General features: G+C 63.4%; 104 protein-coding genes, 1 tRNA gene and 4 pseudogenes (2 of these 109 running past the window's edge). 53 read left to right on the top strand and 56 right to left on the bottom strand.

All coding sequences use genetic code 11. From position 1 onward, the window contains the following. Both GLR48_RS05220 and preA read left to right on the top strand, forming a co-directional pair. Positions 1-280 carry the end of an Fpg/Nei family DNA glycosylase gene (locus GLR48_RS05220; RefSeq protein WP_237059359.1) on the top strand. 503 nt of this gene lie to the left of the window's left edge, so 280 of the gene's 783 nt are visible here — the last part of the coding sequence; the start codon falls outside the window, past its left edge; its stop codon occupies positions 278-280. An 11-nt stretch (positions 281-291) separates the two neighbouring features. Further along, on the top strand, positions 292-1596 hold the full coding sequence (preA, locus tag GLR48_RS05215) for an NAD-dependent dihydropyrimidine dehydrogenase subunit PreA (protein WP_237059358.1): 1305 nt from the start codon (positions 292-294) through the stop codon (positions 1594-1596). A gap of 42 nt (positions 1597-1638) precedes the next feature. Here preA and GLR48_RS05210 read toward each other — a convergent pair whose 3' ends face one another. Together GLR48_RS05210 and GLR48_RS05205 are read right to left on the bottom strand one after the other, a co-directional pair. Next, positions 1639-1929: a DUF1244 domain-containing protein gene (locus tag GLR48_RS05210; protein ID WP_237059356.1), complete on the bottom strand. Its 291-nt coding sequence runs from the start codon at positions 1927-1929 to the stop codon at positions 1639-1641. A 12-nt stretch (positions 1930-1941) separates the two neighbouring features. Further along, complete coding sequence (locus GLR48_RS05205) at positions 1942-2679, bottom strand: N-formylglutamate amidohydrolase (RefSeq protein ID WP_237059354.1); 738 nt, start codon at positions 2677-2679, stop codon at positions 1942-1944. 130 nt (positions 2680-2809) lie between these two features. Between GLR48_RS05205 and pyk the strand changes: the two genes are divergently transcribed. From pyk to GLR48_RS05170, 7 genes are all read left to right on the top strand, one after another. Then, positions 2810-4255 (top strand): pyruvate kinase, encoded by a 1446-nt coding sequence (gene pyk / locus GLR48_RS05200; protein ID WP_237059352.1) that lies wholly within the window; start codon positions 2810-2812, stop codon positions 4253-4255. A gap of 33 nt (positions 4256-4288) precedes the next feature. Next, entirely contained in the window at positions 4289-4513 is a 225-nt protein-coding gene (locus tag GLR48_RS05195; RefSeq protein WP_237059343.1) for a hypothetical protein, read from the top strand. A gap of 108 nt (positions 4514-4621) precedes the next feature. Next, positions 4622-4822, top strand: a complete 201-nt coding sequence (rpmI, locus tag GLR48_RS05190; RefSeq protein WP_090188508.1) for a 50S ribosomal protein L35 — start codon at positions 4622-4624, stop codon at positions 4820-4822. 12 nt (positions 4823-4834) lie between these two features. Further along, positions 4835-5197 (top strand): 50S ribosomal protein L20, encoded by a 363-nt coding sequence (rplT, locus tag GLR48_RS05185; protein WP_072856922.1) that lies wholly within the window; start codon positions 4835-4837, stop codon positions 5195-5197. Positions 5198-5327: 130 nt separating this feature from the next. Next, positions 5328-6401, top strand: coding sequence for a phenylalanine--tRNA ligase subunit alpha (gene pheS, locus GLR48_RS05180; protein WP_237059341.1), 1074 nt, complete (start codon positions 5328-5330; stop codon positions 6399-6401). Further along, positions 6398-6856: a hypothetical protein gene (locus tag GLR48_RS05175; protein WP_237059339.1), complete on the top strand. Its 459-nt coding sequence runs from the start codon at positions 6398-6400 to the stop codon at positions 6854-6856. Before pheS ends, GLR48_RS05175 begins: the two co-directional genes overlap by 4 nt. Beyond that, a complete protein-coding gene (locus GLR48_RS05170) occupies positions 6853-7299 on the top strand; it encodes an ASCH domain-containing protein (RefSeq protein WP_237059337.1) in 447 nt (148 codons plus the stop codon). Before GLR48_RS05175 ends, GLR48_RS05170 begins: the two co-directional genes overlap by 4 nt. 8 nt (positions 7300-7307) lie before the next feature. On the opposite strand, the gene GLR48_RS05165 is transcribed toward GLR48_RS05170, so the two are convergent. From GLR48_RS05165 to GLR48_RS05125, 9 genes are all read right to left on the bottom strand, one after another. Further along, the gene (locus GLR48_RS05165) at positions 7308-7958 is read right to left on the bottom strand and encodes a hypothetical protein (RefSeq protein ID WP_237059335.1); all 651 of its coding nucleotides are present in this window, start codon (positions 7956-7958) and stop codon (positions 7308-7310) included. 155 nt (positions 7959-8113) lie between these two features. Next, positions 8114-10309 carry a xanthine dehydrogenase family protein molybdopterin-binding subunit gene (locus GLR48_RS05160; protein WP_237059333.1) on the bottom strand — a complete coding sequence of 732 codons (2196 nt, stop codon included), beginning with the start codon at positions 10307-10309 and terminating at the stop codon, positions 8114-8116. Next, positions 10306-11289 carry an FAD binding domain-containing protein gene (locus tag GLR48_RS05155; protein WP_237059323.1) on the bottom strand — a complete coding sequence of 328 codons (984 nt, stop codon included), beginning with the start codon at positions 11287-11289 and terminating at the stop codon, positions 10306-10308. Before GLR48_RS05155 ends, GLR48_RS05160 begins: the two co-directional genes overlap by 4 nt. Continuing rightward, entirely contained in the window at positions 11286-11792 is a 507-nt protein-coding gene (locus GLR48_RS05150; protein WP_237059321.1) for a 2Fe-2S iron-sulfur cluster-binding protein, read from the bottom strand. Before GLR48_RS05150 ends, GLR48_RS05155 begins: the two co-directional genes overlap by 4 nt. Before the next feature lie 109 nt (positions 11793-11901). Beyond that, positions 11902-12045, bottom strand: coding sequence for a hypothetical protein (locus GLR48_RS05145; RefSeq protein ID WP_178352731.1), 144 nt, complete (start codon positions 12043-12045; stop codon positions 11902-11904). Continuing rightward, a complete protein-coding gene (locus GLR48_RS05140) occupies positions 12042-13280 on the bottom strand; it encodes a formate dehydrogenase subunit gamma (protein ID WP_237059319.1) in 1239 nt (412 codons plus the stop codon). The genes GLR48_RS05145 and GLR48_RS05140 overlap by 4 nt, the downstream gene beginning before the upstream one ends. Next, a complete protein-coding gene (gene fdh3B, locus GLR48_RS05135; RefSeq protein ID WP_237059317.1) occupies positions 13277-13873 on the bottom strand; it encodes a formate dehydrogenase FDH3 subunit beta in 597 nt (198 codons plus the stop codon). The genes GLR48_RS05140 and fdh3B overlap by 4 nt, the downstream gene beginning before the upstream one ends. Further along, positions 13873-16941 carry a formate dehydrogenase subunit alpha gene (locus GLR48_RS05130; RefSeq protein WP_237059315.1) on the bottom strand — a complete coding sequence of 1023 codons (3069 nt, stop codon included), beginning with the start codon at positions 16939-16941 and terminating at the stop codon, positions 13873-13875. The genes fdh3B and GLR48_RS05130 overlap by 1 nt, the downstream gene beginning before the upstream one ends. A 22-nt stretch (positions 16942-16963) precedes the next feature. After that, the gene (locus GLR48_RS05125) at positions 16964-17152 is read right to left on the bottom strand and encodes a hypothetical protein (RefSeq protein ID WP_237059307.1); all 189 of its coding nucleotides are present in this window, start codon (positions 17150-17152) and stop codon (positions 16964-16966) included. A 378-nt stretch (positions 17153-17530) separates the two neighbouring features. Here GLR48_RS05125 and GLR48_RS05120 point away from each other — a divergent pair, with 378 nt between their 5' ends. Genes GLR48_RS05120 through GLR48_RS05110 form a run of 3 tightly spaced genes read left to right on the top strand, consistent with a single transcriptional unit; the run spans position 17531 to position 21627 of the window. Next, positions 17531-20239: an ABC transporter transmembrane domain-containing protein gene (locus GLR48_RS05120; RefSeq protein ID WP_237059306.1), complete on the top strand. Its 2709-nt coding sequence runs from the start codon at positions 17531-17533 to the stop codon at positions 20237-20239. A 41-nt stretch (positions 20240-20280) separates the two neighbouring features. Then, positions 20281-20757, top strand: a complete 477-nt coding sequence (locus GLR48_RS05115) for a cyclic nucleotide-binding domain-containing protein (RefSeq protein ID WP_237059305.1) — start codon at positions 20281-20283, stop codon at positions 20755-20757. A 39-nt stretch (positions 20758-20796) separates the two neighbouring features. Further along, positions 20797-21627, top strand: coding sequence for an MBL fold metallo-hydrolase (locus GLR48_RS05110; RefSeq protein WP_237059304.1), 831 nt, complete (start codon positions 20797-20799; stop codon positions 21625-21627). Here the strand turns inward: GLR48_RS05110 and GLR48_RS05105 are convergent. The 9 genes from GLR48_RS05105 to GLR48_RS05065 all read right to left on the bottom strand — a co-directional run bounded on the left by GLR48_RS05105 (position 21624) and on the right by GLR48_RS05065 (position 33140). After that, complete coding sequence (locus GLR48_RS05105) at positions 21624-22766, bottom strand: glycosyltransferase family protein (protein ID WP_237059303.1); 1143 nt, start codon at positions 22764-22766, stop codon at positions 21624-21626. The genes GLR48_RS05110 and GLR48_RS05105 overlap by 4 nt on opposite strands. Further along, positions 22763-24004 (bottom strand): glycosyltransferase family 4 protein, encoded by a 1242-nt coding sequence (locus GLR48_RS05100; RefSeq protein WP_237059302.1) that lies wholly within the window; start codon positions 24002-24004, stop codon positions 22763-22765. The genes GLR48_RS05105 and GLR48_RS05100 overlap by 4 nt, the downstream gene beginning before the upstream one ends. Next, positions 24001-25176, bottom strand: a complete 1176-nt coding sequence (locus GLR48_RS05095; RefSeq protein ID WP_237059294.1) for a glycosyltransferase family protein — start codon at positions 25174-25176, stop codon at positions 24001-24003. The genes GLR48_RS05100 and GLR48_RS05095 overlap by 4 nt, the downstream gene beginning before the upstream one ends. Before the next feature lie 35 nt (positions 25177-25211). Continuing rightward, positions 25212-26393, bottom strand: a complete 1182-nt coding sequence (locus tag GLR48_RS05090) for an ABC transporter permease (RefSeq protein ID WP_237059292.1) — start codon at positions 26391-26393, stop codon at positions 25212-25214. Next, positions 26390-27388 carry an ABC transporter permease gene (locus GLR48_RS05085; protein WP_237059290.1) on the bottom strand — a complete coding sequence of 333 codons (999 nt, stop codon included), beginning with the start codon at positions 27386-27388 and terminating at the stop codon, positions 26390-26392. Before GLR48_RS05085 ends, GLR48_RS05090 begins: the two co-directional genes overlap by 4 nt. A gap of 3 nt (positions 27389-27391) precedes the next feature. After that, positions 27392-29287 (bottom strand): ABC transporter substrate-binding protein, encoded by a 1896-nt coding sequence (locus GLR48_RS05080; protein ID WP_237059288.1) that lies wholly within the window; start codon positions 29285-29287, stop codon positions 27392-27394. After that, the gene (locus GLR48_RS05075) at positions 29284-31182 is read right to left on the bottom strand and encodes an ABC transporter ATP-binding protein (protein WP_237059287.1); all 1899 of its coding nucleotides are present in this window, start codon (positions 31180-31182) and stop codon (positions 29284-29286) included. Before GLR48_RS05075 ends, GLR48_RS05080 begins: the two co-directional genes overlap by 4 nt. Positions 31183-31302: 120 nt before the next feature. Then, on the bottom strand, positions 31303-32031 hold the full coding sequence (locus tag GLR48_RS05070; RefSeq protein ID WP_237059285.1) for a polysaccharide deacetylase family protein: 729 nt from the start codon (positions 32029-32031) through the stop codon (positions 31303-31305). Next, positions 32028-33140 (bottom strand): glycosyltransferase family 4 protein, encoded by a 1113-nt coding sequence (locus GLR48_RS05065; protein ID WP_237059283.1) that lies wholly within the window; start codon positions 33138-33140, stop codon positions 32028-32030. The genes GLR48_RS05070 and GLR48_RS05065 overlap by 4 nt, the downstream gene beginning before the upstream one ends. Positions 33141-33272: 132 nt before the next feature. Here GLR48_RS05065 and GLR48_RS05060 point away from each other — a divergent pair, with 132 nt between their 5' ends. Continuing rightward, positions 33273-34592 carry a nucleotide sugar dehydrogenase gene (locus GLR48_RS05060; protein WP_237059281.1) on the top strand — a complete coding sequence of 440 codons (1320 nt, stop codon included), beginning with the start codon at positions 33273-33275 and terminating at the stop codon, positions 34590-34592. Position 34593: 1 nt separating this feature from the next. Then, on the top strand, positions 34594-36156 hold the full coding sequence (locus GLR48_RS05055; protein WP_237059279.1) for a metallophosphoesterase family protein: 1563 nt from the start codon (positions 34594-34596) through the stop codon (positions 36154-36156). On the opposite strand, the gene GLR48_RS05050 is transcribed toward GLR48_RS05055, so the two are convergent. The 5 genes from GLR48_RS05050 to GLR48_RS05030 form a co-directional block, all read right to left on the bottom strand. Beyond that, positions 36153-37865 (bottom strand): adenylate/guanylate cyclase domain-containing protein, encoded by a 1713-nt coding sequence (locus GLR48_RS05050; protein ID WP_237059277.1) that lies wholly within the window; start codon positions 37863-37865, stop codon positions 36153-36155. The two genes, GLR48_RS05055 and GLR48_RS05050, sit on opposite strands and share 4 nt — an antisense overlap. A gap of 21 nt (positions 37866-37886) precedes the next feature. Next, positions 37887-39248: an adenylate/guanylate cyclase domain-containing protein gene (locus tag GLR48_RS05045; protein ID WP_237059275.1), complete on the bottom strand. Its 1362-nt coding sequence runs from the start codon at positions 39246-39248 to the stop codon at positions 37887-37889. Positions 39249-39338: 90 nt separating this feature from the next. Continuing rightward, positions 39339-40277: a 2-hydroxyacid dehydrogenase gene (locus GLR48_RS05040; protein WP_237059273.1), complete on the bottom strand. Its 939-nt coding sequence runs from the start codon at positions 40275-40277 to the stop codon at positions 39339-39341. 34 nt (positions 40278-40311) lie between these two features. After that, positions 40312-41160: a fumarylacetoacetate hydrolase family protein gene (locus GLR48_RS05035; protein ID WP_237059271.1), complete on the bottom strand. Its 849-nt coding sequence runs from the start codon at positions 41158-41160 to the stop codon at positions 40312-40314. 87 nt (positions 41161-41247) lie between these two features. Then, complete coding sequence (locus tag GLR48_RS05030; RefSeq protein WP_336886615.1) at positions 41248-43077, bottom strand: feruloyl-CoA synthase; 1830 nt, start codon at positions 43075-43077, stop codon at positions 41248-41250. Between the two features lie 88 nt (positions 43078-43165). On the opposite strand from GLR48_RS05030, the gene GLR48_RS05025 reads away from it, so the two are divergent. The 4 genes from GLR48_RS05025 to GLR48_RS05010 all read left to right on the top strand — a co-directional run bounded on the left by GLR48_RS05025 (position 43166) and on the right by GLR48_RS05010 (position 46567). Further along, positions 43166-43942 carry a crotonase/enoyl-CoA hydratase family protein gene (locus GLR48_RS05025; RefSeq protein ID WP_237059269.1) on the top strand — a complete coding sequence of 259 codons (777 nt, stop codon included), beginning with the start codon at positions 43166-43168 and terminating at the stop codon, positions 43940-43942. Between the two features lie 2 nt (positions 43943-43944). After that, positions 43945-44394, top strand: coding sequence for a MarR family winged helix-turn-helix transcriptional regulator (locus GLR48_RS05020; RefSeq protein WP_237059268.1), 450 nt, complete (start codon positions 43945-43947; stop codon positions 44392-44394). Beyond that, on the top strand, positions 44391-45269 hold the full coding sequence (locus tag GLR48_RS05015) for an amidohydrolase family protein (protein WP_237059267.1): 879 nt from the start codon (positions 44391-44393) through the stop codon (positions 45267-45269). The genes GLR48_RS05020 and GLR48_RS05015 overlap by 4 nt, the downstream gene beginning before the upstream one ends. Before the next feature lie 110 nt (positions 45270-45379). Next, positions 45380-46567: a cytochrome P450 gene (locus GLR48_RS05010; RefSeq protein ID WP_237059266.1), complete on the top strand. Its 1188-nt coding sequence runs from the start codon at positions 45380-45382 to the stop codon at positions 46565-46567. Here GLR48_RS05010 and GLR48_RS05005 read toward each other — a convergent pair. Continuing rightward, positions 46539-47234 carry a GntR family transcriptional regulator gene (locus GLR48_RS05005; protein WP_237059264.1) on the bottom strand — a complete coding sequence of 232 codons (696 nt, stop codon included), beginning with the start codon at positions 47232-47234 and terminating at the stop codon, positions 46539-46541. The two genes, GLR48_RS05010 and GLR48_RS05005, sit on opposite strands and share 29 nt — an antisense overlap. Before the next feature lie 112 nt (positions 47235-47346). Here GLR48_RS05005 and GLR48_RS05000 point away from each other — a divergent pair, with 112 nt between their 5' ends. From GLR48_RS05000 to GLR48_RS04980, 5 genes are all read left to right on the top strand, one after another. Further along, positions 47347-48702 carry a glutamine synthetase family protein gene (locus tag GLR48_RS05000; protein ID WP_237059262.1) on the top strand — a complete coding sequence of 452 codons (1356 nt, stop codon included), beginning with the start codon at positions 47347-47349 and terminating at the stop codon, positions 48700-48702. Next, positions 48702-50009 carry an NAD(P)/FAD-dependent oxidoreductase gene (locus GLR48_RS04995; RefSeq protein WP_237059260.1) on the top strand — a complete coding sequence of 436 codons (1308 nt, stop codon included), beginning with the start codon at positions 48702-48704 and terminating at the stop codon, positions 50007-50009. The genes GLR48_RS05000 and GLR48_RS04995 overlap by 1 nt, the downstream gene beginning before the upstream one ends. A gap of 381 nt (positions 50010-50390) precedes the next feature. Continuing rightward, complete coding sequence (locus GLR48_RS04990) at positions 50391-54290, top strand: hybrid sensor histidine kinase/response regulator transcription factor (RefSeq protein WP_237059258.1); 3900 nt, start codon at positions 50391-50393, stop codon at positions 54288-54290. A gap of 162 nt (positions 54291-54452) precedes the next feature. Then, entirely contained in the window at positions 54453-54668 is a 216-nt protein-coding gene (locus GLR48_RS04985; RefSeq protein WP_237059255.1) for a hypothetical protein, read from the top strand. 47 nt (positions 54669-54715) lie between these two features. After that, the gene (locus GLR48_RS04980; protein WP_237059254.1) at positions 54716-56098 is read left to right on the top strand and encodes a GntP family permease; all 1383 of its coding nucleotides are present in this window, start codon (positions 54716-54718) and stop codon (positions 56096-56098) included. Here the strand turns inward: GLR48_RS04980 and GLR48_RS04975 are convergent. Then, the gene (locus GLR48_RS04975) at positions 56067-57032 is read right to left on the bottom strand and encodes a LysR family transcriptional regulator (RefSeq protein WP_237059252.1); all 966 of its coding nucleotides are present in this window, start codon (positions 57030-57032) and stop codon (positions 56067-56069) included. The genes GLR48_RS04980 and GLR48_RS04975 overlap by 32 nt on opposite strands. A 224-nt stretch (positions 57033-57256) precedes the next feature. Here GLR48_RS04975 and GLR48_RS04970 point away from each other — a divergent pair, with 224 nt between their 5' ends. The 6 genes and pseudogenes from GLR48_RS04970 (at position 57257) to GLR48_RS04945 (ending at position 63453) form a co-directional block, all read left to right on the top strand. Continuing rightward, positions 57257-58462: an ABC transporter substrate-binding protein gene (locus GLR48_RS04970; RefSeq protein WP_237059250.1), complete on the top strand. Its 1206-nt coding sequence runs from the start codon at positions 57257-57259 to the stop codon at positions 58460-58462. 13 nt (positions 58463-58475) lie between these two features. Further along, positions 58476-59255, top strand: a complete 780-nt coding sequence (locus GLR48_RS04965; protein ID WP_237059247.1) for an ABC transporter ATP-binding protein — start codon at positions 58476-58478, stop codon at positions 59253-59255. Beyond that, positions 59256-59957 carry an ABC transporter ATP-binding protein gene (locus tag GLR48_RS04960; protein ID WP_237059245.1) on the top strand — a complete coding sequence of 234 codons (702 nt, stop codon included), beginning with the start codon at positions 59256-59258 and terminating at the stop codon, positions 59955-59957. It begins immediately after the preceding gene. A 2-nt stretch (positions 59958-59959) separates the two neighbouring features. Then, positions 59960-60847, top strand: coding sequence for a branched-chain amino acid ABC transporter permease (locus tag GLR48_RS04955; protein ID WP_237059243.1), 888 nt, complete (start codon positions 59960-59962; stop codon positions 60845-60847). A 64-nt stretch (positions 60848-60911) separates the two neighbouring features. Further along, positions 60912-61835, top strand: a complete 924-nt coding sequence (locus GLR48_RS04950; protein WP_442915829.1) for a branched-chain amino acid ABC transporter permease — start codon at positions 60912-60914, stop codon at positions 61833-61835. 9 nt (positions 61836-61844) lie between these two features. Further along, positions 61845-63453: pseudogene (locus GLR48_RS04945) on the top strand (GMC family oxidoreductase). Positions 63454-63927: 474 nt separating this feature from the next. On the opposite strand, the gene GLR48_RS04940 reads toward GLR48_RS04945, so the two are convergent. Both GLR48_RS04940 and hrcA read right to left on the bottom strand, forming a co-directional pair. Continuing rightward, a complete protein-coding gene (locus GLR48_RS04940; RefSeq protein ID WP_442915756.1) occupies positions 63928-64482 on the bottom strand; it encodes a nucleotide exchange factor GrpE in 555 nt (184 codons plus the stop codon). A gap of 12 nt (positions 64483-64494) precedes the next feature. Then, on the bottom strand, positions 64495-65559 hold the full coding sequence (gene hrcA, locus GLR48_RS04935; RefSeq protein ID WP_237059238.1) for a heat-inducible transcriptional repressor HrcA: 1065 nt from the start codon (positions 65557-65559) through the stop codon (positions 64495-64497). Between the two features lie 118 nt (positions 65560-65677). On the opposite strand from hrcA, the gene rph reads away from it, so the two are divergent. From rph to hemW, 3 genes are read left to right on the top strand one after another with little or no spacing between them, the layout of a single operon-like run. After that, the gene (rph, locus tag GLR48_RS04930; protein ID WP_237059236.1) at positions 65678-66385 is read left to right on the top strand and encodes a ribonuclease PH; all 708 of its coding nucleotides are present in this window, start codon (positions 65678-65680) and stop codon (positions 66383-66385) included. Next, positions 66382-66990 (top strand): RdgB/HAM1 family non-canonical purine NTP pyrophosphatase, encoded by a 609-nt coding sequence (gene rdgB / locus GLR48_RS04925; protein ID WP_237059234.1) that lies wholly within the window; start codon positions 66382-66384, stop codon positions 66988-66990. The genes rph and rdgB overlap by 4 nt, the downstream gene beginning before the upstream one ends. Continuing rightward, a complete protein-coding gene (hemW, locus tag GLR48_RS04920; RefSeq protein WP_237059232.1) occupies positions 66983-68152 on the top strand; it encodes a radical SAM family heme chaperone HemW in 1170 nt (389 codons plus the stop codon). The genes rdgB and hemW overlap by 8 nt, the downstream gene beginning before the upstream one ends. Here hemW and GLR48_RS04915 read toward each other — a convergent pair. The 7 genes from GLR48_RS04915 to hemJ all read right to left on the bottom strand — a co-directional run bounded on the left by GLR48_RS04915 (position 68149) and on the right by hemJ (position 75472). After that, the gene (locus GLR48_RS04915; protein WP_237059230.1) at positions 68149-69039 is read right to left on the bottom strand and encodes a ParB/RepB/Spo0J family partition protein; all 891 of its coding nucleotides are present in this window, start codon (positions 69037-69039) and stop codon (positions 68149-68151) included. The two genes, hemW and GLR48_RS04915, sit on opposite strands and share 4 nt — an antisense overlap. Continuing rightward, positions 69039-69857, bottom strand: coding sequence for a ParA family protein (locus GLR48_RS04910; RefSeq protein ID WP_237059228.1), 819 nt, complete (start codon positions 69855-69857; stop codon positions 69039-69041). The genes GLR48_RS04915 and GLR48_RS04910 overlap by 1 nt, the downstream gene beginning before the upstream one ends. Next, positions 69847-70467, bottom strand: a complete 621-nt coding sequence (rsmG, locus tag GLR48_RS04905; protein ID WP_237059226.1) for a 16S rRNA (guanine(527)-N(7))-methyltransferase RsmG — start codon at positions 70465-70467, stop codon at positions 69847-69849. Before rsmG ends, GLR48_RS04910 begins: the two co-directional genes overlap by 11 nt. Then, complete coding sequence (mnmG, locus tag GLR48_RS04900; protein ID WP_237059224.1) at positions 70464-72335, bottom strand: tRNA uridine-5-carboxymethylaminomethyl(34) synthesis enzyme MnmG; 1872 nt, start codon at positions 72333-72335, stop codon at positions 70464-70466. The genes rsmG and mnmG overlap by 4 nt, the downstream gene beginning before the upstream one ends. A 2-nt stretch (positions 72336-72337) precedes the next feature. Next, positions 72338-73603, bottom strand: a complete 1266-nt coding sequence (mnmE, locus tag GLR48_RS04895) for a tRNA uridine-5-carboxymethylaminomethyl(34) synthesis GTPase MnmE (RefSeq protein WP_237059222.1) — start codon at positions 73601-73603, stop codon at positions 72338-72340. Between the two features lie 26 nt (positions 73604-73629). Continuing rightward, a complete protein-coding gene (gene rho, locus GLR48_RS04890) occupies positions 73630-74904 on the bottom strand; it encodes a transcription termination factor Rho (protein ID WP_237059220.1) in 1275 nt (424 codons plus the stop codon). A gap of 121 nt (positions 74905-75025) precedes the next feature. Continuing rightward, positions 75026-75472 (bottom strand): protoporphyrinogen oxidase HemJ, encoded by a 447-nt coding sequence (gene hemJ / locus GLR48_RS04885; protein WP_237059218.1) that lies wholly within the window; start codon positions 75470-75472, stop codon positions 75026-75028. Between the two features lie 404 nt (positions 75473-75876). Between hemJ and GLR48_RS04880 the strand changes: the two genes are divergently transcribed. From GLR48_RS04880 to dnaQ, 4 genes are read left to right on the top strand one after another with little or no spacing between them, the layout of a single operon-like run. Then, a complete protein-coding gene (locus GLR48_RS04880; protein ID WP_237059216.1) occupies positions 75877-76476 on the top strand; it encodes a Maf family protein in 600 nt (199 codons plus the stop codon). After that, positions 76473-77306: a shikimate dehydrogenase gene (locus GLR48_RS04875; protein ID WP_237059214.1), complete on the top strand. Its 834-nt coding sequence runs from the start codon at positions 76473-76475 to the stop codon at positions 77304-77306. Before GLR48_RS04880 ends, GLR48_RS04875 begins: the two co-directional genes overlap by 4 nt. Further along, positions 77303-77893: a dephospho-CoA kinase gene (coaE, locus tag GLR48_RS04870; protein WP_237059212.1), complete on the top strand. Its 591-nt coding sequence runs from the start codon at positions 77303-77305 to the stop codon at positions 77891-77893. Before GLR48_RS04875 ends, coaE begins: the two co-directional genes overlap by 4 nt. After that, on the top strand, positions 77886-78581 hold the full coding sequence (gene dnaQ, locus GLR48_RS04865) for a DNA polymerase III subunit epsilon (protein ID WP_237059209.1): 696 nt from the start codon (positions 77886-77888) through the stop codon (positions 78579-78581). Before coaE ends, dnaQ begins: the two co-directional genes overlap by 8 nt. On the opposite strand, the gene secB is transcribed toward dnaQ, so the two are convergent. Then, positions 78578-79099: a protein-export chaperone SecB gene (gene secB, locus GLR48_RS04860; protein WP_237059207.1), complete on the bottom strand. Its 522-nt coding sequence runs from the start codon at positions 79097-79099 to the stop codon at positions 78578-78580. The two genes, dnaQ and secB, sit on opposite strands and share 4 nt — an antisense overlap. Positions 79100-79154: 55 nt before the next feature. Continuing rightward, the gene (locus tag GLR48_RS04855; protein WP_237059205.1) at positions 79155-79637 is read right to left on the bottom strand and encodes an FxsA family protein; all 483 of its coding nucleotides are present in this window, start codon (positions 79635-79637) and stop codon (positions 79155-79157) included. Positions 79638-79745: 108 nt separating this feature from the next. Here GLR48_RS04855 and GLR48_RS04850 point away from each other — a divergent pair, with 108 nt between their 5' ends. Genes GLR48_RS04850 through GLR48_RS04840 form a run of 3 tightly spaced genes read left to right on the top strand, consistent with a single transcriptional unit; the run spans position 79746 to position 82020 of the window. Continuing rightward, positions 79746-80411 carry a Tim44/TimA family putative adaptor protein gene (locus tag GLR48_RS04850; RefSeq protein WP_237059203.1) on the top strand — a complete coding sequence of 222 codons (666 nt, stop codon included), beginning with the start codon at positions 79746-79748 and terminating at the stop codon, positions 80409-80411. A 56-nt stretch (positions 80412-80467) separates the two neighbouring features. Beyond that, positions 80468-81442 carry a murein transglycosylase A gene (gene mltA / locus GLR48_RS04845; RefSeq protein WP_237059199.1) on the top strand — a complete coding sequence of 325 codons (975 nt, stop codon included), beginning with the start codon at positions 80468-80470 and terminating at the stop codon, positions 81440-81442. After that, a complete protein-coding gene (locus GLR48_RS04840; RefSeq protein WP_237059198.1) occupies positions 81442-82020 on the top strand; it encodes a Smr/MutS family protein in 579 nt (192 codons plus the stop codon). Before mltA ends, GLR48_RS04840 begins: the two co-directional genes overlap by 1 nt. On the opposite strand, the gene GLR48_RS04835 is transcribed toward GLR48_RS04840, so the two are convergent. Genes GLR48_RS04835 through hslV form a run of 4 tightly spaced genes read right to left on the bottom strand, consistent with a single transcriptional unit; the run spans position 82003 to position 86181 of the window. Beyond that, positions 82003-83223, bottom strand: coding sequence for an MFS transporter (locus tag GLR48_RS04835; RefSeq protein ID WP_237059196.1), 1221 nt, complete (start codon positions 83221-83223; stop codon positions 82003-82005). The genes GLR48_RS04840 and GLR48_RS04835 overlap by 18 nt on opposite strands. 38 nt (positions 83224-83261) lie before the next feature. Further along, a complete protein-coding gene (gene hslU / locus GLR48_RS04830; protein WP_237059193.1) occupies positions 83262-84560 on the bottom strand; it encodes an ATP-dependent protease ATPase subunit HslU in 1299 nt (432 codons plus the stop codon). Positions 84561-84562: 2 nt separating this feature from the next. Then, positions 84563-85627 (bottom strand): hypothetical protein, encoded by a 1065-nt coding sequence (locus GLR48_RS04825; RefSeq protein ID WP_237059191.1) that lies wholly within the window; start codon positions 85625-85627, stop codon positions 84563-84565. Beyond that, complete coding sequence (gene hslV / locus GLR48_RS04820; RefSeq protein WP_237059190.1) at positions 85624-86181, bottom strand: ATP-dependent protease subunit HslV; 558 nt, start codon at positions 86179-86181, stop codon at positions 85624-85626. The genes GLR48_RS04825 and hslV overlap by 4 nt, the downstream gene beginning before the upstream one ends. 102 nt (positions 86182-86283) lie before the next feature. On the opposite strand from hslV, the gene GLR48_RS04815 reads away from it, so the two are divergent. Continuing rightward, on the top strand, positions 86284-87204 hold the full coding sequence (locus tag GLR48_RS04815) for a hypothetical protein (protein WP_237059189.1): 921 nt from the start codon (positions 86284-86286) through the stop codon (positions 87202-87204). Positions 87205-87260: 56 nt separating this feature from the next. Here GLR48_RS04815 and trxA read toward each other — a convergent pair whose 3' ends face one another. From trxA to regB, 8 genes are all read right to left on the bottom strand, one after another. Then, positions 87261-87581, bottom strand: a complete 321-nt coding sequence (gene trxA / locus GLR48_RS04810; protein ID WP_237059188.1) for a thioredoxin — start codon at positions 87579-87581, stop codon at positions 87261-87263. A gap of 38 nt (positions 87582-87619) precedes the next feature. Continuing rightward, positions 87620-91006 carry a double-strand break repair helicase AddA gene (addA, locus tag GLR48_RS04805; protein WP_237059187.1) on the bottom strand — a complete coding sequence of 1129 codons (3387 nt, stop codon included), beginning with the start codon at positions 91004-91006 and terminating at the stop codon, positions 87620-87622. After that, positions 91003-93939, bottom strand: coding sequence for a double-strand break repair protein AddB (gene addB / locus GLR48_RS04800; protein WP_237059186.1), 2937 nt, complete (start codon positions 93937-93939; stop codon positions 91003-91005). The genes addA and addB overlap by 4 nt, the downstream gene beginning before the upstream one ends. Continuing rightward, complete coding sequence (locus GLR48_RS04795; protein ID WP_237059185.1) at positions 93932-94615, bottom strand: nucleotidyltransferase family protein; 684 nt, start codon at positions 94613-94615, stop codon at positions 93932-93934. Before GLR48_RS04795 ends, addB begins: the two co-directional genes overlap by 8 nt. Continuing rightward, positions 94612-95562: an aminoglycoside phosphotransferase family protein gene (locus GLR48_RS04790; RefSeq protein ID WP_237059183.1), complete on the bottom strand. Its 951-nt coding sequence runs from the start codon at positions 95560-95562 to the stop codon at positions 94612-94614. The genes GLR48_RS04795 and GLR48_RS04790 overlap by 4 nt, the downstream gene beginning before the upstream one ends. Continuing rightward, positions 95555-96022 (bottom strand): tRNA (adenosine(37)-N6)-threonylcarbamoyltransferase complex ATPase subunit type 1 TsaE, encoded by a 468-nt coding sequence (tsaE, locus tag GLR48_RS04785; RefSeq protein ID WP_237059174.1) that lies wholly within the window; start codon positions 96020-96022, stop codon positions 95555-95557. The genes GLR48_RS04790 and tsaE overlap by 8 nt, the downstream gene beginning before the upstream one ends. Positions 96023-96062: 40 nt before the next feature. After that, positions 96063-97676: a PAS-domain containing protein gene (locus tag GLR48_RS04780; RefSeq protein WP_237059172.1), complete on the bottom strand. Its 1614-nt coding sequence runs from the start codon at positions 97674-97676 to the stop codon at positions 96063-96065. 66 nt (positions 97677-97742) lie between these two features. After that, positions 97743-99134: a sensor histidine kinase RegB gene (gene regB, locus GLR48_RS04775; RefSeq protein ID WP_237059170.1), complete on the bottom strand. Its 1392-nt coding sequence runs from the start codon at positions 99132-99134 to the stop codon at positions 97743-97745. A gap of 99 nt (positions 99135-99233) precedes the next feature. Here regB and GLR48_RS04770 point away from each other — a divergent pair, with 99 nt between their 5' ends. Both GLR48_RS04770 and GLR48_RS04765 read left to right on the top strand, forming a co-directional pair. After that, positions 99234-99839 carry an SCO family protein gene (locus GLR48_RS04770; protein WP_237059168.1) on the top strand — a complete coding sequence of 202 codons (606 nt, stop codon included), beginning with the start codon at positions 99234-99236 and terminating at the stop codon, positions 99837-99839. Between the two features lie 50 nt (positions 99840-99889). Continuing rightward, entirely contained in the window at positions 99890-100441 is a 552-nt protein-coding gene (locus tag GLR48_RS04765) for an ActR/PrrA/RegA family redox response regulator transcription factor (RefSeq protein WP_237059167.1), read from the top strand. Here the strand turns inward: GLR48_RS04765 and GLR48_RS04760 are convergent, their stop codons facing one another. Beyond that, positions 100442-101032 (bottom strand): HD family hydrolase, encoded by a 591-nt coding sequence (locus GLR48_RS04760; RefSeq protein ID WP_237059166.1) that lies wholly within the window; start codon positions 101030-101032, stop codon positions 100442-100444. A 93-nt stretch (positions 101033-101125) separates the two neighbouring features. On the opposite strand from GLR48_RS04760, the gene ahcY reads away from it, so the two are divergent. The 3 genes from ahcY (at position 101126) to GLR48_RS04745 (ending at position 104049) form a co-directional block, all read left to right on the top strand. Further along, on the top strand, positions 101126-102514 hold the full coding sequence (ahcY, locus tag GLR48_RS04755) for an adenosylhomocysteinase (protein WP_237059165.1): 1389 nt from the start codon (positions 101126-101128) through the stop codon (positions 102512-102514). A gap of 127 nt (positions 102515-102641) precedes the next feature. Next, the gene (locus tag GLR48_RS04750) at positions 102642-102983 is read left to right on the top strand and encodes a DUF2853 family protein (RefSeq protein WP_237059163.1); all 342 of its coding nucleotides are present in this window, start codon (positions 102642-102644) and stop codon (positions 102981-102983) included. A gap of 85 nt (positions 102984-103068) precedes the next feature. Next, positions 103069-104049 carry an FUSC family protein gene (locus GLR48_RS04745; RefSeq protein ID WP_237059162.1) on the top strand — a complete coding sequence of 327 codons (981 nt, stop codon included), beginning with the start codon at positions 103069-103071 and terminating at the stop codon, positions 104047-104049. Here GLR48_RS04745 and GLR48_RS04740 read toward each other — a convergent pair. The 3 genes from GLR48_RS04740 to tsaD are packed head-to-tail and all read right to left on the bottom strand — an operon-like array spanning position 104040 to position 106490. Continuing rightward, positions 104040-104453 (bottom strand): EVE domain-containing protein, encoded by a 414-nt coding sequence (locus GLR48_RS04740; RefSeq protein ID WP_237059161.1) that lies wholly within the window; start codon positions 104451-104453, stop codon positions 104040-104042. The two genes, GLR48_RS04745 and GLR48_RS04740, sit on opposite strands and share 10 nt — an antisense overlap. A 1-nt stretch (position 104454) precedes the next feature. Beyond that, on the bottom strand, positions 104455-105405 hold the full coding sequence (locus GLR48_RS04735) for an NAD(P)H-dependent glycerol-3-phosphate dehydrogenase (RefSeq protein ID WP_237059160.1): 951 nt from the start codon (positions 105403-105405) through the stop codon (positions 104455-104457). Next, complete coding sequence (gene tsaD / locus GLR48_RS04730) at positions 105402-106490, bottom strand: tRNA (adenosine(37)-N6)-threonylcarbamoyltransferase complex transferase subunit TsaD (protein ID WP_237059159.1); 1089 nt, start codon at positions 106488-106490, stop codon at positions 105402-105404. The genes GLR48_RS04735 and tsaD overlap by 4 nt, the downstream gene beginning before the upstream one ends. A gap of 48 nt (positions 106491-106538) precedes the next feature. Here tsaD and GLR48_RS04725 point away from each other — a divergent pair, with 48 nt between their 5' ends. From GLR48_RS04725 to GLR48_RS04705, 5 genes are all read left to right on the top strand, one after another. After that, complete coding sequence (locus tag GLR48_RS04725; protein WP_237059158.1) at positions 106539-107258, top strand: uroporphyrinogen-III synthase; 720 nt, start codon at positions 106539-106541, stop codon at positions 107256-107258. An 84-nt stretch (positions 107259-107342) separates the two neighbouring features. Further along, positions 107343-108569, top strand: coding sequence for a COG4223 family protein (locus GLR48_RS04720; protein ID WP_237059156.1), 1227 nt, complete (start codon positions 107343-107345; stop codon positions 108567-108569). Between the two features lie 11 nt (positions 108570-108580). After that, on the top strand, positions 108581-110035 hold the full coding sequence (locus GLR48_RS04715) for a heme biosynthesis protein HemY (protein ID WP_237059154.1): 1455 nt from the start codon (positions 108581-108583) through the stop codon (positions 110033-110035). 44 nt (positions 110036-110079) lie between these two features. After that, positions 110080-110155, top strand: a tRNA-Thr gene (locus GLR48_RS04710). A gap of 165 nt (positions 110156-110320) precedes the next feature. After that, positions 110321-111508, top strand: coding sequence for a tyrosine-type recombinase/integrase (locus tag GLR48_RS04705; RefSeq protein ID WP_237059152.1), 1188 nt, complete (start codon positions 110321-110323; stop codon positions 111506-111508). A gap of 75 nt (positions 111509-111583) precedes the next feature. On the opposite strand, the pseudogene GLR48_RS04700 reads toward GLR48_RS04705, so the two are convergent. Beyond that, positions 111584-112902, bottom strand: a pseudogene (locus GLR48_RS04700) (IS3 family transposase). Between the two features lie 157 nt (positions 112903-113059). Continuing rightward, a pseudogene (locus tag GLR48_RS04695) lies at positions 113060-113218 on the bottom strand (transposase); the annotation flags it as partial. Positions 113219-113558: 340 nt separating this feature from the next. Here GLR48_RS04695 and GLR48_RS04690 point away from each other — a divergent pair. The 3 genes and pseudogenes from GLR48_RS04690 to GLR48_RS04680 all read left to right on the top strand — a co-directional run. Then, positions 113559-113681 (top strand): annotated as a pseudogene (locus GLR48_RS04690) (IS5/IS1182 family transposase); the annotation flags it as partial. Between the two features lie 203 nt (positions 113682-113884). Next, on the top strand, positions 113885-115042 hold the full coding sequence (rffA, locus tag GLR48_RS04685) for a dTDP-4-amino-4,6-dideoxygalactose transaminase (RefSeq protein ID WP_237059150.1): 1158 nt from the start codon (positions 113885-113887) through the stop codon (positions 115040-115042). Then, positions 115039-115343 carry the start of a glycosyltransferase family 2 protein gene (locus GLR48_RS04680; protein WP_237059148.1) on the top strand. The gene runs 697 nt beyond the window's last position, so the window shows 305 of its 1002 coding nt (coding positions 1-305); its start codon is at positions 115039-115041; its stop codon lies off the right edge, out of view. Before rffA ends, GLR48_RS04680 begins: the two co-directional genes overlap by 4 nt.

Genomic DNA, 115343 nt, shown 5'->3' with positions numbered 1-115343 from the left:
CAACCTGTGGTCGGACGAGGCACTGTATCGCACCGGGATCATGCCCGACACAAAGGCGTCCGACCTCGGGTCGGATCGCATCGCCCATCTGCACCGTGCGGTGCAGGACATCATGGGTCACGTCATGGAAAAGAATGCCGATTACAGCCAGTTGCCGCGCGACTGGCTGATCCACAACCGCGAGGCGGGCGCCGGTTGCCCCCGCTGCGGTGGAACCATCACCAAGAAAACCGTGGGTGGGCGCACTGCGTATCACTGCCCCGATCATCAGACAGCCTGAAAGGACACGCCATGGCCGACCTGACCACCGACTTTCTGGGCATTCGCAGCCCGAATCCCTTCTGGCTCGCCTCTGCCCCGCCAACGGACAAGGAATACAACGTGCGCCGCGCCTTCGAGGCGGGATGGGGCGGCGTGGTGTGGAAGACGCTTGGGTCCGAAGGGCCGCCCGTCGTGAACGTCAACGGCCCGCGCTATGGTGCGATCTACGGCGCTGACCGGCGGATGCTGGGTCTGAACAATATCGAACTGATCACCGACCGCCCGTTGGAGGTGAACCTGGAGGAGATGGCGCGCGTCAAGGCCGACTACCCCGACCGCGCCCTGATCGCGTCGATCATGGTGCCCTGCGAGGAGCAGGCTTGGCGTGACATCCTGCCCCGTGTGCAGGAGACGAACGCCGACGGGATCGAGCTGAACTTCGGTTGCCCGCACGGCATGGCCGAGCGCGGCATGGGGTCTGCCGTGGGACAGGTGCCCGAATACATCGAAATGGTCGTGCGCTGGTGCAAGACATACTATGACCGCCCGGTCATCGTGAAGCTGACGCCGAACATCACCGACATCCGCAAGCCCGCGCAGGCGGCGCGAAATGGCGGGGCCGATGCGGTCAGCCTGATCAACACGATCAACTCCATCACCTCCGTCAATCTGGACGCGATGTCGCCGGAACCTATGATCGACGGCAAGGGCACGCACGGCGGCTATTGCGGCCCGGCGGTGAAGCCCATCGCGATGAACATGGTGGCCGAGATCGCCCGCGATCCGGCGACGCGCGGGATGCCGATTTCGGGCATCGGCGGTGTCACGACATGGCGCGACGCGGCAGAGTTCATGGCCTTGGGCTGTGGCAACGTGCAGGTCTGCACCGCCGTGATGACCTACGGGTTCAAGATCGTGGCCGAGATGAAATCGGGCCTGTCCCAGTGGATGGACGAAAAGGGTTACGCCTCGACCGCCGACTTCGTGGGCAAGGCGGTGCCGAACGTGACGGATTGGCAGTATCTGAACCTGAACTACGTCGCCAAGGCCAAGATCGATCAGGACAAGTGCATCTCTTGCGGGCGCTGCTATGCGGCTTGCGAGGATACGTCCCATCAGGCGATTGCCATGTCCGCTGACCGGACATTCACGGTGATCGACGCGGAATGCGTGGCCTGCAACCTTTGTGTCGATGTCTGCCCGGTGGCGGACTGCATTTCGATGGAGCAGGTGCCAGCAGGTCAGACGGACCCCCGCACCGGCAAGGTTGTCGCGGACGGCTATGCCAACTGGACGACGCACCCCAACAATCCCGGTGCCGTCGCCGCCGAATGACAGACCGCCGGCACCCCGAACCGGGGGGCCGGCGCCACCGCGTTAGTGACTTTCCTTGAAGGCGGCCTTGGCCTCGGGCGTCGCCTCGGTCTGATGCAGCGCCTGCCAGTCGGCAAAGGGCATGCCATAGAAGGCCTCGCGGCCTTCATCCTTCGACATCTCGATGCCACGCGCGTTTGCGGCCTCTTGATACCAGCGGGACAGGCAGTTGCGGCAGAAACCGGCCATGTTCATCAGGTCGATGTTCTGCACATCGGGACGGTCGGCCAGCAGGTGCTGCTGCAGGCGGCGAAAGGCGGCGGCCTCAAGTTCGATCCGGGTTTGGTCATCCATCGTGATACTCCTTCAAAGTCCGCTATCGGCCAGAACCCGTTGCAGGATCGGGGCCAGACGTGTGGCCCACGCGGCCTGACCGGCGGGGGTTGCGATCAGATCGTGGCGCACCTCGATCAGAAGATTGGGGCGGCCATGTTGCAGGGCGTGCCGGTCGATGCTGTCGCCCGGCAGGTGCCCGGTGTAGGGCTGATTGTCGCCCGTCGTCCAGCCCTGCGCACGGCAGGCGGCGATGAATGGCCCCGCCAGTCTGTCGTCGGCAGCATAAAGGATGCCAATCTCCCACGGGCGGGGCGGGCGGCCTTTCAGTTGCGGGGTGAAACTGTGGATGGCGCAGATCACAGGGTCCGCACGCTGGTCCGCCAGCGCGGCGATGGCGCGGTGATAGGGACGATGCAGCAGTTGCAGACGGCGAGTCAGGTCGGCGTCATCGGCGCGGGCGTTGGCCGGAATGACCGTCCCGTCATAAAGCTTCATCAGAAGGGTCGGATCCTGTTCGCCGCGGTTCGGGTCGATCACGAGGCGCGAAAACCGCGATGCGGCAACCGGCGCATCCAACGCGGCCCCCAGCCCCTGCGCCACACCCAAGGCGCCGATATCATAGGCGATATGGCGCTGCATCTCTGCCGCAGGCAAGCCGAGGTCGCCGCCGTTGACCCAGTCGGGCACGATGTTGGTGGCGTGATCGCAGGTGATCAGCCACCGGCCGGGGCGGTCTGCGCCGCTGATTTCATAGGCATTGTCGGTCATGGAACCCGTCATTCTTTCTTCTGGGCATTTAGGCTAGTTGTGACAGGAATGGAATTGGGCAATAAGGTCCGTGACAGCGTCGTTACCGCTAACACCCACCTATTCCGCAGCGAAAAGGGACAGAACTCCGATGAAACGCAATCGCCACGTCAAGATCGTCGCCACCCTCGGCCCGGCTTCGAATACATACGAGATGATCCGGAAGCTGCACGAGGCCGGCGCCGATGTGTTTCGCCTGAACATGTCCCACGGCAGCCACGAAGAGATTCGTGTGCGCCACGCGATGATCCGCCAGGTCGAGGAAGACCTGGGCAGCCCGATCTGCATTCTGGCTGACCTGCAGGGACCGAAGCTGCGCGTCGGTGTGTTCAAGAATGGCGAGGAAGATCTGGTTGTCGGTGCGTCCTTCCGCCTCGACCTGAAGGACGAAGAGGGTGATGCGACCCGCGTGAAGCTGCCGCACAAGGAAATCTTCGACGCGCTGGAGCCGGGCGCCCACCTGCTGGTGAACGACGGCAAGATCAAGCTGCGCGTCAAGGAGTGTGGCGCTGATTTCGCCGATTGCGAGGTTATCGTCGGCGGCGTGATTTCCAACCGCAAGGGCGTGAACGTGCCGGACGTGGTGCTGCCGCTGGCGGCCCTGTCGGACAAGGACCGCAAGGATCTGGAATTCGTGTGCGAGCTGGGTGTGGACTGGCTTGCGCTGTCGTTCGTCCAGCGCGCCGCTGACGTCACCGAGGCGCGCGAGCTGGCCAAGGGCCGGGCCGCCATCCTGTCCAAGATCGAGAAGCCGAACGCGGTAAAGGTCTTTGACGAAATCCTCGCGGTTAGCGACGGCATCATGGTGGCGCGCGGCGATCTGGGCGTCGAATTGCCGGTGCAGAACGTGCCGCCGATTCAAAAGCAACTGGTCCGCAAGTGCCGCGCCGCCGCAAAGCCGGTGATCGTGGCGACCCAGATGCTGGAATCGATGATCGAATCGCCGATGCCGACCCGTGCCGAAGTGTCGGACGTGGCGACCGCCATCTATGAAGGCGCCGATGCGATCATGCTGTCCGCCGAATCCGCCGCCGGGTCTTTCCCGATCGAGGCGGTGCAGACCATGGACAACGTGGCAAAAGAGGTCGAAGCCGACCCGACCTATACCGAGATCATCGAGAGCAGCCGCCGCGCCGCCCGCACCACGGTTGCCGACGGCATCGTCGCGGCCGCCCGCGAGATTGCCGAGACGGCGGACATCAAGGCCATCGTCTGCTTTTCGCAACGGGGCACGACGGCATTGCTGGTGGCACGCGAACGGCCCCGCGTGCCGATCCTGGCGCTGACAAACGAAATGCGGACCGCGCGCCGGTTGTGCCTGACCTGGGGCACGAACTGCGTGATGACGGGCGCGGTAGACCGGTTCAAGGATGCGGTGATCGCCGCGGTGCGCGCCGCAAAGGCAGAAGGCATGGCCACAGAAGACGACATGATCGTGGTGACCGCCGGCGTGCCCTTCAATACCCCCGGCTCAACCAACATTCTGCGTGTAGCGCCTTGCGCAGAAAGGTTGATTTACGCCTCTGATTCTGAATAAAGTTGCGACAGAGCATGCCACGAGGGTAAAAACATGGACACCGACCTGATCTTCATCGTCGGTGTCGTGATTTGTGTGCTGGCGATTCCCGCCATCCTGAGCGCCTTCATGGATGGGCGCGCGCCGCGCGCGCCCTCTCTGATCGTGCTGATCGGCGCGCTGATGATCGGCTACGCGGTGCGGGAACGGCCGATGTCCTACACCCTTGACGCTGTGCCGGACGTTTTCATGCGTGTCGTCGCCGGCTTTACCCGCTGACAGCTTGCCATTCCTGCGACCGGGGTCTATACGGCCCGCTCAACCCGCGCGTCCGGCCAATATGGCATGCCGAGTCGTGCGTTCACCGCTACCCCAGAGGAGACGGAAATGCCGAAGATGAAGACGAAATCGAGCTGCAAAAAGCGGTTCAGCATGACAGCCAGTGGCAAGGTCAAGGCAGGTCAGGCCGGCAAGCGCCACGGCATGATCAAGCGCACTACCAAATTCATTCGTGACGCACGCGGCACGACCCTTTTGTCAGCTCCTGATGCGAAGATCATCAAGAGCATGATGCCCTACGCACGATAAGGAGAATTTGATATGCGCGTTAAAGGTGGAACCGTCACGCACCGTCGGCACAAGAAAGTTCTCGACGCTGCCAAGGGTTATTTCGACCGTCGCTCCAAGACCTTCAAGGTCGCCAAGCAGGCCGTCGACAAGGCAAACCAGTATGCAACCCGCGACCGGCACGTCCGCAAGCGGAACTTCCGCAGCCTGTGGATCCAGCGGATCAACGCCGGTGTGCGTTCCGTGGACGAGGCGATGACCTATTCCCGCTTCATCAACGGCCTGTCGCTGGCCGGCATCGAAGTGGACCGCAAGGTTCTGGCCGATCTGGCCGTGCACGAACCCGACGCTTTTGCGGCGATCGTGAACAAGGCCAAGGACGCCCTGGCCGCCTGATCGGACCCGAAGACTTTTGCAAAGGCCGTCCTTCGGGGCGGCCTTTGTCGTTTCAGTGCCCCGCCCTTGCGGCGCAGGGGTGGAACGCCTATTCACCAGACAACTTTTGACGCGGGCGCGGAGCGGTGCGATGGATGATCTCAAGCAGAAATACCTGGGCCTGATCGCGGGCGCCTCTGACGAGGCCGCGATCGAGGATCTACGCGTGCAGGCCCTCGGCAAGAAGGGCGAGATTTCCCTTCAGATGCGCGAGTTGGGCAAGATGACGCCCGAGGAACGGCAGACGGCCGGCCCCGCACTCAATGCCTTGAAGGACGAGATCAACTCGGCCCTTGTCGCCAAGAAGACCGCCCTTGGCGATGCCGCACTGGACGCGCGCCTGCGCGACGAATGGCTGGACGTCACGCTGCCCGCACGCGGCCGCCCGGCGGGCACGATCCATCCGATCAGCCAGGTCACAGAGGAGGTCACCGCGATCTTTGCCGACATGGGCTTTGCCGTGGCCGAAGGGCCGCAGGTGGAAAGCGACTGGTACAACTTTGACGCGCTGAACATCCCCGGCCACCACCCGGCCCGGGCCGAGATGGACACCTTCTATATGAAGCGGGCGGCAGGCGATGACCGCCCCCCCGCCGTATTGCGCACACACACGTCCCCCGTGCAGATCCGCAGCATGGAAGCGTCCGGCGCGCCGATCCGCATCATCTGCCCCGGCCGTGTCTACCGCGCCGACTACGACCAGACCCATACGCCGATGTTCCACCAGATCGAGGGTCTGGCGATCGACAAAAACATCAGCATGGCGAACCTGAAGTGGGTGCTGGAGGAGTTCGTCAAAAGCTATTTCGAAGTCGATAACGTCGACATCCGGTTCCGTGCGTCACACTTCCCCTTCACCGAACCTTCGGCAGAGGTGGATATCCGCTGTTCATGGGAAGGCGGCACGTTGAAGGTCGGCGAAGGTGACGACTGGTTGGAGATTCTGGGCAGCGGCATGGTGCATCCCAAGGTTTTGCAAGCCGCGAAGGTCGATCCGACCGAGTGGCAAGGCTTCGCCTTCGGCATGGGCATCGACCGCATCGCGATGCTGAAATACGGCATCCCCGACCTGCGCGCCTTCTTCGATAGCGACCTACGCTGGCTGCGGCATTACGGCTTTCGTGCGCTGGATGTGCCAACGTTGCGGGGTGGGTTGAGCAGGTGATTTGGTTTGGAGGCTTAGTACTAACAATTATTGGATTTATATTTGGCAGGGTTTTCAATCAGTCAGAAATTATTCTCGCTGAGAAACGTAGGACATACGAAGCCCTACTAAACAATTACCCTAAGCCAATCGAGGTGTATTTAATTGATTCTGATGATCAGGCGATTGAGCGCCGTGAAAAGATGTCGTCTGTCCACGGCGCATTTCTGCTTTTTGCTGCACCGAAAGTCGCACAAGCCACAGCAATTTATCTGAATATCTACGAGGATGTTGATCGAAAGCTAGGACCTGATTCCGCTGTATTGCATCCAGAATACAAAAGAGTGTCACAAGCTCATACAGATTTAATCTTGGAGATGAGAAGAGACTGCCTTGCTTGGTCAGCCTTCGGTTACAATGGGAAATCAAGAATCGAGATTCCAAAAGAAGTTTTAGCGTCGGAACCCAAGAAATGACAGCCAAAGACGACGACTACGACGCCATCGTGGACCTGAACGACCTCTACCCCGGGGCCGGGACGTTCAAATTCGGCAACACCAAGGCCGAGTGTCAGGCGCAGATCGAACTGGTCCGCAAAGGTCTGAAATCGGCGAATTGTGCGCCCTACCGCGACATAAAGGACGACCCAGACGCCATGCCCGTCGTGGGTCGCTGCGATATCGCGGCGAATTGGGGTGGGTCGCCCGCTCTTGTGGTCCGCACGACCCGCGTCGAACACGTCAAATTCTGCGACGTGACCGAGGCCATGGCCGAGGCCGAAAGCAGCACCTATACGCTGCAAGGCTGGCTGACCTCGAAGGAGGCCTATTTCAAGCGCAACGGCGGCTGGTCCGACGACATGCCGCTGGTCTTCGAATTCTTCGAACTGGTCGAGGATCTGGACGGGCGCAGCCTGTAATCCGCGCCTTACCGGCGGACAAGGTTCAGATTGAACCCCCCGGCGCTGACCGTGATCTGCGCCAAGGCACCCGCCTGATAGATCGCCGTCATGGACAGCGATTTGAAGTTGAACGGCGACAAATGGCCTTTGCCCGCGATGACGCGGTAGGACATGTCGCAGGTCACCGTCTCTCCGGTCGTGTCCATGGCGGTCGTTGCCATCTGCACGACGCGGCGCCCATCGTACATCGTCAGGGGGTTGGGGCAGGTCTTGCCGTTGGCCAAGACACCGAAAGCCTCTGCCGTGGTCAACGTCCCGGCCGGCACCTTCGAGATGTCCGACAGGACCGTCATTTCATCCGCCGGCGTCACGGTCACGGCGGTGACCTGAGTGCCCTCACGGGTCACGGCGATGTCGCGGGTCTTGCTGCCACGGTTGACGCCCAGATATTCGATCGTGTCGCCCTTGGCGCGAGTCACGGCCTCGAACGTGCCATCGGCCACGCCGAGGGGCGTGTTGTCGAGGCGCGACAACAGGTGAACGTCCTTGCCGCTGCCGTCGAACGCGAGGGTGCCCAACTGGCGATTGCCCAGCATCATGGCAAAGTTCTGCTGGGCCGCGAGCGCGGGACCGGCAAGCAGGGTGGCGAGGGCAGCAATCAGCGGCAGGCGAAGCATCTGTGTCATCCATGTAAACGGAGAAGTTGCCGCAACATACGCCAAGGCCGGTGGGTATGCGATATCACATCGTCGCGGCCGGCCGTTCTTGTCCGACGTACGGCACACGACGCCAAGATATCGCGCCGCCCGCTAACGCAGGCGGCGCGTTTTCATCACAGGTCGGGCAGGCCAGGCAGGATCTTGTCCATCGTGGCCGGCAGATCACGCACCCGCACACCGGTCGCATCATGGATGGCGTTCAGGATGCAGGCTGCGGCGCCGCAGATGCCCAACTCTCCGATACCCTTTGCCTGCATGGGGTTGGCATAGGGGTCACGCTCTTCCAGAAAGGTCACGGTCAGCTGCGGTACGTCGGCATTGACCGGGATGTGGTATTCGCCCAGATCGCGGTTGACGATGTGACCGTCGCGGGCATCGTGAATAAGCTCTTCCGTCAGAGCCATGCCAATTCCGAAGGTCATGCCGCCAAGGCACTGCGACCGCGCGGTTTTGGCGTTCAGGATACGCCCGGCGGCAAAGCTGCCGTGCATCCGGCGAATCCGCGTTTCCCCGGTCACCCGGTTCACGCCGACCTCGCAGAAGAACGCACCGAAGGTCGCCTGCCGGACGTCCTTCATCGTCTTGCCAGCCTCGATGACACCGGTCGATTCCATCGGGCTGTCGCCGATCAGGTCGGTCAGCGGAGTCTGCGTGTTCGCAGCCGTTGCCACACCATCCTTCAGCGTCAGGTCGCCTTCGTCACAGCCGAGCTTCTTGGCGATTTCCTGGCGCAGCTTCTCGCAGGCGAGGAACACCGACGACCCGGCCGAAGATGCCCCCCATGACCCGCCGGACCCAGCGGATTTCGGCAGGTTGCTGTCGCCCAGACGCGTCTCGATCCGGTCCTGCGGAACACCCAGCATTTCGCCGGCGATCTGGGTCAAGATCGCATAGGTCCCGGTGCCGATATCGGTCATGTCGGTTTCGATCAGGACGGTGCCATCGGGGTTCAGCGTCACGCGCGCATGGCTTTCGCCGATCATGTTGACCCGCACGGCGGACGACATGCCATGGCCGATCATCCAGTCGCCGTCCGTCTGACCGGTCTTGCGATCGGCCCAGCCATAGGTCGCAGCCCCGTCATCCAGCGCCTCTGCCAGCATGTGGGTCGAAAAATCGCGCCCGTCGCTGGGATCCTTGTCGGGAATGTTCAGCTTGCGCAATTCAACGGGGTCGATACCCGCCTTCACGGCCAGTTCGTCCATCGCGATTTCAAGCGCCGTGATGCCCACCGCCTCGCCCGGTGCGCGGACGGATCCGGCGCAGGTGGAATTGACGCGGACGATCTCCATCCCGATCTCGCGGTTCTCACCACGGTAAAGGAACGGGGTCGCCTGCGTGACCGGCTCGGCAAAGCTTTCGTCAGGCAGTTGCGACACACGCGCGCGATGGCCGATGCCGGTCAACTTGCCGTCCTTGTCAGCGGCCAGACGAAAGTGCTGGACGGTTTCGGACCGACGCATGGTCGATTCCATGACCTGTTGGCGCGACATCGCGACAGACACCGGCACACCCAGTTCGCGCGACGCCAGCGCGGCCGCGACCGCATCGGGAGAGATGCCCAGCTTGGACCCGAAGCCGCCGCCGACGTAGGGCGCCATCAGATGCACCGCTTCTGGCGCGATGCCGACGGAATCCCCGATTTCATTTACGTTGTACTTCAGCATCTGCGACGTCGCGCGCAGCATCAGCTTGTCGTCTTCCCACCACGCAATCGCCGTATGCGGCTCCATCGGGGCCGAGGTGTGGCCGGGCGTCGTGTAGGTTTCCTCGACCGTGAACGCCGCGTCCTTCATTGCGGCATCAAGATCGCCCATGCTGGACTGCTTGCCTTTGGGTGTCTCGACAGAGGCACCCTCCGCGTCAGGATCGGTCACAGCCGTCTTGCCCGTCATCTTCAGGTCCAGCGACTGGGCGCCGTGGCGCGCCTGTTCGAACGTGTCGGCCACGACCAGGGCAACCGGCTGGCCGATGTAGTAAATTTCCTTGCTGCCCTGAACCGGGGCCTCGTTCGCCGTGCCCTGCGCCGGATTACGCAGGAACTTGTCGCCATACATCACCTTGCGCACGCCCGGCATCTTTTCGACCGTGGCCGCATCGACGCTGTCCAGCGTACCGCGTGCGATCGTGGCACGGACCAACACACCGTGCAGCATGCCGGCCTGATGATCCTCGTGGGCGTAGGTCGCCGTGCCGGTGACCTTCAACGGCCCCTCGGGACGGTCCATGCCGGTGTGCAACAGGCCCTGCGCCATGTCGTCCAGCCGGTTGCGATGGTCCGGCTTGTCCATTTTCAGGTGGGCGTTCATGCGACGTCCTTTCCGCAAAGTTCCTTGAGTGTCGCAATCAGGGTGCGCCGCGCCAGCGGCACCTTGAAGGCATTGTCCTTCTTCGGGTCGGCATTCTTCAGCAGGATATCGGCAACCGCGTTGAAGGTATCCATCGTGGCCGGCTGACCGATCAGCGCGGCCTCTGCGTCCGCATCCCGCCACGGCTGCGGAGCGATCCCGCCGAACGCAAGCGACGCGTCCTTGACGGTGTCGCCGTCCATCTCGACCCGCGCCGCGACTGACACCATGGCAAAGGCATAGGACGCACGGTCACGCACCTTGCGATAGGTCTGCTGGCCCTTGGGGGCGGCTGGCAATATGACGGCGGTGATCAGATCGTCCTTGTGCAGCACGTTCTCGATATGCGGGGTGTCGCCCGGCAAAAGGTAGAATGCGGACAATGGCACTTGGCGCGTCTCTCCGGTCCCCGCCTCGATCTCGACCACGGCGTCCAAGGCGCGCATGGCGACGGCCATGTCGCTGGGGTGGGTCGCGATGCATTGATCACTGCCGCCAAGTATGGCGTGCAGGCGCGTCGCACCCTCCATCGCTTGGCAACCGGTGCCGGGCTCGCGCTTGTTGCAGGGCATCGCCGTGTCATAGAAGTAATAGCACCGCGTGCGTTGCAGCAGATTGCCGCCGGTCGTCGCCTTGTTGCGCAACTGGCCAGAGGCGCCCGCCAACAGGGCCTGACTGAGCATCGGGTAGCTTTCACGCACCCGCATATCCGCAGCAAGATCGGAATTCGTCACGAGGGCGCCGATCCGCAGACCGCCGTCGACTTCGGAGATTTCCTTCAGCTCAAGACGATTGATGTCGATCAGCGCGTCCGGCTGCATGACTTCCAGCTTCATCAGGTCCAGCAGGTTGGTGCCGCCGGCAATGATCGTGGCGCCCTGCGCGGCAGCGCTGGTGGCGTGACCAGTATCTTCGGCGCGGATGTAGTCAAAGGGCTTCATTTGCCGGCCTCCGCCGCATCGCGGATCGCATCGACGATATTCGGATAGGCCGCACAGCGGCACAGATTGCCTGACATCCGCTCTGAAATCTCGCCATCGGTCAGGTCGTAGTCGCCGGTCAGACTGGCGCTGACATGGCTGGGCCAGCCGTCCTTGACCTCTTGCAGCATGGCCGTGGCAGAGCAGATCTGGCCCGGGGTGCAGTAGCCGCACTGATAGCCGTCGTGCTTGACGAACGCGGCTTGCAGGTCGGACAGATTGCCGGGCTGGCCCAGACCTTCGATCGTCGTGACCTCGTCACCGTCGTGCATGCAGGCCAAGGACAGGCAGGAATTGATGCGGCGGCCGTTGACGATGACCGTACAGGCGCCGCATTGGCCGTGATCGCAGCCCTTTTTCGTCCCGGTCAGGTCCAGATGATTGCGCAGCGCGTCGAGCAACGTGGTGCGGCTGTCGGCTTCAAGGTCATGAACCTCGCCGTTGATCGTAAGGCTCGTTTTCATCGGGCCGTCCTTCGTGTTGGGAATGTCAGTGCGGCAAAACACTCGTTTGCCGCATGATCCTCCAACACGCCGAAAGGCCCGCAGGTTCCCCGCAAATGCGGGGGCTGCGTCAATCTGGTAGCATGTAATCCGTCAAATGCAGGTTCGGGGAATCGAACCGCGCCGTCATCGCCACGGTTCCGGCCTGCATGGCAAAGAAGGTCAGGGTCGCGAGGACAATTGCCGTGCCGGCCCCCATCAGAAACGCGGTCATTTGTAGGTCCCTCCGGTGCGTCCTTCGATCTGGTCAAGCCAGATTTCGTGGTGTTCCTTGGCCCAGTTGCGGTCCACCTGACCGCCCCACATCGCCCAGAACGCGCCCTGCATGCCGACGGTTCCGATGTAGATGTGGCCGATAAAGATCGCGATCAGCAGCAGACCGATGATGGCGTGGATCAGCATGGCCCAGGACAGCGTCCCCAGCGTCGCCCAGTAGTAGGGGAACATCAGGGTCACGCCGCTGACGACCATCAGCGCACCACCAAGGATCGCAGACCAGAAGATCAGCTTTTGCCCGGCGTTGAACTTTTTCGCGGGAATATGACCGCCGTCCGTCGCCATGCCACCCAGATGGCGCAGCCAGTGCAGGTCACGCTTTTCAGGAATGTTGCGCCCCATCCACATGACCGCCATCAGGATGATCCCGATCGCAAAGGACGGGAAGAACATCGTGTGGCCCCATGTCGAAATCCAGCCGACAGCGCCGATAGCCGCCTCGCCGAAAGGCGCAAACAGCGTCTTGCCGAAGGCGATGACCAGACCGGTCAGCGCCAGCCCGATAAAGCTGACAGACGTCAGCCAATGTGTCGCCCGCTCGAACAGGTTAAAGCGGCGAACCGTGTGTTTGCTGCGCCCATGGGCGATCGGCACCCGACCGCGGACAGCAAGGATCAGCGCCAGCAGAAAGCCCATGCCAAGGATCGCCATCGCGCCCAGATGTGTCGCGATGTCGGCAACACCCAGCCGCCAGTCACGGCCGAAGGGACGTTCGAACAACGCCGCGTTCGGGTAAGGCAAAGATGAAATCCCGACCGTGCGCTCTGCCGGACGCAGCATGGCGCCAGTGTTATCGCCGTAGATGGACCAGCTCTCGGTGAACTTGTCACCGTTTGCCATCGGCGCGTTGGTCATCATCGTGTCCGGCACGACGCTGTAGTCGGGCCGCGCTGCATCGGGCGACGGACCGGTTTGGTAACGTTCCGCCTGGAACGTCGTGCGGTCCGCAAGGGCCACGCCGGTTAGCAGGCCGCTGGCCGCATCCTGCGCGCCCATCTGCTTGCCGTTGTATTCGGTGACACCCCATCGGACCTCTGGCACCGTGCGGGCATCGCCGTCGAAGATCTCGTAGATCTGCCACACCAGCGCGATGGCAAGGATAAAGGCGACGATCGCGCCGCCAATCCGGTAGCGGGTGAAATCCCGCCCGTGAACAATGACCTCGTCGCTCATGCGCCCTGCTCCGGATAATATGCAGTTTTCCAGCCCCATGCACCGGAGCCGAAGCCACGGGCCACGACGCGCTCGCGGTAGATTTCGCCGATCACGTCACCGTCACCAGCGAGCAGCGCGCGGGTCGAACAGACCTCGGCGCAGATCGGCAGCTTGCCTTCGGCAATGCGGTTGCGACCGTATTTCTTGAACTCCGCCTCTGATCCATTTTCTTCGGGACCACCGGCGCAATAGGTGCATTTGTCCATCGTGCCGCGCGTGCCGAACAGCGTGGCGCGCGGGAACTGGGGCGCACCGAAGGGGCAGGCGTAAAAGCAATAACCGCAGCCGATGCAGGTGTCCTTATTGTGCAGAACGACGCCGATGTCGGTCTGATACAGGGTGCTGACCGGGCAGACCGCGACGCAGGGCGCATCGGTGCAGTGCATGCAGGAAATCGCGACGGATTTCTCTCCGGGTTGGCCGTCGTCGATGGTCACGACGCGGCGGCGCACCATGCCCCAGGGCACCTCGTGTTCATTCTTGCACGATGTGGCGCAGGCGTTGCATTCGATGCAGCGGTCCGTGTCGCAAAGGAATTTCAAACGTGCCATCAGACAGCCTCGATCCGGCAGAGTGTTGCCTTAGTTTCTTGCATTTGTGTCACGATATCATACCCGTAGGTCTGGATCGTGTTCGTCGCTTCGCCAAAGACGTAGGGTTCGGTGCCGCTGGGGTACTTCGTGGTCAGGTCTTCACCCATCCAGAAACCTGCAAAGTGGAATGGCAGGAACACCGTACCTTCACCGACGCGCGGGGTGACCAGCGCCTTGACCCTGATCCGACCGTTAGGTGATGCAACCCAGCAATCGTTGCCGTCGGTCACGCCTGCACGGTCCGCGTCGGCGGGGTTGATTTCGACGAACATCTGTTGCTGGAACTCGGCCAGCCACTTGTTCGACCGGGTCTCGTCGCCGCCACCCTCGAATTCCACAAGCCGGCCAGAGGTCAGCGTGATCGGAAAATCCTTGGCGTAGTCGACGTTCTGGATGCTTTCATACAGAACCGGGACCCGCCATTTGCGCTGATCCTCGTAGGTTTTGTATTCCGGCAGCAGGTCGCGGCGCGCAGTCAGCAACGGCTCGCGGTGTTTCGGGATCGGGTCCGGGAACGTCCAGACCACCGTCCGCGCCTTGCCGTTGCCATAGGGCGCCAGACCGTGCGCGATCATGACGCGCTGGATGCCGCCCGACAGGTCGGTCTTCCAGTTCACGCCGCGGACCTTGTCGGCCAGATTGTTACCACCGCCGTCAACGTTCGATCCGTCTGGTTTCTGCGTTAGCAAGTAGGCCGCGATGGCAGTCAGGGCGTTGTCCGGGTAGCCCGGGAAATCGCCACTGACGTCGCCCAACTGCGCCCGCGCCGCATCAGCAAAGTCGGCAGACAACGCATCGAGCGCTGTCTGCGCCGCCGCATCGTCCATCGACAGCATGTCATGGCTGAACCGGTCCGCGCCGATCGACGCAATGATCAACCGTTCGCGCGGTGTGAATTCATTCGCCCAGCCCAGCGCCTCGATCATGCCGAGCGTGCCTTCGGGATAGCCGTCCTGAATCTCGGACCCGGGTGTCCAGCTGTCCTCGGCCAGCAGGTTCTCGCCTTCGCGTTCCACACCCCAGCGGGCGCGGAACGGCAAGCCGCCCTCTGCCACGGGGACGGAGGCATCATACAGGATCGGCGTGCCGGGGTGCGCGTCCTGCGGGTTGCCCCATGCGGGCCAAGGCAGGCAGTAGTATTCGCCCAGCACCGGTTCCGACATGCCCTTCAGCGTGATGCTGTCGAACTTGTCCTGATGCTGCATGTGCAGTTTCAACCGCTCCGGGCTTTGACCGGTGTAGCCGATCGTCCAGGTGCCGCTATTGATCTCGCGCAGCATGTCTTCTGCAATCGGTTCGTTGTTCTGGACGCCGATGTGCTTGAACATCTCGTCCGCGAACCCGAAGGCCTGCGCGAACAGATAGGTGATCTCGTAATCGCTTTTCGCCTCGAACAGCGGATCGAACACCTTTTCGCGCCACTGAAGCGACCGGCTGGAGTTCGTGACAGAGCCGTGGATTTCGGCGGTCGAAGACGCAGGCAGCAGATAGACGTTGTCCTGCTTATTGGACATGATCGCGACCTGCGTCGGGTGCGGGTCGATGACGCAGAGCACATCGACCTTGTCCATCGCCTCGCGCTGCTCTGGCCCGCGGGTGATGGAGTTCGCGGCATGGCCCCAGAACATCATCGCCTTGACCGGGTTCGGCTGATCGAGGTTATCGGCAGGTTCCAGAATGGCATCCATGTAGCGCGACAGCGGCATGCCCTCGGCCTGCATCAACTCTTCTGATGCAAAGCGCGACAGCATGTAGTCGTAATCCACGTCCCAGACGCGGCTCCAGTGCTTCCACGCGCCTTTGGACAGGCCGTAGTAGGCTGGCAGCGAGTCGCAGGACACGCCAAGGTCCGTCGCACCCTGCACGTTGTCGTGGCCGCGGAAGATGTTGGCGCCGCCACCCTTCTTGCCGATGTTGCCCAGCACCAGTTGCAGGATAGAGGCGGCACGCGTCTTGGACGACCCGACGGTGGACTGCGTCAGTCCCATGCACCAGATCAGCGTACCGGGGCGGTTTTCGGCCAGCGTGCGGGCGACGCGGGCGGTCTGCTCTGCCGGAATGCCGGACACACGCTCGACCTCTTCCAGCGTCCAGTGCTGCACTTCTTCGCGGATCTGGTCCATGCCCCAGACACGACTCTTGATGTATTCCTTGTCTTCCCAGCCGTTCGCGAAAATCTCGCGGACCAGACCCAGCATGAAGCCGATGTCGGCGCCGGGCCGGATGCGGACATATTCGTCAGCGTGGGCGGCGGTGCGGGTAAAGCGGGGATCGACGACGATCATCTTGCCGCCGTTCTCGCGTCCCGCAAGGACGTGCAACATCGATACCGGGTGCGCCTCGGCGGGATTGCCGCCGATGATCAGGATGGATTTGGCGTTGCGGATGTCGTTGAAGGTGTTGGTCATGGCGCCGTAGCCATAGATGTTCGCCACACCGGCCACCGTCGTCGAGTGGCAGATCCGCGCCTGGTGATCGACGTTGTTGGTGCCCCAGAAGGCCGCCAGCTTGCGGAACAGGTAGCTCTGCTCGTTGGAAAACTTGGCCGATCCCAGCCAGTACACCGAGTCAGGCCCGAACTCCTCGCGGATACCGTTCAGCTTCTCGCCCAACTCGCTGATCGCCTGATCCCAGCTGATCCGGGTCCACTCGCCGGCGACCTTTTTCATGGGATACTTCAGACGGCGGTCACCGATCGCGATCTCGCGCATGGCGGCACCCTTGGCGCAATGCGTGCCCTGGTTGATCGGGGATTCAAAGGCAGGCTCCTGCCCGACCCAGACGCCATTTTCGACCTCTGCCCAAAGCGAGCAACCAACCGAGCAGAACTGGCAGATCGTCTTGTGGTAGGTCGTTGACAGCGACGGCGTCGCCGGGGCGGTCTGGGCTTGCACGACCCGGCCCGCGCTGCTGCCGACGGCACCCAGTGCCAGTCCGGCCAGTCCGGAATTGCGCAGAAATTCGCGTCGGGTGCTGCCCACACGGGGCGTTGAGACGGTCGGAGTCGTTGTACGGCGACGCAACATCACAAGGTCTTCCTGTTGGGGGTCAGCTGCGGGACAGCCGATAGTATGTGGCAACGTGATCCGTGGTCACGAATTGTGGCTGGCGCGGATCGACGGGCAGAACGATGGGTGCAGCAGCTTCTGCCGTGCCGGCACCAAGCGCCAGACTGACAGAGGCCAGCGGCACACCCGCCAGCAGGCGGCGGCGGATCGGATCGGGTGTATCGGGCATTGAACTCACCTCTTGGGATTGGACCGAGTTTATAGAAATGCGGCAGGGCGGCAAGGTCAAACCCACGGTTATGCCACCAGATCCTGATCTGTCGCACATCAGTTACGGTCTTTTACCCATTGGGATGACAGGCACAATCGCCGGACGGGGTGTCGCGCGGATCAGGACGATCCGCCGCACCGGGGAAAAAACATGACCGTGGCCGCACGATTGCACCTGATCGATGGGCCACACCGTCGCAGTCCGTCGCACCGGCCGCACATCTTGGACTGTGTTCGCTGCAAGACTTGCGCTAGTGAAATGACATGCAGATGCCGCTCACCCTCATCCCGACGACAAAAGCGTCAGCACGGCCCGCACCACAGGGGGCCCGTCACCGTGTTTGACGCCAGTCTGTCGCGCTACATCTGGGAACATACGCGGCGTCAGCAGTTGTGGATCCTTGGCGTCGTCGCGGCGTCGATGATCCCCTATTATATGGCCTTCAGCCTGCCCAAAACCATCGTCAACGGCCCCATTCAGGGTGACGGGTTCGAAACGGCGGATGCGACGCAGACATTCCTGCGGATCGCGCTTCCTCTGCCGGGCACGAGCGATATCGTCCTGTTCCCCGGGTTGACGCTTGACCGGGTGCATATGCTCTTTGCCCTCAGCGGCGTGTTCCTGTTGCTGGTCGTCGTCAACGGGCTCTTCAAGTTCTACATCAACGCCTACAAGGGCAAACTGGGCGAACGGCTGCTGCGCCGGATCCGGTATGCGCTGGTCGATCACGTCCTGCGGTTTCCGCCCGCGACGTTCAAACTGTTGAAAAGCCCCGAAATCGCCAGCATGATCAAGGACGAGGTCGAGCCGATGGGCGGCTTTACCGGCGATGCCTTCGTATCCCCTGCCCTGCTGGGCGGTCAGGCGATCACGGCACTGGTGTTCATCTTCGTACAGAACGTGATGCTGGGCGGCATCACCGCCGCCCTGATCGGCGCGCAGATCCTGATCATCCCGCGCATGCGGCGCAGGCTGCTGGTGCTGGGGCGTGAACGCCAGCTGACCGCGCGACAACTGTCCGGGCGCGTCGGCGAGATCGTGGAGAACATCGGCACAATTCACGCCAACGATACCTCGAATTTCGAGCGTGCCGACATTTCGGCCCGGCTGGGGCGTATCTTCACCATCCGCTACGACATCTACCAGTGGAAGTTTCTGGTCAAATTCATCAACAACTTCCTCGCGTCCCTTGCGCCGTTCATCTTCTACAGCCTTGGCGGCTATCTTGCGCTGACGGGCTATCTGGACATCGGTCAGTTGGTCGCCGTGATCGGCGCCTATTCGAACCTGCCGGGTCCGCTCAAGGAACTGATCGACTGGGACCAGAACCGCCAGGACGTCGAGATCAAGTATCAGCAGGTGATCGGTCAGTTTGCCGTCGACAACATGATCGCGTCCGACCTGCACGCGGTGCACCGCGTGGCGGACCCTTTGGGCGCGCCGCTGGCCGCGATCGGCGTGCGCGTCGTGGACGACGGCGGCGTCGTCAGCCTCGATCATACGGATTTCACGCTCAATCCCGGAGAGGCACTGGCCGTCATCGGACCGGCGGGATCCGGCAGCGAAACCTTTGCCGATCTTTTCGCGCGGCAGATCTGGCCCAGCAGCGGGCGCATTGTGGCCGGACAGACCAGTTTGCTGTCCTTGCCAGAGGCCGTCACAGGCCGGTCGATCAGCTATGCCGGCGGCGACAGCCCGCTGTTGTCCGGCAGCCTGATCGACAACCTGACCTACGGCCTGCGCAACAGTCCCCCGGATCCCGACGGCAGCACGCCCTCACCCGCGCGGCGCTGGCAACTGAACGAGGCCCGAATATCGGGCAACCCCGACTTTGACCGCGATGCCGACTGGATCGACTACGCGGCGCTCGATCTTGACGGACCCAAAGGCCTGTCGCACCATTTGCTGGGCGTGCTGGACTGCGTCGACATGACCCGCGACCTGCAGGACCTGGCGCTTTATTCCACGGTGGCAGAGGTGGATCATCCGGATCTGGCAACCCAGATCGTCGCCATTCGCGGTCAGTTGCGTGCCGAACTCGAACAGGGCGGTCTGGCCGAACTGATCGTCCCCTTCGCCCCCGACACATACAACACTGAGGCGACGGTTCTGGAAAACCTGCTGTTCGGTCGCCTGCGTCCGTCCTCTGCCTTGACCGATCCGGCAGAGCGCACGGCATTCTTTCGCCGCTTGCTGGAACAGGCCGGCCTTTACGAAAAGCTTTGCGCCATCGGCACCGAAATCGCCCGCAACGTGATCGGCCTGTTTGCAGACCTGCCCGCCGATCACCCGTTCTTTCGCCAGATGACCTTCATGTCGCCCGACGACATTCCGACCTATCAGGCCCTGTTGCAGAAATTCGACAAGCCCGCGGGCACCGTGACCGACGCCGATCGTGCGATGATGGTCAGTCTGGCGTTCGAATACATCGAACCACGTCACCGTTTCGGTCTGCTGGACGACGCCCTGATGGTCGAAGTCGTCGCGTTCCGGCAATTCTTTCACGATTCGATCCCGGACCGGTTGAAGCCCGGCATCGAAATCTACGACCCCGCACATTTCACCGATACCGCGACACTGATGGACAACATCCTGTTTGGCAGGGTCAGCCAGAAATACCGCGACGGGGCGGATCAGATCCGCTCGGCGATCCTTGATCTGCTGCGCAGGCAGGGCGCGTTCGAGGAGGTGCTGACCATCGGCCTCGGCTTTGACGTGGGAACCGGCGGTCGCCGCCTGAGCGCGGCACAGCGCCAGAAGGTCGCGCTGGCGCGGGCGCTGGTGCGGCCATCGGATTACTACGTGTTCAACCGCCCGTTGACCGCGCTGGACAATCGGTCGCAAGATCTTATCCTGACCCGCGTGCTTGATCGTCTGCGGACCGCGCGCCGGACGCCAGCCGTTCTGTGGACACTGTCCAACCCGCAGATGGCGCGGCACTTCGACCGGATCGCTGTGTTCAGCGACGGCAAGCTGGCAGAGGTTGGCACACCGGACGAACTTGCGGAAAGTAACGGTATCTTCAGTGATATGATCGCGTCATAATATCTGTAACGGACCACCATGAAAGCGGGAGAAACCTGCGCGTGCTGCTGAACGATGAAGTCAAGATGCTCAGGCAGGTGCCGATCTTTGCGGGCATGGCATCGGCAAAGCTGCGTCTGCTGGCCTATACCTCTGACCGCGTGGCCTATCGCGCTGGCGAAGTGCTGTTCCATCAGGGCGATGACGGTGACGCCGCCTATGTCATCCTGCAGGGGCAGGCCGACGTGATGGTGACGACACCGCAGGGCGAGTTGCGCGTCGCGCAAGTGGCTGAAAACGCAATGGTCGGCGAAATCGCGATCCTCTGCGACGTTGCGCGCACCGCCACCGTCCGCGCCGTCACCCCGGTCGAGGCGCTGCGGATCAGCAAGGAAAATTTCGTCAAGCTGCTACTGGATTTCCCGGAAATGACCTTGGAAATCGTGCGGGTTCTGGCCGCAAGGCTCAGCGATACGACCGCCACCCTGACTGCGGAACTGGCCGCGGCACGCACTGCCGCGAATCATTCGGTCCATTGACGATCACCGTATCAGACGCCGGTGGCGGCAAGCGCCAGCATGGATGACACCGCCCGCTTCACGCTGAAGATCTGGGGCGCGCGCGGCAGCATGCCGATGGCGACGGCGCAGACTGCCCTGTTCGGCGGCAACTCCATATGCATGGAACTGCGCTGCGGGGACCGGGTGCTGATGTTCGACGCGGGGTCTGGACTGCCAGTCGCGGGGCGGGCCATGCTGGACGATGGCCATCGCGATATCGACCTGTTCTTTACGCATTGCCATTACGACCACATCGTCGGCTTGCCGTTCTTCCGCCCGCTCTTCGATCCGGAACGGTCGATCCGCATCTGGTCCGGTCTTGCGGATGGCACCACGACGCAGGCCATGCTGGCGGATTTCATGCGGCGACCCTTCTTTCCCGTCGGTCCCGACGTTTTCACGGCCCGGATCGAGACGCGTGATTTCCGACCCGGCGACACCCTTTCTCCGGCTGCGGACATCACGATCCAAACGGCGCTGCTCAGCCATCCGGGCGGTGCCACCGGTTACCGGATTTCCTATGCCGGACGGGTGATGGCGCTGGTCTTCGATACCGATCACACCCCCGGCACGCTGGACCCCACGGCGCTGCAGCTGATGGCTGGCGCGGACCTGTGTCTTTACGATGCGACCTTTACCGACGCGGAGTTTCCCAGCCACAGCACGTTCGGCCATTCGACCTGGCAGCAGGGCCTGCGGCTGGCACAGGCCGCAGGTGCGGCCCGGATCGGATTCGTCCATCACGCGACATTCCGCAGTGACGACGACCTGACAGCGATGGAGGCCGAGGCACAGGCGCTGTTCCCCGGCGCCTTTTTCGCCCGCGACTTTCAGGTGGTCGAGGTCTAGTGCCGCGACACCAGATCCTTCAGGATCGCCGCCGTGCGGGCCGCTCCATCCGTTGCGGCCAAAGCCGTCACCGCCAATGGATCCTGCGCCAGCGCCCGGTCCATGGCCGCGGCCATGGCGGGGCCGTCCAGATCCGCCTCTGCCAGCATGATGGCCCGTCCGGCGCGGCTGAGCAAGGTCGCGCGCTGGGTCTGTTCCGTCTCTCCTCCGGCCGCGAACGGGATCAGAAGCGCGCGACACCCGGCTTGCAGGATGTCCGCGACGGTATTGTAACCTGCCTGAGACACCGACAGCCGGGCGGAGGCCAGCAGCGATGCGAAATCCGTGCGGAACCGGGTGATCGTGACATTGGACGGCGCGGTGTCGATCAATGCGTCGTAATCCGCCTCTGGCAGGTTCGGCCCGGCGATGATGCAGCACGGCCCCAGACGGGGGCGCAGCCGGATTGCCGCAACCGCGGCCTGCACCAAGGCCGCCCCGACGGCGCCGCCACCGGCGGAAACCACCACATCAAAGCGTTCTGCGGACGGATCGGGCGCGGGCGGGCAGACCAGCCCAGTGTGAATGACGCGGTGCGCGATCTTCTCGGCCAATGGGAACGAATCCTTCAAGGCGGCAAAAGCCGGATCGCCGTGCACCAGAACACGGTCGTAATGCGTCAGCACCAGATTGACGGTGTCCTGATCCCGCTGCGGCTTGGCGCGGGCCTGCAGGATATCGCGGATCGAGGCCAGCAGCAGCGGCCTTGGTCGCACCGCGGCGATGGCATCAAGCAGGGGCAGCAGTTCAAACCGCATCTGGCGCCGGCCAAACGGAAACGCCTCGGTGATGACGGCATCCGGTCGGATGTCCGCGAAGGCGGCCAGCAAAAGGTCGCGGCGACGCGACAGGTAGGCCTCGGTCGCGGGCTGACCGTCTGCATCGACCATGCCCGCAAAGCCGTCGGGACCGACCGCCAAGGGCGGCAAGGCGATGTGCTGGACGGAAGCATCCGGAAAGCCTGCCACGGGCATGCCGCCTGTCACCATCGTCACGTCCATCCCGGCGTCGCCCATCGCCTTTGCGATGCGGCTGGCGCGCGCCAGATGGCCGATCCCCAGAAGATGCTGAACGTAGAACAAGACACGCAGATCGGTCATGGCTGCATGCCTGTGGCGTCGAACAGCTTCACCAACTGGTCGATGCTGGTGCGATAGTCGAAATGCCCCCGCACCTTGGCCGCAACGGCCGCACCCTTTGCGGCACGCAAATCCGGGTCGGTGATCGCCTCTTGCAATGTCAGCGCCAGCGCTGCGGGGTCCTCTGGCGGGACAAGCCACCCCAATGTGGGGTCAGAAATCAGTTCCGGGATGCCCGAAATATCGCTCGCCACGCAGGCCAGTTTCTGGCTGGCTGCCTCGACCAGCACGTTGGGCAAGCCATCACGGTCGCCATCCGCAGTGATCCGACTGGCCAGCGCAAAGATATCCGCAGCGCGGTAGGCGGCCAGCACGTCTGTCTGATCGACAGCACCGCGCCACCGGCAGCGGTCGGCGATCCCCAGATCATCGGCCAGCGCCTGCAACTGCGCCAGATCACCGCCGCCGCCCATGTGGTCGAAATGCCAGTGCAAATCGGCGGGCAGGCGGGCCAGCGCATGCAGCAGGACGTCGTATCCCTTTTTCGGGACGGCACGGCCGACGCTGACCAGTTGCACGGGGTCCGACGGGTCGCGCCCGTCACGGGCCGGTCGTGCACCGTCAAAGGCGGGAAACCGATCCAGGTTCAGGCCATGATAGCTCAGATGCACACGGCCCGGATCGATGGCGAGGCTTTGCAGATGGGCAAAGCCGCTGGCGGTACATGTGACGGCCCACCGGGCACGCGCGAGTTTGCCACGCAATTCCCAGTCGCCTTGCGTCCAGATATCCTTGGCATGGGCAGAAACGGACCAGCCCATCCCCCTGATCCGCGCCGCATAGTCGGCGACAGAGGCCGGCGTATGGATGAAATGCGCGTGCAACAGCCCGGCATCGCCGGGCCATTCACGCACCAGCACGGCCGCCTGCCCCAGCCGCCGCAGCCGGTTGCGACTGAGATCGCGACGCAGATCGCCCGCGAAAGAGGGCAGCAACCGCCAGAAACCGGGATGCCTGACCGCCTGCAGCAGACCGCGCAACACGCGCAGCGGTTCCTGATGCAGATATTCCGGCAGATACAGAAGATCCGCCTCGATCTCTTGGTGGACCGGGTGCCGCTTCTTGTCGGTCGGGTGGCGCAGGGACACGATGGTCAGATCGAAGCCCGCCAATTCAAGTCCCCGCAACTCTTGCGCAATAAAGGTTTCGGACAGGCGCGGGTAGCCTTTGACCACCACGACCAGATGCGGGCCGGTCAACGGCCCAGATCCGTGCCGACGAGGTCCGAGATGTTGTGCAACCCGTCCAGCGTCAGCCCGCTCCAGCCTTCGGACGGCTTCTTGCGGCGGGGCAGATCATGCAGGGCCTGCGCCATGCGGACAGGGTCCGCGGCGTCCTGCGGCAGCAGCATGTCGACCATGCCCAGGTCTGCCGCACGGGTGGCGCGCAGCAACTGCTCTTCCCGCGGCAGGATGCGGGGGACGATCAGGGCGGGTTTGTCGAAAGACAGGATCTCGCAAAAGGTATTGTAGCCGCCCATGGCGACGACGGATTGCGCGTTCGCGGTCAGTTCCTCCATCCGGGGGTCGAAGTCGATGACGTCGACATGCGGAATGGCCGTCCCGCGCTGGGTGAACCCGGCGCGCAGATCGGCGGTCATGTAAGGTCCCAGCACGATCAGCGTGCGGGTGGTCAGGGTTGCGTCATGTTCGAACGCGCGCAGCACGTTTTCGATCAGGTCGGCCCCGTCGCCGCCACCGCCGGTGGTCACAAGGATGTAGTCGCCCTCTGGCTGGTTCTGCGAGGGTTGATCGCCGCGCGCGCTACGTTGCAGGAATCCGACGAAATTCATCCGGTCATGCACGTTGTCCGGCACAGCAAGCCCGGTCAGGGGATCATAGAAATCCGGCGGACCGTAGACCCAGATGTGATCGAAATAGCGGTCGATCTTGGCCATCATGTCGCTGTGCTGCCATTCGGCATCCAGCAGGTGCGGCGCATCCATCACGTCGCGCAGCCCCAGAACCAGCGTGGTGCCCCTGTCCTTGAGGAAGGCCAGCGTCTCCTCGACCTCGCCGCGCAGCCCCATGGGTTCCTTGTCGACAATGAAGATGTCGGGCCGAAAGGATTGGGCAGTGTGCCGGATGATCGACCGGCGCATGTGGATCGTGTCGGCCAGATCAATGTGTTCCGACAGCGACGAATATTCGCCGTTGCGCAGCTTGATCACACTGGGGATCTTCACGAAATCGACGCGCGCCCGGTAATCGAACGCCCCCGCGATCTGCGACCCTGAAATGATCAGCACCATCATCCCGCGGTGGTCCTGCACCAGCGCCTGCGCAATGGCGCGACAGCGGCGCAGATGACCAAGGCCAAAGGTGTCGTGGCTGTACATCAGGACGCGATGATTGCGGTTCCGGTCGGGCATCGCGGATATCCTGTCTGTGGCGGCCGATACGGCGGTTAGTGATAGGGATCAGCGGCGTCGCGTAACCCGTCACCCAGAAAATTGAAAGCCAGAACAACGAGGATCACGGGAACGACAGGAAAGATCAGCCACGGGTAGATGGCGACGATATTCACGCTGCGCGCCTCGGTCAGCATGGTCCCCCAGCTGGTGATCGGCGGCCGCAACCCGATGCCAAGAAAGCTGAGCGCCGTCTCGCCCAGGATCATGCCGGGGATGGTCAGCGTGGCAGAGGCGATGAGGTGCGACATGAACCCCGGCACCATGTGCCGCCCGATGATCCGCGTGGTCCCCGCCCCCATCAGCCGCGCGGCCAGCACGTAATCCTCCTCACGCAGGGACAGCAGCTTGGACCTGACCGCGCGCGCCAGCCCGGTCCAATCCAGCAGCCCGAGGATCAGCGTGATGCCGACATAGACCAGCAGCGGACTCCAGGTCACGGGAATGATGGCGGCCAGCGCCATCCACAGCGGGATCGACGGGATCGACTGCAGCACTTCCGTCACACGCTGCACGGCGGCATCGAACCAGCCGCCGTGGTAACCCGCAAGCCCGCCGATCACGATGCCCAGCACCAGGCTCATGGTCACGCCCAGCAGACCGATGGTCAGCGAGATGCGCGCGCCGTACATCATCCGCGACAGCACATCGCGCCCCAGCCGGTCGGTACCGAGGGCAAAGAACGTGCCCCCCTCTGCCGGGCAGACCAGATGCAGGCTGGCGGGGATCTGGCCCCAGAACATGTAGGGATCGCCGTGGCAGAAGAACCGCAGCTTTTCGACGCGGGCGTCCTCTTCGTCGTAGACCCGGCGCAGGTTGTCCATGTCCAGCGTCATGTCGCGGCCATAAACGAATGGCCCCACAAAAGCGCCTTCGTGGAACAGATGCACCTGCTGCGGCGGTTCATAGATGTCGTCCAGATGCCGGCTGTCCTGCTGATAGGGCGCCAGAAATTCGACAAAGATCGTGCTGGTGTAAAGGATTAGCAGGAACACCAGTGACACGACCGCAACCCGGTGCTTGCGGAACTGCCACCACATCAGGCGCAGTTGCGACGCTTCGGCCACCTCGCCGACGCCGCTGTCGTCGATGTTCGGATCGAATGGCGCGTCAGAGACGTAGTGGTTCAATGCGCCCCCTGGTGCGGGCAAGCCGTCGGCACGCGGATCAACGGTCATTTCGCAGTCCCCCGGCCCAGTCGGATGCGGGGATCAAGCATCGCCAGCGCAATATCAGAAATCAGGACACCGACGACCGTCAGCACCGCAAGAAACATCAGGAACGATCCCGCCAGATACATGTCCTGACTTTGCAGCGCGCGGATCAGCATCGGCCCGGTGGTTTCCAGCGACAGCACGATGGCCGTGACCTCGGCCCCGGAGATCATGGCAGGCAGGATCGACCCGATGTCCGCGATGAAGAAGTTCAGCGCCATGCGCAGCGGATATTTCCGCAGCACGCGGCCCGGCGACAGGCCCTTGGCCCGCGCCGTGGCGACGTAGGGCTTGCGCAACTCGTCCAGCAGGTTGGCCCGCAGACGGCGCACCATGCTTGCCGTGCCGGCCATGCCGATGATGATGACCGGGATCCAGATGTGCGACAGGATCGACAGCACCTTGCCCCCGCTCATCGGGGCACCGAGGTAGGCACTGTCCATCAGGTTGCCGATCGACAGGCCGAACCAGACGTTCGCGAAATACATCATGATCAGCGCCAGCATGAAGTTCGGCACAGCGACCCCCATCAGGCCCAGAAACGTCAGACCGTAGTCACCCCAACTGTATTGGTGCGTCGCCGAATAAATGCCGATGGGAAAGGCCACGACCCAGGTGAAGATGATCGTCACGAAGGACAGCATGAAGGTCAGCCACAGACGATCGCCAACAACCTCGCTGACCGGCAGACGGTAGGCAAAGCTGTAACCGAAGTCGCCATGCAGCATGCCGCCGACCCATCGCGCGTAGCGGACGTATTGCGGCTGATCAAAGCCGTAGCGGTCGCGCAGCATCTCGATCTCGTCCATGTCGGCCTGTTCGCCCAGCGCCTGAAGCTCTGCGACATAGCTTTCGAAATAATCCCCCGGCGGCAGTTCGATGATGATGAATACCAGCATCGAGATCAGGATCAGCGTCGGGATCATCGTCAGGATCCGCCGCAGGATGTAACGGACCATGCCCTACGCCTCCGGATCCAGAAAGAACGTGTCGGGCAGGTAAGCCCCCAGAAAGCTCGTCGGCTCGAACCCGTAAAGTGCCTTGTCCGGCACGTTGACCAGCGCCGCGTTCCGCACGACAGGCTGCAAGGCGCCGTTCACCGTGCCGATCGAAAACACCTGATCCGCCTTCAGGGCGAGCATCTTGTGCCAGATCGCGGTGCGATCCGCAGGATCGACGCTGTTCTGCCATGTGGCCAGCAGATCCAGCATCTGCTGCGCCTCCGGCAGATCCGGCGCCTCGCCGGCAGCGCCACCGGCGGCATAATAACTGCCCCACAGCGGCCATTGCAGCTGATCGCCGGTCGTCGGGGCCAGTTCGCCGGGAAAGGTGTCGGCATCCGGCACGCCGTTGTCGAGCCCCGCCCAGACCGACAGTTGCACAAGCCCCGCCAGCGCCCTGCTGCGGAATACGTCGCGCTGCGACGAGCGGATGTAGAGCGCCAGACCGACGGCGCGGAAATGATCGCGCACAAGGGCTAACACGTCAGTTTCCAGCGTGCTCTCTCCAGCCGTTTCCACGACGATGCCCGCCTGCCGCCCGTCCGGCAACCGCCGGATATTGCCGGCCCCGCGCCTGGTCAGGCCCAACTCGTCCAGCAGCGCATTCGCCAAGTCGGGATCGTGCTGCGACCAGGCGGTGGCGTATTCGGGCCGGAACAGCGGGCTTTCGGGAATGACCGTATCGGCGCTTTCGGTGCCGAGGCCGAAGAAGAGGGCCTTGTTGATCTCTTCCCGGTCGATGGCCACGGACAGCGCGCGGCGCATCCGCACGTCGCGGAACAGGTCACGCCAGACGGTATCGGCGCAGTTCAGGTTGGGATAGAGTGCGACCGCAGACCCCTGCGACTTGCGCCACAGCGCCACGTGCAGGGGATGGGCCTTTTCCGCGCGCCGCAGCAGGGTGTAGTCGATGAAATCGAGGCCGGCCATCTGCAGGTCACTCTCGCCCGTGGCGGTCTTGGCCAGAATGATCTCTGACGAGGCGACATTCAGCTCGATCCGGTCCACGTAGGGCAACTGGGTGCCCGCCTGATCGACGCGGTGAAAGTAAGGGTTGCGGTCGAACACGAATTGCTCGGCCGGTGGTGCGGTGCGTGGCATCCACGCCTCCAGCGTCGGCAGATCGGGATTTTCGGGCCGGATGGAGCGTGACATCTTCATGTGCAAACGCTTCCAGTCGTCGACCCGCTGTTCCTCTGCCAGCCGGACCAGTGTCGCCTCGTCGGTGTATGTCGCGTGAAATTGCTTGAGGTAGGCGCTGGGCATGAACAGCACCGTCGGCAGGGGCGCCGCGAGTTTCGGCAGGAAAGAAGGGACGGGACTGGCGAAGGTATAGCGCACGGTCAGATCGTCGATTACCGCGAATTGCACCGGCGCGTCGCCCGCCATCAGTTCCGGCGGCAGGCCGCTTTTGTAAAGATCGGTGTTCGAGATCACGTCCTCGAAAGTATAGCGGAAATCCTCTGCCGTGAACGGTGTGCCATCGGACCAGCGGTGACCGGGGCGCAGGTGCAGGGTGAACTGCCGTTCGCCTTCCTGCTCCACGCCCGCAAGGATATCGGGTTCCAGAACAAGGTCGGGGCTGTAGGCCATCAGCCGGGCATAGCTGTAGATCGGGATCAGCCGCACATCGCGCTGACCACTGATCAGAATGCGCAACGTGCCGCCTTGCTGCCCGGTGCGACGCCCCATCGCTGGCAGGTCAAGCACGCGTGGCACCTGCGGCAGCCGCAGCGCCTCTGCCGGCAATTGGCCGACGCCGACCAAAGGGTTCAGCAACGGTGCCTCGGCCCGCGCCAGATGCGGCAGCGCCACGGTCGCCATCAGGCCAGCCAAGGTTTCCCGCCGCGAGATCATGCGCGCACCTCTGCGGCGGTGGCGGCCGGACTGGCCAGCACCAGATGTCCGTCGCCCAGATCGAGCGGGGCAAGCCCCCGGTCCGTCTGGAACTGCGGCGGCCAGGCCGCACTGGCAACGGTGCTCGACTGGCCCACGACCGCGAAATCAAGCGGCTTGTCCAGATCCGGATAGGGCACCGCGGCCAGCAAAGCCTTTGTATAGGGATGGACGGGTGCGCGCATCAGCACCTCCCTCGGGGCGATTTCGACGATCCGCCCGGACCACATCACCGCTACACGGTCCGCCATGTAATCCACCACCGCAAGGTTGTGAGAGATGAAGAGATAGGTCAGACCCAGATCGCGTTGCAGATCCTTCAAAAGGTTCAGGATCTGGGCCTGCACAGAGACATCGAGGGCCGATACGGGTTCGTCACAGATGATCAGGCCCGGCGAGAGTGTCAGCGCGCGGGCGATCCCGATGCGCTGCCGCTGGCCGCCGGAAAAGCTGTGGGGATAGCGGTTGCGCACACTGCGATCCAGCCCGATCGCCTCCAGCAGCGCGACCGTCGCGTCCCTGCGGCTGTCGCGCGTGCCGATGCCGTGAATGTCCAGCGGCTCTGCCAAGATCTTGCCGATGGTCATGCGCGGCGACAAGGAAGAGACGGGATCCTGAAACACCATCTGGATGCGCTTGCGCAGCCGCTGCAGCGCGGCACCGTCCGCATGAAGGACATCGACCGGACCCGTGCCATCGTCATAGGTCACGCTGCCCGCATCCGGCACCAGACCGCGCATCAGGATCTTGCCGACCGTGGTCTTGCCACTGCCGCTTTCACCGACAAGGCCCAGACACTCGCCGCGCATTATGTCGAAACTGACATCATCCACGGCGGGTTTGGCGACCGCTGGCTTGCCGCGCAACGCCCATTGTTCCTGTTTGACTGCAAAGGTCTTTTGCAATCCCCGGACCGACAGCAGCACCGGGGCGGCCTCTTTCGGCGCCTCTGAGGGGGCAATGGCCCCATGCAGCCGGTCATGGTCCAGCGTGATCTCTCGCAAGGGGCGCAGACGTTCGCCCGGCGCCATGTCGAAATGCGGAATCGCGGTCATCAGACCCTTCAGATAGGCGTGCTGCGGGTTGTTGAAGATCGCGGTGACCGGCCCCGCCTCCATGATCTTGCCGCGGTAGATCACGACGACTTCGTCCGCGACGTTGGCCACGACGCCAAGGTCGTGCGTGATCAGCAGCATCCCCATGTCGCGGCGCAGCTGCAGATCGCGCAGCAGGGTCAGGATCTGCGCCTGTATGGTGACGTCCAGCGCCGTCGTCGGCTCGTCCGCGATCAGCAGGGACGGACCGCAGATCAGCGCCATGGCAATCATCGCCCGCTGTCGCATGCCGCCCGACAGCTCGAACGGATACATGCGGTAGATGCGGGCAGGATTGTCAAAGCCGACCAGCGCCAGCATTTCCTCGGTCACGCCACGTCGTTCTGCCGGTGACTTGACGGTGTGGACCAGCAGCGCCTCTGACACCTGGTCGCCGATGGTGTGCAGCGCCGAAAAGGACGTCATCGGTTCCTGAAAGATCATCCCGATGTGGCGGCCCCGGACCGCACGGATCGCCCGCCCGTCGCGCGGCATCGCCAAAAGATCGCGCACGGCGGCCGCATCCGGTTCCGTGAACAGGATGCGCCCGGACGACATGGCAGAGGCCGGCTGCAAACCCATCACCATCTGGCCAAGGACAGATTTGCCAGACCCGGATTCGCCCACCAGCGCCGTGACCTTGCCGGGCAGGACACGCAGGCTGACGCCCCGCAGCGCCTCGATCAGGCCGCCCTGCACGGGGAAGGAAACGTGCAGATCCTCGATCCGCAATAAGTCCCTGTCCGTGTTGCCGGTGGTCATGCCGCCCTGTCCCCTGCCGCAAGTTCGCTGATCTTGCCGCACTGAGTTGGTTTGGCAACATGAAGCGTAGCCCTGTGCATTTTCACTGTCCATCGCCGTTGTGGTGAAAAGCCTGTCTTTTCAGGCGGGCAGCAGATCCGGCAATCCGACCCAGCGACACCCCGGATGATCGCGAGTCAGTCCGAACAGCGTCACGAGATAGGACCAAGCAGCCGCATCGTGCACCAGATGGTGCGACAGGATGCCGATCGGCGCATCCCCCGGCAGCGCAAGGGCCATCGCAAGCTCTGCCATCAGGTCCGCCTCGGACCGCCCACCCCGCGTGCCGCGCCAGTCGATCAGATCGACATGGGTATTGATCTGCGGCACTGGCGCAGTCTCCGCCGCAGGACCAAAGACCGATACAGCGCGAAACCCCAACGGGCCCAGACCCGGCAGGACCTCTGGCGCGATCCGGTTCCAAGGCGGCACCAGAACCGGCACCATCCGCGCGCCGTGCAGATCGGACAATTTCGCCAGACCGGCAGCCAGCTCGGCCATGACCGTATCCTGAGGGCGCTGCGCGCCCAGTTCCTGCTTCTTTTCGGTCGCGGGGGCGTGGTTCGTGTGGCTCCACCCATGAACCGCGACATGGGCCAGCGGCGCAGTGTCCAACCGCCGTGCCAGTGCGTCACCGGTCGTGGCCGGGATGACGGCCAGCGTGACGGGCACCTGATATTGCGCCGCAATCTCCAGCAACTGGTCCAAGGCTGGCGTCGGCACCGTCGCATCGTCATCGCGCCACCACAGCAGGGCCGGCTCATGCCGCGCGGCGCGCGCGTCCAGCACCCTCAAGACGTCATCGCTCATGCCGGTATCCTTTCCTTGAACAGGCCTTCGATCAGCGCCGACAGCCGTGCTGCGGCGGCTGTGTCCGAGTGTTGCGTCATCACATGCTGGCGCACTGCGGCCCCCTCTGACGCCGCCCGCGCCGGATCGTCCAGCAATGCAGCAAGTGCTCCCGCAAGGGCCACCGGGTCGCCGTCCGCGACGAGGGCACCGCCGATATCCGACGACACCACGTCCGGCACACCTGCCGTGCGATAGGCCACGACGGGCAGGCCTGCAGCCTGCGCCTCCAGATAAGCCAGACCATAGGCCTCGTTGCAGCCCGGCCAAAGGTAGACCGCGCCACGCGTCAGCAAGGCCGCGACAGCCGGTGCACCCAACGCACCCAGCCAGTCGATGCGGTCCGCCGGCAGATGCGCGAACAGCGCCTGCACATCGGCGCGCGCTGCACCGTCACCGGCCACGCTCAGGTGCCAGTGCAGGTCCGGCGGCAGGTGCCCCAAAGCCAGCGCCATTGCGCGGTAGCTGTCCAGCTTGTCACCGGGTCGCATCATGGCAACGGTGACGATGTGACCGTCCTGCGGTTGCGGCGGGGCCGCAAAGGCGTCGGTCGCGATGAAGGGGATAAGTTGCGCTAAGTTGGGCACATCGACCGCCGCCAGCCCGGCGCGATCCCGGCCGGTCAGACAGATATTCAAGGCGGCCGACCTCAAGGTTGCCAGCGTGCCGGCTTGGGTCTCCGCCCAGACACCCAAATTCCGGCGGCTGGAATAAGACGCTTCGCATGTGACGTAGGGCATACAGAAATCGCGGGCCAGGGCCGGTCCGATCAGATCAGGCGCCTTGTAATAAGGGTGATAACAGAAAAACACGTCGGGCGGATCCTTCGCCCATGCCGCCGCAAGACGCGCCCGTTCCTGCGCTGCATCCTCGCTCAACCGCGCGAAGGCCTCCGCATCCTCTGGATCGCGCAGATAGGCCCGCAAGTCGGACACCAGTTCCACCCTGTATCCGGCCCGGTCCAGGGCCGCCCTCAACTGCCGCGCCATCAGGCGATCGCCGGAGGCCACGGGATGATCCGGCGACTTGAGCGGGGCGTAAAAGGCGATGCGCCGGGCAGGCACGATCATGGTGAACCTTCAATCATCGGGGTCTGCCGCGCGACCCTAGCGGATCGTCTGCGCCACAGCCAGCCGCGCGCATTGCTTGACAGGTTCGGACGGGCGGCCCATGTCAAGCGGGATCAACCAGCAGGCATCCTCATGGCACTTCTTGACCGCATCGCAGATCGCAGCGCCACCGTGGGGGTGATCGGGCTGGGTTATGTCGGCCTGCCGCTGGCCATGGCCGCCGCGCGCGCCGGGTTTACCGTCACCGGCTTTGACACCGATGCCGCCAAGATCACCGCCGTCGATGCGCGCCGCAGCTATATCGAGGCGGTGACCGACGCTGCCCTGACCACAGAGGTCGATGCGGGCCGCTTTGCCGCGACCTGCGATTTCACCCGGCTGGGCGATTGCGATGTCATCGTGATCTGCGTGCCGACACCGCTGACGCGCCACCGCGAACCCGATCTGTCGTTCATCGAACGCACCTGCGCGGACATCGCGGCAACTCTGCGTCCGGACCAGTTGATCGTGCTGGAAAGCACGACCTATCCCGGCACGACCGATGGCATCGTGAAGTCGATCCTCGAACGCGGCGGGCTGCGGTCCGGGCAGGACTTCTTCCTCGGCTTTTCGCCCGAACGCGAGGATCCGGGCAACCGCGCCTATGACACATCGACCATCCCCAAGGTCGTCGCCGGTGACGGCGTGCAGGCCGGCGCATTGGTCGAGGCGTTCTACGGTGCCGTCGTGGCAAAGGTCGTCCCCGTGTCGTCCACCGCCACGGCAGAGGCCGTCAAGATCACCGAGAATGTCTTTCGCGCGGTCAACATCGCCCTCGTGAACGAACTCAAGGTAATCTTTGATGCGATGGGTATCGACGTCTGGGAAGTCATCGACGCCGCCGCGACCAAGCCTTTCGGCTTCATGCCGTTCTATCCCGGCCCCGGTCTGGGTGGCCACTGCATCCCGATCGATCCGTTTTATCTGACGTGGAAATCGCGCGAATACGACCTGACGACACGGTTCATCGAGCTTGCGGGAGAGATCAACTCTACCATGCCGCACCATGTCGTCACCCGTCTGGCCGAGGCGCTGGACACCCGCCTTGGCCGCGCGCTGAGCCGTAGCCGGGTGCTGGTGATCGGACTGGCCTACAAGAAAAACGTGCCCGATACCCGGGAAAGTCCCTCTCTGAAACTTATCGAGCTGATCGAGGCACGCGGCGGCACCACCGGGTATCACGACCCCTTCGTCCCCCAGATCCCCAAGACGCGCGCCTATCCGACACTTGCGGGGCGTCAGTCGGTGACGCTGGATGCCGACACCATCGCGGGCTTTGATGCGGTGCTGATCGCAACGGACCACGACGATGTGGACTATGCGGCGCTGGGCGAACATGCACCGCTGATCGTCGATACGCGCAATGCCTTTGCCCGGCGGTCGCTGCCGATGGACAAGGTCGTCAAGGCCTGACGTGACCCGCCACCGCATCGCCCTGATCGCAGACCCGCATTTCCACGACAGCACCGGCGATTTCGGCCAGACGGGCGTGATGATCGCAGGCCAGCGCCACGCCCTGCTGAACTGGGAAAAGACCCGCACCGCCAGCCGTGCCGTCAACGAAAGCGCCATGGCGCTGCGGGCCGCCCTTGACCGGATCGCCGCGCGCGGCATCCGGATCGTCGTGATTGCGGGGGATTATTCCGACGAAGGCCAGATCGAGAACCTGCAACGTCTGGCCGATCTGCTACATGATGCGGAAACACGCCTTGGCCTGCGCATCCATGTCCTGCCCGGCAACCACGATTGCTATGCCGTCGGCGGCAAGCACCGGGCGATCCGCTACGCCACCGGGCCGCGGACGTCGGAACTGGTCACCAGCGATCCGGCCTTGGACGCGGACGTGCTGTCACCCGCCATGTTCTGCCCCGGCCTGCCGGAGGCGTTGATGCCGATGGCCCGCTTTGGCCTGCGCCGCCGCGCCGATGACCTGCACTGGGAAACGCCATTCGGCACGTCAGACAGGTTCGAAGACCGGACCTTCGTCGCCACCGCGCCGGATGGCGTAACGACGCACCAAATGATTGACGCGTCTTATCTGGTGGAGCCGGAGCCGGGCCTGTGGCTGCTGATGCTGGACGCCAATGTGTTCGAGCCGCGCGTCGGTATCCGCGATCCCCGCCGCAAACGGGCGTTTCGCGATCCCACCGATGCGGGCTGGGATGCCGTCCTGCGGGTCAAGCCGTTCCTGCTGGACTGGATTGCCTGCGTGACGCGCCGCGCGACGCAGGCTGGCAAGCTGCTGATCCCCGTGTCGCACTACCCCATCCTGCCCCACTGGTCCGGTCTGGACCCAGTGCTGCCGCGCAGCGCGCTGGCGCGTCGCGCACCAAGTCCCGAGGTCGCGGCAAAATTGGCTGACGCCGGGCTGCGACTGCATTTCGGCGGGCATCTGCATATCAATGCGACCACGACGACGGGCGGCATCACCGACGTCTCTTTACCCGCGACCTGTGCATTTCCGGCGGCCTTCGCCGTGCTGGACGGTGACGCGCGGGGTGTGGCGATGACGCAGGTGTCACTCGGCGATCTGCCCCCTGATCCGGTTGCAAGCGTGCTTTATGCCGCCGAGGGCGCGCCGCTGTCCGCGTCGCATTTCGGAAGCGAAATTGCGTCGCGTCACCGGGCGCGCGCACTGTCGCGCAGGCTGGCGCACGACCTGCCCGACGGCCTTTGGCCTGCCCTGTCCGACCTGCGCGTGACCGATCTGCCGCGACTGATCGGCGTGGGGCGCGCGGATTTGCCCGACGTGCCATTGGCCGACATGATGTGCGATCTGTTGATGCTGATCGACGGTGGCGCGCTGGCGCTCCCTTACATTTCGGCAGATCGGTTGGACGACTGGCGCCGGATTGCGACACTGCGAGGAACGTCGACTGATCCGCTGGGCCGGTGGGTGGTCACCTGTCTGGAACTGCTCGCTATGAAGTTGGACCGCGTGGCCCGGCAGCAAACGATCCAGCCCTTGCAACCCTAGGCCGGCTCCGCTGCCACGTTGACCGGCAGATCGGTCGCGCGCCGCACGGCGTAGACCTTGATGGGATGGCTCAGTCCACGGACGTCGATCATCTGGGGCGCGCAGCCCGTGCAGGGACCAAGCCCGGCCAGATCGGCCGTTTCGGCAGAGACCACGAGTTGGACGCCCAGTTCCTTCGATTTGCTTTCCAACCGGCTGGCAAGGTTCACCGTCTCGCCCAGCGCGGTCAGCGCGGCCATGTCGCCGCCCGCCTGCCGCATGGTGCCGATCCTGCCTAGAATCGCGGGACCGCTGTGCATGCCGATCCCCATAGACAACGGCGCGGGCAAGGCTTCACGCAGGCTTTGGTTCAGGCCGTCAAGGACACCGTCCATCGCCCGTGCCGCCGCCATCGCCTGCAGGGCCGCGACCCGCGGCGAGGTGTCCATACCAAAAATCGCCATGACGCTGTCGCCCATGAATTTATCGACGAACCCGCCGGTATCCTCGATCGTTTCGGCCATGCGACCCAGAAACTGATTCAGCACGAAGACGATGTCATAGGGCAGTCGCCCTTCGGTCAGGTGGGTGAATTCGCGCAGGTCGCAGAACATCACCGTGACATCTCGCTCGATCCCCCAAAGGTAGCGGTCGATGCCCGGGTCCGTGTTCGGCATGATCTGCGCCGGCAGCAGGGTTGAAATCGTGATGCTGGCCTTGGGATAGACCTGACAGGCCAGACGGACGTTGGCCGGTGCACCAAGGCGACGCAGCACCCTTTGTTCAAGATCGGACGGCGGCGGCAGGTGTTCCTGCCCCTTCATCACACGGACGCGGCAGGTCGAGCAGCGGGCGCGGCCACCACAGACCGCCGCGTGGGGGATCCGGTTGACGCGGCTGATGGCAAGGATCGACAACCCGCGCGGCGCGTGTGCGACGGGGCCGTCGACATAGGTGACCGTGACCCGCGATCCCAGCCTGTCGGCCACCAGAAACAGCCCCCAGACCGCGGCGGCCGCCGCCAGAAGGCAGACATAGATCCAGTTTGACGTGCCGACCAGTGCGACGAATTCCGAGTATTCACTGGCACTCAGCGGGTTCTTAAAGCTGCCGTTCAGTTGTTCCAGACGCGCAGCGCTGACGAAACCGGCGTAGGCCAGCACCGGGATCAGCAGGGCAAGGCCCTGCCAAAGCCATGTCAGGCGGCGATACCACGCCCGCCCGCCCAACCAGTGATGCAACCCGATGCAGGCATGCACCCAGACCAGCACGATCAGCAAACCGAGATTGATCGCCTGCCCCGGCCACATCACCCACAGGGCATAGTGATAGTCGTCATCGACTCCGAACAGCGCATGCACGCCGTGGGTACCCAGGACGTGCCGGATCAGCAAGAGCGGGATCAGCAGGCCAAAGCCCAGCTGGATCGCATTCTGCCACCCCATCCGGCGCATCTGCGTCTGGGTGAACTGCGCTAGACCCAGCGCCACATGGATAGCCGCCGCAAGGATCAGGATCAGCGTGCCGGGCAGGCTGCGGGTGACGGCCATGCGCACGTCCTGCACCGCCAGCATCAGGTCGAGCGAGACAAGCCCAAGGGCATGGTTCAGCAGGTGGGTCAGCGCAAATGCAAACAGGACAAGACCCGACGCCAGCCGCAATCCGCCCGCAGACGGACGATGAAACCGCGAGGCGCCCTGCCCTGCAGTCGCAGAACCTGCATCTGCCATCAGTTTATCCTTGTCATGCCATCAGGCCACCACGACCAGATCCACGGGATCCGACAGGCCCGCCACCCTGCGCTGCGGCAGCCGCCGCAATGGTGCCGCGTCATAGCCCTGCGCAACGGCCAGCGCAAAGGTCTTCTGATCGGTCAGGGCACGGGTTGATTCGACCTTGTTTGCGCCTTCCAGCTTGGCGGCCATGTTGACCGCGTGACCGATCACGGTGAATTCCAACCGGTTGTGCGATCCGACGACACCCACTGTCACCGGTCCCGACGACACTGCGGCCCCGGCCCGTAACGGTCCGGGCCAGCCCGCATCCAGCACCTGCGGCGTCAATTCTGCCACCGCATCAACCACATCCCGTGCCGCGCGCACTGCATCTGCTGCATGCGTGATGCTGTCCTGCACCGCACCGAACGTCGCCAGAATCCCGTCGCCCATGAACTTGTCGATCTGCCCGCCGTGGGACGCGATCGTCTGTACCGCGGCCTCTTGATACAGGCGCAGGACGGCCATCACGGTGGCACCGGGCAAAGCGGCGGCCGTTGCGGTAAAACCGCGCAGGTCCACGAACAGGATCGACACATCATGCGTCCGCGACATGCCGGCGACGGGCATCACCTCGGCGCTGGTGATCGAGTCGGCCACGTCGGAGGCGAAGAACTGGCGCAAATCAGCAGCGGCCGTCTGACCGCTGATGGCATCGACCAGCACCGACCGCGCCCGATACAGCGCCAGCGTCAGCACGAAGGTCACGCCCAGCAGGGCGATCCCGCGATCGACCTCTGCACCGATCAGGATCGTGTTGGATGTCAGGTATTCAACGTAGTTATGGGTGATGTGCATATCGCCCATGTCGGTATTCAGGGCATAGACCACCAGCATGAACCACCCCAGCGTCGCGGTCAGCCCCGTCAGCAACACGAACCGCGGATCGAAACGCAGCATGCGCACGCTGATGAAGATGAACAGGTAGATCATCGTCGGCGCCTTGAGGTAAAACGCGGCCGGCTGATCATATTCGACGTGGAACGACACGATCAGCGCGCACAGCAACCCGACGTCGGCAATGATCGACGTCACCAGAAACCACGCCGGCAGGACACGCCGATACGACAGCCAGACCCTGAACAGCGTGAAGACGATGTAGATTGTCAGAATGGTGGTGGTGAAGCTGGCCCCGCGGGCGCCTTCTGCCCGCGCGCCAAGCAGATAGAAGGCACCGAAGATCAGGACCAACAACAACTGGATCCAGCCGACAAGCCGTTCGGATTGTTCCTCGCGGCGCTGGATTTCAAGCAGCACGCGGCTTGGCAGGGCAGCCCCCAGGCGACTGCGCCAAAGCCTGCGAATGGCCGATGTGCCGCGCGCTGTCACCTGTCCCATCCCGCGGCCCGCCTTGTCCGTTGTGCTAAGACAGAATGACATGCGCGCCGCAGTCAGACACGCAGAAAGACCGCAGTGCCGCAGTCGTGTTCAGACCACCGGTGTCAGCAGATCCTCGCCCTTCAAAAAGGCCGCCACATTGTCGCGCTGCAGCTGCGCCATTGCCGCGCGCGTCTGCACGGTGGCAGACCCCTGATGCGGCTGCAGCACCACGTTCTGCAGGTCCAGAAACCGCGGATCGACCTGTGGTTCGCCGACGAAGACATCCAGCCCCGCGCCCGCGATCGCGCCACTTTCCAGCGCATCGAGCAGTGCCCCTTCGTCGATCACCGACCCCCGAGAGATGTTGATGACCACGCCATTCTTGCCCAGCGCAGCGATCACGTCCTTCGAGACGAATTTTTCCGTCTCGGACCCGCCGACCAGCGCCACGAACAGAAAGTCGACCGCCCCTGCCAGATCGACCGGGTCGGCGTGATAGGTCCAACCGGGCGTCTCTTTTTCGCTGCGCGCGTAGTAGTGGATATCCATCTTGAACGCCGCCAGACGGTGGGCAATGTCGCGCCCGATCCGGCCCAGCCCCATGATACCGGCGGACCCGCCGGACAGCTTGCGGTTCAACGGTGCCGGACCGTCCTTGGCCCAGTCGCCGCTGCGCACGTGTGCTTCGGCTGCGCGCATCTCTCGGCCCTGCATCAACCACATGCCGATCGCGAGGTCGGCCACATCGTCGTTCAGCACGTTCGGTGTGTTCGTGACACGGATCCCGCGCGCGCTGGCGGCATCCACGTCGATGGCGTCATATCCGACGCCATAGTTCGCGATCACGCCAAGGTCGGGCAGCAGATCCATCTCTGCCCCGCCAAAGCGCTGGCCACTGGCATAGGCCACGGCCCGGATCCCCTTGCGCAGGGCCTCATCAAGATCCGCGATGCCGTTGGGCTGCGCGATCACATGCGCATCGAAGGCCTCGACTAGTGCTGCGCGGTTGTTCGGTTTGTAATTGCCAATGGCAAGTGTCGCCGTCATCGGAAACGTCCTTTCAGATTTGCAGATCGACGCGTCAGGCCTTCGCCGCGACGACGGTTTGTGTCTGTTTGCCCAGACCCGCAACTTCGACAGTCATCCGGTCACCGGGGCGCAGGAAGCGTTGCGGCTTCATCCCCATGCCGACACCGGACGGCGTACCGGTTGCAATGACGTCCCCGGGGCGCAGCTCCATGAACTGCGACAGGTGGCTGATGATCTGCCGCACGCTGAAGATCATGTCGGATGTACTGGAATCCTGCACCGTGTCACCGTTCAGCGTCAGGCTGACGCGCAGGGCCTGCGGATCCGGCACCTCGTCCGCGGTGACCAGCCAGGGCCCGACGGGGCCGAAGGTCGGGGCAGACTTGCCCTTGATCCATTGCCCGCCGCGTTCGATCTGGAAACTGCGTTCTGACACGTCGTTGATGGTGCAATAGCCCGCGACATGATCCAGAGCGTCGGCCTCTGACACATAATGCGCGGTCTTGCCGATCACGACGCCCAACTCGACCTCCCAGTCGCCCTTTTCTGCGGTGCGGGGCAGGATGATGTCGTCGTCCGGTCCTGACAGGGCAGAGGTCGCCTTGGAAAAGACGATCGGCTCCTTCGGGGCGTCCATGCCGGATTCGGCGGCGTGCAGGGCATAGTTCAGCCCGATGCACAGGAAGTTCGGCACCCAGGCCAGCGGCGATCCGATGCGACCCGGATCGGTCACGACGGGCAGCGATGCCACATCGATGCTGCGGATCGCATCCAGTGCCGTCAGGGACACCCCGTCGCCCGCCAGATCGGAGACATGCGCCGACAAGTCGCGCACCTGTCCCGCATCGTCCAGAAATCCCGGTCGTTCCTGTCCCTTGGGTCCGTAGCGCAGCAATTTCATGGTCGTCCTTCCCGTCGGCGTCTGTCAATCCATTGGCCCCGTTCTAACCGGGCCGCCCGCCGATTGACCAGCCTGTCCGACACGACATTACGCCGGACGCAGCACGTCAGGCCGATCATCGTAGACGGCGCGCACCAGATCGGCGCGGTGGCGCAGGACCGCGCGCTGATTGACGGACCCCTTGTCCGTCACCTCGCCCGCCGCCAGCGACAGCGGCGTCGTCAGGACCATGGCCCTGGTGATCCGGCTTGCAGACCCCGTCGCGCGTTGCGCGTGATCGGTCAGGCAGGCAATCAGGCTCTGTCGGACGTTGTCATCGGCAGACAGATCCGCATCGGCCGTTCCGGGCGTCGCAAGACGGCGCATCCCTGCAAGGTCAGGGATCAGAAGGGCGGCAAGGGCATCGCGATCCTCGCCCACGATGACGGCGTCGCGGATCAGGCCATTGCACTGGTCCAGCAACTGCGCGCGCAATGGCCCGACGGCGACCCAGGTGCCGGTGCGCAGCTTGAAGTTTTCGGCGATGCGACCGTCGAACCGGAAACCCGCAGCGGGGTCGTCGGGATCGACGAAACGCAATGCGTCGCCAAGATGATAGAACCCGTCGGCGTCAAAAGCCTCGGCCGTCAGGGCGGGATTGCGCCAGTAGCCGGGTGTGATGTTCGGCCCTTTCAGCCGCGCCTCGAACCGATCGCCGTAGGGCACGAGTTTCAGAGTCAGACCGCGGGCCGGCACACCGATATTGCCGGGCCCGTCCTGTGGCGTCGCACAGAACAGGGAAAACGGGCCTGTCTCGGTCGCGCCCAGACCCGTGGTCATCAGGACGCGGTGCCCTGTGGCCGCGACGGCCAACTCCTCCAGCGCGCGCCAGGTGTGGCTGGCCATGCCGGCACCTGCGTACATCATCAGTTTCAGATCGGCAAAGAAGGTGTCCCGCAGCGCTGTGTCGGTCTGCATGGCGGCGACCAGCGCTTCGTAACCGACCGGGACGTTGAAATACCACGTCGGCGAAACCTCAGACAGGTTGCGGATGGTGGCCTTGATCCCGCCGGGGCTGGGCTTGCCTTCATCGATGTAGAAGGTGCCGCCGAACCACAGCGCCATGTTGAACGTCTTGTTGCCCGACGCCGTGTGGTTCCACGGCGCCCAGTCCACGAAGACCGGCGGTTCTTCGGTCATGTAGGCAAAGCAGTCCGCAACCTGCACCATGTTCGCGCAAAGCATCCGGTTGGTCTGCGTCACGGCCTTCGGATTTCCGGTGGTGCCCGACGTGAACAGGAACTTTGCCACCGTATCGGGTCCGATGGCACGGTGGGCGCGACTGACGGCGTCCGTCGGTGTCGTATGCAGCGCGTCGGCCCATGCGGTGACCCGGTGGCTGTCGGCTTGACCGCGCAGGGCGATGACAGGCACGTCGGGCGCAACAGCCCCCCTCAACGCGGGAGAATAGGCCGAAGCATCGTCGACCAGCACCGCGCCGGGCGTGATCTGCGCCATGACCGACGACAGCTTGCCGTAATCTTCTGCAATCAGGGCATAGGCCGGTGCGATGGCCGCCGATGGTATGCCCACATATTGCGCCGACAGTGCCAAAATGGCGTGTTCGAGACTGTTTTCCGACAGGATCGCCAAGGGACGGTCGACTGACAGCCCGGCGTCCAGCAGCCATTGGCCCAGCGCCTTGACGTGATCGAACAGCGCAGCATACGACACCCGCCGCCAGGCGCCGGTCTGATCGCGCTGTGCCATCCACGTCCGGTTTGGCGCGGCCTGCGCCCAGTGCGCGATCCGGTCGGTCAGGCGATCGGGAACGCAGCCGAGTGGATCCAGCCGGTCGATCAAGATGCTGCCGTCGGCCTGTCTGCGCATCCGCAGTTCGGGCTGCCAAAGCGCCACCTTGCCATCGTGTCCACTCACAGTCGCCTCCTCCCCGAGGGCATGAGATAATGTTTACACGGAAACAGTTTCTGCGTAACCTGTCAATCATGCAGCGAGTGGGGCAACGATGGATCAGGCACTGGTAACCTATGAGACAGAGCAGGACGTCGCCGTCCTGACCATGAACCGACCGGAAAAGCGCAACGCCCTGTCAGACCGCGTCATCGACGCACTGGATGCGGGCATTTTGCGCGCACAGCAGGATGCACGTGCCATCGTGATCTGCGGCAACGGCGATCACTTCAGCGCCGGCCTCGATCTGGCGGAACATGCGGTGCGCTCTCCTATCGAGGGGGTGCATCATTCGCGCCGGTGGCACGGTGTATTCGACCGTCTGGAACAGGGCGCAATTCCGGCGTTTGCCGCCCTGCACGGTGCGGTCGTCGGCGGCGGGCTGGAACTGGCGGCGGCCTGTCACGTGCGCGTGGCGGACGAGACGACGTTCTTTGCCCTGCCCGAAGGGACGCGCGGCATCTTTGTCGGCGGCGGCGGATCGGTCCGGGCCGGGCGGTTGATGGGGGTCGCGCGGATGACGGACATGATGCTGACAGGCCGCTCCGTGGATGCCCGGCAGGGCGAGGCGTGGAACCTGTGCCAATATGTCGTGCCCGCCGGAGAGGCCCGCGCCAAGGCCGTGGCCCTTGCCGCAAAGGCGGCGCAGAATGCACCGATGTCAAACTATGCGATCATCAACGCACTGCCCCGGATCAACGACATGGGGCGCAGCGACGGGTTCTTTGTCGAAAGTTTCGTCAGCGCGATGACGGCCAGCTCTCCGGAAGCCGAGGCAAGGCTGCGGGCGTTTCTGGACAAGCGGGCGGCAAAGGTCGCGCGGCCCGAATGAGCGTGACCGAGAAACTCGACCTCGGGCAATTGGGCCAGTCTCTCGGCTTTGCCTTGCGGATGTCCCAGCTTGCCGTGTTCAGTGAATTCTATGCCGCCTTGGGGCAGTTCGGGATGAAGCCGGGTGAATTCTCGATCCTCTATCTTCTGGACCGCAACCCCGACGCGCGGCAGGGCGAGATTGCAGAGCGTTTGCAGATCAAGCGCGCGCACATGACAAAGCTGGTGCGCAGTTTCGAGGATCGGGGGCTGGTCTCGCGCCGGGTTCCGGACGATGATCGACGGGCGGTCCTGCTGCGGCTGACGCCAGAGGGTGAAGCCTTTGTCGCCGATCATGCGGCGGCCTTCTTCGGCTATCACGCGCAGGCTGATGCCGGGCGACTGACGGCGCAAGAACGGACGCAATTGCTGGCGTTATTGCAGAAATTCAGCGGGTTGGAGGCACGCATATGAACATCGACGATCTGGTGGCGATCGACATTCACACCCACGCCGAAGAGCCTTGCTGCGGCACCCGCGACGACGGCTATGACGCCTTTCAGGCAGGGATGGCCAAATATTTCAAGAACCCCGCGGGGGCGGACGGCATGCTGCCGACGGTCCCGCAGACGGCGGCCTACTTTCGCGAACGCAAAATCGGCGCGGTGATCTTTCCGGTGGATGCGGAACGCGAGACGGGATTTCGCCGCTATTCCAACGAAGAGGTCGCGACCCTTTGCGCCGAAAACAACGATATTCTGATCCCCTTCGCAAGCGTCGATCCGCACAAGGGCCGCGCCGGCGCGCGCGAGGTGCGGCGGCTGGTGCGGGACTTTGGCGTGAAAGGCTTCAAATTTCACCCTACGATGCAGGGGTTCTTTCCCAACGACCGCGAGGCTTGCTATGCCGTGCTGGAGGCCTGCGCCGAGGAAGGTGTCATCACCCTTTTCCACACCGGGCAGACGGGTGTGGGTGCGGGCATGCGCGGCGGCATGGGGATGCGACTGAAGTATTCCAATCCGATGCATCTGGACGATGTGGCAGCGGACTTTCCCGACATGCCGATCATCGCGGCGCACCCCAGCTTTCCCTGGCAGGAAGAGGCGCTGGCCGTCGCGACCCACAAGCCGAACGTCTACATCGACCTGTCGGGCTGGTCGCCGAAGTATTTTCCGGACATTCTGGTGAAGTATTGCAACACGATCCTGAAGCACAAAGTGCTGTTCGGATCCGACTGGCCCGCGATCACACCGGACCGCTGGCTGGCCGATTTCGAGAACCTGCCGATCCGCGACGAGGTACGGCCGCTGATCCTGAAGGAGAATGCGCGCAAATTGCTGGGGATGTAAGGCGTGGACTTGTCAGGCTTTGCGGTTGCAAGATGCCTACGGTGAGGCCGTTGCGGAGAGGGCGGGATTTGAGTTTTGTGCCAGATGAAACAGACAGGGCAGGAGCGGGTATGATGGGTGGAACGTTGCCCCCGGTGGATGACGTCACGACGATTGCGCAGTTGGATGTCGATCCCTATCCGATTTACACGCGCATGCGGGCGGAAACGCCAATCGTGCGTGTCGCGTCGGTCAAACGGATCTTTGTGACGAAGGCAGCAGAGTGTCGTGCGGTCAAGGACGATCCGGTAACGTTTTCCAGCGACGATCCCAACACGCCGATGAAGCCCGCGTTCGAGGCGCATACGCTGATGCGCAAGGACGGGGCAGAGCACAAGCGCGAGCGGGATGCGATGATGCCTGCCTTTGGGCCGAAGCCGATCATGCAGGTCTGGCAGCCGCTGTATCGCCAGATTGCGGAAGAATACCTCGATCGGTTGCCCAAGGACGGGATCGTCGATCTGCACCGCGACCTGTCAGAACCGGTAGCCTCGCGCATTCTCGCGCATATCCTCGGGATACCTGAGGCGACGGATGAAGAGATGGCGCGCTGGTCCCAGACCCTGATCGACGGCGCGGGCAATTTTGGATGGCAGGATGCGCCCTTTGCGGCGACGCGGATCGTGAACGCAGAGATGAACGCCCTGTTTGCCCGCGAGGCAGAGCGGCGACGGGCCGCGCCGGATGTCTCGGCCCTGTCGGTGATGGTGAATGCAGATGACCCGATTGACTGGTCGCAGATCGCAGCCAACATCAAGATCGCCATCGGCGGCGGCATCAACGAGCCGCGGGATGCGCTGTCGACCATCGTATATGGCCTGCTCACCAACCCCGAGCAGCTAGCGGCGCTGAAGCAGAGCGGCGACTGGGGGGCGGCCTTCGAGGAAGGCGTCCGCTGGGTCGCACCCATCCAAGTGTCATCGCGGCTGGTGACCACAGACACGGAACTGGGCGGGTATGATATCCCTGCGGGCGATACGGTGATGACGATTCAGGCCAGTGCGAACTGGGACGAGGATATCTATGACCACCCAGAGCGGTTCGACGTGTTCCGCAGCGTGACCCACCATCAGTCCTTTGGCTTTGGTCCGCATCACTGCGCGGGGGCACATATCTCTCGCCGGACGGTGGGGGCCGTCATGTTGCCTATGCTATTCGAGCGGTTTCCCAACATGACGCTGCCTGATCCATCCGTTGTGCAATGGCGCGGGTTCGGATTTCGTGGGCCGATCAACCTGCCGGTACGGCTGGGCGGCTGATCTGCGACAGAAACCGGCGGCCCGAAATGGCGATGCCGTCGGTGATGTCGTTCAGGATCGCATCGCCCAGCATCGGGCCGTCACGGCGACGCAGCGCGTCAAGGATCTGGCGGTGACGGTCCTGCACATAGTACTTCAGACCCTGATCCACGACCTGACGCTGAAACGGGCCAAGTTGCAGCCAGATGCTCTCGACCACGGGCATCGTCGTCTGGTGCGGATTCACCGTGTAAAGGCGGCGGTGAAAGGCCTGATTATACGCCGTCACCCCCATCTGGTCCCCCGCCGCAATAGCCGCGTCGACGCGGCTGTCGAGGTCGGCCATATCGGCGATCGCAACATCGGAGACATAAGGCAGCGCGCGGCGGGCGGCATGCACCTCGACCGTGATGCGCAGCGACAGGATCTCCTCGAACTTCTGGGCGGTCATCGCGGGAATACGCATGCGGCGGTTTTCAAGGACCTCGATCGCATGTTCGGACGACAGACGGCGCACCGCCTCTCGGACCGGTGTCTGACTGCAGCACAGGGCGTCAGCAAGGCCCTGCAGAGTCAGCGTCGTATCCGGAGCAAATACCCCTGTCATGATCGCGGCGCGCAGGCGCTGATAGACGCCTTCATGATCGGACGTGCCGGGCGGCAAGGTGATCGCGGGAATATCGGTCATGGGGTGCGCTTTTCCGAAGGTACGCCACAGCTTAGCAAACAGGCGCGTTGACACAACAAAAATATGATCATATTCTGGTTTTAGTTATCAAATTTTCGGAAAGCCATTTGACATGGACTACGCGCCCCACCTGAAATGGCTGAACGAACAAACCGATATCGAAAACATCTTTGCCTGCATCTGCGATCTGAACGGCACATTGCGGGGCAAACGCGTTGACGTGGGACAGGCCGAAAAGATCCTGAACGGGTCGGTCAGGATGCCGTTGTCGCTGGCCGGTCTGGACATCTGGGGCGAGGATATCGAGGTCAGCGCGCTGGTCTTCGAGACGGGCGATGCGGATGGCGTCTGCCAGTATACCGGGCGTGGCATCCTGCCGATCAACTGGACATCGCGCCCCACCGCGCTGATCCCGCTCACGCTGTATAACGAGGACGGCCGCCCGTTCATGGGCGATCCGCGCCATGCCCTGGACGCTGTCGTCAAGCGCTATGCCGAAAAGGGCCTGACGCCTGTCGTGGCGACGGAACTAGAATTCTACCTCGTCGATCCGACCGAGACGATCCCGCTGCCCCCACTGTCCCCGGTGACAGGCAAGCGTCTGGACAGCGACGGCGCGCTGTCGCTGGACGAGCTGGAGCATTTCGACGAATTCCTCAACGACGTCTACGCGGCGTGCTATGCGCAGGGTATCCCCGCGGACAGCGCCATTTCCGAGAACGGCGCGGGCCAGTTCGAGATTAACATGCGCCATGTCGGCGATGCCCTGCGGGCCGGTGACGACGCCGTGCTGTTCAAGCGGCTGGTCCGGGGGATCGCGCGCAAGCACGGCTTTGCCGCGACCTTCATGGCGAAGCCCTATGGCGACCGGGCCGGCAGCGGATTTCATGTCCACTTCAGCCTTGAAGATGCGGACGGCAACAATGTCTTTGACAACGGCGGCGAAGAAGGCACGCCGATCATGATGCACGCGGTCGCTGGACTGCTGCATACGATGCAGGAAAATGCGCTGGTCTTTGCGCCGCACGAAAATTCGTTCCGCAGGCTGCTGCCCGGAACACATGCGCCGTCGTCGGTGGCCTGGGGCTATGAAAACCGCACCGTCGCCGTGCGGATTCCCGGCGGTCATCACAAGGCGCGCCGGATCGAGCATCGTGTCGCCGGGGCGGATGCGAACCCGTATCTCGTGCTCGCCTCCATCCTCGGCGGTGCCTTGCTGGGGATCGAAGGCGCGTGGGAGCCGACGAAAGCCCTCGTCGGTGATGCCTACGCGCAGGAAAAGGAACTCGCGCACCTGCCGCTGGACTGGGCGACCGCGATTCAGGCGTTCAAGAACGGCGCGCATATCCAGTCGATCTATGCCCCGCGCCTGCAGCGGATGCTGGTGGACTGCAAGCGGCAGGAACAGCACCGGTTCAACCGCCACGTCACCGAATTCGAATACGACACCTATCTGGAGACCGTGTGATGACCACGACCCATCCCTACGCCGGGACCGGCGCGCACACCGGCAGCTACTATGCGGCCTCGGCCAACCCCTCGCCCGACCGGCCCGCGCTGCAGGGCAACGTCGATGCTGACATCTGCGTGGTTGGAGCGGGTTATTCCGGTCTGTCGACGGCACTGCATCTGGCTGAAAAGGGCTACTCTGTCGTCATCGTCGAAGGCGCCCGCGTCGGCTGGGGTGCCTCTGGCCGCAATGGCGGGCAGATCGTCAACGGGCTGAACGCGTCGCTGCAGACGATCGAGCGGCGCTATGGCAAGGATACCGCCACATTCGTCGCCGGGATCGTGCAGGAAGGCGGCGAGATCATCCGAAGCCGCGTCGCGCAATACGACATCCAGTGCGACCTCAAGCCAAACAACGTCTTCGTCGGACTGACCGACGCCCACATGAAAGAGCTGGAGGCGCGGCAAGCGCTGTGGCGCAGCTACGGGATCGACAATCAGGTGATGCTGGACCGCGACCAGCTGCGCAAGCATGTAAATTCGGACATCTACGCTGGCGGACTGATGGACAAGACCGGCGGGCATATGCACCCGCTGAACCTTGCCCTTGGCGAAGCGGCGGCGTTCGAGTCGCTGGGCGGCGTGATCTATGAAATGTCGCCAATCCTGTCGGCGGACACCCATGCGCCGCGCCCGGTGGTCAAGACCGCGCAGGGTCAGGTCACCTGCAAGACACTGGTGCTGTGCGGCAATGCCTATCTGGGCCACGCGGTGCCCGATCTGGAACCGCGCGTCATGCCGGTCAGCACACAGGTCATGGCGACGGAGCCTTTGGACCCGGCTGTAGCGGCAGAGCTGATGCCCGGCGACGATTGCATCGAGGATATCCGCTACATCCTCGACTACTACCGTCTGAGCGCTGACAAGCGGATGCTGTTCGGCGGCGGCACGGTCTATGGCGGTGCAGATCCAGCGGACATCAAGGCCAAGCTGAAGAAGAACATGGACAAGGTCTTTCCGTCGCTGAAGAACGTCAAGATCGACTATGCTTGGTCTGGCAATTTTGCCCTGTCGTTCAGCCGGGTGCCGCAGATGGGGCGGCTCGGCGACAACACCTATTACGCGCACGGCTATTCTGGCCACGGCGTGACCGGGTCACACCTGTTCGGCCGTATCCTGAGTGAGGCGATCGATGGCGACCTGAGCCGGTTTGATGTCTTCGCCGGGCTGAAATGGTATCCCTTCCCCGGCGGCCGGGCGTTGCGCGTGCCCTATTCCGTCATGGGATCATGGTACTACGGCATCCGGGACAAATTGGGCCTCTAGACCCGGCGCAGAGGGTAAACACGTCAGCCCGATTTGATGCTTTGAAGCACGACAACAAGACTGCGCGGGCGATGGACGGGTGCGCCCGGTCGGCGTCCATCGCGACTGTTGCTGGTGCTTCGATATCTGCCCTCCGTCGACTTCCGCCCGCACTGTGCGGGCCATGCCAGGCTGTTATCGCGCCATGACGACGGGCGCTGTCGCCTCAGCCGACCCGCAAGGGTCGGCGGCCTAGGCGTTGCCGAAAAGCCAGCGATACAGCCTATTACGATCCGCGCGCTAATTTCGGCGCGTTTTGACATGCAATGACGCTATCACCGGGCGACCGGCCACTATTTTTCGGACCGGATCGATTTGACTTTGGTTTTGAAAGGTTGCCCGTTGCTGTCGTCATTTCCTCGCCTCATCGGCGTCATGCTGTGCATCGCGGCCCTGCCAGCGGCCACCACAGCCGAAACACCGAAATCTGCCGTTCAGCTGACCATCGACGACGGCATGTCGCAAAGCACGGTGTCCGATATCCTGCAAGCCGACGACGGGCGCATGTGGTTCGCCACGGGCGACGGCCTCAGCCTTTATGACGGCGTGAACTTTGCCTACGTCTATCGCACGCCGGACCAGTCCGTGGGGCTTGCGAACAACTACACATCGGCACTGGCACGCGACACGGCGGGAAATATCTGGGTGGCGAGCCTTGGTGGCGGCCTTGCGATCTTTGATCAGGATGCGGTACCGCTTGCCCGGGCGCAGTCGCCACAAGGACTGATCGCATCGGACGAAGTCTTTGGCATCGCTGCGGGGGCGGACGGCGTGATCTGGGTCGCGGACGGCGGCGGCGCGTCGGCCCTTCGGCTGACCGGTGGGTCGGTCGCGGATGCAGCGCCGCCGAGAGCGGGTCTGGACCGTCTGGTGGATCTGTCCCTGCGCAGCGTCATCGTGACACGCGACGGGCGCGTCTACTTTGGCGCCGACGGGCAGGGTTTGTACCGACTGGATCCGGCCAGCGGCGCGCTGGACCATTGGGACGCGTCCAACAGCGCCCTGACCGGCACCGTGCTGCTGGATCTGCTGGAAGACACGACAGGCCAGATCTGGATCGCGACAGAGGACGACGGCGCCTTTCGCCTGACCCCCGACACCGGCATCATCGACACGCCTGTCACGCTGCCAGACAGCGATGTCGAAACCGTGGCGCAGGGGCAGGACGGGCGGTTGTGGTTTGGCACGTGGTCGGCGGGGGTCTTCGTTCTTCATCCCACAACAGGCGCGCTGGAAAACTACCGCACCCGCCCCGGTGTGCGCCAGCGGCTGAGCAGCGACACCATCGTCGCCCTGACGCCCGGCGCCTTGGGACGGATGTGGATCGGCACCTATGACAACGGCGCCAGCAGCGTGTCCCAGACCGATGATCTGTTTCAGACCTATTTCCCCCTCGGCGCCGGCAACGCCACGCCCGGTGCCAGCATGATCTGGGCACTGGCGGGTGGATCCGGCGATACGCTTTGGGTGGGCAGCATGGGGGGTCTGCTGAAACTCGATCGCGCCACGCAGACCCTGACGACCGTCGATCTGGGTGCGGAAGAGGCTGACGTCCGCGCCATCCTCGCTGAGGGCGACACGCTGACCGTAGCCCTGCGCGGACGCGGATTGCTGCAACGGGTGGGCGATGGGCCCTGGCAGCCGGTCACGGACCCCGACGGGCAGCCGGTCGCCCCAGACGCCTTCATCCGGTTGTTGCTGCGCGCCCGCGACGGGACCCTGTGGATCGGCACCCACGACGGCGTCTACCACGTGGGCGCTGATTTTGCCTTGCTGGACCACTACACCGTCGACACAGGTCTGCCGCACCAGCGGACCCGCAGCCTGACGCAGGGACCTGACGGGACGATCTGGATCGGGACCAGTGGCGGGCTCAGCCGCTGGACGCAGGACAGTGGCACGGTCACGCTCTTTGCCGGCGATGACCTTCTGCCGGACACGGATGTCCGCGCGCTATGGCAAGAGGCGCCCGGGGCGCCTCTATACGTCGGCACCCAGTCAGGGCTTGTGATCCTTGACCCGCAGACCCGCGCCGTCCGTACCTTTGGCCGGGCCGAAGGGCTGCCGAACGAGACCATCTACAAGATCATTCCCGATACGCAGGGGGCCCTGTGGATCACCACGAACAACGGCCTCGCCCGGCTGGACCGGGCGACGGAGGCGGTGAATGTATTCCGCGCCTCTGACGGGTTGCAGGGGGCAGAGTTCAATTTCAACGCAGGGGTTGCGCTGGCGGATGGCACCCTTGCCGTGGGCGGCATCAACGGGTTTTCCCTGTTCGATCCCGCAGCCATGGCGACAGACCGGGTGCCGCCACGGGTCACCGCCCGCTGGTCGCCGGCACCTGACGCAACGCTGGTGGCGCCGCTTGGACTGACCGTCGGCATCCGGGTGGTTCAATATGACAAACCCGCCGACAATGCCCTGCGCTGGCGGCTGCGCCCGGTCGAGGAGGAATGGCGGCAGGCAGCGGGCGTCGTTCATGCACTGCGCTATGACAAGCTGCCAGCGGGGCGTTATACCCTTGAATATCAAGGGCTGTCGGCGGCGCGGCAATCCAGCGCCGTGATGACGGTTCCGTTTCGCGTCCTGCCGCCGCTGTCACAGACCTGGTGGGCGTATCTGGCGTATGGACTGGCGCTGGTGGCACTCTTCATGGCGCTGCTGAGGCTGCGCACACGGCGGATCGTCGCCCGCAACAGCGAACTGGAAAGCGCCGTCGCCGCCAAGACGGCAGAACTCGCCGCACAGAACGCCCTGCTGGCCGATGGCGCCCGCGCCCGCGCCGCCTTCTACGCCCGCACCGCGCACGAAATCCGCACGCCCCTGTCCCTGATCCGCGCACCTCTCGCAAACGCTTTGCTGGTTCCGGGATTGCCCGACAGGGCGGCACAGCTGATCCGACTGGTGGCACAGGCTGCGACACGCATGACAGAACTGACCCGCAGCATGGACCGGGCCGCCGCGACCTCTACCGGGCTAGGGCTGGGCCAGACGACGCTAGATCTGACGGCGTTCGTGCAGCCGATCGTGGCTTATTATCAGGATCTCGCCACCGAACGGGGACTGGTCTGGCAGGCACAGACCGACGTCGCCGGGGCCGTCACGCTGGACGGGGCCGCACTGGACGCCCTGCTGCACAACCTGATGTCCAATGCGGCACGTCACACGCCGCAAGGCGGCAACGTCACTGTCAGCATCGTCGCCACCGACAGCGCAATCCGCATCACCGTCAGCAACGACGGCGCGCTGCCCGCGACCGAGGCGGCGGCCCTGCGTGACATCGAAAGCGATGATTCCACGCCGATCGCCACGCGGGGCGTCGCGATCATCGGTCAGTCCCTGCGTCGGTTGCAGGGGCAGATTGACGTCACCTCGGAACACCGGACGACGATCGCCGTAACCCTGCCCGTTGATCGTATCCAGCCAGAGGATGACACCGGCGTCGCCGATCCGCGCCCCGCCACCGCGCCGGATGCGGCAGAAATCCTCGTCGTCGAAGACGACGCCGACCTGCGCCGGTTTTTGCAGGACATGCTGACTGCGGCCGGTCCGGTGCGCGCCGTGGGATCGCTGGCGGCCGCCCGGCGGGCCATCGACCGGAACCTGATCCGACTGGTGCTGTGCGATGCCATGCTGCCCGACGGTCGCGCGTTCGACTTTGCACAAAGCCTGAAATCCGACCCCACGACCGACCATATCACGGTGATCTTTCTGACCGCGCTGCAGGATGACGACGCAATGCAGGCGGGACAGGCGGCCTGGGCTGACGATTACATCACCAAGCCCTTCGATCCGGCCGATCTGCTGCAGCGTGTCCACCTGCGCCTGCGCGCGGCCGAGCGGGTCCGGACCCGGACAGAGGCCGCCATCGGGGCGTCGGATGCGCGCGGCGCTGTCGACGTCGATGCGGCGCCATTCGACCAGCGACTGATGGACCGGTTCGAGGCGTTCCTCGCAGACAACCTCTCGGACCCCGACGCGACGGTTGCGGCCGCGGCAGAGGCCTGCGGCGTCAGTGCGCGGATGCTGCAGCGCAAGCTTGATGCCCTGTTTGGCCAATCCTTCACCGACCTGCTGACCGCACGGCGGATGGCGCAGGCAACCCTTTTGCTGCGCCGCGGCGATCACAGTGTGGCAGAGGTGGCCACAGCCTGCGGATACAGAAATCTTTCGAGCTTTTCCCGCAGGTTCCGCGCCTATTATGGCAGGTCCCCCAGCACCTTAGCGCAGGACCAGTGACGCGTGATCCGTGCCACACGCGCCATCATTTTGCACAGCGTGCCAAAATAACGACGCGACCAGCAAAAACTCGACTGCAAGCTGCAGGCTGCTTTATCGCGTGACCATCGGTTGTGTTCAGACGCCGTATTGCGGTGCCGGAACGGGGCAGGAGTGCGGAGGGTGGCGTGGCTGAAAAGTCCACGGCGCGGCGATCCAAGCGGCGCTTCGGGTCGAAGGTTCGAGCATTTTAAAAAGCTATTCAACGATCTCTCATATTTCGCAAAAGCCCTGCCGACCAAAAGTCGGCGGGGCTTATTTTTCATGAAGAAGGCCACGCTGAACCACACCTCTCGCTTTGCCGCAGGAACGATGCGCGCCTTGACGCCGATCAGATGACCCTTAGGTGGTCGCGCCGAATGCAAAGCGGTCAGGGCGGATCATCCATGGGTCTTGTTGGTATATTCCTGTCTCTCGGGCTGCTGATGTTTCTGGCCTATCGCGGGATCAACGTTTTGATCCTTGCCCCGCTTCTGGCGCTTCTGGCGGCGCTGCTTGCGGGCGGCATTCCGCTTCTTGCGACCTATACCCAAGTCTTCATGCCGGCGCTTGGCGACTACCTTCTGACGTTCTTTCCGCTGTTCCTGTTGGGCGCGATCTTTGGCAAGCTGATGGCAGATTCAGGATCGGCGCGCACCATTGCCGAATGGTTCACGGACAAGATGGGGGCCGGTCAGTCGATCGCCGCCGTCGTCCTGGCCTGCGGCGTGCTGACCTATGGCGGCGTGTCGCTTTTCGTCGTGGCCTTTGCCGTCTACCCCATCGGCAATGCCCTGTTCCGGCGGTCGAATACGCCCAAGCGGCTGTTACCGGCGGCGCTGGCCCTGGGGTCCTTCACCTTTACCATGACGGCCTTCCCCGGCACGCCTGCGATCCAGAACGCCATTCCCATGCCCTATTTCGGCACGACGCCCTTTGCCGCCCCGTTCTATGGCACCGCAGCGGGTCTGGGCATGATGATCTTCGGCATCATTTGGCTGAACCGGCGCCGCGCGAAGGCGAACGCCAACGGCGAAGGCTATGGCGACCACGCAAGGACCGAAGCGGACGAGAACGCACAGGACCGCGTGCAGCCCGGCATGGGCGTGGCGATCCTGCCTGTTGTGACAGTCATCGTGTTGAATGCCCTGTTCACCTATGTCGTCATCCCCGGCATGGACGCGACCTATCTGGCGCAGGACACCTACGGCGCCGTGACCCTGAACGACGTCAAGGGGATCTGGGCCATCATCGCGTCCCTCATCCTCGCGATCCTGCTGTGCACCGCGCTGAACTGGTCACGCTTCCGCAACCTGCAGGACAGCTACAACAGCGGCACGATGGGGTCGCTGCTGCCGGTCTTCAATACCGCGTCAGAGGTCGGCTATGGTGCCGTCATCGCGTCGCTTCCGGCCTTTGCGATCATCCGGGACGCGGTGCTGGGGATTTCGTCCAACCCCCTGATCTCTGCTGCCATTGCGACCAATGTGCTGGCTGGCATCACGGGGTCCGCGTCGGGCGGCATGTCCATTGCGCTGGAAACGCTGGGCGACCAGTTCATGCAGAACGCACAGGCGGCCGGCATCGCGCCCCAGATCATGCACCGTGTTGTCGCGCTGTCCTCCGGCGGCTTTGACGCGCTGCCGCACAACGGCGCCGTCATCACGCTGCTGGCGATCACGGGCCTGACCCACAAACAAAGCTATGCCGATATTTTCGTTGTTGCGGTCATGATCCCCTTCAGCCTGACGGTCGCTGTCATCGTCGCGGCTTCCCTGACGCTGGGCTGATCAGGCAGACCTCGTCCTGTGGTGAAGAGGCCAGCACCGGACGGTTCAGGACGGACGCATGGCTGCCGATCTGCGCGAACAGAAAGCGGCGCACCGCCTGTTCCCGCGGCGCCGCATGCACGTCGCGGTGGCAGTTCAGCCAATAGCTGCGCCGCAGCCGCACCACATCACCCAGCACCGGTTGCAACCCCGGATCGCGGGCGCCGATGAAATGCGGCAGCACGCACAGCACCAGCCCCTCCTGCGCCGCCGCCTGCTGGTTGAAAATGCTGGAGCTTTTGAAGATCGGCCGCAGGCGGGGATGAACGTCGCCCAGATAATCAAGGCCGGGGGCATAGATCATGTCCTCGATATAACCGCCGAAGGGATGATCCAGCAGGTCCGCGCGGGTCCGGATCGGGGCGGCCTGCGCCAGATAGGACGGCGCGCCATAGACCCCCAGCGTGTAGTCCGTCAGCTTTTCACTGACAAAGGTGCTGGCCTTCACCGGGTCGAGGGTGATCGACATCTCGGTCTCGCGCCGCGACAGGGAAATGATCTGCGGCAAGGCGATCAGTTCCAGCGCGATGCCGGGAAAATGTTTCACGAATGCAGACAGCATGCACTGGCTGAAGTAGCTGCCGAACCCTTCGGGTGTGGCGATCCGCATCAGGCCCTGTTGCAAGGGCTCCTCTCCGGCCAGATCGGCGCGCAGCTGGTTGGCCTGCGCGGCCATGCCTTGGGCTGAGACGATCAGCGCGCGGCCGTGGGCCGTCAATTCGTAGCCCTTCGGATTACGCTCGAACAGGCGCAGCCCCAGCGCCCCTTCCAGCCGGTCGATGCGCCGCGACACCGTGACATGGCTGGTGCGCAACTGCCGGGCGGCGGTCGTCAACTGCCCTGTGTCAGCCACGGCCAGAAAGAACCTCAGGTCGTCCCACGTGAAATCGGACATGTTTGCGGTAACATCCCTATCTGTTCGAAAACGTACAAAACATTTACGGATTAGTTGGTTTCTGAACACTTGTGTCAATCTTAATTTGCTGTAACCCTGCGCCCAACAGATCCACTGAGGAGAGGATCTGGCAGATCATTCAGAGCCACGACAGCCCCGCAGGCGAAGGTTTCGCCCCTCGGGTCAGCGTAAGCCGTGGCACTGTGCACAACAGGGAGAGAGATATGAACAAACTTATCATGACCACCGCGCTGGTCGCGGCCAGCGCCGCACCGGCCTTCGCGCAAGAGGTGTCCGACAACGTCGTCAAGATCGGCATCCTGAACGACCAGTCCGGCGTCTACGCCGACTTCGGCGGCAAGGCATCCTACGAGGCGGCTCTGATGGCGGTCGAGGATTTCGGCGGCACAGTCCTGGGCCAGCCGATCGAGGTCGTGACCGCCGACCACCAGAACAAGGCCGACATCGCATCGAACATCGCGCGCCAGTGGTACGACACCGAACAGGTCGACGCGATCATGGAACTGACGACGTCTTCCGTGGCCCTCGCCGTGCAGGCGCTGTCCAAGGACGCCGACAAGATCACCATCACCACCGGTGCCGCAACGACGGAACTGACCGGCGCGCAGTGCTCGCCCAACGGCTTCCACTGGGCCTATGACACCCACGCGCTCGCAGTCGGCACCGGCGGCGCGCTGGTCGATCAGGGCGGCGACACCTGGTTCTTCCTGACTGCCGACTACGCCTTCGGCTACTCGCTGGAAGAGCAGACGACCGAGTTCGTCGAATCCAAGGGCGGCTCCGTCGTGGGCTCCGTGCGTCACCCGCTGACGAACCCCGACTTCTCCAGCTTCCTGCTGCAAGCACAGGCGTCGGGCGCCAAGGTCATCGGTCTGGCCAACGCCGGTCTGGACACCCAGAACGCGATCAAGCAGGCGTCCGAGTTCGGCATCGTCCAAAGCGGTCAGCGTCTGGCGGCCCTGCTGTTCACACTGGCAGAGGTCAACGGTCTGGGACTTGAGGCCGCACAGGGCCTGAGCCTGACGGAATCCTTCTACTGGAACCGTGACGAGGCATCGGCCGAGTTCGGCAACCGCTTCATGGAACGGACCGGCGTCATGCCGAACATGGTGCAGGCCGGCACCTATTCCGCCGTGTTGCAGTATCTGAAAGCCGTCGATGCGGCTGGGACGGACGCAACCGAAGCCGTGTCCGCCAAACTGCACGAAATGCCCGTGGACGACGTCTTCGCCCAAGGCGGCACCGTCGGCGCGAACGGACGTCTCTACAAGGACGTCTACCTGATGGAAGTGAAGAAGCCCGGCGACAGCGATATTCCGTGGGACTACTACAACGTCCTGCAGACGATCCCCGGCGATCAGGCCTACATCTCGCCCGAAGACAGCGGTTGCCCGCTGGTCAACGGCTGATCGGGTCGGATCGATGCAAGCCATGCCTGTGACATCACAGGACCAGCCGCGGGTGGTGTTATCCGCCCGCGGCCTCGGCAAGGATTTCGCCGGGTTCACCGCCGTCAACGGGGTGGACCTTGACGTCGAACACGCGCGCATCCACGCGCTGATCGGCCCCAACGGTGCGGGCAAGACAACGGTTTTTAACCTGTTGACGAAGTTCCTGCAACCGACCCGCGGCAAGATCATGCTGCTGGATCAAGATATTACCAAGGTCAAACCCGACAAGATCGCCCGCATGGGCCTTGTGCGGTCGTTCCAGATCTCTGCGGTGTTTCCGCATCTGACGGTATTGGAAAACGTCCGCATCGCCCTGCAACGACCCAACAAGCTGGCCACGCAATTCTGGCTGCCCCTGTCGTCCCTCGACCGGCTGAACCCGCGGGCAGAGGAGCTGATCGCGGACCTTGGCCTGACACAATACCGCGACACCCGCGCGACGGATCTGTCCTATGGCCGCAAGCGCGTGCTGGAAATCGCGACAACGCTGGCGCTGGACCCCAAGGTCCTGCTGCTGGACGAACCGATGGCCGGCATGGGCGGCGAAGACGTTGCCACCGTGGCCGGGATCATCGCGGATGTCGCGAAAACCCGCGCCGTGCTGATGGTCGAACACAACTTGTCCGTCGTGGCCGACATCGCCCACCACGTCACGGTCCTGCAGCGGGGCGAAATCCTCGCCTCTGGCGATTACGAGACCGTATCGCAGAACCCGCAGGTCCGCACCGCCTACATGGGCACGGAGGATTAGATGGCACCCCTTCTGAACGTTGCCGGGCTGCAGGCCTGGTACGGCGAAAGCCACATCCTGCACGGCGTCGACCTGCATGTGAACGCAGGCGAGACGATTTGCATCCTGGGCCGCAACGGCATGGGCAAGACGACCACGCTGCGGTCGATCATGGGCATCCTGTCGAAACGCACCGGCAAGATCGAATTCGACGGCACCGACCTGATGTCGGTCGCGCTGCACAAGACGGCCCGCGCCGGCGTCGGTTTCGTACCAGAGGAACGGGGCATCTTCTCGACCCTCTCGGTGCAGGAAAACCTGATGCTGCCGCCAAAGGTCGCCGACGGCGGTATGTCGGTGGACGAGATCTACACCCTGTTCCCGAACCTGAAGGAACGTCGCAATTCGCCCGGCACCAAGCTGTCGGGCGGCGAGCAGCAGATGCTGGCGATGGCGCGCATCCTGCGCACCGGTGCGAAATGCCTGCTACTGGACGAGCCGACCGAAGGCCTCGCCCCGGTCATCATCCAGGCGATCGGCGACGTGCTGCGCGAACTCAAGACACGTGGCATGACCGTGGTGCTGGTCGAACAGAACTTTCGGTTCGCGTCCAAGGTCGCGGACCGCTTTTACGTCATGGACCACGGCCAGATGGTCGCGGAATTCCCGGTCGGCGATCTGCCGAACCAGATGACGATGCTGAACGAAACACTGGGGGTCTGACGATGACGACGATTTTCGGCTACCCGCTGGTGGTCTGGATGGGACAGCTGCTGCTGGGCCTGATCAACGGATCATTCTACGCGATGCTGTCGCTGGGCCTTGCGGTGATCTTCGGCCTGCTGCGGGTCATCAACTTTGCCCATGGCGCGCTTTACATGCTGGGCGCCTTCGTCGCCCTACTGATGGCGACGCATCTTGGCATCAACTATTGGTTCGCGCTGGTCCTCGCCCCGCTGGTCGTGGCGGCGGGCGGTGCTGTCGTGGAACGCACGATGCTCTCGCGCCTCTACAAGCTGGACCCGCTCTATGGTCTGCTGTTCACCTTTGGCTTGGCGCTGCTGATCGAAGGCACGTTCCGCTACTTCTTCGGTGCCTCCGGCCAGCCCTACGCGGTGCCGGCGGCACTGGCGGGCGGCATGAACCTCGGCTTCATGTTTCTGCCGATCTATCGCGGCTGGGTCATCGTCGCGTCCCTCGTCGTCTGCCTCGCCGTCTGGCTGCTGATCGAGAAGACCAAGCTCGGGTCCTACCTGCGCGCCTCGACCGAAGATCCGGTGCTGGTGCAAAGCTTCGGCGTGAACGTGCCGCTGCTGCTGACGCTGACCTATGCACTGGGGGCCGGCCTTGCGGGCTTTGCCGGTGTGCTGGCCGCGCCGATCTATCAGGTGTCGCCGCTGATGGGCACGAACATCATCATCATCGTCTTCGCCGTCGTCGTCGTCGGCGGCATGGGGTCGATCCTTGGCGCCATCATCACCGGTTACCTGCTGGGCATCGCCGAGGGCCTGACCAAGGTCATCTACCCCGAGGCATCGAACATCGTGATCTTCGTCATCATGGCGATCGTGCTGATCCTGCGCCCGGCGGGCCTGTTCGGAAAGGACACCTGACATGACCGACGCGACACACACCCCAGAGGCAACCGTCAGCGGCGCGCGCCACGTCCGCACCGTCATGCTGGCGGCGATCCTGATCTTCCTGATCGCCGCACCCTTCCTGTTCTACCCGATCTTCGTGATGAAGATCCTGTGCTTCGCCCTCTTTGCGGCGGCGTTCAACCTGCTGCTGGGCTACACCGGCTTCCTGTCCTTCGGTCACGCGGCCTTCTTTGGCGGGGCGGCCTATTTCACCGCCCATGCGATGAAGGAATGGGGCGTCACGCCCGAAATCGGCATCCTGATCGGAGTCGTGGGCGCCGCGTGCCTTGGCCTGATCATCGGCCTGATCGCGATCCGCAGGCAGGGCATCTATTTTGCCATGATCACGCTGGCGCTCAGCCAGATGTTCTTTTTCTACTGCGTCCAGTCCGCCTGGACGCATGGTGAGGACGGCATTCAGTCCGTGCCACGCGGGCATTTGTTCGGCATCATCGACCTGAACGTGACGACGAACATGTATTTCTTCGTCCTCGCAGTCTTCCTGATCGGCATCGCGATCATCTGGCGTTTCGTCAACTCGCCCTTCGGCATGATCCTCAAGTCGATCCGCGAAAACGAGCAGCGCACCGTGTCGCTCGGCTATGCCGTCGACCGTTACAAGCTTGGCGCCTTTGTCATGTCCGCTGCCCTTGCGGGGCTGGCGGGTGGCCTCAAGGCGATCGTGTTCGAATTCGCGACCCTGACCGATGTGGCCTGGCAAATGTCGGGAGAGGTCATCCTGATGACCCTCTTGGGCGGCATCGGCACGATGATCGGTCCCGTCGTGGGGGCCAGCCTTGTCGTCACGCTGCAGAACGAGCTCGCGACGTCGGACTTCCCGGTCACCATCGTGACCGGCCTTGTCTTCATGGCCTGCGTGCTGCTGTTCCGCCGCGGTCTGGTCGGCGAATTCTATGCGTCCCGCCTGGGCCGCAAGCTGGGTTTCCGGCCCGAGCAATAGGACAACGTCATGGACACCTACGATTACATCATCATTGGCGCGGGCAGCGCCGGATGCGTGCTGGCTAACCGCCTATCGGAGGACCCGAAAAACAAGGTTCTGCTGCTGGAGGCCGGCGGCAACGACAACTACCACTGGGTGCACATTCCGGTCGGCTACCTTTACTGCATCGGCAATCCGCGCACGGACTGGCTGTATAACACGCAGGCCGAGGCAGGCCTGGGTGGCCGGTCGCTGATGTATCCGCGCGGCAAGGTGCTGGGCGGGTCATCCTCGATCAACGGCATGATCTACATGCGCGGTCAGGCGCGTGATTACGATCAGTGGCGGCAGATGGGCTGCACCGGCTGGGGCTGGGACGACGTGCTGCCGCTGTTCAAGGCGCAAGAGAACCACCACAAGGGCGACACGGACCTGCACGGCGCGGGCGGCGAATTGGACGTGGCCCCCGCCCGCGTCCGCTGGGACGTGCTGGACGCTTTTCTGGAGGCCGCGCAGCAGCAGGGCATCCCTCGTACCCATGACTTCAACGGTGGCGACAACGAAGGCGGCGGCTATTTCGAAGTCACCCAGCGCAAGGGCCTGCGGTGGAGTGCCACGAAGGCCTTTCTGCGCCCGGCGATGAAGCGACCGAACCTGCGGGTGATGACCGGCGCACAGGTGGCGCATCTGACGATTGCGGAAGGCCGCGTGACCGGTGTGGCCTTCGACCACGAAGGGCAGCGCAAGACCGTCCTCGCCCGCCGTGAAACGGTGCTCAGCGCCGGGGCCATCGGGTCGCCACAGATCCTCGAACTGTCCGGTATCGGTCAGGCGGAGCGTCTGTCGAATGCGGGGATCACACCGGTTCTGGATCGTGCCCAAGTGGGCGAGAACCTGCAGGATCATCTGCAACTGCGCATGATCTTTAAGGTCAGCGGCGTGAAAACCCTGAACGAGGTAGCCAGCACGATGCTTGGCAAGGCCGGGATCGCGCTGGAATACCTGTTGAAACGATCAGGTCCGATGTCGATGGCCCCCAGCCAGTTGGGGATCTTCACCCGGTCGGGCCGTGAAAAGGACACGGCAGATCTTGAATACCACGTGCAGCCCGTTTCGCTGGACAAGTTTGGCGACGCGGTCCACCCCTTTCCTGCGATGACCGCCAGCGTCTGCAACCTGCGCCCCGAAAGCCGTGGGTCGGTGCACCTGACCAGCCCGGAACCCGGTGCGGCCCCGGCGATTCGCCCCAACTATCTGTCGACCGAAGGCGACCGCCGCGTCGCCGCCCAGTCGGTCCGGCTGACGCGTCAGATCGCGGCACAGCCCGCCTTTGCAAAATACAAACCCGAAGAATACCGCCCCGGCCCCGCCTACCAGACTGAAGACGACCTGCAGCGTGCGGCAGGGGAAATCGGGACGACGATCTTTCACCCCGTCGGCACCTGCCGCATGGGCGACGATCCCGACAGCGTCGTGGACACACGCCTGCGGCTGCGCGGTCTGCGGGGACTGCGTATCGTCGACGCCTCGATCATGCCGACGATCACGTCGGGCAATACGAATGCACCCACCATGATGATCGCGCAAAAGGGCTGCCGCGATGATTCTGGAGGATGCCTTGGCGCAGACCGCCTGACCGGTCGCAGCCATCCGGCGCAGCGGCTCGCACATCATTGGTGGCCCAGCTGTGACCGCAGGTGGCGTGTGATTTTCACCGGGGCGTCGATAGACGCCATGGTGCGCGCCTACCGCCTGAACACGGGCAAGGAGCTTTGGTCCGTTCAGGACATGGCGCCGGCCGTCGCCAACCCAGCTGTCTACGCGTATCGGGCCGGAAATGCGTGGCCTTTGTCGGAGGCGGCAATTCGATCTGGAAGGATCAAGTCGGCGATCAGGTGGCGGTTTACGCGCTGCCGCAGGACTGAGCCGTTATAGTCATGGCAAAAGCGCGCCCGCGTGATCGCGGGCGCGCTATGTGAATTGCAATCGTTCTGATGTGACGCACAGGGCGCCTGCCAGACCGTGATCGGCATTCGTCCTAGTCTTGCTCAATCCCTTAAGGCTCCGGCAGGCAGGCCCCCGGTTGGTCCCTGGGTTCCGCCGCAAGCCGTCAGCTTGCGGGCATTGACGACACGCCGACCTGCGCCGGGCGTAAGAGCCGATCGTGCAACATGAAACCTTCGGTCGAAACCTGGATGATATGGCCGGACTTGGTGCCCGGCACCGGTGCTTCGAACATCGCCTGATGCACGTTGGGATCGAACTTGTCGCCGACCTCGGGAACGATGGGGTCGATCCCGTGCTTCTTGAAGACAGAGATCAACTCTCGCATCGTCAATTCGACGCCTTCCAACAGGGCCGCGTTGACGGCCTTCTCGGCCTCCTCTGCGGACTGCAGCGCGCGGCGCAGGTTGTCGTAGACCGGCAGCAGGTCACGAGACATGCGGGAACTGCCGTAGTTCTCGGCCTCCTTGCGGTCGCGGTCGGCGCGCTTGCGCGTGTTCTCTGCATCGGCCAACGCGCGCATGAACTTGTCGCGCATGTCGTCACGCTCGGCCTCGATGGTCGCGATACGGGCCAGAACGTCTTCGCCTGCCGCATCCATGGCGTCGCCTTCGGCCGCCATATCGTCAAGGCTCATCGGTTCGTTGTTCTCGTCGGACATGGTCACTTCCTGTCAGGTGCGGTCGGCGATCATCTTGCCGACCCGCTGTGCGGTGTAATTCACGATGGGCACGATCCGCCCATAATTCAGTCGTGTCGGACCAATGACGCCCACGGCGCCGATGATCTTACGGTCGGCGTTCATATAAGGAGAAACCACCAGAGAGGAACCCGAAAGTGAGAAAAGTTTGTTTTCCGAGCCGATAAAAATGCGCACCCCGTCGCCATCCTCGGCCAGCTCAAGGAATTCAGCGATATCGCGCTTGCGTTCGAGGTCGTCGAAAAGGCTGCGGATGCGGTCGATATCGCCCGCCTGATCCGCGTCCGACAGCAGGTGGCTGCTGCCGCGTACGATCAGGCGTTCGTTCTGTTCGCCTTCGTTTTCCCAAAGGACGGCACCGGACTGGACCAGTTCAGCCGCGAGGGTGTCGATTTCCTGCCGGCGGGACTTGATCTCGCGCGCGATGACGGCGCCGAGGGTGGACAGGGTCTGCCCCTCGGCGATGGCGTTCAGGAAATTCGCCGCCTCTCGCATGGAGGAAGGCGTCTGGCCCAGCGGCGGCGTGAAGATGCGGTTTTCCACGTGACCGTCGGCAAAGACAAGCACGACCAGTGCGCGCGTGGCGGAGAGCGAAACGAATTCGATATGCCGGATCGGCGCCTCGTGCTTAGGCGTCAGCACGAGGCTGGCGACCTGTGTCACGCCCGACAGGGCGGACCCGACGCGGTCCAGCATGGTCGTGACATCGTCGTCACTGTCGCCCAGCGTCTGGTCGATCCGGTTGCGGTCCTCTCCGGACAGATCACCGACCTCCAGCAGGCCATCGACGAACATGCGCAGCCCGATCTGGGTCGGCACGCGGCCCGCGCTGACGTGAGGGCTGCCCAGCAGGCCAAGGTATTCCAGATCGTTCATCACGTTGCGGATGGTGGCGGCGCTGACCTGTTCCGTCATGGTGCGTGTCAGGGTCCGGCTGCCGACCGGACTGCCGGTTTCCAGATAACCTTCGACGATACGGCGAAACACCTCGCGCGAGCGGGCGTTCATGTCGTCGATCCTGGGTGTGCGGTCTGGCATCGGAGTCCGGTCTGCGGGGTTGCATCATTAACGCCTTTGGGTGCGTGGCGTCAATCGGGCTTGGATTTCGAGGATGGGCGGCGTATCCGACGAACGCAACCTTGAAAGGATCATTCTCATGCGCCCATCAGGCCGCAAGACCGACCAAATGCGTGACTGCAGCATCGAAACGGGCGTGACGCGTCATGCGGAAGGGTCCTGCCTGATCCGCATGGGCGACACCCATGTCCTGTGCACCGCAAGCATCGACGAGCGTGTGCCGCCCTTTCTGAAAAATTCCGGTCTGGGCTGGGTCACGGCGGAATACGGCATGCTGCCGCGCGCCACGCACAGCCGCATGCGGCGCGAGGCGAAGAACGGGCAGAGCGGGCGGACACAGGAAATCCAGCGGTTGATCGGACGCAGCCTGCGGGCCGGTGTCGACCGTGTGGCGCTGGGAGAGCGGCAGATCACCGTCGATTGCGATGTCATTCAGGCGGACGGCGGCACGCGCTGCGCCTCTATCACCGGTGGCTGGGTCGCGCTGAAGCTGGCGGTGAACAAGCTGATGAAAGCGGGGATCGTCATCAGCGACCCGCTGGTCGATCCGGTCGCCGCGATTTCCTGCGGCATCTACGCGGGTCAAGAGGTGCTGGACCTTGATTATCCCGAGGACAGCGAGGCAGGTGTCGACGGAAACTTCATCATGACCGGTGGCAAGCTGGTCGAGGTGCAGATGTCGGCCGAGGGTGCCACGTTCACGCGGGCACAGATGGACAAGCTGCTGGATCTGGCCGCAGCCGGCATCACCGACCTGAACCGCGTTCAGATGGAGGCTGTTGCATGAGGCGGTTCGATGGCACGGACCTTGTCATCGCGACGCACAATCGCGGCAAGCTGGAGGAGATCGCTGATTTGCTGCAGCCCTTCGGCGTGAAGCTGAGCGCCAACGTCGATCACGGCCTGCCGGAGCCGGAGGAGACCGAAACCAGTTTCGCCGGGAATGCGCGGATCAAGGCACAAGCGGCAGCACAGGCCACGGGCCTGCCGGCGCTGGCAGATGACAGCGGGATCGAGATCGACGGATTGGGCGGCGCACCGGGCGTGCGGACCGCGGACTGGGCCGAAACGCCACAGGGCCGCGATTTTGGCATGGCCATGGAACGCGCCTGGACAGAGCTGGAGGCGGTCAACGCCCCCTTCCCCCGCACCGCGCGGTTCTGCTGCACGCTGGTCCTCGCATGGCCCGACGGGCATGACGAGGTCTTTGCCGGCGTCATGCCGGGCCAGATCGTCTGGCCCGGACGTGGCAATCAGGGCCATGGCTACGATCCGATCTTTCAACCCGACGGCCACACGCAGACATTCGGCGAAATGGACCGCTGGGAAAAGAACCGGATCAGCCATCGCGCCGACGCCTTTGCCAAACTCGTGGCAGGCTGTTTTGCCTGAGGTCACGCGCGAGGATTGGCGGAAGGGCGGGTTCGGTCTGTATCTGCACTGGCCCTTCTGCAAGGCCAAATGCCCATATTGCGACTTCAACTCTCATGTCGTGGCGCAGATCGACGAAGCGCGCTGGCAAGCCGCCTATCTGAGCGAGATCGACAGGCTGGGGGCGGAGACGGAAGGTCGTGTCCTGCAATCGGTCTTTTTCGGTGGCGGCACGCCGAGCATGATGTCGCCGGATCTGGTGGACGCCATCCTGCGCCGGATCCGCGCCACCTGGCCGATGGCCAACGACGCGGAAATCACGCTGGAAGCAAATCCGACGTCGGTCGAGGCGGGACGCTTCGCCGGCTATCGCGATGCAGGTGTCAACAGGGTCTCTTTGGGCGTTCAGGCCCTGAACGACGCTGATCTGCGGCGGCTGGGACGCATGCACACAACGGCAGAGGCGATGACTGCTTTCGATATTGCGCGTGAGACCTTTGAAAGGGTCAGCTTTGACCTCATCTACGCGCGTCAGGATCAGACGCTGACGAACTGGACGGCAGAGCTGTCCCGCGCCCTGTCGATGGCGGTGGATCACCTGTCCCTGTATCAACTGACCGTCGAGGACGGCACCGTCTTTGGTGCCCGGGCGGCCCTTGGTCAATTGCGTGGCTTGCCGGACGAGGATCTGGGCGCCGATCTGTATCTTGCGACGCAGGAGATCTGTGCGCGGGCAGGCTTCGGCGGCTACGAAATTTCGAACCACGCGCGGCCGGGTGCAGAAAGCCTGCATAACCGCATCTACTGGCAGTCCGGTGATTATATCGGCATCGGCCCCGGCGCGCAGGGACGGTTGACGCTGGAGGGCGCGCGCTGGGGCACCAGCACGCCGCTCGCCCCTATGCCCTGGCTGGCACAGGTCGAACGCACGGGACGTGGCGAGATGGAGCGCGAGATCATCTCGCCCAGCGATCACCTGACCGAGATGTTGCTGATGGGCCTGCGCCTGCGCGACGGATTGTCAAAGGCGCGGTTGCGGGCTGCGGGTTTCGATCCAGAGGCGGCGCAGGTTGCCGCCTTGGTCGATATGGGACTGATTGCCCCGGATTCCGAACGGTTGCGGGTCACGGATGCCGGGCGACCGGTCCTGAACGGAGTCCTGCGGACCCTTCTAGCGGACTAGTCGCCGGTCAGCTGACGCATCAGGTCATCAAGTTGCGCCAGCGTTTTATAGGTGATCGTCAACTTGCCACCCTCCTGCCCTGCCGCATGATCGATCGTCACACCCATCTTCAGGGCTGCGGTCAACTCGCGTTCCAACATGATGGTGTCGGGATCCTTGGTGCGGCTGCGGGATTGCGACTGGCTGCGACCTGCTGCGGGGCCCTTCTTTGTCAGGCGCTCCGCCTCGCGGACGGACATCTGCTTTCCGATGATCTGTTGGGCCAACGTCTTTGCATCGGGATGGCCCACCAGGGTGCGGGCATGACCGGCCGTCAGCTTACCCTCTGACAACCAATCGAGAACATCTTCCGGCAGTTGCAGCAATCGCATCTGGTTGGCGATATGACTGCGGCTTTTACCAAGCGCGGTGGCCAGCTGGTCCTGCGTGTGGCCGAACCTGTCCATGAGCTGCCGGTAGCCAGCCGCCTCGTCCACGGGGTTGAGATCCGCCCGTTGAATGTTCTCGATGATCGCAATTTCAAGGACTTCGGTGTCATTGAAGTCCCGCACCAGCACAGGCAATTCGTGAAGTTGCGCCATCTGTGCCGCGCGCCAGCGACGCTCGCCCGCGACGATCTCGTAGATTTCCGCGTTTTCGGGCGCAATGCGGACAATCAGCGGCTGGATGACACCTTTTTCACGGATCGAATCCGCAAGATCAGACAGGGCGTCCGGATCGAATGTCCGCCGTGGCTGATCCGGATTCGGCCGAATGCGCTCTACGGGGACAGTCAAATCAGGACGACGAGGAGCAGATGTAGTCGTATCAGGCTGATCGACCGCTACATCTGCCATAAGTGCGGAGAGACCGCGGCCCAAGCCCCGGCTTTTCGGTGTCATTGCCATTAGCTGACCCTTTGCAAGGTGACGTTATCTTTGGCCATCAATTCGAGGGCCAGACTGCGATAGGCTTGGCTGCCGGCCGACTGCGTATCATAGGTCAAGGCCGGCATGGCGTAGGATGGTGCCTCGCTCAGCCGGACATTGCGCGGAATGACTGTGGTGAAGACAAGACTCCCCAAGTTCTCGCGCGCATCGGCCTCGACCTGCTGTGACAGGTTATTGCGTCGGTCATACATTGTCAGGACGACACCCGCGATGCGCAATGACCTGTTCGCCGTCTGCCGTACATCACGAATGGTAAGCATCAGTTGCGACAGACCCTCAAGGGCGAAAAATTCGCTTTGCAGCGGAACGACGACCGCGTGGGCCGCCACCATTGCATTAACGGTCAGAATATTGAGAGATGGCGGACAATCGATGAGAATGTAATCGAAACCATAGGTGTCCATCGGAAGCTGCCGCAACGCATCATGCAGCAGGTATGACCGCTTCTCGTTTGAAATCAATTCGATATCAGCGGAGCTGAGATCGGTTGTCGCCGGAATGATGGACAGGTTTGGCACATCCGTTCTTTGGATGGCCTCTGCGGGTGAGGCGTCGCCGACAAGAAAGTCATAGGTCGTCGTCTCGCGCATGTCCGGCCCAATTCCGAGGCCCGTGGAGGCATTGCCCTGCGGATCAAGATCAATCAGCAAAACGTTCTGCCCCTGCTCCGCCAAGGCGGCGCCGAGATTTATCGTTGTCGTCGTCTTACCAACGCCGCCTTTCTGGTTGGCGATCGCCAAGATTTTGGTGGACTGAAATCGCTCATTATTGGACACGACGGATATCCTTGATTTCGAGAATGCGGGCATCGGGATTGGTGCGGCTGACGTGCGCAGTGGCATCAAAGTGCCAGCTCGCGCGCGCTGTGTCCAATTCCTGTTTAAAGGCCTGTCCTTTTTGAAAAACTGCGGTGCCTTCGGGCTGCATCAGCTGATCCGCAAATTCCAAAAGCCGAACAAGCGGTGCGAGCGCGCGCGCCGTAACCACATCCGCCTTTGGAACGTCCGCATCTTCAAGCCTGACCGCCTTGACCGTTACCGCCAGCTTCAGTTGCTGGCTGACGGTCCGAAGGAATACAGCTTTGCGCTGATCACTCTCAATCAAGGTAAATCTCAGGTCCGGGCGGCTCTTTTTGGCCATGACGGCAAGCACCAAAGCCGGCAAGCCGCCACCGCTGCCAATGTCGATCAAATGGGACGCACTTGCGGGGATGTAATGAAAAAGCTGCGCAGAGTCGAGGACATGACGATTCCAACAATCGGCCTTTGTTGATGGCGCGATCAGATTGATTGTTTTTGTCCACTGCAGCAGCAGATTTTGGAATTCTACGAGATCGTCGAACGTTTCACGTGAAACATCCAACGAGAATGAAGCCTGATCGATCATACGGCCCGATCCAAGCCGTGCCGACGCAAGGCTGACAGGATCAAAAGACTTGCCGCAGGTGTCATTCCTTCGATAGAGGCCAGCTGCGCCATCGAGCCTGGCTGCAACCGCTTTGCTTTTGCTTTCAGTTCGTTAGACAAGCCCGAAAGTGAATCGTAGTCAAAGGACGGCGGAATGAGGACCGCTTCATCACGTTGCAACGCATCAACGTCGCGTTGCTGACGCTTGATATAATGCGCATATAACGCATCATTTCGGATCTGCGTGCCGACAGCCGGATCAATATCGCCCAGTTCAGGAATAGCAGCCACCAGCTTTTCAAAATCAAAATCCGCCAAGGACAATGCCCCAAGCGCAGAGCGGCGCGGGCTATCTCGATTGATATTCACACCCGAGTCGGCCAGATCGGATCCCGAAATCGCGCAGTCTTCAAGACGTTGCCGCGCAACGGAAATCTTATCGAGTTTGTCTGAGAAAGCAGCCCAGCGGGTGTCGTCGACAAGATCCAGATCCCGTCCCACCGGTGTCAGTCGTTGATCGGCGTTATCGGCCCGCAAGGCCAGCCGGAACTCTGCCCTTGACGTGAACATGCGGTACGGTTCCGTCACGCCACGCGTTGTCAGATCATCCAGCATCACACCGATGTAGGAGTTTGCGCGACCAAAATGAGCAGGATCAAGGTGGCGCGCGCTCCGGGATGCATTGAGCCCGGCGACCAATCCCTGTGCCGCAGCCTCTTCATATCCCGTTGTCCCATTGATCTGACCAGCCAGATACAGGCCTTTGCAGGATTTCAGTTCCAACGACGGAAGCAGATTTCGGGGATCCACATAATCATATTCGATCGCATAGCCCGGCTGAAGAATAACGGCTTCCTCCAGACCGAGGATGGAGTGCACGTAGGCCGCCTGAACATCTGCCGGCAGCGACGTGGAGATGCCATTGGGATACACTGTATCCGTCGTCAAACCTTCAGGCTCAAGAAAGACTTGGTGCGACTCCTTATCGGCAAATCGCGTAATCTTGTCCTCGATCGAAGGACAATAGCGGGGCCCAACCCCTTCGATGTGACCACCGTACATCGCCGACCGACCGAGGTTCGCCCGAACGATGTCATGCGTTTCAGTATTTGTTGCGGTGATGCCGCACGCAATTTGCGGCGTTGTCACCTTCGACGATAAAAACGAAAACAATGATGGGTCTGCGTCGCCCAATTGGCGATCCAAGACATCCCAGCGGATCGTGCGGCCATCCAGACGCGGCGGCGTACCGGTCTTTAAACGCCCCATCTGCAGACCAAAATCATCCAACCGTTCAGCCATACGGACCGATGCACGATCGCCCATGCGTCCGCCAGAATGCCGCTGATCGCCGATATGAATGACGCCGCGCAAAAATGTCCCGGTGGTCAGCACCAGCGACCGGGTGGCCAGCTCAGTCCCATCCGCCAGCGTGACGCTGGTAATCCGATCACTTTCAATACCGAAATCGACGACTTCAGCGGCGACGATGGTCAGGCCGGGTTGGTCGCGCAAAACGACCTGCATTGCATCGCGATAAAGCGCACGGTCGGACTGGGTCCGTGGCCCCTGCACTGCCGGCCCTTTTGTACGATTCAACAGCCGAAACTGTATACCGGACTGATCCGCAACCAGCCCCATGGCACCGCCAAGGGCGTCTATTTCCCGCACGAGATGGCCTTTACCCAGACCACCAATGGCTGGATTACAAGACATGACTCCAATTGCACTTGGGTCCAGCGTCACAAGGGCTGTCTGCGCACCCGATCGCGCAGCCGCCAGCGCGGCCTCACAGCCGGCGTGCCCGCCACCGACCACAACGACGTCGAATTGTTTCACGTGAAACATTGCTATTTCCCGATGCAAAAGCTGCGAAAGATCTCGTCCAGAAGGTCCTCTACATCTACCCGCCCGACAATCATGTCAACCGCACGCGTCGCGCTCCGGATATCTTCGGCAATCAAATCTGCAGGACCTTGTGTGTTCATCAAAGCACACGCCTCACCAATCGCGTCCACGGCTTGCTGCATCGCCACACGGTGACGTTCCCGGATCGCCAGGCCAGCCCCCGCCGCCCGGCGTGACAGGATGCGTGTCACGTCGCTGATCATTTGATCGACGCCCTGCCCTGTCAGACCTGACACACCAACGCCTGTCTGATCTGCTTTGGCCACCAGAATCAGGTCGTCCACCTCTGGTTCAAACGGCGGTGCTTCGCCGTCTTCAATCAGGAAAATACGGCAATCCGCAGCCAACGCCCGTGTTTTTGCCAAGGAAACGCCAAGCTGCTCCACCTTGTCGGCGGTCTCACGAATCCCCGCCGTGTCGAGCAGCGTCACAGGCAAACCTCCCAAATCCATCCGCACTTCGATGACGTCTCGCGTCGTACCCGCCACGTCAGACGTGATCGCAGCCGCACGACCTGCCAAACGATTGAGCAATGTCGACTTCCCCACATTTGGCCGGCCCACGATGGCCACCTCGAATCCGGTCTTGATCCGCTCGGCGGCTTGTGCGCCAGAGATTTGCGTATTCAGACCACTCTTAGTGATGTCCAGCAGCTGACTGACTTCCGGATAGACATCAACGGGGACGTCTTCATCGACGAAATCAATCGTCGCCTCGACCAATGCAGCCGCACGGATCAGGTCGCTCCGCCACTGATCCGCCAAGCGACCCAGCGCACCGCTGAAGATCTGTATGGCCTGCTTTCGTTGGGCTTCCGTTTCGGCGTCAATCAGATCCGCCAGCCCTTCGACCTGGGCCAGGTCGAGGCGTCCGTTATCAAGCGCCCGGCGGGTGAACTCGCCTGCCTCAGCTTGACGCGCACCCAACGCAGCAAGGTAGGTCGTTACTGCAGATACGATGGCGACGCTTCCATGCAGGTGAAGCTCAATGACGCTTTCGCCCGTAAAGCTATGCCCTTTTGCAAAATTCAGGACGAGTGCGTCGTCCAGCATCATGCCATTCCCATCCCGCAGCCGCCGCAAGCCGCGCTGGTCCGGCACATCCGTCATCAATCCACCGGCGATTGAAACCGCATCAGGACCCGACAGCCTTAAAACGGAAACACCCGCCCGGCCAGGAGCCGAGGCGAGTGCATAGATCGTATCCATGATAACCTATTGATAATGAATTATAATCAGGTGTTCATCGAATCAAAGAAGTCGGCATTCGTTTTGGTTTGCTTCAACTTGCCGATCAGGAATTCGATCGCGTCCGTGGTGCCCATCGGATTCAAAATCCGTCGCAGCACATAGGTCTTCGCCAGATCGCTCTTGTCCACCAGCAGTTCTTCTTTCCGGGTGCCAGATTTCAGAATGTCCATGGCCGGGAACACACGCTTGTCCGCGACCTTGCGATCCAGCACGATCTCGGAGTTGCCGGTACCCTTGAATTCCTCGAAAATCACCTCGTCCATCCGCGAACCGGTATCGATCAGCGCAGTTGCGATGATGGTCAGGGATCCACCCTCTTCGATATTCCGTGCCGCACCAAAGAAACGCTTGGGCCGCTGTAGCGCATTCGCGTCCACACCACCGGTCAGCACCTTGCCAGACGACGGCACCGTCGTGTTGAACGCGCGGCCAAGGCGTGTGATCGAATCCAGCAGGATCACGACGTCGCGCTTGTGCTCTACCAGACGCTTGGCTTTTTCGATCACCATTTCCGACACGGCAACGTGGCGCGAGGCGGGTTCGTCGAAGGTCGAGGACACGACCTCCCCCTTCACACTGCGCTGCATGTCCGTGACTTCTTCGGGCCGTTCGTCGATCAGCAGCACGATCAGATAAATCTCGGGGTGATTTTTCTCGATCGAATGCGCGATATTCTGCAACAGGACCGTCTTGCCGGTCCGAGGCGGTGCGACGATCAGCGATCGCTGGCCCTTGCCGATCGGCGACACCAGATCGATGATCCGGGCGGACCGATCCTTTTTGTCATGCTCGGCATCGACTTCCATCTTCAGCCGCTCGTCAGGGTAAAGCGGCGTCAGGTTTTCGAAGGCAACCTTGTGTTTGGTCTTCTCCGGATCCTCGAAATTGATCTTCTCAACCGTCTTCAGCGCGAAATAGCGTTCGCTGTCGTTGGGTTCCTTCATGGTCCCCTCGACCGTATCGCCGGTCGACAACGAATACTGGCGGATCATGTCGGGCGAGACATAGATGTCATCGGGACCCGGCAGATAGTTGGCCTCCGGCGACCGCAGGAAACCAAACCCGTCCTGCAGCACTTCCAGAACGCCGTCGCCGCCGATCAGCCATTCCTCGTCGGCCCGTTCGCGCAGAATGGCGAACATCATGTCGCCCTTCCGCATGGTCGAGGCGTTTTCGATTTCAAGCTCTTCGGCCATGGACAGCAGATCCTTGGGGCTTTGGGCCTTCAGATCGGCAAGGTTCAGACGGTGTTCGGACATGTGGCAAATTCCAGACGCCACGACGGGCGCATCAAAAGGGTCAGATCGGGGAAGCGCAGGATTGCCCGGACGGGCTGCGCTGCAAAGCGTTAGCCGCAGAACCGTGCAAAGTCAACGCGTCTCAGAACGGCTTCACGATCACGGCGACCACGGCCACGATCATCAGAACCGTCGGCACCTCGTTCGCCAGGCGATAACTGCGACCGGACCGCGTGTTGCGCCCGGCGGCAAAGTCCTTCAGCCGGGCCGCCATCCAGGCATGGGCACCCGTCATGGCGATCACGGCGATCAGTTTGGCCCAGCCCCAGACCGCACCAAAATCAAGACCACCCATGGCGATCATCAGCAGACCGCAGATCCATGCGGTGATCATTGCCGGTCGCATGATCAGGCGCAGAAGTTTGTCTTCCATGATTTGAAACGTACGGTCCAGTTCCGACCCAATCGTCGCGCGTTCAGCGTGATAGACAAACAGACGCGGCAGATAAAACAGCCCGGCCATCCAGGCAATCACCGCCATGACGTGCAGCGCCTTGATCCAGTCGTAGTATCCGATCAGCCAGCTCATCGTGTTATCCCCGTCAGCCTGTCAGGTCTCCTTAAAGAATAAAGATAGAAAAGAAAGATGATGATGTATTAGGGGTGGCCAGAATCTGTGGATCAAAATTTCATACGCAGATTTGTCCACAGAAAACGCCGGGATCAAGGGTCGGCGGGGTCTCTAGCCATCTTAATATATGTATTTAAATCATATACTTATGGAATTATCTGCGAAGAATTTATCTCTCGTTAAGACTTGACTCGCGTATGATGCGACACTTGTGCACAGCCGGTACTTGTCCCGTCCCCATGTTGAGGAACTGTTCATCTTCATGAATCTTATCCCACGCCACAGGGTCGGCTTGCCATGAGGTGCCGCATGTCACACATCTGGACCAGTTCCGACCACCGCTTTTCCGATGGGTTATCCACATGACTGACGACCTGATCCTGGCCAGTGGATCAGCGATCCGCGCGACATTGTTGCGTAACGCTGGTGTCACGTTCCGAACGCAACGCGCACGGATCGACGAAGACGCCGTGCGCGACGCATTACGTGCCGAGGATGCCTCGCCCCGCGACATCGCCGACACGCTGGCCGAACTGAAGTCCAAAAAGGTATCCGCGCGGGACCCTCAGGCGCTGGTGATCGGCTGCGATCAGGTTCTGGCGTTGGGGCAAGACCTGCTGTCAAAACCGGACACACCGCAGGCGGCCATCTCTCAGCTGACCGCCCTGCGCGGGCGCAGCCATACCCTGCTGTCCGCGGCTGTCATTTATGCCGGCGGTCAGCCACAGTGGCGTCATGTCGGCGTCGTGCGGCTCCACATGCGAGAGGTCAGTGACACCTACATTGCCGATTACGTCGCGCGGAACTGGGACGAGATTCGTCATTGCGTCGGCGCCTACCAGATCGAGGCAGAGGGTGTGCGGCTCTTTCACCGCATCGAGGGGGATTATTTCAATATCCTCGGTCTCCCGCTTTTGGAGCTCTTGTCATATCTGACGTTGCGCGGAACATTGCCCGCATGACACGTCCAGACATTCCCCTCGCCGGTGTGATCGGTAACCCGATTGGCCAATCCCGTTCACCGCTGATGCACCGCCACTGGCTGCGCCGCTACGCGTTGCGCGGCGACTATGTGCCCCTGCATGTCGCTTCGCAGGATCTGGAGGATGTCGTTCGCACTCTTCCCCGCATGGGGTTCGTCGGGGCGAACGTGACGATCCCGCATAAGACGGCCGTGCTGAAATTCGTCGATCATGTCTCGGATCGGGCGACGCTGATCGGGGCGGCAAACACATTGATCTTTCGTGAAGATGGAAAGATTCATGCTGATAACACAGATGGTTACGGATTCATGGCGAACCTGCGCCACGGCGCGCCCACTTGGGATCCAAAGGATGGCCCAGCCGTCATCCTCGGCGCCGGGGGTGCCGCGCGCGCGATCATCGTCGCCTTGGCGGATGCCGGCGTGCCACAGATCCTGCTGGCCAATCGCACGCGCGCCAAGTCCGAGGCGCTGAAATCCGAATTCGGCCAGCGCATCGTCGTCGTCGACTGGGTGCAGGCCGGCACCGTGCTGAAGGATGCGGCACTCGTCATCAATACCACGTCGCTCGGCATGACTGGCCAGCCAGAGCTGCGGATCCCGCTCGACGGTCTGCAACCCGGCACGATCGTGACGGATATCGTCTACAACCCCCTGCGCACCGATCTGCTGCAGCATGCGGCCGCGATGGGCTGCGTGACCGTCGACGGTCTGGGCATGCTGCTGCACCAGGGCGTTCCGGGGTTTGAACGCTGGTTCGGTCGCCGGCCAGAGGTGGACGACGCCCTGCGGGCCGCCGTGCTGGCATGACCCATCTGCTGGGGCTGACCGGCTCGATCGGGATGGGCAAAAGCACCACTGCCACCATGTTTCACGAAATGGGTGTGCCGGTCTGGGACGCCGATGCGGTGGTTCATCGCCTTTATGGCGCCGGGGGCGCTGCGGTTGCACCTTTGGCCGCTGCCTTTCCGACGGCGATCACCGATGGCGCGGTGTCCCGCCCTGCCCTTACGGCGATCCTGCGTGCCGATCCTGCTGCCTTGAAGACGCTGGAAGACATCGTGCATCCCTTGGTCAAGGCCGACCGCGATGCTTTCATCACAGCGCACGCCGGCGGTCTGATCGTGCTCGACATTCCGCTTCTCTTTGAAACCGGCGCGGATGAATGGCTGGATACGATTCTTGTGGTCAGCGCGCCCCCGGATCTGCAATCAGCCCGCGTCCTTGCCCGCCCCGGCATGACGCAAGAGACCTTCGATCTCATCCTCTCTCGCCAGATGCCGGATGCGGAAAAAAGGGCACGCGCCGATGTGGTGATCGAGACGCTGACACTGGACGGCACCCGGCAGGCCGTGCGAGACCTGATTTCCGATCTGACGGGGAAACATCATGCGTGAAATCGTTCTCGACACTGAAACCACTGGATTCGAGCCTGAAGACGGCGATCGTATCGTCGAGATTGGTGCTGTCGAACTGGTCAATCACATGCCCACGGGCCGGACCTATCACCAGTATATCAATCCCCAGCGGTCCATGCCGCAGGGCGCGTTCGACGTGCACGGTCTGGGCGATGAATTTCTGCGTGACAAGCCGGTCTTTGCGGCCATCGCACAGGATTTCCTCGATTTCATTGGCAGCGACGCCAAGCTGGTGATCCACAACGCCGCCTTCGACATGAAATTCCTCAACGCGGAACTGGGCTGGGTCAAGAAACCCGCCATCCCGATGGACCGTGCCCTCGATACCCTCGCCATCGCGCGGCGGCGGTTTCCCGGCTCGCCGGCCTCGCTGGATGCCCTGTGCCGTCGGTTCGGCATCAATAACGATGCCCGCACCCTGCACGGCGCCCTGCTCGACAGCGAAATTCTGGCAGAGGTTTATCTTGAACTGATCGGTGGGCGTCAGCCGGATTTCGGCCTATCGACTCAGGCATCCAAGGCGAACGCGACGGGAACGACGACTGCGTGGCGCGCCGGCCCGCGTGAAACGCCCCTGCCGCCGCGCCTGACCGACGATGAAGCCGCCGCCCATGCCGCCTTTGTGGCCAAGCTGGGCGACGGCGCGCTGTGGAAAAAGCTGGCCTAGTTGACCGGCTGGTTTTCCTGCATCTTCTTCTGCGCTTCCATCTGGGCGGCCAGCTTGGCGCGATACAGCGCGACGTAATCGAACTGCTCCAGGTTCAGTGACTGAAAACCGCCTTCGCGGGTCAGATCTGCGACCAGTTTGCGGATGTAGGGAAAGACCAGACGCGGGCATTCGATCATCAGATATGGCCCCATCTGCTCTTCCGGCACGCCGCTGACCTGAAAGACGCCGGCATAGTCGACTTCCAGCACGAACAGGGTCTCGCCCTTTTCCCTGGTCTTGCTGGTGATGTTCAGCTTCGTGATGACCTCGAACTGGTCGTCGCCGCCGCGCTTGCGGGCATCGACATCGACGCGGGCCTGAATATCGGGCGTGGCGTCGCCGCTGATGCCCTTCTGCGCCAGAATGTTCTCGAACGACATGTCGCGGACATACTGTGCGATGATGCGGTTCGTGATCTGCGGCGGCTGGGCGGGCTGCTGAGGCGTATTGTTTTCCGGGGTTTCGTTGTCGGCCATCTCATATCTCCTCAAAATGCGTTGCCGCAGAACATATCAGGTGGGGCGCTCTTGCTCAATGGCGGGTCCAGCCAGAGGGGCCGTGCGTCGTGCGCTTGTCAGGATCGAGTGTTTCGAACTCTCCGTCGATCACGCGATCGTCGGGATGGGACGGACCGGGCCGCTGCTGCGGACCCATCTCGAACTGGGTAAAGCGGACACGCGATTTGATTGCCAGAAAGGCGCGGCGCCGCACCGCCGGGATCAGCAGGGCGAAACCGCAGGCATCGGTGAAAAATCCCGGCGTCAGCAGCAGCGCGCCGGCAAACAGGATCATCGCGCCATTCGCCAGGGGTTCAGCCGGATCCTGAAGGGTCGAAAACGATTGCCGCAACCGCCCAAGCTCGACCGCGCCCTGCGCGCGTACCAACCAGGACCCCAGGATCGCCGTCACCAGCACGATCAGCAACGTCGGCCACAATCCGATCAGCCCGCCGACCTGAATGAACAGGGCGATTTCGATCAATGGCACGGCGATGAACGCAAAAAGCAGTCGCATATCGGGTCCTTTGGTCACGGGTCCGGGGGTGCAGGTGGACTTGACCCGGGGTGCCCCCTACATAGGATGGACAACTGACGGTTTCCAGCCGCCCGGAAAGAGGAACACATGAACGGACCCATCATTCAGCTGCTCGTCCTTGCAGGAATTGCGATTTTCCTGATCCTGCGGCTGCGGGGAGTCCTTGGCACCCGTGAAGGCTTTGAAAAGCCGCAGATCCCCGCCGACCAAGCCGTAAAGGCCGATCCCCGTCGTCGCGATTTCGAGGTGATCGAAGGCGGCCCTGACCGCGACATCACCGATCACGCGACCGAAGGCAGCGATACGGCGCAGGCCCTCGCCGCGATGAAGCGGGTCGATCCGTCCTTCAACGTGACCCAGTTCCTGACCGGGGCGCGCTCTGCCTACGAAATGATCCTGATCGCGTTCGAGCATGGCAATCTGGACGAGGTGAAGAATTTCATCTCTCCCGAAGTCTACGACGCCTTCGAACAGGTCGTGCACCAGCGCGCCGATCAGGGCCTGACCATCACCGCGGTCTTCGTCGGCATCAGCGATCTGGGTCTGAAAGAGGCAACCTTTGACCCGCAGTCAAAAGAAGCCGAGATGACCGTCCGCTTTACCGGAGAGATGAATTACGTCGTGCGCGACCACGGCGGCGATATCGTCGATGGCGATCCGAACGCGATCAAACGGCAAAAGGATGTCTGGACCTTTGCCCGCGTGATGGACAGCACTGACCCGAACTGGCGGCTGGTGGCCACCGGCGAATAATGATCGGCGGTGCAGTACGGACGTCTCTTGTGGCTCTTGCGATGACGGGAACGGCCGTGGCTGAACCGACCTATACCTTCCTGACCTACGACGATCTGGATGGCTGGGCCGCCGACGATCACGCGGCGGCCCTCGACGTCTTTACCCAGACCTGCGGCGACATCCCGCGCCCCGACTGGGCGCGGCTGTGCGCCTTTGCCAAGGACGGCCCCGCCGCGCGGGATTTCTTCGAGACATTCTTTCAGCCTGTCCTGATCGAGGACGGACAACCCATGCTGTTCACCGGCTATTACGAGCCGGAATTGCGCGGCAGTCTGACGGCGGACGAGGTTTATCGTTATCCCCTCTACCGCCTGCCGGACGACGGCACCGAAGGCGTCTATAGCCGGCGAGAGATCGAGGAAAACCAACCCTTTGCCGACCGCGGCATGGAAATCGCCTGGCTCTCTGATCCGGTCGATCTGTTCTTTTTGCAGGTGCAGGGATCCGGTCGCATCCGCCTGCCCGACGGTCGGGTGATCCGCGTCGGCTACGCGGGCAAGAACGGGCGCGATTACACCTCTATCGGGCGGGCGCTGGTGGACCGCGGCGAATTTACGCTTGATCAGGTCTCGTCCCCTGTGATCCGCCAGTGGGTACTGGACCACCCGGACCAAGGTCAGTCCCTGTTGTGGCTGAACGATTCCTACGTGTTCTTCCGCACCATCGACGAAGTGCCTGCAGAAAAGGGTCCGTTGGGCGCAATGAACCGGTCGATCACGCCGGGGCGCAGCATCGCTGTCGATCCGGCCATCACACTGCTCGGCGCGCCCGTCTGGATCGAAAAGGACGGCGTGGACCCCATGCGGCGTCTGATGGTGGCGCAGGATACCGGGTCTGCCATCAAGGGTGCGCAGCGGGCCGACGTCTATTACGGCACCGGCGTCGCGGCAGGTGCCGCAGCCGGCGCGGTCAAGGACGGTGGCCGCATGGTCGTGCTGATGCCTGTCGAATATGCGCTGGCCAAGGTCAGCGACCCGCTGGATTACTGATGCGACGGCCCCGGCACCTTTCCCCTGACGACAAGGCCGTCTGGGACCACGTCCGCGCGCAGGTCAAACCGCTGCATGCGCAAAAGCGGCCCAAACCTGCGCCGGACGCCGAACCGGAACCGAAAAAGGTTACGCCGCGCCCGCCGGTCGCACCATTCAGCGTGGGCACCAAGGCCGATATCACCCGTCCCCACGACATCTTGCCGCCGCTGCGTGATCGGTTGCGCAGCGCGCCCGTCGCGATGGATGCCAAGAACTTCCTGCGGATGAAGGCGGGCAAGCTGAAGCCGGAAGGCCGCCTTGATCTGCACGGCATGTATCAGGACGAAGCCTATCCCGAATTGATCGCCTTCATCCTGAACGCGCAGGCGGCAGGCAAGCGGCTGGTGCTGGTCATCACCGGCAAGGGCCGCGTCTCTGACGGCTGGGCACCGGAAGGGCGCGGCGTGCTGCGCCGGCATGTCCCGCAATGGTTGCAGTTGCAGCCCCTGTCCCCCGCCGTGCTGGAGGTGCGCCCCGCCCACCTGAAACACGGTGGCGACGGCGCGTATTACGTCTATCTACGCCGTCGCAAGTGACTTTCGCGCGGTGGTGACGCCAAGAGTCGCGGCGGCGGCAGCCGCGATGAAAAACACTGCATATCCCCACATTTGCGTCGGAAACTCAACGCCGTAGTCGATCAGCACCCCCGACACCCCCGGCCCGATCGCAGAGCCAAAGACCATGATCGCGGCAGCGGCGGCCTTGATCGAACCGATATGGCGAGTGCCAAAGAATTCGGCCCAGAACGCTGCCGGCAGGGTCGATTGCATCCCCTGCCCGACCCCCAGGACGATCAGCGCCAGGCCTGCGGCAAACAAGCTTTGCGCCCCCGCCATCAGCGCAAATCCGGCGGCAAAGGGCAGCATGTAGAAGGGCACAATCCGTCCGGTGCCGAAGCGGTCCACGGCCCAGCCGGTGCCGAATGTCGATGCAATGATGATGCCGGTGTACAGGGGAAACAGCGCCACAAAGCCGGCCAGCGGCCAGCCCTTCACGTCGGTCATGTGAACCTGCTGAAAGAACAGCGCCGTTCCCCACGCGGGAGGGCCCAGCAAGGCAGGCACCATCAGCCAGAACAGCGGATGACGCAGCACCTGCCCCCGCGTCCAGTGCAGCCCGTTCATGCCAGCGGCCTGTTCGTCCTTCGCCATGCTTTGCGGTGTGCGTTCCTGACGCAGCAGCACGGTCATCAGCGGCACGGTCAACAGAACGATCCCGGCGGCCACAACCCACAGGGTCCGCCAGTTCCACGTCATCAGCAGCGCCACGAAGACAATGGGCAAGACCGCCTGCCCGACCGCAAATCCCATCGACGCCGTCGACAGCGCCTTGCCGCGCGATGCCGTGAACCACCGCGCCATGGCGACGACGGCCAGATGCGATGACATGCCTTGCCCGAACAGCCGCAGGAAAAAGATCGCCAAGACCAGCAAAGCCGCGTTCGGGACCGCCGCCATAAACAGGCAGGCCGCCGCCAGCGCCAGCAGGACCAGCGTACCCAAGGCACGGACCCGGAAGCGGTCCACCAAAGTCCCGGCCCAGACCATCGTGATCGCGGACGCTGTTGTCCCCAGCGTATAGATTCCGCCCCATTGCCCATCGCTCAGGCCGAAGTCGGCCATGATCTGCCCGGCAAAGACCGAGATGAAGAACGTCTGCCCGTAGGACGACGTCAGGGTCAGGGTGAAGCCCGCCAGCAGGAACAGCCAGTTGGCGCGGACAAAGCGCAAAAAACTCATGCCGCCTTGTTCGCGCCGCCACGTGGGAAAGAAAAGCCCTAAAGCACGTAGCGCGACAGGTCCGTGGACCGCGACATCTCGCCCAGATGCTTCTCGACGAAGGCCGCGTCGATCACGATTTCCTCGCCGCCCCGGTCGGGTGCTGTGAAGGACAGATCCTCGAACACCCGCTCGATCACGGTATAAAGCCTGCGGGCGCCGATGTTTTCCACACTCTCGTTCACCTGCGCCGCGATCTTCGCCAGTTCCGCGATGCCATCCTCGGAAAAGGTGACGGTCACATCTTCGGTCTTCATCAGCGCCGAATATTGCAAGGTCAGGGCGTTGTCGGTCTCGGTCAGGATGCGGACGAAATCGCCTTCGGTCAGGGCCCGCAGTTCCACCCGTATCGGCAGGCGGCCCTGCAATTCCGGCAGCAGGTCCGACGGTTTCGCCACGTGAAACGCGCCAGAGGCGATGAACAGGATATGGTCCGTCTTGATCGGGCCATGCTTGGTGCTGACGGTCGTGCCTTCGATCAGCGGCAGCAAGTCGCGCTGCACGCCTTCGCGGCTGACATCGGCACCGCGCGCGTCGGACTTAGCGCAGACCTTGTCGATCTCGTCCAGAAACACGATGCCGGATTGCTCGACCGCTTCCAGCGCCGCTTTGGTTACGCTTTCATCGTCCAGCAGCTTATCCGCTTCGTCCGCGATCAGCGCATCATAGCTGTCCGCGACGGTCATCCGCTTCTTGACCGTGCGCCCGCCGGACATCTTGCCGAACATATCGGCGATATTCATCATCCCCGGCTGCTGCCCCGGAATCTCGAACCCGCCCAAGGGGTTGGAGGTGTCCTTCAGCTCCAGCTCGATCACGGTATCGTCCAGTAGGCCGTCCTTCAGCTTCTTGCGGAACATCTCGCGCGTGCCTTCGCGGGCGTCCTTGCCGGCGACGGCGGTGACGACACGTTCCATCGCGGACTCGACCGCCTTGGCCTTCACGTCCTCGCGCATCCACTCGCGCGTCTCGACGATGGCGGCTTCGACCAGATCGCGGATGATCTGTTCGACGTCACGGCCGACATAACCGACCTCGGTGAACTTGGTCGCCTCGACCTTGATGAAGGGCGCGCGGGCGAGCTTCGCCAGACGGCGCGAAATCTCGGTCTTGCCGACGCCTGTGGGCCCGATCATCAGGATGTTCTTGGGATACACTTCATCGCGCAGGTCGTCGCCCAGCTGCTGGCGCCGCCAGCGATTGCGCATGGCGACGGCGACGGCGCGTTTCGCGTCGTTCTGGCCGATGATGTAGCGGTCCAGTTCGGACACGATTTCACGGGGGGTCAGATCGGTCATGATCAGTCCTTTGTCAGTTGGGAAGGCGGCAGCCGGTCAAGGGGCAGGACCCCCGCCAGCGGCCGCAACAGGGTGGCGCGGATCGGTTGCCAGAACGCGCCGAGGAGGAGGAGGAACACACCCAGAAGCAGCACCGGCAAGGCCGCGCTTTCGCCCTTGAACACGGTGAAGGACAGGGTGACGATATAGCCGATGGCCGCGATCAGGAACGACCGCCGGTCGATGACGATGGCCACGACGGCAAAGAAGGCGAGCACGATCAGCAGGATCAGGTTCGCGGTGCCGCCCTGATCCAGCAGCGACAAGGCCACGGTATTCACAAGGGCAGGGGCCGCGACGACATGCAGCCAGAAGCCATTCGCCGACCGCCGCGTGACGCGGTGCGGATCGGACATGTCGAACCACATCGCCACGGCAAAAACCCCAAGCCCGAGGATCAGCGTGACCCAGGCAAAGGGGCCGCTGGCAGACAGCTTAAACAGCTCGACCCAGGTTGCAGGCGTGCCGCGCGCAATGGCAGCGAAGAGGATACCGATGATAAACAGCCCGACGGCGACGATCGCCAGTGCGAAGGGAACGCGGAAGCGAAACCAATAGACCAGCACCGTCAGAGCGGCACAGATCGCGGGCCAAGGCAGGCTGCTGAAGTCGCGCTGCGCGATCATGAAGGGCTGCGCAAAATAGACGCCGAAAGTGCCGATGGCCGTCAGCGCGAACATGATCGACAGCGCGATGGCCGGGGCGACCATGCGGCGACGGATCACGAAATACTCTGACAGTAACCAGATCAGTCCTGCGGTCAGCAGGCCCATCACCGCGCTGCCGTTGCGGTTGCCGACGCTTAGAAAAAGGCCAACGAAAGCGACCCAGCCCGAAGACAGGATCACCAGCCCGATGACGATGAAGATCTCGTTGAAACCTTTGAACAGCTCGAACGGCTCATCGCTTGCCGGCAGACCTTCGCGCGCACCGCGACGGCTGTCGGCGAGGGTCGCCAGCGATGCGGCCTGCGCCTCGCTGATGACACCCGCAGCCGTGGCGGCGCGCAGGTCGTCGCGGTCGATCATGCGGTGATCGTTTCCACGGTCAGGTTGCCGTTGGTATAGACGCAGATGTCGGACGCGATCGCCATCGCCTTGCGGGCGATCTGTTCGGCATCAAGGTCCGTGTCCATCAGGGCCCGCGCAGCCGCGAGGGCATAGTTGCCGCCCGATCCGATGGCCGTCACATCATGTTCCGGTTCCAGCACGTCGCCGGCACCGGTGATGACATAAAGGTCGCTGCCATCGCTCACGATCAGCATCGCCTCCAGCTTTTGCAGGTACTTGTCGGTGCGCCAGTCCTTGGCGAGTTCCACGCAGGCGCGCTGCAACTGGCCGGGCGTCGCCTCCAGCTTCTTCTCCAGCCGCTCCAGCAGGGCAAAGGCGTCGGCGGTCGATCCGGCGAAACCGCAGACGACGTCGGTCCCCTTCACGGCCAGACGCCGCACCTTGCGGGCGGTGCCCTTGATGACGGTCTGCCCAAGGCTGACCTGTCCGTCGCCCGCAATGACGACATGGCCGCCCTTGCGCACACCGATGATCGTGGTCCCGTGCCAGCCGGGGAAATCTTCGCGGCTCATGGGGCCTCCTTCGTGTTTCACTGACTTTGTATATGGACGCCGTGGTTGGATGCGACAAGGTCGGGCCTTGATTGCGCCATTTTCAAGCCGTAGCGTCCGGCCATGGATCAACCCGACGACGTGACGTTCTATCTGGACCCCGGCTTGCTGAAAAGCGCGCGGGAAGGGCGGCACAACTTTATCGGGCTGGTCGCCAGATCAGTCTCTGACGCTGGCATGCGGGTCTTTTTCACCGAGAATTCGGACGATGCGCGGATGGCGGCGGTGGATCGACCCGGTTACGCCCTCTACCACATGGATGACCCGAACCATGCGCGCGCGCTGACGATGCGGCGGTCCTATTTCTACCCCTTCTGGCAGATCGAGGCGTCTGCCAAGCGCTGGGAATGGGACGTCGCGCTGACGCCCTTCAAGCCGCAGACCATTGACGACGCGGCTGCGCAGCGGTTTTTCGGCTTCTGGCGCAAGCGGCTGTTTCCGCAGGCCCAATTGGACCCGGTCACCGATGGGCCGGTCTACATCCCGTTGCAGGGCATGATCCGCAAGCACCGGTCATTCCAGTCCTGCAGCCCGATCGACATGATCGCGCGCACGGCAGCGCGGTTTCCCGACAACAACGTCATCCTGACGCTGCACCCGAACGAGGTTTATGACGACCGCGACCGGGCCGCGCTGTCCGATGTGGAACGCCAGCATGGCAACGTCAGCATCAGCACCCAGGACATGGTGGCCTGCCTGAACGCCTGCCAACTGGTCGTAACGCAGAACTCGTCTGTCGCGCTGGCGGGATACTTCTTTCGCAAACCAGCGGTCCTGTTTGCGCAGATCGATTTTCATCACATCGCAGGGAATGTCCCGCGCGACGGCATCGACGCCGCCTTCGCCAACTGGCGTGCCACCGCCGGGTTCGAAGCCTACATCTGGTGGTTCCTGCAAGAGATGTCGATCAACGCGGGTCGTCCTGCGGACGAGGCCGTCGCAAAGATCACCAGCGTCCTGCGCGGCCACGGCTGGCCCGTCTGACACGCAAAAGGGCGCCCCGACGGGACGCCCCTTGCTGATCTATCGAATGGTCCGGATCAGATCGCGCCTTCGATCCAGCCCTTGATCGACGCTTTCGGTGCAGCGCCGGCCTTGTTCGACACGACTTCGCCGTTCTTGAACACGAACAGCGCCGGAATGCCGCGCACGCCCATTTGGGCCGGGGCATTGGGGTTGTCGTCGACGTTGACCTTGACGATCTTGACCTTGCCCTTCAGCTCTTCCGAAATTTCTTCCAACGCCGGGCCGATCTGCTTGCAGGGGCCGCACCATTCGGCCCAGAAGTCGACGACGACGGGAATGTCGGACTGGCGCACTTCTGCGTCAAAGGTGGCATCGGTGACGGCAACGGTAGCCATGGGGCTTCTCCAATCGGATTGTGTGTCAGGGGTGGAACCTATGAACGCGCCCCGGGAACGTCAAGGACGCTCCGCGCCAGCGCGGCCGTCGTCAGGGCTGCGGGCAGGTCCATCAGGACCGCCGGGCGCGTCCACAGGATGGCCGTCCTGATCTGCCGGTCCGGATAGATCTGCCCCAGCGCCGCCGCATAGGCGCCCATCTGGCGCAACAGCCCGTCGGGCACATCCTCTGCGACATCGGGCGTGTTGCGGTTGGTCTTGAAATCCACCGCCGTCACGGTGTCAGGCGCCACGATCAGCCGGTCGATGGTGCCATGCATCCGTCCCAGACCGGGCAGATCCGCGGTGATCCCGACCTCTGCCAGTGTATCCGGCGCATAAAGCGTCGCCAGATGCGGCGCTTCGATCAGCGCCAGCGCCGCGTCGATCAGATCGTCGGTGGGCACGGTGTCAGCCTCTGGCGTGGCCGCGATCAGACGCGCACCAACGCCGCGCCGGTCCGGGGCGGGCAGGGCGGGCAGATGTTCCAGCAGCAGGTGGATCAGGCTGCCGCGCAGCAAGGAGGCCGCGTCGCCGTCCTCGCCCTCGCCCTCGCCGGCGATGGTCTTGTCGCCGCCAAGGTTGGACGGTTGCAGCGTGACCGCGCGCACCGCCTCCGGCAGCGCATCCAGAGTCTCGGCCGGCGCCATGACGCCTGCGCGCACTGGCGGCGTCTGTACCGTCCCACCGTGCCAGTTACCGTGTTCCACCCGCTGCACCGCCAGATCGCCGGCCATGGCCTCGGCGCCGCCGGACTGGCTGATCCCCTCTGCCACCAGATCGTGCCAGGCGGTGCCGGACTTCCCCGTCTCGCCCGCAGCGCCGACGATCAGCCAGCTTTCCGCCCGCGTCATCGCGACGTAAAGCAGCCGCAGCCGCTCTCGGGATTGCGCCGCCGCGATGGCGTCATGGCGCGCCACCATGGCCGGCGGCATCTCGGCCTTGAGGGTCTTCCACAGGGGCGCATTCCCCGTCAGGACCTGTGATTTGACCTCGTTCTTGCGCTCGGCGGTGTCGGGCAGGATGACGATGGGCGACTCCAGCCCCTTGGCGCCGTGGACGGTCATCACGCGGATCTGGTCGCCCTGCGCGTCGATCTGCCGTTTCACGGTCAGATCGTCCGTCTCCATCCACGTCAGGAACCCGGTCAGGCTGGGCGTATTGTCGGATTCGTAGGCCAGCGCCTGCGCCAGCAGCGCGTCGATCCCGTCTTCCGCCTCTGCCCCCAGCCGCGCCACAAGGGCCTGCCGCCCGCCGTGTCGCACCAGCAGCCGCGCGATCAGATCGTAGGGGCGCAGAAAATCCGCCTGATCCAGCATGTCGTACAGGATGTCGGTCGTGGCCTTCGCATCGACCTGTTTGCGCAAAGCCTCCCACAGATAGCTTTTTGCGGGGCGGCGATGCGCCAAGGTGAAAAGCTGCTGTTCCGACCAGCCGAACAGGGGCGAGCGCAGGGCCGCAGCGAGCGACAGGTCATCCTCCGGTAGCGCCAGAAAGCGCAGCAGGGCCGCGATGTCCTTGACCGCCAACTCTCCGCCGACGCGCAGCACATCTGCCCCCGCGATGGGCAAACCGGCCTGCTTGCAGGCGCGGATCAGCTCTGGAAACAGCAGGTTCTGACGGCTTTGCACAAGGATCAGCACGTCGCCCGCTTGCACCGGACGGCGGTCATAGCTGTCGCCTGCCTTCACCGGCAGCGTGTCCTCGTGGATCATCCGCCTGATCTGGCGCGCCACCCGGTCCGCCATCTGCACCAGATGATGGTCCGCACTGACCTCGTCCACCGGCTTCAGCCAGTCGTCGTCAGGATCGTCGGTGGCTTTCTCGGGGCTGATGACCGGCCACAGATCGACCCGCCCCGGCATATCGGCGTTGAAGGCGATGTGCTGCGACACGTCGCCCAGCCCCTCGGCCCGTTCCCGCACAAAGGTATTGTCCACGACCCGCAGCACCGCCAGCGAAGAGCGGAACGAATGCGCCAGCGTCCGGGTCTGCAGCGGATCGTCGATCTGGCGCAGGGCGTTATCGAAATAATCGCGCATCCGGTCGAACTCTGCCGGATCGGCGCCCTGGAACGAATAGATCGACTGCTTCTTGTCACCGACGACGAAAACCGTGCGCCGCGCATCCCGCGCGCCTTCGCCGCTGACGAACTCGCGGGTCAGGTGCTGCACGACGGCCCATTGCGCGGGCGAGGTATCCTGCGCTTCGTCCACCAGCAGATGGTCGATGCCCCCATCCAGGCGGAACAGCACCCAGGCCGCCACCGCCTTGTCCGTCAGCAACTGCCGGGCCTTGCCGATCAGGTCGTCGAAATCCAGCACGCCCAGCGCCGTCTTCTGCGCGTCGTAATCGCGCACGAAGACATGGGCAAAGCGGTGCAGTGCCACGCTGCGATCGAAGGCCATCAACGCCAGACGATCGCCGCGCAGGGCTGCGACCGTTTCCATCAGACCTGCCAGCGCATCGGTCAGGTCGGGGTGGGCGGTGCGGACGCCCTTCGTGGGGAAACTGTCAAATTTCGGCCCGAAGGGATCCTTGGCCGTCTCACCGAACAGAAAGACACTCTCCAGAATGGCCAGATCGCCAGCGCCGGGGGCAGTCAGATTCACGCCCGCCAGCTTGTCCGCCGCCTTGTTGTCGTTCACGCCGCCGGTCCGGCAGGCCAAGATCAGGTCACGGATGATCTCGGTCGTGTCGGCATCGAAAACCTCTGACAAAAGCGCGTCCATCGTGCGCCCCGGTGCAATATCGAGCGCCTCGCGTAGCGCCGCCACATCGACAGGCCGGGCAAAGTCATTGGCGCGCCCGGCCACTTCGCGCACCAGCTTGTCCAACTCTCCGCCACCGAAGTAACGCAACACGTCGGCCAGCAGCGCCGATTGTGACCCGGCGGCGATCCGGTCCAGCACCTCGGCGCGCATCAGCGCGGCCGACCGGTCCTCGATCTCGCGGAAATTGGGGCTGACCCCGGCCTCCAGCGGGAAGCGCCGCAGGATACCGGCGCAGAACGAATGGATCGTCTGGATTTTCAGCCCACCCGGCGTCTCGATCGCGCGGGCGAACAGGCGGCGTGCGGCGGACAGCTTTTCGGGGGCGATGACGCCCTCCACGCCCAGTTCGGCCAACTCCTGACGCAGCGACCCGTCGTCCTGCATCGCCCAGGCGCCCAGCCGCTTGAACAGGCGGTTCTGCATCTCGGCGGCGGCGGCCTTGGTGTAGGTCAGGCACAGCACGTTCTGCGGCGACACGCCTTCCAGCAGCAGGCGCGCCACGCGGTCGGTCAGCACGCGGGTCTTGCCGGACCCCGCGTTGGCGGACAGCCATGTCGACAGGGTCGGATCGGCGGCGGCGACCTGATTGCGGGTGGCGTCGTTGCGGATCATTCCAGCACCTCGCGGCGGGCCGGGTCGGCGTCGGTCCATTCGCCGTAGCGCGACAGGTGGTCGTAAAAGCTGTCGTAGGTCGTCGTCGCCGGTGCGCGGCGCGCGACATAGCCCCAGTCGGACTGCCGGGTCATCGTCAGAAAATCGGTCAGTTCAGACCAGACGCGGGCGGGCGGGTGATCCTCCAGCGGCGCAGGCACCGTCTTCATCGCCGCGTTGAACCCGATGAAGGCGGCCCCGGCGACAGGCTGTGTGCCGACCGCCTTGAACGCACCGCGTTCGACCATCGCCGCCTCCAGCAGCAACTGCTTGTCGAACCGCGCCTGCTGCTTGACTGTCGGTATCGCGCCGGTCTTGTAATCATAGATCAGCGTCTGCCCGTCCGGCGTTTCGTCCATCCGGTCGGCCTTGCAGGTCAGGCGCATGTCGGGGCCGGCCACGGTGATGTCGCCCCAGGCTTCCAGCGCCAGCATCTGTCCGGCTTCTTGGCGCAGCGCTTCATCCGCCAGAAAACCGGGGGCGAGGCTTTCCAGCTGCGTCATCCATTGCAGGCGCACCGTGGGCCAGGGGCAGTGCTCTGTCAGCACGGCATCGGCCACGGCCAGAAACTGCGCCACGGCGGCCGGGTCGCTGGCATCCGGGCGCTGGGCGATGAACCTTTCCAGGATTTCGTGAAACACCGTCCCCTTCATCGGGGCATCCGCATCCGCCGACACCGGATCAAGGGCGCGCAGCCGCAGCACCTTTTGCGCATAGATCGCGTAAGGATCACGGTAGAGCGTCTTGATCTGCGTGACGGAAATGTCGCGCGGGCGTGCCGCCTCGGGCGGGCAGGGGGCAGGCCGCGGCGCCCGCGCGACCTGTGCCGCCGGGGCAGAGATCGCAGCGGCGCGCGCGATCCAACCCGCCCCCCGCGCGCGCATCGCGTCCAGCGCCTCGGGTCCGTGCTGGTCCGGCAGGCCCTGCATCAGGTTGATCAGCCGGTTCACCCAGCGCGACGGCACGGTTTCCGCGTCGGCGCTGCGGCGGGACCGGGTGATCATCACGGCGGGCGCGCAGGCTGCCTGCTGATAGTCATGCGCGGACAGCCCGATCTGCCGTTCCGGCAGCAGCAGCCCGGCCTGCTGGCGCAGCGCGCGGTTCAGCCACGGATCGGGCTTTGGCGTGCCGGGCCAGACACCGTCGTTCAATCCGCCAAGGATCACCAGATCGGCGCCGCCCACCCGCGCCTCCAGCGTGCCCCAGATCAGGATGCGGGGATCGGTCGCTTCGGGACTGTTGATGCCGGGCGCGTCGGCCAGAAGCGCCGTGAACAGCGCCGCATAGTCGCGCAGGTCCATCTCGCCACCCGCATCCGCGTCGCGGGCCAGTGCATCGCAGACGCCCTTGGCCGCGCGACCGGGAGCCTGCAGAAACAACTCTCCGCTTGTGGTACCGGTCGGCCCGGCGGCCAGCGCCTCGGTCGCGGCAATGTGCCTGTCCAGATGTGCTGCGATGGGCAGCGTGCCATCGTGATCCAGCAGCGCCACGACACGCCCGACCCATGCAGCCCAAGCGGTCAGGTCATCGTCCGGCTTGTCGCGCTTGGCGACCCATGCGGTGACGGTTCCGGCGTCGATGAACGGTGGACCATGGCGGCGCAGGTTCAGCTCCAGCTCTCTGGTCCACAGCAGGTGCTGATTACGCTGCGCGCTGCCGGTGTGGGTCAGCGGGTGCTTCAGCATGACCAGCAGTGTCTCGGCCGTCACGGGTTGACCCATCGCGCGCACCACGTGGGTCAGCAACCGACCCGGCGCCGACAGGGCCAGCGGCAGGCCCGCGCTGTCGTCCGGCCGAATTTGCCAGCGGTCGAGGGCGGCTGCCACCTGCCGCGTCAACATCCGGTCAGGGCTGATCAGCGCGGCGGTCTGACCCGCAGCGGCGGCTTGCCGCAAACGCAGGGCAATGGTCTCTGCCTCGGCCCGCGGGCTGTCGGTCTCGACCAGATCTACACGGTCCGTCGCCGCGCGCAGATCGCCGAGCGTCGCACCCTCACTGCGCCACTGATCCGTGACGGGGGCAGGCCGCAAGGACAACGAGATCAACCGGTTGCGCGCCGGGGCAGGGGCGTTTGCCGTGGTCCAGGGCGCAACGTCGCGCGCCCGCAGATCAAGGGCGCGCATCAGGTGGGCAAACCGGTATTGCGGATGATCTTCTTGCGGCGGATCCGCCTCCATCCCGTCCCAGACCGCCTGCGGCATGTCATGGTCAAATCCCGGCAGCACCAAGGCCCCTTGCGGCAGCCGCGCCACGGCCTGCATCAGCAGACCCGTCGCGCCGCGCGATCCGGTGGACCCCGCAACGATCACCGGGCCGGTGGGTGGCTGCGTCTGCCAGCGGTCGATCAGGGCCGTCACGACCATGCGCTGCCGCGCGGCCACGTCGGGTGCATCGCGCCCCGCCTCGAAATAGGGTTGCAGAATGGTCAGGAACCGCAGCGATCGTTGCCAGTGGCCCGACTGGTCGCTGACGTCCAGCGCGGTCAGGCGCGCAGGGTCGACGCCCTCGCCGTGCATTTCGTCCATCAACGCGGCAAGGCTGTCCGACAGATCGTAAAGGGCGCTGCGGGGCGCCAGTTCCGGTGCCGCCTCCATCAGGCGATGGACGGCCCGCGACAGTTCCAGCCGCCGCCGCAGGGGCGACACCGGTGCCGCGAGGCCCGCCATCATACCCTCTAATGCTAACGCGGTCACTGGCTGGATACGCGGCAGCAAACGGGCCGGACCTTTGTCAAAGGCCGCCTGTATCTGCCGCATCATCCGGGGCGCGTTGACGAAGATCCGCACCCCCGTCAGGTCGTCGCTGCGTGCGGTCAGGCCCGCGACAAAAGACGCTGCAAAATCGGCCCCCGGCGGCAGGCCAAAGACGCGTGGGCTGGATGTGGGTTCAAACATCGGCGGTCTGCAGCATGGCTTCGGCAACGGGAATGCTGTCGGGCCGACCGACATCGCACCACTGGCCCGCATAGGTCACACCGTAAAGACCCTCGGTCTGTGCCATCATGGTCCACAGGATATTGAGCGAGAACACATCCGCATCGATCTCTCTCAATCGGCCCGTCCGGATGATCTGCGCGCCGGTATAGATCAGGTCCGGGGCCCGGGTCAGCCGTCCGTCGGGACCGATGCTGAAATCCCCGGGGCCGGTGTGACCCTTGACCTGCACGGGCGGGACCAGCAGCAGCAGCGCCTCCATCTCCGGTCGCCAGGCATCCGCCAGAACCGCCAGCGGATTGGGGCCTTTCCAGACCGCGTCGGTGTTCAGCGTCATCACCGGGTCGTGGCCCAGCAGCGGCAGGGCATGCCGCAGGCCGCCGCCGGTTTCCAGCACCGGATCCTCGACCGAAATCGCGACACCGCGTCCCGCCAGATGAAGCCGCACCATGTCGCCCAGATAAGCGACATTCGCGACGCGGCGGCTGACGCAACCCACCCGCGTCAGATCCAGCGCATGATCCAGCAACGTGCGGCCGCCCACCGTAATCAGCGGCTTTGGCCTGCTGTCGGTCAGCGGGGCCATCCGGGTGCCGCGTCCGGCGGCAAAAAGCATGACGGGAAACGGGGCGGTCATCGGCGGTCCTGTGGTGGTGGCAATGTCGTCATCACGACCTCGCGCAGATCGCGCAGGTCAGGATGTGCCAGATCGCGCAGCAAGGTGTCCCAGACAACAGGCAGATATGCCGCGTACCGCGATTTGCCGCGCTGCACCAGACGGGCAAAGACCCCGAGGATCCTCAGGTTGCGCTGGGCGCCCAGCGCGGCCAGTTGCGCCGACAGCGCGACCGGATCGGTCTGTGTCGCCGCTGCGAAACGCGCCGTCTGCCGGGTCACCTGCGCCTCTGCCACCGGCCTGCGGATATCGCGCAACAAAGAGGCGAGGTCGTAGCCGCGCGGTGCGATGAAAGCATCCTGAAAATCCAGCAGGCCGACCCGGTCGAGGCCTGCGCGCTCCGGTCGCCAGATCAGGTTTTCCGCATGGTAATCGCGCAAGGCGATCCGGTCCGCCTGCGGCGCCAGCCGCAACAGGGCGTCGTGCGTCGCCGCAACCAGCGGGCCGGGATCGCCGGGGTGATAGGTCTCTGCCACGATCGCGACCATGTCCGCGCCGACCTGCGGTACCATCCGCGTCAGCCCGTCCGGCGGCGGGGCGGCATCCAGTGCGATCAGCACATCGACGGCCGCGTCGTAAAGGTCATCCTCTGACCCGGAAGCTGCCGCCACGGCGATGGTATCGGGGCCCAGATCGTCAAGCAGCAGGAAACCGTCTGCCATGGCGTGGTGCAGGATGCGCGGGGCCGACAGGCCCTGCGCCAGCAGCCATTCGGCGATACGGACAAAGGGCGCCACCTGTTCGCCCAACGCGGGATCCGCGTCCATCAGGATGGCACGTTCGCCCGCTGGTCCTGTCAGGCGAACATAGCGGCGCGCCGAGGCATCGCCAGCCAGAGGTGCACCCGGCCAGGATTGCCAGCGCGTCCCGTTCAGAAACGCCCGACACTGCGCATCCCGGTCAGTCATGCAGATCGTCTAACCGGGATTGCCACGCGGCGGCACCTGTTAACGACAGGCTGTGATGATCGGCACTTGCCGCAAATGCGCAGACCAATGCATCCGCAGGCCGGTCGGCACCCAGCCGATCCGGCCATTCGATCAGGCAGATGGCGGTCGCAAAGGCATCGTCGAGGCCAAGTTCCAGCACATCCTGACTGTCCAGCAGCCGATACAGATCGCAGTGCCAGATCTCGACATCATTGGCGTGATAGGTCTGCACCAGCGTAAAGGTCGGCGAAGGCACGTCCTCCTCGGGCTGGCCCAGCCGGGCGCGGATCAGGGCGCGCGCAAAGGTTGTCTTGCCGGCACCGATCGGACCCTCCAGCAACAGCGTGTCGCCAGCCCGCAACCGTGGCGCGATCTGCCTAGCCACAGCGGTGGTGGCGGCCTCGTCAGCCAGATGGATGCAAGCAAATCGCAGGGACATGCGGGCAGACTAGAAGAAGCATTTCGCGCTGCAAGGCAAATCAGCCGGTGGCCAGGCGGTCCTCGCTCGACGTCAGTCGGGGCCGCTGCGGCGCTCTCAACCGCTCTGTACTGGCTGAAAAACGGATCATTGTCATGCCGCCGCTGATGGCCGTAATCTCGCAATCCATCCGGCGCCCGGAGTGCAGAACCAACTGGTCGCGCACGATCGGCCGATCCTGACGCAGGCGACCGAAATCCTCGACCTCGCGCCACAGGGCCGTCGGCGCCGCCTGAGATTTCCACATCCGCAAGGCCGACCGCAAATCGTGGGTCTGGATTTGCGGATCACTTTCCGTCTGCCACATGCGGTCATAGGCGGCGTTCGTCATGGTCAGCGTGTTGCTGGACGAGAAAACGGCGATCGCATCCGGCAGGGCGTCCAGCACCGCCTGCCCAGTTTCGATCTCGGACCGGAAACGGCGGGTCAGCGACACCTCTGCGCTGATGTCCTCGAACAGAAAGGCCAGTGCGCCATCGGGATGCGGGCGTCCGGTGACGCGAAAGGTCTGCCCGTCCGGCATGTCCCAGCGTTCGGAATAGGTGCCGTTCTGGGCCGCAGCCTCCAGCGCTGAAAACTGTTCGCGCCATGTGATGTAGTTCTTGGGTTCGGGCAGCCTGCGCATTTCGCGCAGGCGGTCCAGCACGCGGTCGAGGCTGGGCCGCTGCGACATGAAGGCGAAGGGCAGGCCGGTCATGTCCAGCAAGGCGGGATTGAACATCGCCAGCTGCCGCTTCTTGTTGAAGATCGCAAGGCCGGTCGACAGATGTGCGAACGTCTTGGCAAGGGTCTGCTGAAAATCGTGCTGCGCGCGTTCGGCCCTGACCGTGGAATTCGCATCGATCGCGAAATAGATGACGGACCCGTCCTGCGGCACTGCGGTCACCTCGAACCAGTGCTCTGCCTTTTCGCCAGGTAGTTGCAGGGCGTGGCGTCCTTCAAACGTGCGCGGATCGGTGGGCAAGGGGGGGTGGATATCCGCAAACAGCCGCTCGCCCGGCCAGATCTGCCCGCGGCGCTCTCCGTCGGGCATCATGCGGTCTGCGTAGGACAGATAGGCCGCATTGGCCCAGATCAGATGGCCCTGAGGATCCTCGCGCCAGATCAGTTGCGGCGTGTCACGCACGATCAGCCGCATCAGGTTCAACTCTTCCAGCATCGATGCCCGTTCCAGATCGCCGCAGGTCTGGGCCGCGGACCGGCTGTCGCCGTCCGCGACAAGACTGATCCGCGTCAGGCCATCGTCACGCGTCAGAATGACCTTCAGACTGGGATCGACCACCGATTGCAGGCTGATCCGGTCACCGGTCCGCAGATCATCCAGACTGTTGCGCAGATCGGGAAACTGGCGGTGCAGCACGTGAACAAGGGCGTCGCGCTCGCTTCTGTCCTTGGCCGCTTCGGCGATCAGGGCGGCGCCGCTGGCGGACGCATCGACCAGACTGTCGTCCTGAAACAGGAACACGGGTGTCGCAAGTTCCGGCAGCCCCGCGTTTTCGCGGCGACGCGGTATGCGGATGACTGACAGGAACGTCTGCGCCGCACAGGCCAGTCCAGTGGCAACGAGGCCCCCGGCTGCAGCAAATCTCACCATTTCCAGCGTTAACATTACCATGATTCTCCTGCCTGTCCTGCGTTGACAATCAAGAGTTGAAGTTAACACCAGTTTAACAATCCTGAATCATTCCAAAATTGGTTGGTTTTTTCCCAATGGGGGATAGGTGCCCGCAGCGCTGCGTACCAGCTGCTTCATCGGCCAGGTCACGGTCACGATGGCCCCCTCCACGATCCCGTCGGCACGGGCCCCCCTGCGTGGCCCGTTTGCAAAGGACAGCTGCGCGCCGGATCGCTCCAGCAGCGTCTTGGCGATGAACAGGCCCAAACCCATCCCCTCGTACCCCGGCCGTCGCAGACCATCGAGCGATCCGCGGCGGCGCCGCACGAACGGATCGCCGATACGCCCGATCACCGATTGCGGGAACCCGTGGCCATCGTCCGCGATCCGCACGAAGACCTGCGTATCGGTCCAGTTCACGTCGATCTCGACCCGCGTTTCGGAAAAATCGACGGCATTCTGGATCAGGTTGCGCAATCCGTGAATGATTTCCGGGCGCCGCGAAATCACCGGCTGCGCGCGACTGCAGCCCGGTTCCGGCGCGATGTCGAACGCCACCTCGCGGCCGCGTTGCACGTGCGGCTCTGCGGATTCGCGCACGACGGTTTCCAGCGGGGCCGTGCGCAGATGCAGATCGTCCTTTCCCGCGCGACCCATGGAATGAAGGATATCGCGACACCGGTCGGCCTGTGTGCGGATCAGCAGGGCATCCTCGCGCAGCTCTGGCTGGTCGGCCAGATCCTCCAGTAACTCGTTGCTGACCAGCTTGATCGTCGCCAGCGGCGTGCCAAGTTCGTGCGCCGCAGCGGCGACGACACCGCCAAGGTCGGTCAGTTTCTGCTCTCGGGCCAGGGCCAGCTGCGTCGCCAGCAAGGCGTCGCCCATCGCGTTCATCTCGGTCGTGACCTGACGGGCGTAGATGCCGAGAAAGACCACCCCGATCACAAGCGAGACCCAGAACCCGAAATGAAACAGCGGCGGCAGCAGCAGCAGCGTGCCATCTGCCATCTGTAGCGGCACCGCCACGGTTCCAATGACCGAGATCATCGCGATCGCAAGCAGCCCCAGTGCGATGAAGCTCATCAGGTGCAGAACGGTGGCTGCAATCGTCACGGGCGCGAGGATCAGCAGGGCAAAGGGATTGTTCAGCCCGCCCGTCAGATACAGCAGCAACGTCAGCTGCACGATGTCGAAGGCCATCATGGCACTCGCCTCACGCTCCGACAGCCGCTTGTTTTCCGGATAGACGAAGCTGCTGACCAGATTGGCGAGGATGGCGGCCCCGATGGTGATCGCCGGTGGCCCCGCGTCCATGCGCAGGTCGTAAAGCCGCGTCGCGACAAGGATCGCCACGATCTGACCGCCGATGGCGAACCAGCGCAGGATCAGCAGGGTGCGCAGCCGAACCCAGTTGCTGCGTTCCCGGTCCTGCAGGGCGTCAAGGTCATCCGGCGTCATGGTGTGGTGTCCTGGCATCAAGGGGATGTGCGCGCGTGCCCCATTGTTACGGACGCCGCGATGCGCGATCAATGCGGCGCTTTAAAAAGGATAAGATCGATGACCCGCCTGATTGCACTGCTCGCCGGCCTTGCGACGGTTGCCGTTGTCGGCGTGACCTATCTTGTGACGCTGGGTCGTGGCGATGTCGCGCAATGCTTCAACGGGGCCGTTGCGGGTGGCGCCATCGGCGGGCCGTTCACGCTGGTCAACGTTGCCGGTCAGACGGTGACCGATGCCGATGTCATCACCGAACCCACGCTGGTTTATTTCGGCTACAGCTTCTGCCCCGACGTCTGCCCGATCGACAACGCGCGCAACGCCGCCGCCGTGGATATCCTCGCGGACGAGGGATATAGTGCCACGCCGATCTTCATCACCATCGACCCCGCCCGCGACACGCCAGAGGTGATGCAGGACTACGTCAAGAACTTCTCTGACAAGATGATCGGGCTGACCGGCAGTGCCGCGCAGATCAAGCAGGCGGCCGCGGCGTATCGCGTCGTCTATGGGCGCGGCGACGACGATCCTGACTATTATCTGATGAACCATTCGGTCTTCACCTACCTGATGATGCCCGGCACAGGCTTCGCCACGTTCTTCCGCCGCGAGGATACGCCGCAACAGGTGGCGGACCAGGTCGCCTGCGCGATCGACGCCAGTTGACGCCGCGCCGGTAAACCCTAATTCAGATCAAATACCTGAAGGACAATTCAATGGATCAAGAGTCCCTCGACCTCGGCCCGGACAAGACGCTGCTACTGGTCGATGATGACGAGGCTTTCGTCAAGCGGCTGGCCAAGGCCATGGAAAAACGCGGATTCGACGTGGAAACCGCGGAATCCGTCGCGGCAGGCCGGGCGATCGCCACCGCGCGGCCCCCGGCCTACGCCGTGGTCGATCTGCGGCTGGAAGACGGCAACGGTCTGGACGTCGTCGAACTGCTGCGCGAACGGCGCCCGGATGCGCGGATCGTCGTGCTGACCGGTTACGGCGCCATTGCAACGGCCGTCGCGGCCGTCAAGATCGGTGCGACCGATTATCTGGCCAAGCCCGCCGACGCCACCGACGTCACCAACGCCCTTCTCGCCCGCAAGGACGAACTGCCGCCGCCCCCCGACAACCCGATGAGCGCGGACCGCGTGCGGTGGGAACATATCCAGCGCGTCTACGAGCTGTGCGAGCGCAACGTCAGTGAAACGGCGCGGCGTCTGAACATGCACCGGCGGACCCTGCAGCGCATTCTGGCCAAGCGCAGCCCGAAGTAATCACATCTGCGCCAGCAGTGCCACGTGTCGGGCTGTGTAATCCTGTCGCACCATGACAGGCGGACGCAGCGCGATCGCCAGTGTATCAACCAGCGCCGCATCCTGCTTGCCGAACAAGCGGTCGGCCTCGGCCTTGGAAAACCCAGCGATCTGCACCGCCTCCAGCCAGGCGGACACCTTGTCGGCGGCCTTGATCTGCCGCTTCACTTTCACCGGCAGCTGCGCGGGCAGACCGAACCGCAGGTGGATCGCGGCGGTCAGCCGCGCGTCGAGTTCGCCGTAGGCTGGCCCGACTGCCGCCTTGACCGGTGAAATCATGTCCCCGATGACATATTCCGGCGCATCGTGCAGCAGGGCGGCCAATCGCCACCTGGCCGGTGCCCCGGGCTGCTGGCGGGCAAAGATCTCCTCGACCAGCAGCGAATGTTCGGCCACGGAATAGGCATAGTCGCCCAGCGTCTGTCCGTTCCAGCGCGCGACGAAGGCCAGCCCATGGGCAATGTCGGCCACCTCGATATCGACGGGCGTCGGGTCCAGCAGGTCCAGCCTGCGCCCCGACAACATCCTTTGCCATGCGCGTGGTGTCTTCATGCCGCCCCCGGTCCTGCGTCAGGACGTTCGTTGTTTCGCCACATCCACTATGCTATCGGCCAGCCCAAAGATGAAGTGCAAGGAGCACGTGACATGACGACCGATTACATCGTGAAGGATATCGACCTTGCCGCCTATGGCCGCAAGGAACTGGATATCGCTGAAACCGAAATGCCGGGCCTGATGGCCTGCCGCGAGGAATACGGCGATTCCAAGCCGCTGAAAGGCGCCCGTATCGTCGGATCGCTTCACATGACGATCCAGACCGCCGTGCTGATCGAAACGCTGACGGCGCTGGGCGCCGACGTGCGCTGGGCCTCGTGCAACATCTTCTCCACCCAGGATCACGCCGCCGCCGCGATTGCCGCCGGCGGCACGCCGGTCTTCGCGATCAAGGGCCAAAGCCTTGAAGAGCACTGGGACTACCTCGACCGGTCCTTCCAGTTCCCCGAGGGGGCCAACATGATCCTCGACGACGGCGGCGACGCGACGCTTTACGTCCTGCTGGGCGCTCGCGCCGAAGCGGGCGAGGAGATCATCCCCGTTCCCCAGTCCGAGGAAGAGGAAGCCATCAAGGCGCAGATCAAGAAGCGGATGGCACAGTCGCCGGGCTGGTTCACCAAGACCCGCGACGCGATCAAGGGTGTGTCAGAGGAAACGACGACCGGCGTGCATCGCCTGTATGACCTGCACAAGAAGGGCGAGCTGCCCTTCCCGGCGATCAACGTGAACGACTCCGTCACCAAGTCGAAGTTCGACAACAAGTACGGCTGCAAGGAATCCCTCGTGGACGGGATCCGCCGCGCCACCGACACGATGATGGCCGGCAAGGTCGCCGTTGTCTGCGGCTACGGCGACGTGGGCAAAGGCTCTGCCGCGTCCCTGCGCGGCGCCGGTGCGCGCGTGAAGGTGACCGAAGTCGACCCGATCTGCGCGCTGCAGGCCGCCATGGACGGGTTTGAGGTCGTCCTGCTGGAAGACGTCGTCGACTCTGCCGACATCTTCATCACCACGACCGGCAACCGCGACATCATCCGCATCGAGCATATGCGCGAGATGAAGGACATGGCCATCGTCGGCAATATCGGCCACTTCGATAACGAAATTCAGGTCGCCGCCCTGAAGAACCACAAGTGGACGAACATCAAGGAACAGGTCGACATGATCGAGATGCCCAACGGGCACCGTCTGATCCTGCTGTCCGAAGGGCGCCTGCTGAACCTCGGCAACGCCACGGGCCACCCGTCCTTCGTGATGTCGGCGTCCTTCACCAATCAGGTGCTGGCGCAGATCGAACTCTGGACCAAGGGCGAGGAATACCAGCCCGGCGTCTACATCCTGCCCAAGCTGCTGGACGAAAAGGTCGCGCGCCTGCACCTCGCCCGGATCGGCGTGAAGCTGACAGAGCTGAAGAAGGATCAGGCGGACTACATCGGCGTCACCGTCGAAGGCCCGTTCAAGCCCGAACACTACCGCTACTGATCGCATGGCTGCGGCAGGTCACGCAAACCGGCCCTGCGGGGCCGGTTTTTTCTTGTTCACGCGACGGTGATGGCCCTACGCTTGCGTGCGGACCGCCTGACGGTCGCGCGCAACTTTTGGGGATGACATGGGAAAACGTGACGATCTGATCGCAAAATACGCGGACGACATCAAGGACAAGTGCGGCATGACGCCGGACATGGACCTGCTGACGAAAGTCACCATCGGCTGCGGACCGTCGATCTACAACGACGACGCCAGCACCGTCGCAGGCAGCGACACCGAAGAGCTGAACCGCATCGTCGATGGATTTCTGAAAAAGAAGCTGGGTCTGCCGGACGGTCCCGAACTGATGGGCGGTCTGCAAAAGGCGATCGAGACTTACGGCAGGTCCAACCGCAACAAGTATCGCGCGGTCGTCTATTACTTGCTGACTAAGCATTTCGGCAAGGAAAGCGTCTACGGCTGACGCCCAAAGGGTCGCGCCGCAGGCCGGGTTGCCGATTGCCGACCCGTGACAGCGGTCTAGTTTCCCGCAGGAAAGAGGCCTCCACATGCTCCAGACCCTGCGCGACCGTTTCTTGGACGACGGCGGCCCGATGCCCTGGCGGACGGTTGCCGTCACCTGCCTTGCCGTGATGGTGCCACCCATCGTGGCGGTGCTGATCTTCGGTCGCATCGGCGCCGTCGCCTTCATCGCGACGCTGGCAGCCTATTTGGCGGCCAAGGACAGCGGCGTGCTGATCGGCGGACTGGTCACGGTCGTCATGGGTTTCGCGGGACTGCTGACCATCGGCGCGCCCGCCATGGCCCTGATGATCGCCCCAACTCTGGGGGTCATGGCGGGGGTTGCCGGTTACTACGGCTTTGCGCTCCCGGTCATGCGGGCGCTGATCACATGGACGGTCTTCACCGGCACGATCTTTCCCGCCGACGACAAGCCGATGATGTTCGGCATTTTCCTCGTGGCCATGCTCTGGGCGCTCGGCGTGTCGAAACTCTTTGGCGAATCCGGCAGCCACGATCCGAAAGAGAGGGACTCAGAAGCCTATGCCCTTGTCTTCGGCGCGATGCTGGCCGCAGGCCTTGCGATTTCGGTCTGGATCGGCGGACACTGGTTCGGCGACCACGGTTTCTGGTTTCCGCTGACCTTCGTCGTGCTCTGCGTCCCGCCGCACGGTCGCGTCTTCGGCCGCACGCTCAAGCGCACGGTCGGCACGCTTCTTGGCACGATTGTCGCTCTGGGCTTTGCCTGGTTGTCGGACGCGACATGGGTGATGATCGCGCTGGGCGCCATCTGCCTGCCGCTCGGTTTTCGGGTCCTGCCCGCGAATTACACCCTGTTCACCGCCCTGCTGACCGTTTCGGTGCTAGAGGTGCTGGCGCTGGTGTCCGACGTAGACACGCTCGCCTGGGAACGCGTGGCCACGATGGGCGCTGCGGCGGTGATGACAGCGGCGCTCGCGGGTGTCGGATTATTGGGCCTCTGGCTGATCCGGCCCGAAGCGATCAAGGCGCTGCAGACTCAGGACTGAAGACCGCCCAGCGTCAGGATGTGCCGCCATTCCGCTGGCGTCACCGGCTGCACCGACAACCGGGAATTCTTGACCAGCACCATGTCCGCCAGCGCCGGATCGGCCTTGATCCGGTCAAGCGTCACCGGTTGCGGCAGCGGACGGTCGGCCCGCACATCGACGCAGACCCATTTCGGGTCGTCCGCCGTGCTGTCGGGATGGGCCGGGGCTGTCACCTGCATGATCCCCACAATCTCCAGCCCCGTGCGCGAGTGGTAAAAGAACACCTCGTCCCCCACGACCATGTCGCGCATGAAGTTACGCGCCTGATAGTTTCGCACGCCGTCCCATTCGGACGCCCCCTTGGCCAAAAGGTCATCCCAGCCAAAGACGTCGGGTTCCGATTTCATCAGCCAGAAGGCCATGTCATTCCTCCTTCAAGGGACGCGATAACAGGGTCTGCAATGCGGTTTCGACACTGATTTCGCGATCCGTCAGGCCCGCGACGACGGCACAGACCGGCAGGTCGATTCCCCGCGCGATTCCCAGCCGCGTCACGGCGCGCGACGTGGCGGCACCCTCGACCGTCAACGCGGGATCGATATCCGACCCGGCGCCCAGGGCCAGCCCATGACGGTAATTGCGTGACAGCGACGACGTGCAGGTCAGCGCCAGATCGCCCAGACCGGACAACCCCGTCAACGTCTGCGGATCGGCGCCAAGCGCGCCCGCCAACCGCTGCATCTCGGCAAAGCCGCGGGTCATCAGCGCGGCCCGCGCACTGTCCCCAAGGCCCGCGCCGATGGCGACGCCGCAGGCGATGGCGATGACGTTCTTCAATGCCCCGCCAAGTTCCGCACCAATGGTATCGGTCGTGCGGTACAGGCGCAGCGTGCCGGTCGACAGGCTCTGTTGCAGGGCGTGCCCCACAGCCTCGTCCCCGCAGGCCAGTGTCAGCGCCGTCGGCAGCCCCCGCGCAATGTCGGCGGCAAAGGACGGACCCGTCAGAATGGCACCAACCGCATCCGGCAGGGTCCGTGAAATGGTGGCCACAGGTCCGGTGAGGGTTTCAAGGTCGATCCCCTTGCAGCAGGCGACAAGCGTCTTGCCGTTCAGGGTCGTCGCATGGGCCGTCAGCACATCGCGCAGGGTCTGCGCCGGAACAGCCAGCAGAACGCTGCGCGCCGCGGCCACGTCGGCCATGCGGTCGGTGATCGTCACACCCTGCGGAATCGTCACATCGACCAGCCGCGGCGATGCGCGCGTCGCCCGCATGTCGGCCACATCGCGCGCCCAAAGCGTGACATCCCTGCCATCCCGCGCCAAGGCAACCGCCAGCGCCGTGCCAAAGGCCCCGGCCCCGATGATCGCGATCATGCCTTGGCCCCCTTCTTGCCGGACCCCAGCATCGCGGGTGCCGTGCCGTCCAGCGGCCAGCGCGGCCGGGCGGACAGAGTCAGGTCGTCGCATTCGCCGCGGGTCAACCGGTGCAGGCCCGCAAAGGCGATCATCGCCGCATTGTCGGTGCACAGCGCCAGCGGCGGCGCCACGAACCGGATGCCCCTTGCGTCACAGAGGTCGGTCAGCGCCGCCCGGATCGCGAGGTTTGCAGCCACCCCGCCCGCCACGGCCAGCACAGGTGCCGCCGGTGCCAGCGCCAGATACAGGTCAAGCGCCCGCGCCGTCTTGGCCCGCAGCACGTCCGTCATCGCCGCCTGAAATCCGGCGGCCAGATCCGATTGATCCGCCGCCGTCAGGCTCTGATCCGCGGTCATCACGACATCGCGGGCGCGCAATAGCGCGGTCTTGAGGCCCGAAAAGCTCATGTCGCAATCGGCACGGTCCAGCAGCGGGCGTGGCAGCGCAAAACGCTTGGGGTTGCCCTGCGCCGCCGCACGCTCGACCGACGGCCCGCCCGGCTGTGGCAGACCCAGCAGCCGCGCGGTCTTGTCGAAGGCCTCACCGGGGGCGTCGTCGATCGTGCCGCCGATCCGTTCGAACCGGTCGTCATCATGCACGATCAGGAACTGGCAATGCCCGCCGGACACCAGCAGCATCAGATAGGGGAACGCCACGCCATCGGTCAGGCGCGGCGTCAGCGCATGCCCCGCCAGATGGTTCACGCCGATCAGCGGCAGACCTGTCGCCGCTGACAGACCCTTGGCGCACATGACACCGGACAGCACACCACCGATCAGACCCGGTCCCGCTGTCACCGCAATCGCATCGCAATCGCGCAAAGTCACATTCGCCTGCAACAGAGCCTGTTCGACACAGTGATCGACCTTCTCCGCATGGGCGCGCGCGGCGATTTCCGGCACCACGCCGCCAAAGGCCGCATGCAGAGTCGTCTGCCCGAAAATGACCGAGGACAGGATCGTCGCCTTGCCATCGCTCTCTCTGACGACCGCTGCCGCGGTGTCGTCACAACTGCTTTCGATGCCGAGGATGGTCCGTGTCATGGGGCGGCCTGTTGCGCTGAGGTTGCCAGCAGGTAACACTGCCACGACATGCAGACAACACGGGCCGCGATGGAACCGATCCTGATCATCACCAGACCCGCCCCCAGTGGCGAAGTTTTCGCGCGGTCCGTGATCGCAGCCTTCGGCGCACCTGTCCCCGTCATCGCAGCCCCGGCGCTGCAGATCGTCCCGATCCCCTACACCATGCCCGACGCGTCACAGTTGATCTTTACCTCGGCCAGAGGGGTCGCGCAGGCGCCTGACGGTGCAGGGCGGACCGCCTGGTGCGTCGGCGACGCAACGGCCGAGGCGGCGCGTGCACAAAACTACGACGTGCGCAGCGCCGCCGGTGATGCGGATGCGCTGGTTGACCTGATCCTGTCGCACCCGCCAGCCGATCCCTTGGTTCATTTGGCGGGACGGCATCGGCGCGGGGCGATCGCCGCGCGCCTGACCGCCGCGGGTCTGCGCTGCACGACGGTTGAAACCTACGATCAGGTCGCGCTCGCCGTGCCGGACGCGCTGCGCCACGCGGCGCAAGGCGATGCACCGCTTGTGGTGCCGATCTTTTCACCCCGGTCTGCGCAGGGTTTGCGCGACCTGACGTTCCGCGCGCCTTTGCACATCGTGGCCATCAGCGCCACCGTGGCCGCCCCGTTTCGCGGGATCGGGGCGGCGACACTCTTGACCACGGGACATCCCGACGCAGATCACATGAGGGACATGACGGTTGCGGTATTGCGCAGCCTGACCGGCGCGGGCGACTAACACTTGAGGGTGAAGGCCGCGCGGGCTAACGTTCCACGATACATGCCGGGCCTTGGGTCCGGCCAGGACAGAATGGTGAACTTGGTGGCGACACAACCGGCAAAGCGGCGCAGTCCGAAAGCGAAACCGAACGCGGACCAGACAACCGAGGCCGTGACCGTGCCAGAACCGGTGACGGCAGTGACCGCCATGCCGCCGCCGACCCTGACACCGCACACGCAGCCCGAAACGGCCCCCGCGACCCGCCCGACCGCTGATGCCGAACCCGTCACAACGCCCGAACCTGTCACAAGCCGCACCCCGGACACCCCGGCGCCGCAACCTGCGCCACGGCCTGCACAGGCAACGGCGCCCGAACGGCGTCAGGGCGGATTCTTTCCCTTGCTGCTGGGCGGCATCGTCGCCGGCGGCATCGGCTACGGCATCGCCTACACTCAGTTCGGCCAGCCAGAGGTTGTCGATCTGAGCGGCCTTCAGGGACAGATCGACGCGCTGCAGGCGCAGGTGAACGACATGCCGCCACCCGCTGAACTGTCCGGCGTGACCCAGCAGATCAGCGATCTGTCCGCCAGCGTCGATAGCCGCCTCGCGGCCCTGAACGACCAGGTCGCGCAAGCGGCGCAGCAGGCACCCGCCATCGGGCCAGAGGCGCAGCAGCAGGCCGTCGACCAGATCAGTGCCCAGATCACGGCGCAGCAGGACGAACTGGCCCAGCAGCAGGCGGCCGTCGAACAGCAGCGCGCCGACCTGCAGGCCCAGATCGACGCGACGCGCGCCGAGGCCGAGCAGATCCAGCAGCAGGCCGTCGACGCGGCCCGCACCGAAACCGCCCGCGCGGCACTGGCCCGCGTGCAGGGCTCCATCGAAAGCGGCGCGCCGATGCAGGCCGCGCTCTCTGACCTTGGCGCGTCCCTGACCGATCCCGTGCCCGACGCCCTGACCGCCGTGTCCGAAGGCACACCGACGCTGACGACCCTGCGCGAAACCTTCCCAGAGGCGTCCCGCGCCGCCCTCTCCGCCGCCCGCGCGGCAGGAGAGGCGGGCGACAGCGCCGGTGCCTTCGGGTCCTTCCTGCGCAACCAGCTGAACGTCCGCTCCGTCGCACCCCGGGACGGCGAAAGCGCCGACGCGGTCCTGTCGCGGGCCGAAGACGCGCTGCGCAATGGCCGCCTGAACGATGCCCTCGCCGAAATCGCCACCCTGCCCGAATCAGCGCGCGCCGCGATGTCCGACTGGACAGCTCAGGCCGAGGCGCGCGCCGCCGCCGTCGATGCTGCCGATCAGCTTGACGCTTCCCTGACCGCTAACTGAAGGCCGCACAGATGTTCACGACATTCCTCAAGATCCTGGCCTTCGTGGTCGTTGTCACCGGCCTGACTTGGGGTGCCGTGCAGCTGCTGGACATGCGCGGCGGGGCCAACATTTCGGTCGCGGGTTACGAAATCACGCTGAACGCCCTGCAGCTGGTCTTTGCCTTCGCGGCCCTTGTCGTCGCCGTCTGGCTGGTGCTCAAGCTGCTGAAGCTTCTGGTCGCCGTCTTCAAGTTCCTGAACGGCGACGAAACCGCGATCTCGCGCCACTTTGACCGTAACCGCGAACGCAAGGGCTACGAGGCGCTGTCCGAAGGTCTGTTTGCGCTGGCCAGCGGCGAAGGGCATCTGGCGATGACCAAGGCCAAGCGCGCCGACAAGTATCTGGATCGGCCAGAGCTGACGACGCTGATGATGGCACAGGCGGCCGAAATCACCGGCGACACCCGCACCGCCGAAGCCAGCTATCGCAAACTTCTGGAAAAGGACGAGACGCGCTTTGTCGGCGTCCGCGGCCTGATGAACCAGAAGCTGGTCGAAGGCGATACCGATACCGCGCTGAGCCTCGCCCGCAAGGCGTTCGAAATCAAGCCAAAGCACGAGGAAATTCAGAACACGCTGCTGAAACTGCAGGCGGAAAAGGCCGACTGGACCGGTGCGCGCGAAACACTGGGCGCCAAGCTGAAATCCGGCAGCCTGCCCCGCGACGTCCACAAGCGCCGCGACGCCGTGCTGGCCCTGTCAGAGGCGAAGGACATCCTTGATGAAGGCAAGTCGATGGAGGCCCGCGAGGCCGCCATTCAGGCCAACAAGCTGTCGCCGGACCTGATCCCCGCGACCGTCATGGCGGCCCGTGCCATGATCGCCAACAACAACGAACGCCACGCGGCCCGCATTCTGGCCAAGACATGGGGCGTGAACCCGCACCCCGACATCGCCGCCACCTTTGCCGAGATCGTGCCGCAGGAACAACCGGAAGCCCGTCTCAAGCGGTTCCGCGCCCTGACGAAACAGAACCCCGATCATCCCGAAACCCGGATGCTGCTGGCCGAACTGAACATCGCGGCAGAGCATTTTCCGGACGCCAAACGCGCCTTGGGCCGGCTGGTGACAGAGGATCCCACCTCGCGCAGCCTGACCCTGATGGCCGCGATCGAGCGCGGCGAAGGCGCCGACGACGCCGTCGTGCGCGGCTGGCTGACGCGTGCGTTGACCGCCCCCCGCGGTCCGCAGTGGATCTGCGACAACTGCCAGCATATTCACGCGACGTGGACGCCGGTCTGCAACAACTGCGCGGCCTTCGACACGCTGGAATGGAAGCGTCCGCCCACCGGCGAAGTTGCGATGCCAGCGGGGACCGAAATGCTGCCCCTGATCGTGGGCCACCCCCCCGCGACCGTGACGACTCCAGAGATGGAAGTCGTGGACGCCACCTTGGCCGAGGATGATCCCGCCGACGCAAAATAGGTCTTTTCCAGAGGCCTGCGGGGTGCTAATGCCACCCCCAAGGGGCCGCACTAGCTCAGTCGGTAGAGCACATCATTCGTAATGATGGGGTCGGGGGTTCGAATCCCTCGTGCGGCACCATAATCCCATTTCAGATAATCCGATGACATCCGAAGAGGCCTTGTATATAAGGGCTTTGACGTTACTGGGTTGTCCGATGGTGTACAATCTTATCCGATACGATACCCCCCGATGAGGGGTGTTTTCGGGGGTAACGTGGAAACCTGAAAATGACGTTACCCCCAGATGCCCCTGACAGATGCAAAGATTCGAACGCTCAAGCCGCGTGACAAACCTTACAAGGTATCGGACTTTGACGGGCTTTTTCTATCTATCCGGCCGTCGGGGTCGAAGCTTTGGCCGATGAAGTACCGGATCGCCGAAAAAGAGAAACTCCTGTCGTTCGGCGCATATCCGGCAATCAGCTTAGCGCAGGCGCGATCCGCCCGGGATGACGCCCGCGCATTGCTGGCCTTGGGCGAAGACCCCGGCGAGGCGGAGCAACAGCTCAAGCGCGAAGACCGGGAACGGCGCGGCCACACCTTCGAGAGCCAAGCCAAAGCATTTATGAGCCGGGCCATAAAGGAAGGCCGCGCGCCGGCGACGCTGGCCAAGACCGATTGGTTGCTCGGGATGGCAAATGCAGCATTTGGCAATAAGCCAATTTCCGAGATTACGTCGCCCATGATTCTGCAATGCCTGCGCAAGGTCGAAGCCAAAGGAAACTATGAAACCGCCAAACGGCTACGCGCACAGATTGGTTCGGTGTTTCGTTTTGCTGTTGCGGTTGGTGTGGCGGAAACCGATCCAACCTATGCCCTTAAAGATGCGCTGATCAGGCCGACGGTGAAGTCGCGTGCCGCGATCACGGAACCAAAGGCGCTGGGCGGTCTTCTGAGGGCGGTGGACGCTTTCGAAGGACAGATGGCCACCCGCATCGCGTTGCAGCTAATGGCGCTCCTTGCCCAGCGCCCCGGTGAACTGCGACATGCCGAATGGGCGGACATTGATCTTGAAGCGGGCATTTGGTCAATTCCTGCGGAGCGCATGAAAATGCGCCGCCCGCACAAGGTGCCACTGCCTTCACAAGCTATTGCCGTGATCGACGAACTGCGGGCGCTGACTGGATCGGGGCGCTACCTTTTCCCGTCGATCAGAAGCGCCCAGCGTGTCATGAGCGAGAATACTCTAAATGCAGCACTTCGACGCATGGGCTTTTCCGCTGAGGAAATGACCTCGCATGGTTTTCGCGCCACGTTTTCTACTCTGGCGAACGAGAGTGGACTTTGGAACCCTGACGCGATTGAGCGCGCCTTGGCTCACGTCGAAGCGAATCAGGTGCGACGGGCATATGCGCGAGGGGAGCATTGGGATGAGCGTGTCCGCTTGGCGGATTGGTGGGCCGGATATCTGGACGACTGCAAGACATCCTAGTCGCTGAGAAAACAGGGAACGTCGCATGGCCGCCGCACTCGCCCGTGAGCTGCTGCCGGTTTCGTGGACACCGGGTTAGGTTTGCATAGCTCGGTCCTCGAACGCCATAGGGCTGAGATAGCCCAGCTTCGAATGCCGTCGCCTCGGATTGTAAAAGCGCTCGATGTAGTCGAACACGTCGGCGCGTGCCGCGTCACGGGTGCGGTAGACCTTGCGGGCTGTCCGTTCGATCTTCAGCGACGAGAAGAAGCTCTCCATTGCTGAGTTGTCCCACACATTGCCCGCACGGCTCACCCGGCAAATGATGCCGTTGTCCAGCAGCAGGCGCTGAAACTGCTCACTGGTATATTGCGATCCTTGGTCTGAGTGATGGAGCAGCGCGTCAGCCTTTCCGCGCCGCCAGACGGCCATCCGCTGCCCGGCAGTGGTTTGCAGGTCATTCCGGTGGAATGACTGGCAAACCATGAGAGGGATCAGCGCATCCATGACCAGTGAAGCATCCCGTTCCGCCTTCATGGACCAGCCGACGGTGAGCCATTGATGCGCCATTGGTTCAAGCACAATGGCGAACCCTGGAGAACAGGTCCAGCACGACCGCCACGTAGAGCCAGCCCTCTGCGGTCCAGATGTAGGTGAAGTCGGCAAGCCACTTCTGGTTCGGCCGGTCTGCTGTGAAGTCGCGGTCAAGGATGTTGTCGGCGATGACCGACCGCTCGCCGTCATCCTTCGGGTTCCCGCGGCGTTTGGGCCGCGCTCTCATTGCATTTAGCCGCATCAAGCGTTCGATCCGGTGCAGTCCACATGCGAGACCTTCTTCCAGAACGTCACGCCAGACCCGGCGGGCGCCATAGGTGCGATCGCTGGCCTTGAAGCTCTTGTCGATCGACTGGACGAGCTTTGCATCCTGAGCCGCGCGTTCGCTTATCGGCCTTCTGAGCCAGGCATGAAAGCCGGATCGGGAGACGCCCAGCACCGCGCACATCCAGCTGATCCCGTTGCCCTCTCGGCGATGCGTGCATCGCCGAGAGGGGCCAAATGTGCCGATGCTTTGCCACGAAAGCGAACGTCATGTCGCTTCCCGCGCGAAGTAGGCGCTCGCCATTGTGCTCGAACCAATGGCGCACATGGCTCGCCCTTTTTTAGGATGTCACGCTCCGCCTTGAGCTTGGCGACCTCTCTCTTCAGGGTCGCAATCTCGGCCAATTCTGCGCGTTGCAAGCCATTGCCGGGAAACGCCGCAACAGGCGCTCCCATCAATTCCCGCATCCAGCGACGCGAGCCACGCTCTCCGCAAGATCCAGGTCCCGGCACGCCTGAGCGACCGCAACGCCTCGCTCGGTCACCAGCCTTACCGCCTCGATCTTGAACTCGCGGCTAAACTTCCGTCTCGTCATATCCACTCTCCAGTTCAATGGTCACGATCTTATCTTCGTGTCCACAAAACCGGCAGCAGCTCATGGTCATTCGCGGACATCGTCAGGCGGCTTGTGTTGAGATGCTGAGAAGTGGATCGATCTGGGCGAAGTCGATAAGCCTGAATGCCTCCACTCAAATATAGAGGTGCTGGCTCTGCCAGTCGTCGTTCTGTTCGAACAAAACTGCGCCGAGCAGGCGGATGATTGACTCTTCATTTGGAAAGACCCTCACGACATCAGCCCGGCGCTTCTCTTCCTTGTTCAGGCGCTCAAGTGGGTGCGTGCTGAGTAGCTTGGCCGCCCCGGTTACATTGCCAAGGCAGTGTGAAGTTCCACCACGTCCTCGGACACTACGCATGGCCGCTTTCAATTGATCGAAGCCGTCGTTGAAGGGAGTGTCATGAACTCTGTGTATCTGGTCTGGCCCATGCGGGTTTCACACCCTCAGCTCCGCTCCACCTTGCCCTGCAAAAAATTTCGAGTGAGTAATGCACCTATCGTGGCGTCTGTGTTAAGCGCTGCATGAATTTTTCGAGACCATTTGTATGAGCACATTGAAATATCGGCCCGACATCGACGGCTTGCGGGCGCTGGCCGTAGTGTTGGTCATCCTGTTCCATGCCGGTGCTAGCTCGCTGCCGGGCCAACGCCTGATGGCACGAGACTTCAACCGCCAGGTCGCCGAGATTCAGGTGCGCGTTGCGATCCTGAACGGCTACACCGCCGTTGGCATCCCTGTCATAAAAGCCATGGGATAAATCCGTCTGGGGTAAGGGGAGAACCGTCCGTAAGCTGATTTGCGCAACAAAGCCCTGTGTACTTATCGTACAGACTAGTTGAATAAGATCCTGTTAGCATGATCCGTGCTCAAAACTGACAATAGCCGCATTTTTCACAGACGCGTTTCTGTGAAAAACGGAGAATTACTTCTGATGTTTGTAAATAGGATTAATCTTTCGTTATGGTAAAAATCCCACTGAACAAGCCAAGCCTCATCGGTAATGAGATCAAATATGTGCGTGATGCCGTTAGGCGTGGGCAGCTGTCGGGTGACGGCTTCTATACAAAACGCTGCAATGCCCTGATCGAGGAAATCACACAGAGCCCCAAGGCACTGGTCACTCATTCATGCACGGCGGCCTTGGAAATGGCCGCTCTATTATGTGATCTCGGTCCAGGGGACGAGGTGATCCTTCCATCCTTCACCTTCGTGTCCACCGCAAATGCCATCGTACTGCGGAGGGCCACACCGGTTTTTGTCGACATCGACCCCGCCACGCTGAATATCGATCCCGCCCGCGTCGCCGCGGCCGTCACGCCGCAGACCAAGGCCATCTTTGCTGTGCATTATGCCGGATTTCCTGCCGATATGGACGCGCTGGCCGAGATCGCGCGTGCGCATGATCTGGTCCTGGTCGAGGACGCGGCACAGGCGCTGGGATCCACCTACAAGGGTCGGCCTGCCGGCAGCTTGGGCGATCTTGCAGCCTTCAGTTTTCACGAAACCAAGAACGTCATCAGCGGCGAGGGCGGCGCACTGACGATAAACAATCCTGCCTTCGTGGAGCGCGCCGAGATCATCCGCGAAAAAGGTACAAACCGATCCCGGTTCATCCGGGGCGATGTCGACAAGTACACTTGGGTCGATGTGGGGTCGTCTTACCTGCCTGGCGAGCTCATCTCGTCATTCCTGTGCGCTCAACTGGAAGCGGAGAAGGCGATTTCGGCGCGGCGCCTCTCCTTGTTTGACCGCTACCAAGAAGCCCTGACGCCCTTGGCGGACAGGGAACTGGTGCAACTGCCTGTCACGCCTTCCGATACGATCGGTAATGGGCACATGTTCTATTTGCTTATGCCCGATCAGAACATGCGGCACGACTTCATAAATTTTATGCGCGAGCGTGATGTCATAACACCATTCCACTACATCCCACTGCATTCGGCCCCTGCGGGCGAAAAATTCAGCAGGACGCACGGAGACATGGCCGTTACGAAACGGGTATCCGACACGCTGGTGCGCCTGCCGATGTTTTTCGATCTGGGGTCGGAAGTGGAGGACGTTATCGATCACGTCAACGATTTCTTTAGCCAGAGCGCACCGCAGAGGTCCGGCGCATGACACCAGTCAGGTTGGACGCGCCGGAGGTTAGCATCGTGTCTCCGGTATATGGTTGCCGTGATTGTCTGGCCAAGCTGGTCGCACGCGTTACGCAGACCATGGATAACAGCGGTTTGACGTGGGAACTGATCCTCGTCGACGACAACGCACCGGACCGTCCTTGGCCGCTGATCCTTGAGTTGACACAGAACGATCCGCGCATCAGGGGGGTCCGGCTAACACGCAACCACGGCCAGCACTTGGCCATCTGGGCCGGGCTTGAGGTTTGCCGGGGGGCTTGGACCGCGGTGATCGACTGCGA

Source organism: Loktanella sp. M215, from assembly GCF_021735925.1.
GTDB lineage: Bacteria > Pseudomonadota > Alphaproteobacteria > Rhodobacterales > Rhodobacteraceae > Loktanella.
This window is presented reverse-complemented; position numbering and strand designations above follow the sequence as displayed.

What these genes read in the sequence shown, in the direction of transcription:
- GLR48_RS04960 (WP_237059245.1), top strand. Translation starts at nt 59,256, where the DNA reads ATGGCACCCCTTCTGAACGTTGCCGGGCTGCAGGCCTGGTACGGCGAA.
- GLR48_RS05065 (WP_237059283.1), bottom strand. Translation starts at nt 33,140, where the DNA reads ATGATCGTGCCTGCCCGGCGCATCGCCTTTTACGCCCCGCTCAAGTCG.
- secB (WP_237059207.1), bottom strand. Translation starts at nt 79,099, where the DNA reads ATGGCCGACAACGAAACCCCGGAAAACAATACGCCTCAGCAGCCCGCC.
- rdgB (WP_237059234.1), top strand. Translation starts at nt 66,382, where the DNA reads ATGAGGCGGTTCGATGGCACGGACCTTGTCATCGCGACGCACAATCGC.
- GLR48_RS05130 (WP_237059315.1), bottom strand. Translation starts at nt 16,941, where the DNA reads ATGTTGCGTCGCCGTACAACGACTCCGACCGTCTCAACGCCCCGTGTG.
- GLR48_RS04875 (WP_237059214.1), top strand. Translation starts at nt 76,473, where the DNA reads ATGACACGTCCAGACATTCCCCTCGCCGGTGTGATCGGTAACCCGATT.
- GLR48_RS05125 (WP_237059307.1), bottom strand. Translation starts at nt 17,152, where the DNA reads ATGCCCGATACACCCGATCCGATCCGCCGCCGCCTGCTGGCGGGTGTG.
- GLR48_RS04745 (WP_237059162.1), top strand. Translation starts at nt 103,069, where the DNA reads ATGCTCCAGACCCTGCGCGACCGTTTCTTGGACGACGGCGGCCCGATG.
- GLR48_RS04970 (WP_237059250.1), top strand. Translation starts at nt 57,257, where the DNA reads ATGAACAAACTTATCATGACCACCGCGCTGGTCGCGGCCAGCGCCGCA.
- GLR48_RS04940 (WP_442915756.1), bottom strand. Translation starts at nt 64,482, where the DNA reads ATGTCCGACGAGAACAACGAACCGATGAGCCTTGACGATATGGCGGCC.
- GLR48_RS04980 (WP_237059254.1), top strand. Translation starts at nt 54,716, where the DNA reads ATGGGTCTTGTTGGTATATTCCTGTCTCTCGGGCTGCTGATGTTTCTG.
- GLR48_RS05165 (WP_237059335.1), bottom strand. Translation starts at nt 7,958, where the DNA reads ATGCTTCGCCTGCCGCTGATTGCTGCCCTCGCCACCCTGCTTGCCGGT.
- GLR48_RS04765 (WP_237059167.1), top strand. Translation starts at nt 99,890, where the DNA reads ATGGATCAAGAGTCCCTCGACCTCGGCCCGGACAAGACGCTGCTACTG.
- GLR48_RS05170 (WP_237059337.1), top strand. Translation starts at nt 6,853, where the DNA reads ATGACAGCCAAAGACGACGACTACGACGCCATCGTGGACCTGAACGAC.
- tsaD (WP_237059159.1), bottom strand. Translation starts at nt 106,490, where the DNA reads ATGACACGGACCATCCTCGGCATCGAAAGCAGTTGTGACGACACCGCG.
- fdh3B (WP_237059317.1), bottom strand. Translation starts at nt 13,873, where the DNA reads ATGGCACGTTTGAAATTCCTTTGCGACACGGACCGCTGCATCGAATGC.
- rplT (WP_072856922.1), top strand. Translation starts at nt 4,835, where the DNA reads ATGCGCGTTAAAGGTGGAACCGTCACGCACCGTCGGCACAAGAAAGTT.
- GLR48_RS04705 (WP_237059152.1), top strand. Translation starts at nt 110,321, where the DNA reads ATGCCCCTGACAGATGCAAAGATTCGAACGCTCAAGCCGCGTGACAAA.
- GLR48_RS05210 (WP_237059356.1), bottom strand. Translation starts at nt 1,929, where the DNA reads ATGGATGACCAAACCCGGATCGAACTTGAGGCCGCCGCCTTTCGCCGC.
- GLR48_RS04815 (WP_237059189.1), top strand. Translation starts at nt 86,284, where the DNA reads ATGGATCAACCCGACGACGTGACGTTCTATCTGGACCCCGGCTTGCTG.
- GLR48_RS04760 (WP_237059166.1), bottom strand. Translation starts at nt 101,032, where the DNA reads ATGAAGACACCACGCGCATGGCAAAGGATGTTGTCGGGGCGCAGGCTG.
- GLR48_RS04735 (WP_237059160.1), bottom strand. Translation starts at nt 105,405, where the DNA reads ATGATCGCGATCATCGGGGCCGGGGCCTTTGGCACGGCGCTGGCGGTT.
- hrcA (WP_237059238.1), bottom strand. Translation starts at nt 65,559, where the DNA reads ATGCCAGACCGCACACCCAGGATCGACGACATGAACGCCCGCTCGCGC.
- GLR48_RS05050 (WP_237059277.1), bottom strand. Translation starts at nt 37,865, where the DNA reads ATGGCAGATGCAGGTTCTGCGACTGCAGGGCAGGGCGCCTCGCGGTTT.
- GLR48_RS05075 (WP_237059287.1), bottom strand. Translation starts at nt 31,182, where the DNA reads ATGACCACCGGCAACACGGACAGGGACTTATTGCGGATCGAGGATCTG.
- GLR48_RS05085 (WP_237059290.1), bottom strand. Translation starts at nt 27,388, where the DNA reads ATGGTCCGTTACATCCTGCGGCGGATCCTGACGATGATCCCGACGCTG.
- GLR48_RS05080 (WP_237059288.1), bottom strand. Translation starts at nt 29,287, where the DNA reads ATGATCTCGCGGCGGGAAACCTTGGCTGGCCTGATGGCGACCGTGGCG.
- dnaQ (WP_237059209.1), top strand. Translation starts at nt 77,886, where the DNA reads ATGCGTGAAATCGTTCTCGACACTGAAACCACTGGATTCGAGCCTGAA.
- GLR48_RS04740 (WP_237059161.1), bottom strand. Translation starts at nt 104,453, where the DNA reads ATGGCCTTCTGGCTGATGAAATCGGAACCCGACGTCTTTGGCTGGGAT.
- GLR48_RS04950 (WP_442915829.1), top strand. Translation starts at nt 60,912, where the DNA reads ATGCTGGCGGCGATCCTGATCTTCCTGATCGCCGCACCCTTCCTGTTC.
- GLR48_RS05035 (WP_237059271.1), bottom strand. Translation starts at nt 41,160, where the DNA reads ATGAAATTGCTGCGCTACGGACCCAAGGGACAGGAACGACCGGGATTT.
- mnmG (WP_237059224.1), bottom strand. Translation starts at nt 72,335, where the DNA reads ATGTTTCACGTGAAACAATTCGACGTCGTTGTGGTCGGTGGCGGGCAC.
- hslV (WP_237059190.1), bottom strand. Translation starts at nt 86,181, where the DNA reads ATGAGCCGCGAAGATTTCCCCGGCTGGCACGGGACCACGATCATCGGT.
- GLR48_RS04850 (WP_237059203.1), top strand. Translation starts at nt 79,746, where the DNA reads ATGAACGGACCCATCATTCAGCTGCTCGTCCTTGCAGGAATTGCGATT.
- GLR48_RS04975 (WP_237059252.1), bottom strand. Translation starts at nt 57,032, where the DNA reads ATGTCCGATTTCACGTGGGACGACCTGAGGTTCTTTCTGGCCGTGGCT.
- GLR48_RS04995 (WP_237059260.1), top strand. Translation starts at nt 48,702, where the DNA reads ATGACCACGACCCATCCCTACGCCGGGACCGGCGCGCACACCGGCAGC.
- GLR48_RS04725 (WP_237059158.1), top strand. Translation starts at nt 106,539, where the DNA reads ATGCAGACAACACGGGCCGCGATGGAACCGATCCTGATCATCACCAGA.
- GLR48_RS05090 (WP_237059292.1), bottom strand. Translation starts at nt 26,393, where the DNA reads ATGACCGTTGATCCGCGTGCCGACGGCTTGCCCGCACCAGGGGGCGCA.
- trxA (WP_237059188.1), bottom strand. Translation starts at nt 87,581, where the DNA reads ATGGCTACCGTTGCCGTCACCGATGCCACCTTTGACGCAGAAGTGCGC.
- pyk (WP_237059352.1), top strand. Translation starts at nt 2,810, where the DNA reads ATGAAACGCAATCGCCACGTCAAGATCGTCGCCACCCTCGGCCCGGCT.
- hemJ (WP_237059218.1), bottom strand. Translation starts at nt 75,472, where the DNA reads ATGAGCTGGCTGATCGGATACTACGACTGGATCAAGGCGCTGCACGTC.
- GLR48_RS05045 (WP_237059275.1), bottom strand. Translation starts at nt 39,248, where the DNA reads ATGGGACAGGTGACAGCGCGCGGCACATCGGCCATTCGCAGGCTTTGG.
- addB (WP_237059186.1), bottom strand. Translation starts at nt 93,939, where the DNA reads ATGTTTGAACCCACATCCAGCCCACGCGTCTTTGGCCTGCCGCCGGGG.
- GLR48_RS04840 (WP_237059198.1), top strand. Translation starts at nt 81,442, where the DNA reads ATGCGACGGCCCCGGCACCTTTCCCCTGACGACAAGGCCGTCTGGGAC.
- rph (WP_237059236.1), top strand. Translation starts at nt 65,678, where the DNA reads ATGCGCCCATCAGGCCGCAAGACCGACCAAATGCGTGACTGCAGCATC.
- GLR48_RS04825 (WP_237059191.1), bottom strand. Translation starts at nt 85,627, where the DNA reads ATGATCGACCGCGACGACCTGCGCGCCGCCACGGCTGCGGGTGTCATC.
- GLR48_RS05040 (WP_237059273.1), bottom strand. Translation starts at nt 40,277, where the DNA reads ATGACGGCGACACTTGCCATTGGCAATTACAAACCGAACAACCGCGCA.
- regB (WP_237059170.1), bottom strand. Translation starts at nt 99,134, where the DNA reads ATGACGCCGGATGACCTTGACGCCCTGCAGGACCGGGAACGCAGCAAC.
- GLR48_RS05155 (WP_237059323.1), bottom strand. Translation starts at nt 11,289, where the DNA reads ATGAAGCCCTTTGACTACATCCGCGCCGAAGATACTGGTCACGCCACC.
- GLR48_RS05015 (WP_237059267.1), top strand. Translation starts at nt 44,391, where the DNA reads ATGAACATCGACGATCTGGTGGCGATCGACATTCACACCCACGCCGAA.
- rho (WP_237059220.1), bottom strand. Translation starts at nt 74,904, where the DNA reads ATGTCCGAACACCGTCTGAACCTTGCCGATCTGAAGGCCCAAAGCCCC.
- GLR48_RS05000 (WP_237059262.1), top strand. Translation starts at nt 47,347, where the DNA reads ATGGACTACGCGCCCCACCTGAAATGGCTGAACGAACAAACCGATATC.
- GLR48_RS05110 (WP_237059304.1), top strand. Translation starts at nt 20,797, where the DNA reads ATGGATGACACCGCCCGCTTCACGCTGAAGATCTGGGGCGCGCGCGGC.
- GLR48_RS05105 (WP_237059303.1), bottom strand. Translation starts at nt 22,766, where the DNA reads ATGACCGATCTGCGTGTCTTGTTCTACGTTCAGCATCTTCTGGGGATC.
- rpmI (WP_090188508.1), top strand. Translation starts at nt 4,622, where the DNA reads ATGCCGAAGATGAAGACGAAATCGAGCTGCAAAAAGCGGTTCAGCATG.
- GLR48_RS05150 (WP_237059321.1), bottom strand. Translation starts at nt 11,792, where the DNA reads ATGAAAACGAGCCTTACGATCAACGGCGAGGTTCATGACCTTGAAGCC.
- GLR48_RS04790 (WP_237059183.1), bottom strand. Translation starts at nt 95,562, where the DNA reads ATGACTGACCGGGATGCGCAGTGTCGGGCGTTTCTGAACGGGACGCGC.
- GLR48_RS04770 (WP_237059168.1), top strand. Translation starts at nt 99,234, where the DNA reads ATGACCCGCCTGATTGCACTGCTCGCCGGCCTTGCGACGGTTGCCGTT.
- GLR48_RS05205 (WP_237059354.1), bottom strand. Translation starts at nt 2,679, where the DNA reads ATGACCGACAATGCCTATGAAATCAGCGGCGCAGACCGCCCCGGCCGG.
- GLR48_RS04915 (WP_237059230.1), bottom strand. Translation starts at nt 69,039, where the DNA reads ATGGCAATGACACCGAAAAGCCGGGGCTTGGGCCGCGGTCTCTCCGCA.
- GLR48_RS05025 (WP_237059269.1), top strand. Translation starts at nt 43,166, where the DNA reads ATGGATCAGGCACTGGTAACCTATGAGACAGAGCAGGACGTCGCCGTC.
- GLR48_RS05005 (WP_237059264.1), bottom strand. Translation starts at nt 47,234, where the DNA reads ATGACCGATATTCCCGCGATCACCTTGCCGCCCGGCACGTCCGATCAT.
- GLR48_RS04715 (WP_237059154.1), top strand. Translation starts at nt 108,581, where the DNA reads ATGTTCACGACATTCCTCAAGATCCTGGCCTTCGTGGTCGTTGTCACC.
- GLR48_RS04855 (WP_237059205.1), bottom strand. Translation starts at nt 79,637, where the DNA reads ATGCGACTGCTTTTTGCGTTCATCGCCGTGCCATTGATCGAAATCGCC.
- tsaE (WP_237059174.1), bottom strand. Translation starts at nt 96,022, where the DNA reads ATGTCCCTGCGATTTGCTTGCATCCATCTGGCTGACGAGGCCGCCACC.
- GLR48_RS05195 (WP_237059343.1), top strand. Translation starts at nt 4,289, where the DNA reads ATGGACACCGACCTGATCTTCATCGTCGGTGTCGTGATTTGTGTGCTG.
- GLR48_RS05070 (WP_237059285.1), bottom strand. Translation starts at nt 32,031, where the DNA reads ATGAGCGATGACGTCTTGAGGGTGCTGGACGCGCGCGCCGCGCGGCAT.
- GLR48_RS04965 (WP_237059247.1), top strand. Translation starts at nt 58,476, where the DNA reads ATGCAAGCCATGCCTGTGACATCACAGGACCAGCCGCGGGTGGTGTTA.
- GLR48_RS04795 (WP_237059185.1), bottom strand. Translation starts at nt 94,615, where the DNA reads ATGACCGCCCCGTTTCCCGTCATGCTTTTTGCCGCCGGACGCGGCACC.
- mnmE (WP_237059222.1), bottom strand. Translation starts at nt 73,603, where the DNA reads ATGGATACGATCTATGCACTCGCCTCGGCTCCTGGCCGGGCGGGTGTT.
- preA (WP_237059358.1), top strand. Translation starts at nt 292, where the DNA reads ATGGCCGACCTGACCACCGACTTTCTGGGCATTCGCAGCCCGAATCCC.
- coaE (WP_237059212.1), top strand. Translation starts at nt 77,303, where the DNA reads ATGACCCATCTGCTGGGGCTGACCGGCTCGATCGGGATGGGCAAAAGC.
- GLR48_RS04750 (WP_237059163.1), top strand. Translation starts at nt 102,642, where the DNA reads ATGGGAAAACGTGACGATCTGATCGCAAAATACGCGGACGACATCAAG.
- GLR48_RS05145 (WP_178352731.1), bottom strand. Translation starts at nt 12,045, where the DNA reads ATGACCGCGTTTCTGATGGGGGCCGGCACGGCAATTGTCCTCGCGACC.
- GLR48_RS04955 (WP_237059243.1), top strand. Translation starts at nt 59,960, where the DNA reads ATGACGACGATTTTCGGCTACCCGCTGGTGGTCTGGATGGGACAGCTG.
- ahcY (WP_237059165.1), top strand. Translation starts at nt 101,126, where the DNA reads ATGACGACCGATTACATCGTGAAGGATATCGACCTTGCCGCCTATGGC.
- addA (WP_237059187.1), bottom strand. Translation starts at nt 91,006, where the DNA reads ATGATCCGCAACGACGCCACCCGCAATCAGGTCGCCGCCGCCGATCCG.
- GLR48_RS05010 (WP_237059266.1), top strand. Translation starts at nt 45,380, where the DNA reads ATGATGGGTGGAACGTTGCCCCCGGTGGATGACGTCACGACGATTGCG.
- GLR48_RS05095 (WP_237059294.1), bottom strand. Translation starts at nt 25,176, where the DNA reads ATGCCCGACCGGAACCGCAATCATCGCGTCCTGATGTACAGCCACGAC.
- GLR48_RS04780 (WP_237059172.1), bottom strand. Translation starts at nt 97,676, where the DNA reads ATGGTAATGTTAACGCTGGAAATGGTGAGATTTGCTGCAGCCGGGGGC.
- rffA (WP_237059150.1), top strand. Translation starts at nt 113,885, where the DNA reads ATGGTAAAAATCCCACTGAACAAGCCAAGCCTCATCGGTAATGAGATC.
- GLR48_RS05060 (WP_237059281.1), top strand. Translation starts at nt 33,273, where the DNA reads ATGGCACTTCTTGACCGCATCGCAGATCGCAGCGCCACCGTGGGGGTG.
- hslU (WP_237059193.1), bottom strand. Translation starts at nt 84,560, where the DNA reads ATGACCGATCTGACCCCCCGTGAAATCGTGTCCGAACTGGACCGCTAC.
- rsmG (WP_237059226.1), bottom strand. Translation starts at nt 70,467, where the DNA reads ATGATCGATCAGGCTTCATTCTCGTTGGATGTTTCACGTGAAACGTTC.
- GLR48_RS04880 (WP_237059216.1), top strand. Translation starts at nt 75,877, where the DNA reads ATGACTGACGACCTGATCCTGGCCAGTGGATCAGCGATCCGCGCGACA.
- GLR48_RS05160 (WP_237059333.1), bottom strand. Translation starts at nt 10,309, where the DNA reads ATGAACGCCCACCTGAAAATGGACAAGCCGGACCATCGCAACCGGCTG.
- GLR48_RS05140 (WP_237059319.1), bottom strand. Translation starts at nt 13,280, where the DNA reads ATGAGCGACGAGGTCATTGTTCACGGGCGGGATTTCACCCGCTACCGG.
- GLR48_RS04835 (WP_237059196.1), bottom strand. Translation starts at nt 83,223, where the DNA reads ATGAGTTTTTTGCGCTTTGTCCGCGCCAACTGGCTGTTCCTGCTGGCG.
- pheS (WP_237059341.1), top strand. Translation starts at nt 5,328, where the DNA reads ATGGATGATCTCAAGCAGAAATACCTGGGCCTGATCGCGGGCGCCTCT.